Origin of the sequence: Enterococcus sp. M190262 (genome assembly GCF_005843965.1) — a bacterium.
In the GTDB taxonomy this organism is placed as follows: Bacteria; Bacillota; Bacilli; order Lactobacillales; family Enterococcaceae; genus Enterococcus_D; species Enterococcus_D gallinarum.
Genome location: NZ_CP040461.1, coordinates 2,045,001 through 2,160,343, shown reverse-complemented (window position 1 = coordinate 2,160,343; position 115,343 = coordinate 2,045,001). Strand labels below are relative to the sequence as shown.

Below are 115,343 nucleotides of genomic sequence, written 5' to 3'. Positions count from 1 at the left end.
CATTGTATGTACGATCCAATTTTTGTTCAGCGATATCATAAAGGTGATTGGTCAGTTTCCAAATATCTTCTGGAATCAACTCTTTGTGAACGGGATTTTGCGTCAGCTCTTCTACATACATTTCAAAATAGGCATCCACATCCTTGGAAATCAGATTTTCCAGATCGATCGTTGCAACACCTGTCTCGATCAAGCTGCTGACTTTCTCTTCAATCTCATTGTAAACCTGCATATTTCTTTGAGGATCTTGTGACCAAACAACATCTTGATCCCCAGGCTCGAAACTCAAAAAATCGCCTTTGCCTTCTAAAAATCGATCGAGACGTTCCGACATTTCTTTGATTTTCAACAATCCTTTTTGGACTTGCAGTGAACAATCTTCTTTACGAATCAATAAATGCTTTTTGCCGTAGGTCCGATAATGGAGGAATGCTTTGGCACAGACTAATTTCAAATCACGTTTGATTTGACCGATATTGCCTTCTGCTTCATACAGCATAAAGGCCAAAATCGCATCTCGCTCAACGTCGATCCGTTGATTGAGCCGAGTTGCTTCTTGCTTGATAAATAAGGAGATGATTTCATATCGTTCATCCAGTGAACGACTCTCCACATTCGGCAAAGTGATGGCCATTGGAATCCTTCGGTTGAATGTCGTCAAAAATGTTTCTGAAGATTCTGTTGTAGCACCGATGATCTGCACAGAAGCTTCGTACACTTGATTGCTTTCACCTAGAGGACGATAGACTCCCTTGTCGATAAAGGTAAAGAGCATTTCCTGGCCTTCAGGCGGCAAACGATGAATCTCATCCAGAAACAAAATACCGCCATCGGCTTTCGCCATTAGTCCGGGACTATCTTCCGCAGCGCCAGTGTATGCGCCTTTGCGGATCCCAAAGATATGACCAAATAGCAATTGGGGATTTTGCGCATAGTCCGCACAATTAAACGCAACAAATGGGGCATCTTTTTTCAGCATTTTTGATTCCACAGCGAAATGATACATACACTCCGCAAATAATGATTTCCCGGTCCCGGTTTCGCCGAATATAATAGTATGCAGTCCACGGGGCGGATATAGAATGGCCGCTTTCGCCTGTTGGATACTGACTTTCAAAGAAGCTTGAACGCCCACCAGACTTTCAAAGCTAACCTCGGAGGACACATCCACATGAACTTCCTCATTCAATGGTTCATAGATTACTGGTCGACCAGCACGCTTGCTGATTTTATTTTCTTTAAATAATTCACTGAGATAACGGCTTGCATTACTGCGATCGATTTGTAAAATCTCCGCAACCTCTAAGGCTGTCAGACCTTGTTTGTGCAGTTCGATCGTCTGAAAGATTTCTTCTTTCCTTGAATTCACGAAAATGCCTCCTCAATATTACACACTAGTAATTAACCACCGTTAATGGTAACACAAAAAGACGCTCAATGGCGTCTTTTGCCTTTATCTTTTTGGTTTTTTTGCTTTTTCTTCGTTTTCTTTGGCATAGTGTGTAATTTTTCAGAAGTTTTTCTGGAATTTTTCTGCACACTCTGCTCTTTTTTAGGTTCACTTTTAACTTCCGGACGCTCTGTGTGAAGCGCACCTCCATGCAAGAAAACTTCTTGCAGCGTTACATCCAGCTGTGCGGCAATTTTCTTTAGATCCTTTAATGTATGGTCTTGGACGATCGTGATCACTGTGCCCTCATTTCCCATCCGTCCCACACGACCTGCTCGGTGAAGATAAGATTCTTTCTCTTGTGGAACCTCGGTGTTGACCACATACCCCAGCTGATCGACATCCAATCCTCTGGCAGCAACATCTGTCGTTAGTAATTCACAAATCTTTCCCTGACGGAACCCATCAAGCGAAGCACGGCGGGTCAGTTTGTTCTGGTCTGAAGCAAGGGAGGCGACTGGCAAACCATGAAAGAGCAGTTTTTCTTCAGCATTACCTAATGCACTTAATTCATTGAAAAAAATCAATCCCTGAAAATCTGGTAAGTAAGCCAACCGGCGCAAAGCATCCACTAGTTTACGACTCGGGTAATTCAAATAATAATGATGGATCATCCCTTTGCTCTGGTCTTCCTCTGTCACATCAATGACCTGTGGTGTTTCAAAAGCCAGTTCTTGAATTTCTTTTAGAACCTCATTGGCAGTTGCAGAGAAGAAACTGCGAGTCGCCTGTTTTGGAATAAGCGTCAAGATTTTGCTAGCGAGCCCAAAGGCCCCTTCTTTCAGTAATTGATCCACTTCATCCAAGACTATCCCGTGAATCTGTTGCGTTTTGACTTTTTTTAATTTGATCAATTCCAATACTCGTCCTGGTGTCCCCACCAAAACTTCTGGTTTGGCCTTCAACTTTTCAATTTGTCGCTTAGTATTTGCGCCGCCAATCAGTGGTAAAACCTGCAAATCTAAAAGCTGGGCCCAATCTCGTGCGACCTGTGTGACCTGCATGGCCAGTTCTTGGGAAGAGGTCAAAATCAGGAGCTGATTGCCTTCACCAACTTTTACAGTTTCCAATAAAGGTAGTAAATAGGCCAATGTTTTCCCTGAACCTGTCGGCGAAACGCCTACTACTGATTGTCCTGATTTCAAGAGGGGGTAAACCCGTTCTTGAATCAGTGATGGCGCAGAAAAGCCGCTGCTTTGCCATTTTTCTTGCCAAACTTCTGCTAAATAAGTTGCTGTCATACATTCCATTCCTTACTCTTTGTCTGCGTCAAAGGATATTTCTGCGTGTTTTCTCATGAGATAGATCGCTTCATTGACATCACGAGCTAATTCGATCCATTCTTCATAGCGCGCACCCAATTGGGGATCTGCTTTATTTTCGATGACTTCTGCAAAATCTGCAGCTTCTTCGACCATCGGATTTGCCTGCGCAGTCACCGGTAATACCGTTTCATTATTTGTACGGTCATAAAATACCGCTTGTTCAATGGCATTGACTGCATTTAGTTCCAGTGTTCCATTTTCAAAATATATTTCTGATTTCAAGTCAGAGTTGCCGATTTTTCCAGTTTGAATGGTTACGTCAAAAGTTTCATAACGTAAAATGATCGTACCGATCCCATCGACTCCTGTCACGATTTTCCGGGCAAAATAATAAACATTTTGTGGTCTGCCAAACCAAGCTAGTGCTGCATAAACGGGATAAACACCCAGATCTACCAATGCGCCGCCAGAAAAATGGGGAGAAAAAATATTTGGCTCCTCTCCTGCTAACACTGCATCATACCGTGAAGAGTATTTCATATAGGTAAAGTTTGCACCAATGATATTGCCATGTTCAGTTAAGACAGACGCAATGGTGTCAAAACTTTTCTCATGAATGTTGCGCGCTGCTTCAAAAAATAAAACTTGATTTTCATTGGCCAATTCAATGATCTCAGCCATTTCTGATGGTGTCGAAAAGGCAGGTTTTTCGACGATCACATTTTTTCCTGACAAAATCCCTTGTTTTGCTTGTTCAAAATGCAAACTGTTGGGAGATGCAATATATACCGTATCTAATTCTTCTAGTTGAAAGAAAGCCGTTAAATCATCTACACAAGTCACTTCTCCATATTTCTCTGCAAAAGACTGAGCAGTCGCCAGTTTTCTAGAATAGACAGCCGTTAGATGGTAGCGTCCCGTTTCATGTGCAGCTTGTACAAATTGATCCGTGATCCAATTTGTACCGATTATCCCTAAATGAATCATTCATATTCCCTCTTTTCTTATAAGTTTGGGTCTTCAAAAGCAGCCGTAAGATCAAAAGGTACTGCTTTATTAATGGAAATGCTGGTTTCATCCACAAGACAATTATACGCGAAAACTTGGATTCCGTCTGCAATTGCTTGTCCGATTTTTTTTGCTAGCTCTGGTTGCATGGCACGATGGATCGTCGCGACATCAATGTCTTCAAATTGGACGACAAACAATACCGAGGCATAGTACCCTTCTTTCTTAGCATCTATCAGTTCACTTACATGTTTCAATCCGCGACTGGTGGGCGCATCTGGAAAAGCACCCACTCGTTTGTTTTCCAAAGTCATCCCTTTGATTTCTATAAAGCCCTTTTCTCCGACATCTGTTTCAAAATAAAAATCAAACTTTGAACGGTGATACGTCACTTCTCTCTTTAGTAAAGTTAGATTGCCTGTGATCTGCGGTAAAAGAATCGTTCCGTCCAATAAGGATTCATAGGCCAAACGGTTTGGGACTTGACTGTCGATATTGATCCATTGGTCGCCCTTTTTTACTGCGATCAAATCATAATTAGTTTTTCTCTTTGGACTATTCCAGTATTGCAAAGTGACTAACGCACCAGCAACAAGTACCTCTTTTCCTCGACCAGTATTTTTGACGTGAACGATTACTTCCTCCCCTGACATCAATCGACAGCGGGCAATAAAGCGATTTTCCCGAATAATAAATATCGCTAAGTGACTATTTGGATATTCCATCTTTTTCCCTCTCCATTAATACCTCAGCCTTAAAACAGCCGGACTTCCTTAAATAAACGCTAAATCAGTTGATCTAGTAATTGATGATGTTCTGATTCTCAGTGAAAGACTCTCTTTCAATTAAAGTAGGAGAAAGCAGAAAACTTTCTATCTGATTTTACCATAAGCTATGGAACAATGCTTTGGGTCAGCATCATTGCTGCAGCTATCCGCTGCCGCTGCAATTTTCTGGTATTTTCTGAGGGCTGTAAGATTTTGATAAATGGATTATACGGTCAATTAAAAACTTTTAAAGTTCCGACCAAAGTAGGAGGATTTCTTTGTTCCCCATGGTATACTAGTTCCATCATAGGTAGGAATGGATGTGAAAATGTGAAAAAACGTTCACTGTTGATTGGTCTGTCACTTTTGACCGGTGTTGCCAGTTCGCTCATATTAAGAAAAGAAAAGCAAAAAACTGAGCCCCGCCAACAATTCGTGGGGAAATGGCAGTTCACTTCAAAAATGAAAGACACTGTATCCATTGAGATCACAGAGGAGCATTCACTGACAATTGATGGGAAACATTCGCCTACTGTGATCGTTGAGCTGACCCCATCAAGATTGGTTTTACTAGATTCATTGGGTTACCATTTAATCATTGAACAAAAGGACCAGCGCTTCACCCTTTATGATGAAGCAGAAGATTGGCAATATCCTTTGACAAAGATCGAATGATTTCTTCAAAGTTTCTTCATTATTTATTCTTGATTTCCTCTGAAAATGCTCAGACTTTCTACCAGCATTTTTAGACGGTTCATGCTATGATAGTAATAAGAAGTGGTTGAACAAGGTGTTCCGTTGAGTGATAGATGATCGTTCATAGATTAAGGTGTAGGTTCGATTCCTACCTTCCACATTAATTAAAAACAGAAAGAAGGGATTTCTATGTTAGCGACGTTTGTTTCACTTTTTTCAATCTTTGGTTTAGCCGCATTACTTGGAGGAACGCTGTTTCTTGCCCGCCAATTGATGCAGCAAGAAACAAGAGCAGTGAAAGTACCTGTAAAAGTGCAAAGTGAGGATCCCCGAAATCATATTCGCCGATAGTTTTATTAGATAAAAAAACTGCTTTTCTTTGTTCGTTAAAGAAAAGCTTTTTTTTGTGTCTAAAAATAACTGTTGTTTCAAGACAAAGCGATCACTGGTGTGATTCGGCAAGAAGAAAAAAGCTGGTTCTTACGAATTTTTGAACTTTCTGCTAGAGTATTGCAACTCAAGAAACTCTTTGTTAAACTTTTGATTTAGATACAGAAACGAAGGAGTTTACCTATGCAGAAATTATCCAAAATCTGGTATTCATTGATTACGGGTCTAGCAACCCTCTTTTTTATTGCCGGAATACCATTGATCTCCCACGCTGAGGAGACTACATTTACCGCTGAAGAAATCAAAAACTTTTCTATCGATGCAAAAGCTGCTTTTTCAGTGGATTTCGATACAGGCAAGATTTTATATGACCAAGAGGGAGAAACCCCGATGGGCATCGCCTCAGTGACAAAAATCATTAGTCTGTATCTAGTAGCAGAACAAGTCAAGGAAGGCAAATTGACTTGGGAAGACCCTGTTGAAATCTCACAATATGCAGCCGACCTCAGTGTCACACCTGACTTGTCCAATGTTCCTTTGCATCTTGATGTTCAATACACCGTTAAAGACCTTTATGAAGCGAGCTACATTCAATCAGCTAATGCTGCGGTCGTTGCCCTAGCAGAGAAAATTGCCGGGTCGGAGCCAGCCTTTGTCGATCAAATGAAAGACAAACTCACTGAATGGGGAATCACAGATGCTAAGATTGTCAATGCTTCCGGACTGAATAACACCTATCTGGGAGAAAACCTTTACCCTGGTTCCACTTCCACTGATGAAAATGAATTATCTGCAAAAGATGTCGCTATCGTAGCGAGACATTTGCTCCAAGACTTCCCAGAAGTATTAGAAGTCACCAGCACGGTTACCAAAACATTTGGTGAAGGTTCCTACTCACCAGTTGAGATGGTCAACTGGAACTGGATGCTACCTGGTTTCATCAACGCCAAAGATGGTGTTGACGGTTTGAAAACCGGAACCACTGATTTAGCAGGTGCTTGCTTTGTTGGAACGGCTGTGCGAGATGGCCAGCGTATTATCACCGTAGTGTTAAACGTCCACGGTCATGCTGAGAATCCTAGTGTACGTTTCACCGAAACAGGCAAACTGATGGATTACTCATTTGATGCGTGGGAGCAAGTTCCTATTCTATCTGCTGGTGATCAGTTAGCAGATACAAAAACGGTCGCTGTTAAAAACGGCAAAGAACTTACTGTTCCCATAGCGGTAAAAAATGATCTTTCTGTTTGGGTACGTAAAGATATGGATCCAAAAGACTTCACCACAACAATCGATTATAACAAAACAATGAACGAAGAAACCGTCTCTGCACCAGTTGCCAAAGCAACGGATTTAGGAAAAGTAACAGCAACGATTCCTGCAGATACATTAGGTTATATGGATGGTAGTAAAGAAGTCCCTACTACTGAGCTGATCACTACTAAAGCCGTTGAAAAAGCAAATATTTTTGTTATCGGCTGGCGATCAGTTGCCAATTTCTTTACAAATCTCTTTTAATCAAAAATAAACTTCCAGTGTTTGGCGTTGCCGGTAAGACCGGTGATCACTAAAACACTGGAAGTTTTTTGTTAAGAGAGTAACTCTTCTTTGGTCACAACAGGCGCAATCGGTTCAATAGGAAAATACAGTTCTACTTCTCCTTCTTGAAAATTAGGCAGGTAGTGTTCCTGAATAGCTGCTGCCAGTTGAACATTATTTTCTGGAAGAACTTCTCTCAACATCTTCTCTGTCATCATGTTTAGATTGGATTCATTTGTTTTTACGACCATGTATTCCATCTCTGGCATTTGCCAACGGACCCAATCTACTGGTGGAAAATTATCCGTAGTGACTTGGACACCCGCAAGGTAACGTCCTGTCTCTTGCCATGGTTCAAGCCAGTTCTCTCCGTCACTCATCAATCCCCAGAACTGCAGATCTTCCGCTTCTTGATCGGCTAGCAAAAACTCGATTTCTTCAAAATCTTTCGTTGCAAGATCCCATAGTGCCGGTACCCATGAAGGGCCTTCTTCAGCAAGACCTTTCCCTTCTTTTCCGACAACATAAAACGCTGGGAGTGTTACTCGGATCACTTCACCTAATTCCATGCTTGTGCCTCCTTCTTTCTTCTCTATCCATTGTAGCGAATTCAAGAAAATTCAGCAACTTTGACCACATCTGCAAGCTTTTTCTTCGAAAATTAGGTATACTGTTCTTAGATTTAAAGGAGTGAAAAGAATGGATTTTACACAAATTGGGCTTTTCAGTATCGCTTATATCTTAGGAGCGATTTTTGTTTTTTGGTACCGCAAGAAAAAAGATGACCCAGATATCTTTTTCTTCGAGTGTTGTTGGACGATTGCCGCTTTATTGGCCTATTTGTCCATTTCGGAATTACGTACTGGCAGTTTTTTTATCTTAGCCCCGCTTAGTTTGGCCGGATTATTTTTATATTCCTATTTTAAAAACAAGCATCGTTTAGTGAATGGCTTGCTTTTTAATGTCTTCATCTTGACCTTTGGGATTTATTTGCTCGTTAATCTTTATCGGACAGAAGATATTTTAGTCGGCGGGATTTTAGCTGTTGCATTAGTTGGCTTTCTATTCGTTTTTCTTTTTGGTTTGTATGGATTGATTATTTTCCTCTATTGGAATTCAATCGTCGTTTTACGCCGAGAATCCCACTCATTGGCCAACCTGTTGACATTGGTTTTAGCTATCGTTTTAACGATCTTGTTGGTATCGGATTCCTTTTTACATGCCTTACCAAGTTGGGTCAGTGTTTTATTTACAATTTTTCCAGCATCGCTGCTTTATTTTTTTGTGGTTTTTCTTAACTTTTTGTCGATCTCGGTTATTTATCAATTCAATCATCCCCGCTATGACCAGGACTTCATTATAGTTTTAGGGGCAGGTCTCCTTAATGGCGAGAAAGTTTCTCCATTATTAGCCCAACGGATCGATAAAGCCATCGCATTTTATCATCTTCAATTTCGTGCGAAGAAAACAGCCCCTCGTCTTTTGATGTCCGGTGGTCAAGGCAGCGACGAAAAAATTCCTGAAGCAGTGGCCATGAAAGAATATGCCGTTTCTCAAGGAATCCCTGAAAGTGAAATCTTAGTGGAAGCCAATTCGACAACGACTTACGAAAATATGAAATTCTCCAAAGAAATCATGGATTCGTTACGTCCAGAAGGATATCACGCAATCTTTGCTTCCAATAACTATCATATTTTCCGGGCAGGGATGTACGCCGACCAAGCGCATGTCAAAGCAGATGGGATTGGCTCACACACAGCCTTCTATTACTTGCCGAATGCTTTTTTACGAGAATATATCGCCATTTTGTTCATGCACAAAAAAAGACATGCGTTAGCTATAGGCGGAATTGCAATCATCATCTTTTTGATGACTATTCTCGAATTTTTCTTTGGAAACTAGCGTAAGTATGCCCTTTGAATGGAATCATGAGCACCACGATCCAATTGTTTCACCACCATACAAAAAAAGCGCCTGGAATCTGATAAATCACTACAGATTCTAGGCGCTTGCCTGTTTTATTAGAGATGTGTTGGTCGTTGTTTATGCCAAAATCGTTGTTGCCATTTTGCTTTCATGGCTTGAGTCATTGGTTCTGATGCTTCCTTCACCGCACAATATTTATCCACCATGGTTACGATATAACTTTCTTTATATCGGGGTGGTGCAATGGTTGCTCCCCACATATGTTTCAAAATAATGTCCCGCTCGAGATCACTTAATTCAGTAATTTTCTCTGCGTTTTTAACGGCAATTCGCGGATGCATATAGGCATGTGTTCCTTCATCGAATTTGGTTGTACGCCAATCATAATAGAAAAGGTCATGCAATAATCCAGCCCGAGCTGTTGCACGAGCATTGCCGCCCCATTTTTTTGCCAATTTATAACTGTAATAAGAAACGCTGATCGAATGTTCTAAACGTGTGGAACTCATATGTTGAACATAATTGGCTAATTTTTTTACAGCTTCTGTCTCTAACAAATCTGCTACATAAGACATATACTCGCTATCTTCTTGCCATTTTTCTGTCATAGATTTATGCCTGCCACCTTTTTGATACTGCTTATTTCTTACAAATAGAAGTATAGCATCTGCTCAGACAGAATTCTAGGAGAATCCAAAGAGTTGCTTTGAGTTTAACAGTTCCTTAAAAAAGTCTAACTGACAAAAAAGTACATCAAAATACCGGCAGCAATAGCTACATTCAGTGATTCTGCTTGCCCATAGATAGGAATATAGACATTTTGATCGGTCAACGCTAAAATATCTGGATGGACGCCTTGTCCTTCGTTCCCTAAAATAAACGCAGCTGTTCCTTTCTTAGATAACTCCGTATAAGAAACCGCCTCTTTATTCAATTCAGTCCCGTAAATAGCAGTCCCTTGGGCTTTTAATTTTTGGATGAATGCTGGCACATCCCCTTCAAGGATCGGTAAATGAAAGTTGCTGCCTTGCATACTACGCAAGACTTTTGTGCTGTAACGATCAGCTGTGCCTGTTCCTAAAAAGACCCCAGCAAAACCCGCAGCATCGGCTGTACGAATCATGGTCCCAACATTCCCTGGATCCTGGACATTATCTAAAATCAGCCAATTTCCATGAATCGTTTCTTGAACCGTCTCTTTTTCGATCACTGCAAAGATCCCTTGGGGTGTCGGTAAATCTGATAGAAAAGTAGCTACTTCATCGGAGATACGAAATACTTTGTCTTGATAGTCTTTTAATTGATTGCCGGTTTCTTGGATTCCTTTATCAGTAACAAATAGATAATTGATCGGTGCCGATGCTGCAATGGCTTCTTGTACCAAATGCCAACCGTCGATTATATACGTATTGGTTTGATTGCGGTATTTTTTTTGTGCGAGTTTTTTGACCTCTTTGATCAATGTATTTTTTTTTGAAAGAATTTCCCTCATCCTGTTCACCTCGCCTCATTATAGCATGAGTCAAAGGATGAAACTTGTTCTTTCGTTAGAAAAACGCTATCATATACCATAGAGGTTGACTGAAACGAGGGGTGATTTGATGAAAAAAATACGCATTCAAGTTCAAGGCCGAGTCCAAGGAGTCGGTTTTCGTTACACGACAAAATTGTTAGCGGACCGGATGGGGATCCAAGGATCCGTCAAAAATGAATCTGATGGCTCAGTAACGATCGAAGCTATCGGCGAAGAGAAACAGGTAGACGCTTTTGTTGAAGCAGTCAAAGATTCACCGTCTCCTTCTGGTAAAGTGACAAGTACAAAGATCCAAGAAGATCCTTCTATCAAGGAAAGAACAAGTTTTGATGTTGAATATGGTTACTAAATCTACGACGAAAGATTGATTTTTCAATGAATTTCCTTTTGTACATTGAAATAGTCGGTCTTTTTTAGTATAGTTATTTTTGTCTAAATTTATAGTGAAGAGGAAGAAAAGAATGTCAAAAATGAATAAATGGCTGCTCTCGTCTGGATTGTTAGGACTTTTACTGACTTTATCCGGATGTGTCAGCACAAACTCTGATGGAACACCGAATGAAAACGGCATGATCTATCGTTTCTTAGTGAAACCATTAGGTAATTTGATCACCATGCTGGTAGAAAACTTCGATTGGTCTTATGGTTGGGCAATTATCGCTGTGACAATCGTTGTACGCCTTATTATCTTACCGCTTGGGATCCATCAATCGAAGAAAACGATGATCCAAAGTGAAAAAATGCAGTTCTTGAAACCGCAGGTAGATATCGCACAAGCCAACTTGAAAAAAGCGACCACTCGTGAAGAACAAATGCAAGCACAAGCAGACATGCAAAAAATTTATTCTGAAAATAATGTCAGCATGTTTGGCGGAATCGGTTGCTTGCCGCTGCTGATTCAGATGCCAATATTTTCAGCTTTATATTTTACTGCTCGTTACACACAAGGGATTCAAAATTCGGAATTCTTTGGGATTTCCTTAGGACAACCAAGTTTCCTATTTGTAGCCATTGCTGGTATTTCGTATCTCATACAAGGATATATTTCAACCATTGGAATCCCAGAAGAACAGAAAAAAACGATGAAAACAATGTTGATCGTTTCGCCATTGATGATTGTCTTCATGTCATTAAGTGCACCTGCTGGTGTAACGTTGTACTGGGTTGTCGGCGGGGTCTTCAGCTGCCTGCAAACCTTTATTACAAATGTCATCATGAAACCTAAGATTCGTGCGCAAGTTGAAGCAGAAATGAAAGCCAATCCGCCTAAAACGGTCGTGACGCCTCGGAAAGATGTCACTCCTACGCAGCAGACGCAGCCTACAACGCCAAAAAACTTGAATCATAAAAATGCAAAAGGCCGTAATGCCGGCAAACAACAACGAAAATAAATTTAGAACTATGACCGACTCTTCTCGGTCATAGTTTTTTTGATTGCTTTTTTGGGGTATTCTTTTCTGATTGAATTGATTATGGAATCAAGATTCGCTATAGTGAAAGAGAGGTGAGTTCATGTTCCAAGCATATAGCAATATTTTTGTGATTTTTAGTTTGATGTTTATTGGCTACTGGTTGTCTTTTAAGCAATGGTTCTCAAATCGTACAGCAGATACCTTTTCAAAACTTGTTTTGAATCTCTCACTGCCGGCAAGTATGTTTTTGAATATCATCAAGAATTTTACCCGCGATGAATTCCTTTCACTGTTTTCTGGAATGATCATTCCATTATTATCCATTGTCATTACTTATGGGATCAGTAAACTTTGGCAGCGTTTCTTTCAAGTAGCTCCCACTCATCATGGATCCTTCTCCACCATGTTTACTTTTTCCAATACAATTTTTATTGGATTACCGATCAACCTGGCTATTTTTGGCGAAAAGGCTGTTCCTTATGTCTTGCTTTATTATATTGTCAACACTAGTTTGTTTTGGACGGTTGGGATCTATGAAATCGCTCGAGACAGCCCTAGTTTCGAAGAAGCAAAAGTCTCCTTTCACCCTTTAGTTGTGTTGAAAAAAATCTTCTCTCCTGCATTGATTGGGTTTATTATTGGATTGATCTGGATGCTCTTCGATTTTCCTTTACCGAAATTTATTGCAGGCCTAGGAGGCTATCTTTCTGAGTTAACCACGCCTCTATCCATGTTCATCATTGGGATCATCGTTTACTATAGTGGTATCAAGAATTTACGTATGACCAAGGATCTTGCCGGCGTCCTCGCAGGTCGTTTTCTCCTCTCTCCATTGATCGTGTGGCTGATTGGTCAATGGATACAGGTTCCTTCATTGATGCTGCAAGTCTTTATCATCCAAGCATCGATGCCTGTTCAAAATTCTGTGCCGATCCTGGTTAGAAATTACCAGGGAGATGAAGAGTTTGCTGCTTCTTCATTAGGCTACTCCGTTTTGATTTATATGATTTACATTCCATTATTGTTGATGGTTTTATTATGACATGCAGCAAAAGTGTCGATGTATAAAAACAAAAAAAAACGATTCGAGGACCTATCATTTCTGAGAAAGATAGTGCCTGCGAATCGTTTTTATAGTTGATAATAAATTTCTTCCTTATAGCATATCAAACAACGACAATTGATTTTCATCCGGTAAATCTTTCAAGACACCATTGTCTGTCATATATTCGATTAATGTTTTGGAAACTTTTCCTCGGTTGGCCAGATCTTCTTTGGACAAGAACGGACCATCTTTCCGGGCCTCACAGATTTGTTTGGCTACGTTTAGACCTAAACTTGGTACAGCTCGAAATGGTGCGATCAGCTTGTTGCCATCGATCACAAAATTCTCAGCATCCGATTTATATAAATCGATCATGCCAAATTCATAGCCTCTTTCCAACATTTCATTGGCCAATTCTAAAACAGTCAGCAAGTTTTTTTCTTTTGTCGATGCATCCATGCCTTTGTCATTGATTTCTTGCATCCGCTCTTTTACCGCTTCTTTGCCTTTTGACATGGCGATCAAATCAAAGTCGTCCGCACGAACAGAGAAATAGGCACAGTAATACAGAATTGGGAAATATACTTTGAAGTAAGCGACCCGCAATGCCATCAATACATAGGCTGCCGCATGGGCTTTGGGGAACATATACTTGATCTTAGAACAAGAATCGATATACCATTCAGGGACATTATTTTCCCGCATCGCTTGCAGATACGTATCTCGCAAATCATCCGGGATCTTGTTCCATTGTCCTTTACGAACCGTCTCCATGATTTTGAAAGCCATACCGTCATCTAATCCTGCATGAATCAGATAGACCATGATGTCATCCCGACAACCAATGACTTCTGCCAAGTTGGCATCACCGCGCCGAATCAGTTCCTCGGCATTTCCCAGCCAAACATCCGTTCCGTGGGAAAGCCCTGAAATCTGCAACAGCTCTGCGAAGGTGGACGGATGGGTCTGTTCCAACATCCCCCGTACGAAACGGGTCCCAAATTCAGGAATCCCTAAAGTACCAGTTTTAGAATAAATTTGCTCTTCTGTTACACCTAAAACATCCGTTCCGCCAAAAATACGCATAACTTCTGGATCATCGGTAGGGATCGTTTTTGGATCAATTCCAGATAAGTCCTGTAACATCCGAATCACTGTCGGATCATCATGTCCTAAAATATCCAGTTTCAAAATATTGTCATGGATCGAGTGGAAATCAAAGTGTGTCGTCTTCCATTCAGAATTCATATCATCGGCTGGGTATTGAATCGGTGTGAAATCATAGACATCCATATAATCGGGGATTACAATGATCCCCCCTGGATGCTGTCCGGTGGTGCGCTTCACTCCGGTAGCCCCTTTGGCCAATCGGTCCACTTCTGCTGCACGATAATGAAGATTGTGATCCCGCTCAAACCCTTTTACAAAACCGAATGCGGTTTTGTCTGCTACCGTACCGATCGTTCCTGCACGGTAAACATAATCTTCTCCGAAAAGAACCTTTGTATAATTGTGCGCTTCGGGCTGGTATTCCCCAGAGAAGTTCAAATCGATATCGGGGACTTTATCTCCATGGAAACCTAAGAAGGTTTCAAACGGAATGTCATGACCGTCCTTGTTTAGTCGGGTGCCGCATTTCGGACATTTTTTTTCTGGCATATCATAGCCAGAACCATAAGACCCGTCCTCATAAAACTCCGAGTACTGACAGTCTGGGCAATAATAATGAGGAGCTAATGGATTCACTTCAGTGATCCCCGTCATCGTTGCGACAAAACTGGAACCGACAGATCCCCGCGAGCCCACCAAGTAGCCATCTTCATTGCTCTTGTGTACCAGTTTTTGGGAGATCAGGTAAATCACGGAGAAGCCATTTCCGATAATGGAATCTAATTCTTTTTTCAATCGCTTTTCAACGATCTCAGGCAAAGGATCCCCATATAATTCTTTGGCACGATTGTAACTTAGATCTGTGATTTCTTGTTCGGAACCTGGGATTTTTGGCGTATACAAATCATCCTTGACTGGAATGACCTTTTCACACATATCCGCAATTTTGTTGGGGTTCGTCACGACGATTTCTTTGGCTGTATCTGGGCCTAAAAATTGAAAAGCGGTCAGCATCTCATCTGTCGTCCGAAAGTGAACAGCTGGGAGACTATGGCGATTCAGAGGATTGGCTCCCCCCATTGAATTGATCAAAATCTTACGATAGATCGCATCTTCTTCATTCAAATAATGTACATTCCCTGTAGCTACCACCACTTTGCCTAATTCGTTGCCAATCTCGATCAAATTGCGAATAATGTCTTCTAGGTCTGATTCATTCTTAACAAGTTCGGTCTCAATCAAATGAGCGTAAACTTCTTTGGGCATGACTTCAATATAATCGTAGAACTCTGCTAATTTACGGGCAGCATCCACCCCTTTTTGCATCATGGCGACAAAGACTTCTCCCTTGTCACAGGCGGTTCCTACAAGTAATCCTTCCCGCAGCTTCACCAATTCCGAGCGAGGAATTCTTGGGACTTTGTCATGGAAATATTTCACGTTCGACATCGAGATCAATTTAAATAAATTTTTTAATCCGGCTTGCGTCTTCGCCAAGATCGTCGCATGGAATGGTCGCGCCGCTTTGAAGGAGTTCTCTCCTCCCACATGGCGGTTCAAGTCTTCATGCAGCAGCATGCCATGCTTTTCCATCGCTTCTTTGACAAAGATCCAAGCTAAATGGCCCGTGGCTTCCGCATCATAGATCGCTCGGTGATGCTGTTCTAAGCTGACGCCGAATTTTTTAGATAAGACGCCTAGACCAAAACGTTTGAACTCAGGATATAAGTAACGTGCCAGTTCTAATGTATCAATAACCGGATTTTCGGCTTCTGGAATCCCATATTTTCGATAACTCGTATTTAAAAAGCCCATATCGAAAGAAGCATTGTGGGCAACCAAGATTGCTCCTTCAGAAAACTCTCTAAAGAGTCGCAATACTTCTTCTTCTGATTTAGAACCGCGAACCATTTCATCGGTGATCCCTGTAAGCTCTACGGTGGTGCGAGACAATGGGTGTCCTGGATCAATGAATTCATCAAATGAGCCTTCCACATTGCCTTTATGCATGCGGACAGCCGCTAATTCGATAATTGTATCATAAACGGCAGATAGCCCCGTCGTTTCCACGTCAAACACAATATACGTGGCATCCGTCAAAGGAACTGGTTTAGGATTATAAGCTACTGCAACGCCATCATCAACGATATTGGCTTCAACCCCATATAAAATCTTAACACCAGCTTTTTCACCCGCATGATGGGCATCTGGGAAAGCTTGCGCGCCACCATGGTCCGTAATAGCGATCGCCTTATGTCCCCATTTTCCAGCTTGTGCAACTAAATCACTGATATTATTCGTGGCATCCATCGTACTCATATTTGAATGAAGATGGAGTTCCACCCGTTTTTCTCCTTCAGGTGCATAGTCTTTCCGAATCTCGTGTTTTACCTCAATCAAGTCTTGAGCATTCATAACAAGATCTCGCATAAAGGTATCTTCCTGCACGCTTCCGCGAACTTTTACCCAGCTGCCTTTGGCGATTGCCTCAAAGATTTGTTCATCTTTTTCATTATTGGAGAACTTTTTGACACTGAAAGATGACGTATAATCCGTGATTTTCAGAATCAAGATCTTCCGCTTTGAACGTAATTCCCGAACTTCTTTATCAAAGACATATCCTTGGATCGTCACACGGCGTTCTTCCTCAATGATATTAATCATTGGGGTAACGGGTTCATCGGCTGGAATATTCCTTCCCAATGCAATCGGACCGTCAAATTCAACAGCTTTCACTTCTTTTTTCCGCTGTTCATGGGCGATCAAGTTCTCAGCAGCCTGTAATTGGAAAGCAGCAGTCTGTTCTTCTTTACGAGCTTCCAATTCTTTTAAAGCTTCTTCTGCTTGTTCGGCATCCATTTCAGGAATGATACGAAATTTTTGAAAACCAAATGTTTGATAGTTTTCTTCAATGATTGGTAAATATTGTTGCTGCAAAATCGCGATTACCGCTTCATTGGTAACAGGCAGGATCACTTTTTTCTCATTCACTACCGGTAGCTGATTCTTAATGACTTGCTGTACTAGTGGACGATCACAGTTTTGATTTGCGAGTGCTAATGGCCAGTACTCTTGGATCAGTTGTTGATCGAAGGCATTATCCTTGGCTTCAATGATCATTCGCACCGCAGCGATTTCCTTAAAGGCCAGTTCCAAATGTTGTTTGAACGATTGATACACCATAACGGGTAGCAATGTATCAAACTGCAAGTAAAATGTCCAAGCTTTTGACTGGCGATGGACCACGACTTGTTTGATTTGAGCGGTCTGTATCAAAGGATGTTGGCGTAAATTAGGACCAGCATTGATTTGCTCTAATAAAATCTCAAAGGTCTCTCTTTCTTTTGACAATTGACCATCCTCCTTTTTCTCAGTATTAATTAGTATACCTCTTTTTCTTTTGTCTTTCATTAAAAAATCGAGAAAGGGCTCCCCCTTCCTCGATTTTTGTCACGGATCATTCAGATGCAGTCAACAAGATCGTTAATGTCGTAGCCACTTCCTCTTTACGAACTTCAACGGTTGCATTTGTGTGTTTGATTTTTATTTCGACAATCCCTTCTGTCGCTTTGTTGCCAATGGTCAATCGAATCGGACAGCCTATCAAATCCGCATCCGCAAATTTGACACCAGCACGTTCGTTGCGATCATCTACTAAAACTTCATAACCGACAGCAAGCATCGCTTGCTCTACTTCCTCGCACAAAGCAGTTTGATACGAGTCTTCCATTGTAGTTTGAATAATATGGATATCATAAGGTGCAATCTCTTTCGGCCAATCGATTCCCTCTTCATTGCCGTGCTGTTCAACGATTGTTGATAGAAGACGAGATACACCGATGCCATAACACCCCATCATGACTGGCGTCTCCTGACCGTTCTCATCGACAACTGTCGCACCAAGTCTTTCACTGTATTTGGTTCCTAGCTTGAAAATGTGGCCAACTTCGATTCCTCGTGTGAAAGTTAGGACCCCTTTGCCATCTGGAGAAGGATCACCTTCTTGCACCAATCGAAAATCAGCAAATGCCAATGGGGAAAAATCTCGTCCTACATTTGCGTTTTGATAGTAATGGCCCGGTTGATTCCCAAAGACGATCACATTTGCTAAATCTTGTACATGCTGATCAGCATATAAGCGGACATTTTCCGGCAGCGCAATGGGACTGATTGCTTCAGCTTGCAGATGACAACGTAATTCTTCTGGTGTAGCTATTTTCAATTGATCGGCTTCTAGAAAATTTTTGACTTTTGCTTCGTTCAATTGATGATCGCCACGTAGAAGAATCATGACCGGTTCTCCATCAGCAAACAAAAGAAAGGACTGAACGATCTTAGTCAAGTCACTCTCACAAGCTGCAGCTACTTCTTCCAGAGAATAAGATGGATCAACCTGCAACTCTGCGCGCTCAAGAAAGGTTTCGTGAGATTTCTTTGATACATACAAACTTGTGGCCATTTTCCAATTCGCCACGTAGTCGCTTTCCGTTGAGTAGCAAATTAGTTCTTCACCAATCTGCGACAGTGCCATGAATTCTTTGGAATCATGCCCTCCCATCAGACCGTTATCACCAATCACTGCACGATACTCCAGCCCACAACGCTGCAAAATCGCGTGATAGGCTGCTTCATACCGACGATAAGTCGTATCTAAACTTGACTCATCGGCATGAAATGAGTAGCCGTCTTGCATGATGAATTCGCGACTGCGAATCAAACCGAAGCGCGGACGTTGTTCGTCTCGGTATTTTGACTGAATCTGATACAAACTGATCGGCAGACGTTTGTAGGAAGAGATCTCACTTTTGATCAATTCCGTAAAAGGCTCTTCATGGGTTGGCCCCAAGACATACTCCCGCTCGTTTCGATCTGTTAACTGATACAGTGAGCGCCCATAAAGCCCATCTCGCCCAGTACTTTGCCATAGTTCCAAGGGCAATAAAACTGGCATCGTCATTTCTACTGCATCAATTTTGGCTAATTCTTCCCGCATCAATTTTTTGATTTTCTCCAACACCCGCTGGGCTAAAGGCAAATACATGTAGATGCCTGCTGCCACTTGCCGAATATAACCGGCTCTAACTAAAAGTTGATGACTCAATGTTTCCGCATCACTTGGTATTTCCCGCAATGTCGGAATAAACAGTTTCGACTGCTTCATTTTTTTCTCCTTTGCTGCAAACACTTTGCTATACCATACACCCTGCTTGGCCCATATCAGCTGCTTCCTCTAATCAAAAGAAAAAGCGCTGAATATCATTCCAAGTCACTAACACCATCAGCAACATCAAAAAACCAAACCCAATTAACGTGATGATTCCTTCTTTTTCTTGACTGATCGGTTTACCTCGGACACCTTCAAGAATGTTCAAAACGAGTTTGCCGCCATCCAACCCTGGAATAGGCAACAAATTAAAGATTCCTAAGTTGATGGAGATCGCCGCCATCATCATGACGACAGAGGCTACCCCTTGTGAGGCTGCTTGTGAGGACAATTGGAAAATGGCCACCGGACCGCCTAATTTGTCCAGATCTGGTTGTACGATCAAATTACCGACAGCTCGGAAAATCAGTAAAGCATTGTTGAAGGTCAATTTCAAGCCACCTAATAGCTTGTCACCAAGACTTGTTTTCAAGCCAGGACTGATTCCCATAAATCCTACTTTTTCTCCTTCAGCAGATTTCCCTTCTGGCGTTGCTTCAATCGTTAATGTATCACTTCCCCGCTTCACTTCAAGGGGGATCTTCGTGTCAGGATAATTTTGGATCTCACTGCTCAATTCCTGCCAGTTGGATACTGTCTTGCCATTGACTGCTAAGATCTCATCGCCATCTTTCAAGCCTGCCTCAGCGGCTGGTGAACCATTTTGGATACCAGAGATGCTGGTCGTATTCACATCTTGTACACCACCCTGTGCAAACACTAACCCTGTGAATAAAACAAAAGCTAAGATGAAGTTATTCATCGGTCCAGCAAAATTGGTCAACATTCGCTGCCAAAGTTTCGCTGACTGAAATTGAACATCTTTCGGTGCAATCCTTACTTCCACACCGTCTTCATGAATAATGGTTGCATCATGATCGACCGCATAAGCGACTTTTTCTTGTTCATTTCCATTGATGTACCCTGCAATCGTCAACTTTTCTTCGAGATCAAAGTCTACCACTTCCATTGGAATCGCATGAGGCAACTGCACCTTTTTGCTAGTATTGATCTTGATGACTTTTCCATCCTTGTCTTGCACAAGTGAGATCGGCATACCTGGTGTCAGCTCTGTCTCATCTTCGCCCCAGCCTGCCATTTGAACATAGCCACCTAATGGTAACATTCGAATCGTGTAAGTCGTTCCATCTTTTCCTTGATGGGCAAAAAGCTTTGGACCCATTCCAATGGCAAATTCCCGAACTAAAATCCCTGCACGTTTGGCAAAGAAGTAGTGTCCAAATTCGTGGATTACGACCACAACAGAAAATATGATAATAAACACAAGAATCGTTTTCATTCTGTTTCCTCGCTTTCACTGTTCCCTCTTGTTAAAGGGGAAACCTTTCTTTATTTTATCACACCCACACCTAATGAGGAACTTCCGGCGTTATTGTAACAAGAATTTAAAGAACCAAGCTCTAACACGCATAAAAAGACTGTGGCTCTTTCTCACAACACATTCCTTAACAGGAAGAGTGTTCTTTTTTCCTTACCCTCGCATTCTTCACAGTGGTCCGTCAAAAAAGCTTCGACCGCCAAATAGTCGAGAACTAAAAAACCTCTAAATGTCTGGTCCCGTGAAAACAGGCTTCATTTAGAGGTTGAAATAAGGTTAAAATGAGGTTAAAAAGTGTCTTCTTTCTGCGGAGCTGATCAAACAAATTAATGACCTAGCACTTATCTAGTCAAGCAAGTGATTATTGCTCGTTTATCTAGACTAACTAAATGATTGCTTTAGAAAACACCTAATAAGTACATGATTGGAAAAACAAACAGCATACTATCAAAACGATCAAGAATCCCGCCGTGGCCAGGCAAAATATTGCCTGAATCTTTTACTCCGTAGTGTCGCTTGATAGCTGATTCGACAAGGTCACCAAACTGACCAGCAATCGAAAAAATAATCGTCAATACGATCATGATCAGACTTCCATGGCCAAAGTAATCGTTGCCTGGGAATGCCAACAAATAAAGAGCTGCCACAACGACTGCCGAAACAATTCCGCCCAATGCCCCTTCAACGGTCTTGTTCGGTGAGATCTCCGGCCATAGCTTATGTGCGCCGAATCGGCGGCCAACCATATAAGCACCAATATCTGTCGCCCAAACAATAAACAAGCCAAAAATCAGCACAACTAATCCGTTTGGTACTAATCTAGCCGTCAAGAAACGTTCAAAGCCGACACCCACATACAGACTGACTAAAACGGGGAAACCTGCTTCATCAATGGTGTACATATTTTTGGAAACGACAGCGATCCCTAGCAACAACAAGACAATCAGATAAAACAAGGCACTTTTATCTGTATTTGCTGGTAAGAAAGCAAACCAAGGATCCTTAGGTAAGACTAAGATCACAGCCCCAAGAATCGATAACACCCCTTCAAAACTGAGAACCGCTAATCCTTTCATCCGAAATAATTCAAACACACCAATTCCGGCAAGTAAAGCTGCCGTCAACTCGATGGCTATTCCACCGACATAAATAACTGGTAAAAAAAATGCTAATGCCACCACTGCGGTGATCACACGTTGTTTCACTTTTTGTCCTCCTTCTTGTTCAACCCGCCAAAACGCCGATTTCGCTGTTGAAAACTGCCGATGGCAGCTTCTAACAATTGGGCATCAAAGTCAGGCCATAATGCTTTAGTGAAAAAGAGCTCGCTATAAGCAATTTGCCAAAGAAGAAAATTACTGATCCGTTCTTCACCACTCGTTCGAATCACCAATTCAGGATCGCGAAGTGCAGCAGGCAAGAAGCCAGTCATGAGATGCTGGTCCATCATTTCTTCGGTGATTTCTACCGTCTCCTGTGTGTGGTCTAGTTCTTCATACAGCTTTTGGATCGCCTGCAGCATTTCAGCACGACTGCCATAGTTCAAAGCGAAATTCAGGACCATTCCTGTATTCTCCTTGGTCTGTTCGATGGCACGATTGACAGCATCTTGAGTGTGAGCAGGCAAATATTCAGTAAAGCCCATCACATGGACCTTCACATTTTCTTTGATCAGCTCTGGTACAAACGTGTCAAAAAAATCAACTGGCAATTGCATCAAGTAATCGACTTCTTCATTTGGTCGTTTCCAATTTTCCGTTGAGAATGCGTACAATGTCAAGACTTTGACTCCAAGCCGCGAGGCATGGGTCGTGATCGTCTTCACTGTCTCCATCCCTTCTTTGTGCCCTGCCACCCGCGGTAAACGCCGATTCTGAGCCCAGCGGCCATTTCCGTCCATAATGATCGCGATATGCTGAGGCACAGGTAATGCCGGATCAAGTTCGTATTCAGTTTCTTCCTTAACATATTTGTCTTTTTGTGGAAAAAAACGCAACATATGATTCGCTCCTCTTCCATTTCGTAAAATTCATCTTTTTCATTATAACAATAATCATATTTCTTGCCTATGAAAAGTAAAAAAAGAAATCTATATTAAAGAAAAACAAAAACATTTTCTCTTTGTTAGGAATAAAAAAAGGGCGCTTGTGCGCCCCTGCTTCTTATACTTCTAATAATTCTTGTTCTTTTTCAGCTGCGATCTGATCGATTTCTTTAATACTGTTGTCTGTCAATGTTTGAACTTCTTTTTCTGATTCTCTTAAATCATCGACCGTGATATCGCCAGATTTTTCTTGCTTCTTGTAAGCATCCATCGCATCACGACGGATATTACGGACAGCAATTTTCGCATTCTCCGCTTCTTTTTTCACATCTTTTGCCAATTCTTTCCGGCGCTCTTCCGTCAATTGCGGAATGACTAAACGGATTACTGTACCATCGTTAGCAGGTGTGATACCGATGTCGCTTTGCATGATCGCTTTTTCGACTTCTTGGATCATTGTTTTGTCGAAAGGCGTAATCATCAAAATACGCGCTTCAGGAATCGTGATTGATGCCATTTGATTTAGTGGTGTTGGAACACCATAGTAGGTTACCATCACACGGTCTAAAATACTTGCGTTCGCACGACCAGCACGAATTTGTCCTAACTCGCGCTGCAAGTTTTCTGCTGCTTTTTTCATTTTATCTTTTGCTTCTGTTAAAATTTTGTCAGCCATTCTATTTCCCCCTTACTGTCGTTCCAATATGTTCTCCTAAGATTGCACGGCGAATATTTCCTTGTTCATTTAAATTAAAGACAACTAACGGAATATCATTATCCATGCTTAATGAGCTTGCAGTGGAATCCATGACTTGCAATCCTTTCGAAATCACTTCTAGATGCGTAAGCTCTTCAAACTTCACTGCACTTTGATCGATTTTTGGATCTGCTGAGTAGACACCATCGACGTTATTTTTTGCCATCAAGATCACATCTGCATTGATTTCAGCTGCTCTTAAGGCAGCCGTAGTATCTGTTGAGAAATAAGGATTCCCTGTGCCGCCAGCAAAGATCACTACACGCCCTTTTTCTAGATGACGTTCTGCCCGACGGCGAATATAAGGTTCTGCGATTTGGCGCATTTCGATCGATGTTTGGACGCGAGTCGGTACGCCAGCGTTCTCAAGAGTGTCTTGCAACGCCAATGCATTCATGACAGTTGCCAACATTCCCATATAGTCTGCTTGCGCTCGTTCCATGCCCATTTGTGCACCAATCTGACCACGCCAAATGTTACCGCCGCCTACTACGATCGCCATTTCAACACCAAGTTCATGGACTTCTTTGATCTCTTTGACGATTTCTTGGATCGTTGGCGGTTTGATACCAAATCCTTCATCCCCTGCCAATGCTTCGCCGCTCAATTTTAACACAACACGTTGATATTTTGGTTTACCCATGATGATTCCTCCGTACATTCTCCAATACTATTGTAGCATATTGGCGCCATTCTGTTTGAATTTGTGCAATTTTTTTGAAAATCGGTTTTTGCTTAAAAAAAGGGAGCGCACTTCCATGCGTTCCCATCTGTTCAAGGAACAGAATTATTTTTTGACTTGGCTCATAACTTCTTCTACAAAGTTATCTTCGCGTTTTTCGATACCTTCGCCGACTTCAAAACGAACAAATGATTTCACTGTTGCGCCTTTTGAAGCAACAAATTTTTCAACAGTCATGTCAGGATCTTTAACGAATGGTTGGTCAACCAAAGCGATTTCTGCTTTGAATTTTTTCAAACGGCCTTCAACCATTTTTTCAACGATGTTGGCTGGTTTGCCTTCGTTCAATGCTTGTTCAGTCAAAACTTGTTTTTCGTGATCCAATTCTTCTTGTGAGATTTGAGATTCATTCACATAGCGAGGATTGATTGCAGCAACGTGCATAGCGACATCTTTTGCAACTGATTCGTCTGTTGTTCCTTCAAGAACAGTCAAGACAGCGATACGTCCGCCCATGTGCAAGTAGCCGCCGAAAGCAGAGTTGTCATCTTTTTCAACAACTTCAAAACGACGGAAGCTAATTTTTTCACCGATAACTTGAGTTGCTTCGATCAATGCTGCTTCCATTTTACCTTTTGATGTTTCCAACTGCAAAGCAGCTTCCATGTCAGCAGGTTTGTTTGCAGCGATTACTTCTGCGATTTCTTTAACTAAATCTTGGAACATTTCGTTTTTAGAAACGAAGTCTGTTTCAGAGTTTACTTCAACGATTGCAGCAGCATTCCCGTTGATAGCAACAGATGCCAATCCTTCAGCAGCAATCCGATCATTTTTCTTTGCAGCTTTAGCCATTCCTTTTTCACGTAATAGATCAACGGCTTTTTCGATATCTCCTTCGACTTCAACTAAGGCACGTTTTGCATCCATCATACCTACACCAGTCATGTCGCGCAATTCTTTTACTAATTTAGCTGTTACTTCTGCCATTTTTTGTTTTCCTCCTAAATGTCATTTAACAAGCCTGAACTTGCCTTTTAAAAAAGCTGTTTCAAAGGAGAGTGAGGCTTGGCGCCTAGCCTTTGAAACAGCTCCATCATTTCTTATTCAGCTGATACATTGTCGCCTTCGACAACATCAACGATTTCTTCGATTGAAGTAGCATTTTCTGTTGATTCAGCAGAAAAATCTTCTTCAACTACTTGGTCTTCGCCTTGGTTGCCTTCGATAAATGCATCTGCCATTTTAGCAGTGATCAATTTAACGGCACGAATCGCATCGTCGTTTGATGGGATAACTACGTCGATCTCATCTGGATCACAGTTTGTATCAACCATCGCTACGATTGGGATATTTAATTTACGTGCTTCTTGGATCGCAATGCGTTCTTTGCGTGGGTCAACAACGTACATTACATCTGGAATTCTTGGCATATCAGCGATACCGCCTAAGAATTTTTCAAGACGTTCGCGTTCTTTGTTCAAACCAACGACTTCTTTTTTAGGAAGGACATCAAATGTGCCATCTTCTTCCATTTTGTTGATTTGTTTCAAGCGAGCAACACGTTTTTGGATAGTTTCCCAGTTCGTCAATGTTCCACCTAACCAACGATGGTTTACGTAGTATTGACCTGAACGGATTGCTTCTTCTTTGATTGCTTCTTGAGCTTGTTTTTTTGTTCCTACGAACAAAGCAACTCCGCCTTCTTCAGCAACGTTTTTCATGTAGTCGTATGCTGCATCTACTAACTTAACAGTTTTTTGTAAGTCGATGATGTAGATACCGTTTCTTTCTGTGAAGATATATTTCTTCATTTTTGGGTTCCAGCGACGTGTTTGGTGTCCAAAGTGTACGCCGGCTTCTAGCAATTGTTTCATTGAGATTACTGCCATGATGTGTTTCCTCCAATTTGGTTTTTGATTTCCTCTCTTGCTCTTTAGCTCTTCGAAGAACTGATTATCAGCACCGCTTCGCAGATGGAACAAGATGTGGATTTGCGGAGTCAAAAAACTCACGCCTTAAACAGTATACAGTAGCTACTAAAGAATTGCAACTGCTTTTCCTCATAAACCTAGCTGTTTACTTTTACATTTTTTTCTTACAAACAACGGGTGTTCAGTCTGACTAAAGCCTAGGTTTTTAATCCTTTTTCTGCTATGATAATGCTGAAGAATTCAATTAAAGGAGTCTATTTATGCGTAAATCCGACCGGCATTTATTGATCAAACAGATTATTGCAGAACATAGTGTGGGAACTCAAGAAGAACTGTTGCAGTTGCTCGAAGCACAAGGAGTAACCGCTACGCAGGCAACGATCTCCCGCGATATCCGTGATCTAAAAATTGTCAAACAGCCTGATGAGACTGGACAAACAAAATTTGTTCTCTTTCAAGGAATGAATACTCAAGAAAATGAAAAAGCGGAAGAACAACGGCTGATTCACATGCTGGAAGATGTCGTCACCAAAGTGGATCGTGTTCAATTTATGACGCTAATCAATACGATCCCTGACAATGCACCTTTATTGGCAGCGGCTTTAGATGAAGTTTCGATGCCTGAGAAAGTTTGTTCTCTCGCCGGCTTTGATACAGTAGCCGTTATTTCCCGTACAAATGAAGATGCCATCAAGCTGACTGAATATATCAAGTCCCATGCTATTCTCTAAAGAATCGAAAAAAAGATACCAGTGGCAAGCATATAGGCTGCCGTTGGTATCTTTTTTTTTATTTACATTTTATCAGGTGCATGTAATCCTAACAGACGCAAATCTTCTTTTAACAAGACTGTTACAGCGTAAACCAATGCCAATCGAGCATCTTTTTGCGCATCTTCTGCTAAAATCTTGACATTTGCATAGTATTTATTGAAGGCTTGCGCTAATTTGATCGCATGTTTAGCAATCACTGATGGCTCATATTTATCTGCAGCCTGTAAGATAGTTTCTGGGTAGCGTTGGATCAACTTGATCACTTCCCAGCTCTCTGCATCATTCAAAGCAAGAGCTTGCGCATTGGCAGGATCAAATTGTGCTTTTTCTAAAATGCTCATCGCCCGTGCATGAGAATATTGGACGTAAGGTCCGGTTTCTCCTTCAAAACGAACGACTTCTTCCAATGTGAAATCGAAGTTGTTCAGGCGATCATTTTTTAAATCATGAAAGACGACCGCACCGACACCCACTTGTTTTGCCACTTCATCTTTGTTCGCTAAGCCTGGATTTTTTTCTGTGATTTGTTCTTTCGCAGATTCGATGGCTTCATTCAATACTTCTTCTAATAAAACGATTTTTCCTTTACGAGTAGACAGCTTCTTACCATCTTTGGTGATCAAACCAAATGGGATGTGGTGCATATCATCTGACCAATCGAAGCCCATTTCTTTAAGAACTGCTTTCAATTGCTTAAAATGATAGCTTTGTTCGTTACCGACAACATACAGAGACTTAGCAAAGTTATAAGTCCGTTTGCGGTACAATGCTGCCGCCATATCCCGAGTGATATATAATGTTGCGCCGTCAGATTTGCGGATCAACGCTGGATTGAGATCATAGGCAGTCAAATCAACGATTTCTGCGCCTTGATCTTCTTGTAATAAATGTTTTTCTTCCAAAAGTTCAACGACTTCCGTCATTTTATCATTGTAGAAGGCTTCCCCATTCAATGAATCAAAACTTACTTCCAGCATGTCATAGATTTTGTTGAACTCTTGCAATGACTCATCGCGGAACCATTGCCATAATTCGGTTGCTTCTTGATCACCGTCTTCTAACTTCTTGAACCATGCCCGGGCTTCATCTTCCAACGCTTTATCATTTTCTGCTTGTTCATGGAATTCAACATATAAACGCAAGAGTTCATTGATTGGTTCTTTTTTAACTGCTTCTTCAGAACCCCATTTTTTATAGGCGACGATCAATTTCCCAAATTGAGTTCCCCAGTCTCCTAAATGATTGATCCGAATTGGCTGATAACCGATTTTTTCAAGAATAAAGCCAATCGAATTACCGATCACCGTCGAACGCAAATGGCCCATGGAGATTGGTTTCGCAATGTTTGGTGAAGACATATCAATCGGAACCGCCTGCTGATTGCCAATTGATTGATCTCCATAATGATTTTTTTCCTTCAAGACGGTTTGTAAGACGTGTTCGCTGATCACTTCTTTATTCATAAAAAAGTTCAAGTATGGACCCACGACTTCGATTTTTTCAAAAGAAGCTGGATCAATTTTTTCCGCCAGTTCGCTAGCGATCTGTTGCGGTGCTTTGCGATAGACTTTGGCTAAAGCAAAGGCAGGAAAAGCAACGTCTCCGTGTTCAGCAGTTTTAGGATTTTCTAACAATTGACTGACTTGTTCTAAAGTCAAATCTTCTTTGACAGCGGCATAAATAGCTTGTGCAACGATTTGTTTATTATTCATTTTCTTTCCCTCCATTTGTTTCGATACGAAAGCAATGCCCAGCGAATGTACATACGGAACAACTAAAAAAAGCCTCTAGTGCATCACATGCACTAGAGACGAGATTTCCCGCGGTACCACTCTATTTGTCCTTTAAGGAATGATTCTTAAAAGACCTACTTATTTCTGATAACGGCAGAATTCCGTTTGCTAGGCAAAATCTCACAAGTGCGCTTCACTTTCTTGATTGTTCGGCTCACACCTTCCCGAACTCGCTGAAAAACAAAAGCTACTCTTCTTGCTCATCGATTATCTACTATTTTGTTCCCAGAAAGTATAACAAAAAATAATCGGTTTGGCTAGCCGGTTTTTCGCCTTTGCATGGATTTCGCTAGTTAAACCTTTGGAATAAAAAGATCTCCAAGGGTGACAGCCATAATGGCTTTGATAGAGTGAAGGCGATTTTCTGCTTGATCGAACTGGCGCGCTTGCTTGCTGTGAAAAACGTCATTCGTCACTTCCATCTCCTTCAAGCCAAAATCAGCAGCGATTTTGGCCCCATATTTGGTTTGTGTATCATGAAAAGCTGGTAAACAATGGAGGAAAATGGCTTGTTCATTATTGGTTTTTTTCATTAATTCGGCATTTACTTGGTAAGGCATCAGCAAGTCGATTCGTTCTTTAAATTTTGCTTCTTCTCCCATTGAAACCCATACATCGGTATAAACGACGTCTGCTCCTGCTACAGCTGCCACATCATCTGTAATCAAAATTTCGGCTTGTGATGCTTGGGCAAATTGCTCTGCCAGCTCGATGACTTGCTGTTCCGGCTGTAATTCTTTTGGTGCGATGATTCGAATAGCAACACCGAGAATCCCGCTAGTCACAAGTAAGGATTGCGCAACGTTATTTCTTCCATCGCCGCAGTAAGCGATCGTCAGACCTTCAAGACTGCCAAAATTTTCTTGAATCGTCATAAAGTCTGCGATCATCTGTGTCGGGTGCCACATGTCAGACAATCCATTCCAGACAGGTACACCAGAATATTTCGCCAAGTCTTCAACGATTCTTTGGCTAAATCCTCGATATTCGATCCCATCAAACATCCGACCAAATACTTTTGCAGAGTCCTCAACAGACTCTTTTGATCCCATCTGGATATCGTTTGCTCCTAAAAATTCCGGATGCGCTCCTAGATCAACGGCAGCAACGGTAAAGGCAGCTCGTGTCCGAGTAGAATTTTTTTCAAACAAAAGAGCGACATTTTTTCCTTCCAAATAACGATGCGGGATATTCTTTTGCTTTAATTCTTTTACATGTAATGAAAAATCGATCAGATACTGCAATTCATCTCTGGTAAAATCTTTTTCTGCTAAAAAACTGCGACCTTTAAAAACGGATTTCATTTCTTTTGCACCCTTTCTTGCCTATGTTTTTTAGCCAGTATACATCTTTTCTAATTTTTATTCAATATGTACAAGTTTTACGTATTTTTAATCAATTTTATCCAAATAATTAAACAAAAGACCGTGGGCTGCCATTCGGATTCGTATCCCGATGACGCCACGGTCTTTTCTGTACTGTTGAGCAGCAAATGCTTGATTATTTCATTTCATGACCAAAACTTAGGCTTGGCACAGCATTCAAAGATAGTGGGGCAAACTGTTTTTTTTCTAACAAAATATGCCCAAAGGCCCCGATCATTGCCGCATTATCGCCACATAAACGCAAAGGTGGGATAATCAAGTCAATCTCAGGCAGGTCACTCATTGCTTCATCTAGTGCCTGACGCAGGCCTTGGTTTGCAGCAACGCCACCTGCAACAATCAATTGGTTGACAGGATAAGTCTTGCAGGCGCGAATCGTCTTAGTGACCAAAACCTCTACGACACTTGCTTGAAAACTAGCAGCAAGGTTGGCTTCGTCCAATGTTTCTCCTCGTTGCTGCGCATTATGGACAAAATTAATAAAGGCACTCTTTAATCCGCTAAAACTAAAATCAAAATTGTCTTCATGAATCATTGCTCTGGGAAAATGGTACGTGTCCTCACCTAAATGCGCCAAACGATCGATTTCTTTTCCGCTAGGATAAGAAAGTCCTAAGACTCGTCCTACCTTGTCATATGCTTCTCCTGCAGCATCGTCACGTGTCTCGCCAATAATCTCAAAGGAACCATCTTCTGTCATATAAACTAACTCCGTATGTCCACCGCTCACTAGCAAGGCAAGCAATGGAAAGGTCAGAGGTTTGACAAAACGGGCCGCATAGATATGCCCCGCCATATGATTGACTGGCAACAAGGGTAATCCATGCGCCCAGGCAAACGCTTTGGCTGCCGAAAGACCGATCAGCAACGCCCCCACTAAGCCTGGACCGTACGTGACCGCTACAGCGGATAAGTCTTCTGGTGTCACTTCTGCTTGTTTCAGTGCCTCTTCTAAACAAAGAGTAATCTGCTCCACATGATGTCGACTAGCTACTTCTGGGACAACGCCACCAAAACGTTGATGACTTTTAATTTGAGAAGCCACGATATTGCTTAAAATCGTGTCCCCGTTCTTTATGACAGCGACACTTGTTTCGTCGCAGCTGCTTTCAATGGCTAAAATCAATTCATTCATTTGATTGATGCTGGCCTCACTTTCTTTTCCATGATCAATGCATCCTCTTGAGGATGACTATAATAATTTTTGCGCCGCCCAATGATTTCAAAACCCATTCGCAGGTATAAGGCTTGTGCTGGAAAATTACGGACCCGCACTTCTAGAAAAATCCTTTCGACGCCAGCAGATTGACAAGACTGAATAACAGCTTGCAGCAAGAGTTTCCCCAATCCCTGTCCTTTTTTTTCCGGTAAGACTGCGAGATTAAAGATTTCAGCTTCGTCTAAAACCCGACGGTAACTAACAAATGCCTCCATTGGCTGGAGTACTAAATAGTGACTGTCAACAGCAGCCAAATCCTGCTTGAATTGTTCACAAGTCCAGGGAGAGCCATCTTGGTAACTCGCTTCTGCCAATTGCCATAACAGCTCTTCACTTTTTGCAGGCAATTCTTCTTTATTCAACAGTTTATTCATTTAAAAATTTCACCATATCCAATGCATCTTCATTTCCTTCTGTATAGTAGGCAGTTTTGATCGCTCGCGAGACAAAGCCCAGCTGTCGATAAAGCCGCTGAGCGTCACGATTACTTAAACGCACTTCTAACGAAATTCTGTCACATTTGTTTTTTCGCGCATACTGTTCGATTTCAGTCAACAAAAAAGAGCCGACACCTCGGCCTTGATATTCAGGTATAACAGCAATATTGGTAATATGAGCATCTTCTCCCAACAAACGAACGCCCGCAAAACCGATCATGCGCTCATTTTGTAAGATACACAAGTACAAATGCTTAAATCGCGAATAAATCTCTGAAAGAAACGCGCTCTTGGTCCAAGGCAGCTCGCCGGCATACACCAATCGTTCCACTTGCAGTAACTCTTTGATATCTTCGCCGACGATTTCACGAATCACATACGTTTCATCCTGAATCGTTTTCGTCTGTTCTGGGTATTGAACTTTACGAAAAAGGGTCAGCTTTCCTTTGAAAGATTTAAATTTTTTCAACATACGTATCCGCTCCTGGAGTATGAGATGCCAACCACTTTTCTTCCGCTTCAACAAGTTTCAAATACTCTGGCACAAAATCATGGATCGACGAAACGGGTTCCTCTGTTTCACTTAATTCTGCCAACACGACGCCATTCGGATAATTCCACAAAGAAACGTGATTGATCTGTGCAGACGGCATGGCTTCAGTGATTTGCGGGGCAAATTTTGCAGCATCAGCGCCAACAAAAAGTACCTCTGTGTGCAACTCAGCTAGTGCATGCAACAATGTCGGTAATGCCACATGCTGGTCAGGGATCACTGACTGCAGCTTCCCTTCCTGCCAACGATAGCCACCAGCATAGACATTGTTGCGACGTGCGTCAAATAATGGCACGATCACTTTCAAAACCCCAACACAATTCGCAGCTATGTTCTTCAAACTCGACACGCCCACCAATGGGATATGTAATGTATCGGCTAATGTTTTAGCGGTCGTGACACCGATCCGCAATCCTGTATAAGATCCCGGACCTTGGGCAACTGCGATTCGCTCTAACTGCTGCGGCAATACCCCCACAGATTGCATCAATAAATCGATTGCCGGCATCAATGCACTGCTGTGATTTTTGATAGCCATCGTCTGACTTTGTCCTAGAATCTCCTGACCATCCATGACTGCAATGGCCAATGTTTGATTTGATGTATCGATCGCTAATGTTTTCATTGCTTTTTCTCCCCAATCAAAAAACTCACTCATATTTTACCATATTCTGATAAAATGCCAAACTTTGCTTATTTGCTTTCATAGGTGCATGGTTACTGGTGAACTAAAAAAATGGCCAAAGAATCTATGGCAGCCGCGACAGTTTCTGACTGCGACGGAAAACTGTTCCATTACTGGAGACTTTTTCCCATAGATTCTCAGGACATTTCTATTTGTTGCAGATGAACTTCCCCATCATTGATTCGTAGATTGACGTTTAATCAACTCCGTTGCGATAGTAACCTTTCGCGGAACAGGAGCTGGATTCTTGATGATCTCAAGTAGTGTGGTTACAGCCAACTCTCCCATCCACTCCGTATGAACTTTGATTGTCGAAAGGGTTGGAAAAACATACTTGGCAACACTGACATCGTTAAAGCCGATCAAGGAGATATCTTCTGGCACACGAATCTTTTCTTCCTGCAGTGCCCGCAGTGCTCCGATGGCTAAAGCATCGCTGGAAGCAAATAACGCAGTAGGCAGTGGCAAGGCGTCTTGCAAGAACTGTTTCATTGCCTGATATCCATCTTCGACAGTAAACGGTGCTGCAATGTGATACCCTTCGTCATAAAGACGCAAGCGTGTCAGTCGTTCCTTGAATAGCGTCAGCCGCGGATCTTCAATTTCTTGTCGACTTCCTTTTGTAAATTCAATACCAGATAAGATACCGATTTTTTGATGTCCTTTAGCAACAAAATGATCAATAACCAAATCCACTGCTTGCTGAAAATCGACTACCAATGAATCCACTCCAGCCGACAGCCCGTCAAAATCAACGAGTAGCAGATGAGGCTGCGTCTTTTTTAATTGTGCGATCTGCTGGGCATCAAATTTTCCTAAAGCAATCGTTCCATCTACTTGGGTCTCACTGATAGAAGCAAACGATTCTTTTAACAAGCGAATCCCCAATTCTTCCGTCTTGTTCTCAATCCCAAGCCGAATAGCTAAATAGTAAAGATCTGCCAGTTCTTCTTCGGTATCAAACCACTGAATCAAACGAATCCGACCGTTTTCGACTTGGCTTTTCTTTTTATGCTTTGTATAGTTCAGTGCTTCGGCGGTTTTGAATATTTTTTCTTTGGTTTCTGAACTGACGGCTAACTCACTGTCATAATTGAGGACACGAGAAACAGTCGCTGGTGAAACGCCTGCCTGTTCAGCAATATCTTTAATTGTAGCCATTCCCGCGCCTCCATTCTTTCAAATTCATCTCAATAACTTCAAAGTTTATTGATAAAACGCATGAATGCAGCCTGACCGGATGCATCTCGCTTGAAAACTCCTGCGTATTCCAAAACTTTTGCAAAAATCCCACCAACTTCTTGATAAACAATCTCTGTTACATTCTCCTCAGTGATGGTGTAGGTTTCCTTCATCTCTTGTGCCCACGGAATATGATAAGCAGCAATTTGATTTGGCTGATCAAGAAGATAGGCCCTCACTTCTTCTAACTCCGTTGCTAAACGTGGAGGCAAGACCGCTAATCCCATCACCTCGATTAACCCAATGTTTTCTTTTTTGATATGCTGAACATCTTTATGAGGATGAAAAATACCATCAGGATGTTCGTCAGAAACATTGTTATCCCGAAGAACAAGATCCATTTCAAAGTATTCGCCCTGTTTTCGAGCAATTGGTGTGATGGTGTGGTGCGGTGTGCCATCTTCTGAATAAGCATTGATCGAAACGGAAGGATCTGAGTACTCTTTCCATTGTGCCAAAATATAATCAGAAGCAGCAGCCACTTTTTGCTTGTCTCGACCTTGAATCCGAATAACCGAAAGCGGCCATTTAACGATTCCCACCGTTAGCTCGTCAAAACCAGCTAGTTTGAATGTTTTCTCAATGGGTGCTTTTGCCATCGCAAATGTATGCCGTCCACCTTGATAATGATCGTGGGACAAGATCGATCCACCTACGATTGGCAAATCAGCATTTGAACCGACAAAATAGTGAGGCAGAACCTCAATGATTTGCAATAGACGATCAAAGGTTTTGCGCGTGATCTTCATCGGACGATGCTCTAAAGACAAAAAGATGGAATGCTCATTGTAATAAGCGTACGGAGAGTACTGAAGCCCCCACGCTTCGCCGTCCAGATTCATCCGAATAATGCGATGATTTGTTCGAGCCGGGTAATTCAGCCGCCCTTTATAACCTTCATTTTCCATACAAAGGAGACATTTAGGATAATCGATCGCTGCTGCTGCTCGCTGCGCAGCGATTTCTTTCGGATCTTTTTCGGGTTTGGATAGATTGATCGTGATCTCTAATTCTCCATACTCGGTCATTACCGGAAAAACAATATTTTTCTTGATGGCTCGAGTCTTGATGTAATCATTTTGCTGACACAAATGGTAAAAATAATCCGTTGCCTCTTGTGGGTCTTTTGCATAGTGCTGGGCAAAGAAAGCATTGACCACAGAAGGCGGTGGCGTCAAGAAATCCATCAATTGCGCTTCAAGGATTTCGGTTTCAGCAAGTGCCTCGCCGATTACCTGATTTTTTTTTGCTTGAGTGACCAATTGATCCATCAATACCACGGCTGATTCTTCGACCGGTCGTACAGTAGCTGATTCAAAGGCTTCTTCACCAATCATACCAAGGATCCTATTTTGTAAATAAATACGATCCATTTCCATCCATCCACCAGCCTGGATCGCTAATGTCACGAAATCACAGATTGTTTGACTGAGCGTCATTTTGTTGCCTCCTAGTCTTGATAACCTTCTGGATGGCTAACGTGCCAATTCCAAGCTGTTTCAATTATTTGTTTCACATCGGTGTAACTAGGTTCCCAACCTAACACCGCTTTTGCTTTATCACTAGAAGCGACCAATGTTCCCGGATCTCCGGCACGTCGCGGTGCTACTTTCGCTGGAATATCTTTTTGCGTAACAGTACGCGCTGCATCCAACATTTCTTTGACTGAGTAGCCATTGTTGCTGCCAAGATTGAAAACATTGCTAGGATTGCCTTTTTTCAAATATTCTAATGCTAAAATGTGGGCGTTGCATAGATCTTCTACGTGTACGTAGTCTCTGATACAAGTTCCATCTGGCGTATCATAGTCATCACCGAAAATTGCTAGCTCCTGACGCTGACCTAAAGCGACTTGCAAGATGATTGGAACTAAGTGAGTCTCAGGATCATGGTCTTCCCCGATTGAAGCATCTGATTTAGCTCCTGCAACATTAAAGTAGCGTAAAGCGACGTATTTCATGCCGTAAGCTTCATCACACCAACGCATCATTTTTTCCATCATGAGTTTGCTTTCCCCATAAGGATTTTTGGGATTTGTAGGTGTTTCTTCTGTGATTGGGCTTTGTTCTGGCTCGCCATAAGTCGCTGCAGTAGAAGAAAAGACAATATGATCAACGTTGTTGTCTTTCATTACTTCTAATAATACCTGCATCCCATACACATTGTTGTTGAAGTATTTCAACGGTTTCTCAACTGATTCACCGACAAGAGAGCTTGCGGCAAAATGGATCACGCCATCAATCGTTTCTTTCTCAAAAACGCTTTGCAAAAATGCTTTGTCTCGAATATCTCCTTCGTAGAAAACAGCCTCTGGATGGATTGCTTGACGATGACCTGTTAAAAGGTTATCCACGACAACGGCTTGGTATCCTTTCGTAATCAATTGATCAACTGCATGAGAGCCGATATATCCGGCGCCACCTAATACTAAAATAGCCATTCTTAATCATCCTTTTCTTTCATTTATTCAATGAATCCGTCTTACATTCTACAGTTTTCGCGCGCCATCATCAATGCTTGCTTGGTAAATATCTGTCTCATAGCCGATTTTTTCACGATAGCTTTCTTTGACAGCCGTTGCAAATGCTTCCCACTCGCTTTTTTTCACCAAAGCGATTGCACAACCACCAAATCCAGCCCCTGTCATTCGAGCTCCCAAAACTGCTGGCTGTTCTTGTGCCGCTGCCACCAAAGTGTCTAACTCGATACCCGTAACTTCATAATCATCTCTTAAAGAAGCATGAGAAGCATCTAACAGATGACCAAAAGATTCTAAATCTCCCGCTTCTAATGCCGCTTTAGCTTTTAAGGTACGCTGATTCTCAGTTACAGCATGTTTTGCGCGCTTGATCAAGGTTGGATCTTCAATCAGTGAAGTATGTGCAAAGAACGTTGCTTCGTCCAATTCACCAAGCGATTGGATTTTCAGTTTCGTTTGAAGTCGTTTTAATGCTTCTTCACACTCCCCACGGCGCTCGTTGTATTTTGAATCTGCCAATTCCCGCCGCTTGTTTGTATTCATGATAGCTACGACATAGTCCCCAAATTCTGCAGGTACAAGGTCATAAGCTAAAGTGTTGGTATCTAGCAATAATGCATGATCTTTTTTCCCCATTCCTATAGCAAATTGATCCATGATACCTGAATTAACCCCAATAAATTCATTCTCAACTTTTTTCCCTGTCAAAATCAACTCTAAACGTTCGATCGCCAATCCGAACAAATCATCAAGAATCACTCCTGTCAATAATTCAATGGAGGCTGAAGAAGACAAGCCGGCACCATTAGGAATATTGCCATAAAAAGCGATTTCAATACCAGAGTCGATTGCATGACCCGCTGCTTTCAAATAGCGAATCACACCTTTAGGGTAATTGGTCCAGTCGTCTTCTTTGCGGTACTCCAAATCGTCTAAGGAAAAAGTGATGATCCCCTTTTCAGGGAAGTTTTCCGAATAAAGACGTATTTGCTTATCTGCCCGTTTTCGTGCTACACCATACGTTCCTATCGTGATAGAGGCTGGAAAGACATACCCGCCATTATAATCTGTATGTTCCCCGATCAAGTTGATTCGTCCTGGTGCAAAATACGATCCTGTGCCTTTTTCACCGAATTTTTCTGCAAAAATTTGTTGTAGCTGTTCCATCTTTTTCGCTCCTTCATTTTATTTAGTAAATTTATTATAAAATATTTACTAAATTTTATCAATCCTTTACTCGCGATACAAGGGCTTATTTTTGATATTTTTGTACTTTTGTTTCATAATAGAAATAAATAGATAAAGGCGAGGTGGAGAAGAATGAAACGATTTCTTTCAGGTTTCTTAGTTGGTACAGTAGCAACTATCGCAGCAGCTGCTAGCGTAGTTATGACTGTCAAAAAACAAGTGATCGATCCAATTGACGAACAACAAGCACTAAATGAAGAAAAAAGGAAACGAGCTATGCGTAAAAGCGTCTCTCGTTAATACAAAAACTGCCATTAAAGATTTTACTTCAATGGCAGTTTTTTCAATTCTTCAGCTAATACAACCGCTTGATTATGTGTTTCATCTTTTGCACCATAAACCAATGTCACGGTTTTATGGTCTTTTACTATTTGCTGCAATGCACTAAAGGCATCATCGGCTGGCTTCTTTTTTAGTTCTGCTAGGTATCTTTGACAAAACGCATCAAAGCGCTCTGGATCATGACCAAACCATTTACGCAATTCCGTACTAGGTGCAACTTCTTTCAACCAAGAATCAATCGCCGCCACTTCTTTTTTGACGCCTCTTGGCCAGATTCGATCAACAAGGACCCGATAACCATCTGTGGGTGCTGCAGCCTCGTATACACGTTTTACTTTAATCATTTCCTTTCACTCCTTTGAATCTACCTTAACACATTCTTTCAAAAAAAAGACCGAGTCCATGATGACAAGATTCTCAGTTACAGCTGCTGAATGGTTTCTAACGATTCATTCTCGCGCCTCTTAGGAACATCTTGTTTGATCATTGATCTCAGTCTTTTGATTGATCAACTAGTTTTCTTTTTCGTTTTTCCGCTCCAGCCTTCATAGCCTTCTTTTAGAATGTAAATTTCTTTAAACCCTTCTTTGCGAAGTTTATTCGCAGCACGGATACTTAGAGATTTACGGGTATCATATAAGTAGATGGGCTGATCTTTCCGAAATGCGCTAAACGAATTGGTTAATACCGTAAATGGGATATTTCGTGCACCTAAGATATGACCGGCATCGAACTCGTTTTTCTCCCGCACATCAATCACTTGTGCTTTTTTCATGCCATTTTTAAATTCTTCTTCGGAAATGATTTTGGCTGATCGTCTTCCCATAATTTGGAAGTACGCCCAATTCAATGCGATTGCCAATAAAATCAATCCTAAAATAATATTAATCCAGTTCCAAACAGACATCTTACCTATTCCTCTCTACTTTGCAAATTGTAATGCTAATGACGCAGCGCCGATCACACCAGCATCATTCCCTAACTCAGCTAATTTGATTTCCGTGCTTTCCGTTACTTGCGGGAATGTGAATTCTGCAAAGTAAGCTGCTACACGACTACGTAAAAATTCACCTGCTGCTGAGACACCGCCACCCAGTACAATACTTGAAGGATTCAGTGTATTGCCCAAGTTTCCACAAGCAAGGCCTAAATAGAAGCAGACTTTATCTACTACCATCAATGCAAACGGATCTTTCGCTTGGGCCGCTTCAAAAATATCTTTGCTGGAAATATCTTCGCCATTATCCAGATTTTTTTTCAATTCAGAATCGCCAGCATACTCTTCCGCCAAATGTCTTGCTACCCGAACGACACCCGTCGCACTTGACACGGTCTCTAAACAACCACGCTTCCCACAAGTACATTCAAATCCTTCTGGATCTACAGTAATATGCCCGATTTCTCCTGCACAGCCTGCTACACCATGCAAAAGTTGTCCTTCCATGATGATTCCACCGCCAACACCTGTACCGAGGGTGATAAAGATCACATCGGGATTGTTGTCACCTGCGCCTTTCCAGCGTTCGCCTAACGCAGCAACATTGGCATCGTTATCGATAGCAAAAGGAATCCCTGTCCCTTTTTCAATCGCTTCTTTGACAGGTTGCAACGTTTTCCAGTTCAAATTGTAAGCACCGATAACTGTTCCTTTTTTGCGATCGACACTTCCTGGAGTCCCCATACCGATCCCAATGAAGTCTTCTGCTTTCATGCCATACAAATCCAGACGATGATTGATTGATGCAATGATCTCTGGTACGATGTGAGAACCCTCATCAAGAATATTGGTATCGATGCTCCATTTTTGTTGAATCTCTCCTTCAGAAGTCAACACAGCAAACTTGACTGTTGTTCCTCCTAGATCAATCCCGATGATTTTTTTGTCCATCACTTATTTTCCTCCCGGCTTTCTTCAATCCGATGTTCACGCTTTAAAATGCGCCAAGCGGTCAAATAGGTATCTCGATCGATCAAACGGCTGTCATAAAGATTTTTGACTTCCATCTGGATCAACTCGATATCATAGATTCGCTTGCCAACATAAATATAGACACCAAATTGTTTCAATAGTTGTTGTACGTCATATAACGTTTCCATAAACACACTTCCTGCTTATTATACAAGTATTTGATACTTTTTTAAACCATATATCACAAAAACTGCCAGTAAAAAAAGAAAAACAATGGCGGAAAGAATGCGGGTATGAATCGAATATTTCCCGAAGTTCTTTGGTAAAGCCAATGCATTGCCTAAGATGAATCCTCCTAAGATTCCTCCGACATGTCCCCAAATATCAATCGATTGATCAAATAGACCAAATACGAAATTCAAGACAACGAACAATGCAAATTGACGAACCATCGCTTGGATCTGGTAATCATTCTTAAAGTGGAGTCCCAGAATCAGAAAAGCACCAAACAGACCAAACAATGACGTGCTCGCACCTGCAGATTGGACACCGGCCTGATTAAAGGCAAAACTCATCGCGTTCCCCATAACCCCACTCATCAAATACAAAATGAAGAAACGAGCATGACCGTAGATCGCTTCCACCTGTTGACCCATAAAATAAAGAATAACAGAATTCACTGCAAAATGAGCGAGACCAAAGTGAATGAAAATCGGCGTTACAAAACGCCAATACTCGTTCATATAAGCAACATAAGGGCCAAACATCACCCCCATCACTTGAGTCATCGGACTAATATAGCCGATAATAAAGACTAACGTCTGGATGGCTAAAAACGTATAAGTAAAGATTGGACGATTAAGCCAGCGTTTCATTTGTTTATTCATTGTCTACTCCTTTTTCTCCGAAAGAAACTTTATCAGTGATTATTTTCTGGACCGGAATATCAAAAGAATCAGGTTGCCACCGGACATCAAATTGTTCTGCAAAAACCAATGACACAGTTTTCCCTTGGAAATCTGCCAGAAACCGATCATAATAACCGCCGCCAAAACCAATCCGATATCCCTCATGAGAAAAAATCAAACCAGGAACGATCAAAAGATCCAGGTCCAATGCATCGATTTTTTTTTGAGAAAGAGGCTCTTCTACCCCAAAACTGGAAAGCTGATATTCAGTCTGTGGTTCCACTTGATAAAAGTGAAGTTTCTTTCTCACAGAACGTGGCACAGCAATTTGTTTACCAGAGTGAAATCCGCGCTCAAAAATCGGCTTTGTATCAAATTCAAACGGCAATGACCGAATCACGCCAATGGATTCTGCTTCGAGCCACTCTTTGGAAGCAAACAACAAAGACTGAATGATCTGCTCTTTGGTTTGCTTTGTTCGTGGATCCAGTTGCTTGAGTCGGGTTAGCCCTTGTTCACGCAAAATTTTTTTATCCATAATTAACCAACTCCTACTCCGAATAGTACCAAAAACCGGACTCAAATAGCAAACAACAAAGACTGAATGATCTGCTCTTTGGTTTGCTTTGTTCGTGGATCCAGTTGCTTGAGTCGGGTTAGCCCTTGTTCACGCAAAATTTTTTTATCCATAATTAACCAACTCCTACTCCGAATAGTACCAAAAACCGGACTCAAATAGCAAACGCAATCGTGAAAAAATTCTCACGACTGCGTTTTTTGACGAATCAGCAAAAACAAAAAGTAAGGAGCACCAATGATCGCAATCACGATACCAGCAGGAATTTCGCCACTTTGAAGTAAAAGACGGCCGACTGTGTCGCTGACTAGCACCAAAATAGCGCCAATCATTCCCGCTGCTATCAATGCCCAACGAGATTCTTTGCCAATCAATCGTTTAGCGATATGGGGCGCCAATAAACCAATAAAAGATAAGTTTCCAGTATAGCCAACACTGCTTGCGGCCAGGCCAATCGCTACGAACAACAAACCGGTGCGCAAAAGATTTAGGGGAACACCTAAACTGATCGCCTGTTCTTCTCCAAAACCCAGTAAATTGATCAAAGGTGTAATCATGAATGCCAACAATCCTAGAATCAAGAACCAAGGCAACAAACTTAGTACTTGCGTCCACGAAGTTCCCCAGATAGTCCCCGAAAGCCATGCCGTAACAAAACTATATCGTTCTTTTGACAATTGAACAGTCAATAATAACGACGCAGAAGCAAGTCCAGCATTAACAGCAATTCCAGATAATAAAATTCGCTCCATTGAAAGCAGCTGTCGCTGTTTATAAGCGATAGCATAGACTAGCAGTGCAGCTAATAGTCCGCCAATCATACCAATTAGTGGTAACAGCTGGGAGCCCTGGGCATAAAAGCCTAAGTAGAGCATGACACATAAGCCAGCTCCATTATTGATTCCTAAAATACTTGCATCCGCCAACTCATTTCTGGTTACTCCCTGTAACAAAAAACCTGAGAAGCCAAACGCACTTCCAGCAATCAGTGCCAGTACTGCTCGAGGAAGTCGGAAATCGAAGAATATCAATGACTGGCTAGCTGTTAGAGTTTGCTGCCAAAGAGCGAGCCAGAGATCAAAAGAAAAGAACGTCTTTCCCACCATGATACTGCCACAAAACGCCAGAAGAACCAAAACAAAAAGGAAACCGATTTTTTTCTTCATAGCTGTTCCCTCCTAATCTTCACTAATAAGAAAGGAACCCCAATCAAAGCCATCATGATTCCAAAAGGCGTTTCAAAAGGTGGCTGAATGATTCGTCCTACCCAATCTGCCAAGATTACCAATATTCCCCCCGCCACTATCGTCAAAGGTAAGATCATTTGATAATTTTTGCCAATCAGTCCGCGAATCACATGAGGGACCATCAATCCAATAAAGCTGACCGGTCCCACCAGTGAAACAGCCATCCCAGCTAATAGAACAACTACGGCTAAAGAAACAAGTCGAATCCGTTCAGGATGTTTGCCTAAAGAGATTGCCGTCTCATCTCCCATAGCCAGCAAATTCAAAGATTTTCCGAGTCCTAGGATGATGAAGAGCGCCACCAGATAAATAGGGGTGATCACTTGTAATTGTGTCCACGTTACATTTGCTGCACCGCCAATAAACCAAAAAGCCAAGTCTTGATTCAAATCAAATTGTAAAGATAATACTTGACTAATCGCAGAAAAAAAAGAACTCAATGCAACACCTGCTAGAATCAATCCAGTCGGCGTCATACCGATCCTTGAATACTTCGTCAACAAAAATAAAAAAGAAGTAGCTAGAAAAGCGCCTAAGAAAGAAAACAACGCTGCCTGATTCGGTTGTAGTGAGGGAAACAAGATAAATGCAACGGCTAATCCGACTGCAGCCCCACTATTGATTCCTAGTAAACCGCTATCTGCTAGCGAATTTTTGGTGACTCCTTGCATGATGGCACCAGTTACAGCAAAACTGCTGCCAACAATAAACGAAGCACAGATCCGCGGCAAACGGATATTTCTAAGCACTTGATGGGTTTGATTTTCTGGATCAAATGTGTAAAAGGCCTCTTTAATAGTTATTAAGGGAATATCAGCTGCTCCTTGCGTCAATGCCAGAAAAAACACAGCGACCAATATTCCACTTAGAACAAGCAAAAGAATCGTAAATTTTTTCATGTGTTGGCTCCTAATTCATAGGTCAAAAGCAACGGTTTCGAACTATTGGGAAACGTACCTAAAACAGCTTCGATAGCGAACAATTGTTGGAGCCATGAATGGGTCAAAACTTCTTCTGGTGTCCCCCAAGTCATTAATTGACCTTCTTTTAAGGCAAAAATATAATCAGAAAATCGAGATGCATGATTCAGATCGTGAATCGACATAATGATCGTTTTCCCATATTTTTCATTGATTCGTTTTAACAATAACAGCACTTATAATTGATGTGCCGGATCTAAAAAAGTCGTCGGTTCATCTAAGATAACAATCTCTGTATCTTGTGCCAAAGCCATAGCGATCCAAACCCGCTGTTTCTGACCTCCTGAAAGCGTATGGATACTAGCATCCGCTAGTTCGGTCAAATCTGTCGCAGCTAATGCCCATTCAATGGCTTGATAATCTTTTGCGGTCAACCGACCTAGCCCTTTTTGATAAGGAAAACGACCATAAGAAACGATCTCTCGAATGGTTAATCCGATGGAAGAATCACTGACTTGTGACAACAAAGCAATCTGGCTTGCGACATCCTTCGTTTTGATCGTTTGTAGATTCTGTTCATTTAGATAAACTTCCCCTTCCATAGGTAGCAGGATTCGGGCTAATGCTTTTAGAAAAGTCGACTTGCCACTACCATTAGGTCCAATCAAACCAATGATCTTCCCTTCTGGGATGTCGATTGTTATCTTTTGCACAATTTTTTGTTTTTGATAGCCGATAGTCAAATCGACCGTGCGTAAGTTTGCCATATCTTTCCCTCAAAATTCTATTGATAATGATTATCAATTATGACGGTTTTCCTTCTATCCGTCAATGCTTCAAAGCAAAAAACCAGGGATTGACAAATCACTTTTTCTTCGTGATAATGACAAAAAGAAAGTGAGAATGATTCTCATTTATCCCATAAGGAGGAACCTAATGAAAAAACGAACCATAAAAACACTTTTTTGGCTGTCTTGTACCCTAGTCAGCTTAACAGCATTGAGTGCTTGTTCAGCTAATTCCAATAATACCAAGTCATCTTCCTCAGCTGAGACGGCAACGCTGAAAGATGCGGCTGGACATGAAGTAACAATCCCCGATAATCCAAAGCGAATCATCGGCAGTTATTTAGAAGATTACTTAGTAGCCTTGAACGTCACACCAGTAGCACAATGGACTGTTGGTAATAACAGTGATCAAGGCTATTTGCAAGAGAAACTAAGTGATGTACCAAGGATCAGCTACGACTTGCCCTATGAGGACGTCTTAAGTTATGAACCAGACTTGTTGCTGATCGACAGCAATACGATGGTTGAAGGGGATAAATATGCACAATACAGCAAAATCGCCCCTACTTATGTAGTCAAAAATGGTGAAAATGTCTCTTGGCGAGACCGTTTGACAGATATCGCAAAAGTTCTTCATAAAGAAGATCAAGCAAAAACAATAGAAAAAGACTATGATGACTTAGTAAAAACAACTAAGCAAGAATTTTCAGGTAAAATCAATGGGAAGTCGGTGGCTGTTCTCTGGGTCACCAACAATTCTGCTTTTATGGTTGCTGACGATCGTTCCAGCGGTCAGCTCCTCTATCATGAACTAGGATTCTCCGTACCGCCACTTGTTTCTGAGATCAGTAAAACAGCGACAGCTGACTGGTCTGCCGTTTCTTTGGAGAAATTAGCTGAATTAGATGCTGATTACCTGATTCTAGTAAACAGCGATCAAGGAGCCGACTTTTTTAAAGACCAAGTTTGGCAAAATCTTAAAGCGGTCAAAGAAGGAAATCTTTGGGAGTTTGGACCTGAATCCAGCTGGCTGTATAACGGACCGATTGCTTATACAAAAATGATCGAAGACGTGAAAAATAAATTGGATGAAAATGGTTGATTTCATTCAAAAAATCGTCAAGTAAAATTACTTAACAAATTTCATTAAACTACTAGCATTCCTTTGCCAAACATGCTATTATATTTTAGTCTGAGAGAAATCTTAGAGGATTCTTGAATATATGGGAGGGAAAAACATGCGCGTAAACATCACATTAGAGTGCACTTCTTGTAAAGAACGCAACTACTTAACAAACAAAAACAAACGTAACAATCCTGATCGTTTGGAAAAGAAAAAATATTGCCCACGTGAAAGAAAAGTTACTTTACACCGTGAAACAAAATAATTCATTTTAAGTCGACTGCGCTTGCTGATAAATAAGCATTGCAGTCGGCTTTTTATTTTTGTGCTATACCCATATGTTCACTTTAAAATAGATAGATGACAAAATCGTAACTTGTTTTTAATTGTTAATAATGCTATTTTTTAACTACAGACTAAATATGCGTATAAATAATAATACAGCAAGGGAAAGTATAGAATCAAAGAAAGTTTTGCTTACCCCAATATTCCCTTTGATTACCTAGAAAATTAAGATCCCCTTTTTTTATCTCTCAAAAGATGACCTTATTCTTTACGTGACAAGTATTTTTCCCAATTCCAACAATCATTCTGATAAAATCGTTTTTTCCGCTAGAACTTCTTCTTTGAACCAAGTCATTTGGTCTTGAAAATTAATCGTCCCATCTCGAATATAATCTGCTTGTGGAGAAACAATTTCTTCGTGCATCAAAAAAAGCGGTCGCGCTTCCTCTAGATACCCCGTGACCCAATTAATAATTTTCTCTGGCTGTTGTTGAAAGTCTCTAATGATTAGTCTACCCAAGACAATATCCAGAGGTGTTCTTAAATAAATGACCTTGTCGATAGCAGGTGCGAGTTGCTGATGGACATACCCAAACGGAAAATCGATCAAGATCAGCGCACAGTGGTGAATGATTTGTTTTAGGTCATTTATCAATGGTTGAATATCAAATTGATTGATTGCTTCGTAGGGTTCTTTTAACAGAGCCTCAGAGGATGGTGCAGAAGGCAATGCATCGATACTATAATCATCAAAAGATAAAACTGCTGTACCGGGACATAGATTGGCGACCTTTTGGATAAAGGTGGTTTTCCCTGAAGCAGTCACTCCACTAACAACGATAACTCTTGCTTTTTTCATCTGTTTCTCCTTTGTTTTCATTTTCTGTTTAAGTCTTGCGACACATCTAGCTGTTTCTTCTAAGCGTAAAGTAGTTTTGATGCAATACCAAACAGGTGTTTAAAAATTTACTAATTCATATAGATTTTTTTTACATTACTCCGGAAATAAGGTAACTTATCATATAAAGGAGCGTGATCGTGTGAAGGTAGACAAAATCGAATACAAACGAGTAATCAATGATGCCGGACATCTTGAATATGATCTTTTGCAGTATCTTGAAAAAAATCGCGAGAGTGCTTCTCCGGAAATCAAACGTACTGAGATCGATTACTTGATCGATCATGATATTCAACACCGCATCATCCAAAATGCTCGTAAAAGCTTGCTTGGAGACAAAATCATACTTAAAGATGCCATCAGTCAAGACTATCTTTTATTAAAAAAATATACCGACTTTTTTCGCACTTATCAGTGATTGTAATGAAAAAGCAGAACCAGAGAGAAGCTCTCAGTTCTGCTTTTTTTTATTCTTCAAAATGTTCTTGGTAAACGTCTTCGACTGTTTGGTTTGGATCAATCACAATATAAAGGCTTTTTGTTTTTTCACTGATTTTTGTTGATTGATAAACGTTATCTAATCCTTCAGTATCTTTGTCTTTGTATGGGAAGTACACAAGATCAGGTGTTCCATTACGGTAAAGAATTTCCATTCGTTCAATATCTTCGTATTTCAAAGCGCGGGCGAACATGCCTAATTCCAATCCACCTAAATTGATATCATGTGTTGCAACATGATCCCCTTCTTGGAAGATTTCAATTTTGAATCCTGCACATGGATGGATCTCAACAAATTCGCTTCCGTGGATGCGGCCAAAACTAGTAGTGATTTGCTTGATCCACAAATCTCCAATATAACGGCGCTCAATCGTCCATGTTTCTCCATTACGGAAATAAAATTTCAATGCTTTCATTTCTCTTGCCATGACATAACGCTCCTTTTTTTTAATAATACATTTCAATTTTAACACATTGTCTGCTAAGGAGCACAAATTAACTTTCTTTCTCGCTCACTTTTTTTAAAAAACCTTCGATATCGACCGCCGCTCGATGATGCGTACCTGTCGCTAGCAGTTGATCGTTTTCATAGACACGAAAAGTAAACTCATACGTCTTTTCATTCGAGATCTCTTCACAGCATACCTGAACGGTTGCACCGATTCCTGAAGCCGCCCGGTGCTCGATCGTAAATTGTGTTCCTACTGTTGTCTTACCAGACGCTATACGCGATTCCAATGCTTCAAAACAGACAGCTTCTACCATGGCAGCCAAACGAGGGGTCGCTAAGACAGGCAGTCCTCCCGATCCAACTGCAAGAGCTGTATCTTCCTCGGTAACCAAAAATTCTTTTTCGATCATTGTTTTCTCACCTGCTTATTTATAGGTTATTTAATACGATTGTTTTGGCAAAAGCCAATAATGCTTTCTCTTCATTTGCGACTCGTTTCTCAATCACCGCTTTTTCGGCAGCTGCTAGCACTTCTTTCATCCAAGGACCGCCGGATTGGTCAAAGTGGCTCAGCAAGTCGCGCCCATTGATGGCCAAGTCTTTAAGTGAATGGATTGGCAACGCCTGGTAGCGAGCTTGACTAACAGAGGGATCTACCTCTTGTCCGTAATAGTATAGCAATTCTTCTGATAGTCGAGCGGCCTCGCTGCCCAGATGGTACAATGCTTCATCACTAAACGGCCCTGCTTTCCGCAACAATACTCCCTCGAATAACGATTGGACCATCCGAATCAATTCATTGGAACACTTCCATTGCTTCAAAAAAGGACGAACTTCTGCTGTAGAAAGTCCAATCTGGTCAATCAATAGTGTCCAGGCAGAAGCTTCATTGTTCAATGGTCTCTCCGGTAAATCAGCCATTCGCAACAGAGCTTCACCGGCTTGTTTCAGTCCTGGACAATAGAGATAACATTCAGTCGCTACAAAAGCCTTTAAAGCTGAATTGCGATGTGCCCCTAACAGCAATTTGACGAACTCAATGGTGATTCTCTCCACGGATATTTTTGCCAATAGCTGATGATTGTCATAAATTGCCTCAAATGTTCGTGGTTCCAATGTAAAGCCCAGTTGACTGACAAAGCGCAAGCCCCGCATCATCCGTAGTGCATCTTCATGAAATCGTTCGTGCGGCTGACCCACTGCTCGCAGAATTTTCAGTTGCAGGTCTGCCAGTCCATCAAACAAATCAATGATTTCACCATCTTTTTTCAGAGCAAAAGCGTTGATTGTAAAATCTCTGCGCTTCAAATCTTCAGCCAAAGAGCGCACAAAAGCAACTTTGTCTGGCCGACGGAAATCTTGATAGGCTTCTTCTGTCCGAAAAGTCGTGATCTCATATTGTTCATTTTCCCATAAAACAAGGACTGTTCCGTGCTCGATACCTAAATCGATGGTACGAGGAAAAAGTTCTTTGATCTCAGCTGGAAAGGCACTTGTTGCAATATCTACATCATGGATTGGCTGTCCTAAGATTGTATCTCTGACACTTCCTCCCACAAAGTAGGCATCAAACCCGGCTGCTTCGATTCTTTGCAATACAGGGATTGCTTGTTCAAATTCTTGTGGTAACTTAGTCAGCTTCATTCATTTTCCCATCTTTTCTTTCAAAGCGATACGCATCTCTGCGGTTGAACTTTTTCATATTGGATTCAAAAACTTCCGTCAAATCGATACCCATGGAATTTGCCATGATCATGGTGACAAAAAGGACATCACCTAGTTCTTCAGCAACTGTTTTCTCGACTTCCGTCTTCTTCTTGGCCTTTTCCCCATAGTGATGATTGACTTCCCTTGCCAACTCGCCGACTTCTTCAGTAAGTCGGGCCATCTGTGCTAAAGGGCTGAAATACCCCGCCTTGAATTGTTGGATATAGGCATCGACTTCTTCTTGCATCTCATATAGTGAACGTTTTTCTGTCATCCTCTTCACCCTTTCTTTCACATTTTAGCAAAAGAAAACGCACCTGCCTAGATAGAGGATCGACTTGCTCATATTGTTTAATGCCAAATTTCGTGCTAAATTGGTACTTGTGAGATTTAGAAATGGGGGAAACAGGATGCGATCTTTTTTTTCGTGGCGGACAGTCCGCGATATTGCCTTAATTGTTCTAGGAACGAGTGTCTATGGTTTTGGTCTCGTCTATTTAAATATACCTAATGATTTAGCTGAAGGCGGCGTCACCGGGATCACGTTGATCATGCGCGCATTGTGGGGCATCAATCCCGCTTACAGTACACTGATTTTGAATATCCCAATCATTTTGCTAGGAGGTAAGATTCTTGGCAGACGTTCGCTAGTCTATACAGTGATTGGAACCTTTGGTCTTTCATTTTGGTTAGGTTTCTGGCAGACGGTTCCATTATTGATCGATCTGCAGCATGACTTACTGATCGTTGCGTTACTCGCAGGACTAATTGCAGGGATCGGCAGTGGTGTTGTTTATAAAGTTGGTGGGACAACAGGTGGCGTGGATGTATTAGCCCGGATCCTAGAAAAGAACTTTGGGATCACGATTGGTCGTTCTCTCTTGATCTTTGATGTTTTCGTTCTATTGCTTTCCTTAACCTATATCGATTTGAAACGCATGATGTACACGCTAATCTTTTCCTATGTTTTCGCTCGCGTGATTGATTCGATCCTAGATGGCGGCTATTCAGCAAAAGGGATCATTGTTATCAGTAATCATAGTGAAGAAATTGCCCCTGTCTTAATGAATGAATTGGAACGAGGCGTCACCTTTTTAAATGGGGAAGGAGCCTATTCCGGTGGTAACAAACGGATCATTTATATGGTAGTAAGCGGCCGGGAAATTTCAGAGGTCAAACGGATCGTTGCCGACTTCGATCAACAAGCGTTCGTATCGGTGATCAATGTCCATGAAGTCGAAGGGGAAGGCTTCACTTATTTACGTCCTAAATCACGATTTTTGCAACGCAAGGCAGCAAAATCAAAAGGATAACCCCATTCTTCCATCCTATCTAATTATAAAGAAAAAACCGCAAGAAACTTGATTTCTCCCGCACACTGTTGCAAACGACGAACGCTCGGTGCTGGGAGTCCTCTTCTTTCTTGCGGTTCTTTTCTGTTCCACTAGTTTTTATTACTTCACATAGCGCTTTTTAATAGCTTTATTAATGACTTTTTTCTTTTTGATCGAGTTTGAAGCGGTTGACTTCATCCGATAATTCCAAAAAAGCATCCCGATCCCCATTTTCCAAAGCAAGATCGATTTGGCGGTATAATTTCTCAATTTTTAGCTGCATAGCTTCTTTGTCAAGATATTCTGTCACATTTTTTTGTACTTCTTCGTCAACATGGTCATTCCACCGTTCAAAAGGATTGTCCTCCAGAACAGCTAAATAAAGTGGTTTTTCCCAAGGATTTGGAAAGATACATTCTAAATAAAGCGGCTGTTTCCAATTCATCCTGATTTCGTGAAAAATTTGATCGATATCATAAAAAGTTTGATTCTGGATCGTCAACACAAATGGCTCGCCGCCAATCTCTGTACTGCGAACACTCAACCCCCGATCTGTCTGCATCGCCCCTTCAACAATATGAACATTTGTCAAAATGGCTTCATGATTTGCTAGGTAGTTCAGAACCCAAGAAACTTCTCGTCGGCTGAATGATACAGTAGAAACTAACCAATTGAGAAATTTTTTCTTTTCTTGTACATTGATGTTCATTTCCCTCACCTATCTTTCTAATAGATCCTCCACGATCGATTGCACTTCCAGATCACCAGGTTCGTGAGCCAGATAATGCCTCAGTAAAGGTAGAGCTTCTGATAATCGTCCTTCTTCTCTTAAGAACAATCCATATTCTTTCATAAAAGCTGGTTCATGCTGCAATCCTTCATTCGCTTGTTCATAGAACTTCGCTGCTTGGTCAAACTCTTCTAACGCGTTATAAGCCTGTGCTAAATTCCATAGAGCATGGGGTTGTTCATTGTCTTCCATCTTCTCGATAGCCAACACAGCTTCTTGCCAACGCTCTTCATTCAAATAAAGATTACTCAGTGTAAGCAGGGTTTCATCTTCTTTTTCCCCCGTCTCAAGGGCTTTTAATAAGAAGGATTCGGCTGCTTCGCTGTCATGCAACCGATACGCATTTTCTGATGCAAAATGATAAAAATCCACTTGAAATGGATCTTCATGGATTCCTTCTTCAATGACAGTTTGTGCCTCTTCCAGTTGCTCTTCTTCTTGTAATGCTTCTGCTAAATAGAGATACAAGGAACGGTATTGCGGATTCAGTGCCCGCAACTGCTGCAAATATCGAATCGCATGCTCATTTTCTTTTAATTGTAAGTAAACTAAAGCGGTTTGGAATAGACGGTCATCTGTTTGATCCTCAGCTAGACTTGCTTCCAGATATTCGATGGCTTCTTCAAATTTCCCAGCCATACTCAATGCGGCTCCGGTCCGTTCCAATAAGGAAATACCTGTGATTTCCTGGATATTTTCCTTTAGTAATCCTTGATAAAACTCTGCCGCTTCTTGATAACGGTCGGTTGAAAAATACAATTCCGCTAGTGCAAAACGAATCAGCGATTCTTTGGGCAGCAGCTTTTGGGCTTCCAATAATTTTGCTTCACTGACTTCGGGGATCCCAATCAATTGATAGAGATCAGCACTGATCAATAACGCTCGTGGATAAAAAGAGCTTTGCGGTGTGATCCGATCTAGATAATCAAAAGCTTCGTCGATTTGATCATTTTCCATAGCAATTTCTGCTAACGATAGCAACCATTCTTCATTTTCGGGGTCACGTTCTTGCAGTGTATCAAATACTTCTCTTGCTTCTTCTAAAAAGCCGATTTGGATCAATTCTTCTCCTAATTCGGCTAAGACTTCATTTTGATCTGATTGCAGGGCTTTTGCAAAATTCAATTGCGCATCAGCTAAATTCTCGGCTGCTAATGCCTGTAACATTTTTTCACTGTATGTTTCCATCTAAGTTCCTCTTATCTGATTGATTATTGTTTGGTAAGCGCTCATTGTCTGGACGAGATCCTCTTCTAATGCGCTGGTTCTGCCCCCTATTGTACCAATTTCTGATAAAAAAAGCAGTTTTTTCTCTTTTTTCTGTAACAGCAGAACTTGCTGAAAATAGTCGCTTAAAGATAGTTGGTCAGGCAATACTAAAGGAAACCCTAGTTGGTCAATCCACAAGCAAAGCTTATCTAATTTGACTGCTAACTGCTGTTGTTGAACATTCCAGATTAAGTGAAAGAGTAGGCCATAAAAAAGTTTCATTGCATCAGACAGCAAATGTCCATTTTCAGTCTTATAAAAAGCATCTGTAAAGACTTGTCCATATTCTTCAAGTGCTGCACCGTTTGCTTGATAGGCTTGGATCACCCGATCTGTATACGCTGCAAACGAACGATTGTTTACTTGTTTTTCTGTCAGAAACGTGCGAAAGAGTTCCCGCAGAAAAGCTTGATCCGTGAGCAGTCCGCAACGAATCAATACAAGTAAGTCCACCAACTTCCCATCTTTTTGTTTTTCAGCAATCGTTTGATCGTATACGACCACTTGCGGTACATTGGGACTTTGCAAAACAGGAATATCTGGTTTCTTAACAATGATCGCAGATTCTTTGACACTTTTAGCTAACGCCCGTAAAGACACCGGGATCAACCAAAGATCGCTAGTCAGAATCGACGTGTAGTGAATAAAACTGCTTAACGCCAGCACACCTTCATTGCCGAAACCCACGATCAAATAGTTCTCCTGTTTCGAAAAGCGGCTTAGGAAGGACATAAAGGCCTGAAATTCCGTAAAATTATTGCAATACATTTGATTGGTACAAATATACCAGCTGACTTCTTTGGGTAAAAACAAACGGGTCAGTTTTTCAGAGAAACGATCATAATACCGCTGGTTTGTGAGAATGATGACTTGATCATTGGAAATTTCCTGCGTCCGTAAAACAGCATTCAATGTTTCCCCATACAAGATTTGCGTCTGCTGTTCTTTTCTAGAAAAGACAAATTCCATACATCCGCCCCCCATCTACGATTTGTTACTTCTATTATAACAAGAATCAACCATTTCACCTACTAACTAGCGAAAGGATGAGGGAAAGTCATGGATTTGAAATCAAAAAACAAACGACCTCTTTTTTTTAAAAAGGTCGTTTGTTTCGTAACGCTTGGTTCATAAAATCAAACAAGAAGAGTATAGAGAGATTGATTGTCCCGCAAATCAATATATTGTGGATCAAATCTTGACATTCGCGCCAGTAGTGGGGGCAGATCTTCCTGCCTTTTTAGCAGAATCCCTAACAGTACTGGTCCTGTTCCGCGATTGATTTTTTTGGTGTATTCAAATCGAGTGATATCATCCGTAGGACCCAAAATATTGCTAACAAATTCTTTCAACGCCCCAGGTCTTTGAGGAAAATTGACCACAAAATAATGTTTTAAGCCTTGATAAATCAAGGACTTTTCCTCAATCTCTGCCATTCGAGTACTATCGTTATTGCCGCCGCTGATAATACAAACAACGGTTTTCCCTTTAATCTCTTCTTTGATCAATTCCAGAGCGGCGACACTCAGTGCTCCCGCTGGTTCTGCCACAACTGCTTGTTTACTGTATAAGTCCAAGATAGTTTGGCAAATTAAACCCTCATCTACCGCTACTAATCGATCGACATACTGGGATGCATGCTGGTAAGTCAATTGACCGACTTTTTTGACAGCTGCTCCATCTACAAATTTATCGATCTGCTCTAATGTGGTCGGACCATGATTATCAAAAGCCGCCTGCATCGAAGCGGCGCCTAGAGGTTCAGCACCAACCATTGAGATTGTAGGCTGTTTTGCTTTCAAATAAGTTGCAACACCACTGATCAACCCGCCACCGCCAATTGCTGTCACAACATAATCGATAGAATAATTGCGCTGCTTTGCTTCTGCCATCAGTTCAACTGCCAATGTTCCTTGGCCTGCAATAATGGCGGGATCATCAAAGGGATCAATAAACGCCATTTGATGGTCTTCGGCATAGTGTTGGGCTGCCTCGGCGGAAGCATCGAAGGTATCACCGACAAGTTCGATACGGACAAAATCACCGCCAAAAAACAAAACTTGCGCTACTTTTTGTTGCGGTGTCGTCGTCGGCATAAAGATAACCGCCGACACTTTCAATTCATGACAGGTATAGGCGACCCCTTGGGCATGATTGCCGGCACTTGCACAGACAACCCCCCGCTTCAGTATAGCCGGATCTTGCTGTGCGATTGCATAATATGCCCCCCGCAATTTAAACGATCGGACCTTCTGAAGATCCTCCCGTTTCAGTAAGACAGTCGCTTGATACTTCTCGGATAAAAACCGATCATGCTGTAAAGGAGTCTTTGAAACGACTGATTGCAAGCTTTCATGTGCTTGTTCTATTTGATCGACAGATACCAGCAATCACTGTTCCTCCTTAATCTTTCGTAACAAAAGGCATCATTTTTCTTAATTCTGACCCAACTTTTTCGATTGGATGATTCCCGTTTTGTTCCCGCATTTTTTTGAATTCCGGAAAACCAGCTTGATTATCCGCAATAAAACCTTTGGCAAACGTGCCGTTTTGAATATCTTTCAAGACATTCTTCATATTGGCTTTTGTTTGTTCGGTAATGATTCGTGAACCAGAGACATAATCCCCATATTCTGCTGTATTGGAGATTGAATCACGCATCTTGGCGAATCCTCCTTCATAAATCAAGTCAACAATCAGTTTCATTTCGTGACAAACTTCAAAATAGGCTAGTTCTGGCTGATAGCCGGCTTCTACCAGCGTTTCAAACCCAGCCTCGATCATACTTGTCAGTCCGCCACATAATACGGCTTGTTCCCCAAACAAGTCTGTTTCCGTCTCTTCCTTGAACGTTGTTTCTAGTACACCGACTCTTGTAGCCCCGATTCCTTTGGCATAGGACAAGGCTGTCTCTTGTGCATTGCCAGTAGCATCTTGATAAACAGCAAACAACGCAGGGACAGCAAATCCTTCGCTAAAGGTCCGGCGCACCAAATGGCCTGGTCCTTTAGGTGCCACCAGGAAGACATCCACCTCTTTTGGAGGCGTGATGACCTCAAAATGAATATTAAAGCCATGAGCAAAGGCTAATGCATCCCCTGCAGAAAGATTAGGCGCAATTTCCTTCTCGTAAAGTTCTCCTTGGATCTCATCAGGAGCTAAGATCATCACAACATTTGCTTGTTGTACAGCTTCAGAAACTGGAAGCACGGTAAATCCATCATTCTTTGCGTTCTCAGCTGATTTTCCTGCACGAATCCCGATCACGACGTCGTGCCCTGTATCCCGTAAATTCTGTGCATGGGCATGTCCTTGAGAACCGTAACCAATGATTGCAATAGTCTTATCTCCTAAATTGTCTGTCACTTCGTTATAATATACTTTTACCATGTATGCTTCCCTCCGAAATCTTTTTTTATTAAAAGCAACTGTTCTTGCATTTAACCTCTAGTGAAACCTGTCACACCGGTACGAGCCATTTGCTTGATTCCATAAGGCCGCAACACGTCGATACAGGCTGCTACTTTCTCTGAGTCTCCCGCTACTTGAACCACGATAGTCTTCAATGCAACATCAACGATGTGGGCTCGAAATGGTTCGATCACAGCTTGGATCTCCGAACGTGTAGTCGTTGGCGCGTTCACTTTGATCAGCACTAATTCCCGTTCAATATGGGGGTCTTCTGTAATATCTGAAACTTTTAAGACATCGATTTGCTTATTCAATTGCTTTATCACTTGTTCTGTCTCCAGTGGGTTTTCTGCGTTGATAATGATCGTCATTCGCGAAAATTCCGGCTGTTCGGTGGTCCCAACTGAAATACTTTCGATATTCACCTGACGACGATTCAACACACTGGTGACGCGGCTTAAAACACCAGCTTCGTTATGCACGATGGCAGCAAGGATACGTTTCATAGTCTTTTAAACTCCTATCATCTCATGATTGGCTTTTCCTGGTGGAATCATTGGCAGCACATGTTCCGTTGGCGAGATCAGTACCTCGATTAGTCGTGCACCAGGTTCTAGCAATGCATTGGCCAAATCGATGGTCAATTGATCTGGGGTTTCGATCCGCACACTATTGATGCCATATGCTTCTGCTAATTGGCCAAAATTTGGCTGTTTAGCAAATACAGAAGCAGAACGGCGTTCATTATGAAACGTTTCTTGCCATTGCCGTACCATCCCGAGAGAGCGGTTATTCATCAAAATGAATTTGACATCCAGACCATAATCATTTAGCAGAGCAAACTCTTGATTGGTCATTTGGAAACCGCCATCGCCTACAAAAACGACTATCGTTTTTTCAGGACAAGCAAATTTTGCCCCTATGCCTGCGGGGATGCCATACCCCATTGTCCCTAAACCTCCGCTAGTGATCAGCTGTTTGGGAAATCGGAAAGGATAATATTGAGCGACCCACATTTGGTGTTGACCGACATCGGTAACAATAACGGCTTCCCCTTTCGTCAAGCGTCCCACTTCTTCAATCAATTTTTGCGGCTTGATTTCCTTTGTTTCCTCGCGGTCATACCGATAAGGATGTTCTTTTTTCCGTTTTTGACAACGATTGAGCCATTCCTTGCAATCTAATTCCTCCGCAGGATAGCGCAGCAACTGGGTCAAAGCTGCTTTCGCATCCGCCACGATCGGAATGGCTGTTTGAACGACTTTTCCGATTTCTGCAGGATCAATATCGATATGAGCAATGATTGCCTGTTGTCCAAATTGACTGCCGGCTGTTGCTAATCGGTCATCAAAACGTGAGCCAATATTGATGATCAAATCCGCTTCAGATAATGCCATATTCGCAGCATACGTGCCATGCATGCCCCCCATTCCTAAGAATAAGGGATGATCTGCTGGCACCAATCCAAGACCTAAGAGCGTGGTTACGATCGGCAAATGATGGGTTTCGACAAACAGACGCAATTCTTCGGCCGCATTGGCGGCACATACCCCTGCTCCCGCCAAGACAACTGGACGTTTTGCTTGTTTTAAACAATTCATCAATTTCTCGATTTGCAAAATAGATGGAAAGAGGGTGGGTTGATAGCTTTTTCGCTCAATCGGCAGTTCAATGACTGCGGCTGTCCGCTGAAGCGTGACATCTTTTGGCAAGTCGATCACCACTGGACCTTTTCTACCCGTGGTAGCGATATGAAAAGCTTCTGCGATCACTCGCGGCAAATCATCGACATGTCTAACTTGGTAATTATGTTTAGTGATCGGTAATGTGATCCCTAGAATATCTGCCTCTTGAAAAGCATCTTTGCCAATACCGGCTGTTGCTACTTGACCAGTGATCACCACTAATGGAACGGAATCACTCATGGCATCAGCGATGCCTGTTACCACATTGGTTGCTCCTGGTCCACTAGTCACTAGGACAACGCCGGCTTTCCCGGTGGCTTTGGCATACCCTTCTGCAGCGTGGACAGCACCTTGTTCGTGACGCGCTAAAATATTCGGAATCGCAGCATCGTAGAGTTGGTCATATAAAGGCAAGACAGCACCGCCAGGGTATCCGAAAATCAGTTCTACTGCTTGTTTCTGCAAACTATCGACTAACACTTCTGCACCGGTCCTAGTTACTTCATTCAACTGGATATTCTCCATTAAACTTCCTCCTCGCTGATTTTCATGATCGCCCCGGTATTTGCTGATGTGACTAATGCCGTATAACGTGCCAGCCAGCCTTTCTTCACTTTAGCCCGAAACTTCGGACGTGTTTGTGCGCGCAGCATTAATTCTTCCTCTGAGACTAATACTTCCAATGAGCGATTTTGCAGATCAATCACGATGTCATCTCCATCACGGATCAAAGAGATCGGTCCACCGGCTGCCGCCTCAGGAGAGATATGCCCAACTGCGATCCCTCTCGTGGCTCCTGAAAAGCGTCCATCTGTGATCAGTGCAACCTCTTTGCCTAACCCTCGTCCAACAATACTCGAAGTCGGCGCCAACATTTCCGGCATCCCGGGACCTCCTTTAGGTCCTTCATAGCGGATCACCACGACATGCCCTTTTTGGACCGTATGATTGTCGATCGCGGCTACTGCCTCATCATGAGAATCGAAACAAATTGCCTTTCCTTTAAAAAGCTGAATGCTTGGGTCAACACCCCCCACTTTGATGACACTTCCCTGAGGCGCAAGATTGCCGTAAAGGATCGATAAGCCGCCGACAGGGCTGTACGGATTCTCCTTTGGATGAATCACTTCTTCATTTTTGATTGTCGCCTGAGCGACATTTTCCCGCAAGGTTCTGCCTGTGACTGTCAGCCGATCTGGATGGATCGCCCCCTTGATATCGACCAATTGCCGTATAATGGCAGAGACACCGCCAGCCGTATGGACATCGTGCATGGAATAAGCGGAAGATGGCGCAATTTTTGAGAGATAAGGAACTCGTTCGGCAATCTCATTGACCCGCCTCAAGTCATAATCGATCTCCCCTTCGTTCGCAATAGCTAATGTATGCAAGACGGTATTGGTAGAGCCCCCCATAGCCATATCAAGCGCAAACGCATCATCGATGGCTTCTTCTGTTACGATATCCCGGGGCTTGACTTGATTCTTCACTAGATCCATCAGATGGAATGCCGCTTTGCGAACAAGTTCCCGTCGTTCTTGCGAAACTGCCAGAATCGTCCCATTTCCTGGTAATGCCAATCCTAAAATCTCCAAAAGACAGTTCATAGAATTGGCTGTGAACATGCCGGCACAGGAACCACAGGTGGGACAGGCATTTTTTTCCATGAATTCAAAATCTGCCTGTGACATTTTGCCCTCTTTAAAGGCGCCTACTGCTTCGAACATGGAAGATAATGTCGTCTGATGGCCCCTAGGGTCAATCCCGGCTTTCATAGGTCCCCCAGAGCAGAAAATTGCTGGCACATTGGTACGCATAGCTGCCAAGATCATCCCAGGCGTAATTTTATCGCAGTTGGGGATGTAAAAAACACCATCGAACCAATGGGCATTGATGACTGTTTCAGCTGAGTCAGCAATCAGTTCACGACTTGGCAATGAGTAACGCATCCCGATATGTCCCATGGCGATTCCATCATCTACCCCAATTGTATTGAATTCAAAAGGGATCCCCCCGGCTTCTCGAATGGCTTCTTTGGCAATATCTGCCAGTTCTCGCAGATGGACGTGACCAGGTACGATATCGATATACGAGTTGCAAATGGCAATAAAAGGCTTATTCATATCTTGGATATTTTTTACTTGTCCTGTTGCATAAAGCAAACTCCTTGCTGGAGCTGCTTCAATGCCTTTTTTTATCTGATCACTTCTCAATTCCATCATCTCCCGCCTATTTCATAAAAAAAAGCACCCCGGTTTATAATAAACTGGGATGCTTTGCCAGAATCCCATTTTACTTACGCAAATAGGACTCAAACAAACGGATAAATTTTGCTTCCGTGTTCTAAGTCCTGGTCTCAATAATAATGACTAATAAATATTGATTAAAATTGCGCATAAAAAATGGCTCCTTCATTAAAATATTTGCTGTTTTCTTGTAATTGTTTAATAATATAGCGCGAAAAAAAATTCTTGTCAATGAATTTTCTGAATTTTTTTGCAATTGATCCGATAAATGTACTTTTAGTAGACGGATCTACATTGGATTTTTGATGAAAAATAGGGATAAGTAAATTTATGTACAAAAAAACCCTTGATTACTCAAGGGTTTGGAAGACTCAATTATTTCACTGCGTCTTTAAGAGCTTTACCTGGTTTGAATGCAGGTACTTTGCTAGCAGGGATCTTGATTTCTTCACCAGTTTGTGGGTTACGTCCTTTGCGTTCTGCACGAGAACGAACTTCAAAGTTACCAAAGCCGATCAATTGAACTTTTTCACCGTTAGCTAAAGCGTCTTGAATTGTTGAGAAGACAGCGTCTACTGCTGCTGTAGCGTCTTTCTTTGTCAAGTCAGTAGCTGCTGCAACTTTTTCGATTAATTCTGCTTTATTTGCCATGGATGGTTTCACCTCCTGATTATTTTTTTGATGTCATACATCAACAAAAATCTTGAGTGGTCCAAGTTTTTTGTCAAATATTGATATCCATCAATATTCTGATATAACGTTATCATAAGAACGTTGTAATATCAAGGATTTTAACGTTTTTACTACTGTTTTTTTTAGGATTTATCGTTTTTCTGTCAAAAGAATAGAATTCTTTGTCAAAAGCAGCAAAGTATGATAAAATCGCTATTTTCGTCTTCTTGGAATGATTCGAATCGGAGTTCCTTCAAAAGTAAATGCTTTCCGGATCTGATTCTCTAAAAAGCGCGCATAAGAAAAATGCATCAACTCTTCTTCATTAACAAAAATAACAAATGTTGGTGGCTTGACCGCAACTTGTGTCGCATAAAAAATCTTCAATCGTTTTCCTTTATCCGTTGGCGTTGGATTGATGGCTACTGCATCCATAATCACATCATTCAATAATGCAGAAGGGATACGCATGTTTTGATTCATGCTGACTTCTTCGATCAAAGCTGGCAACTGATTCAACCGCTGTTTCGTTGCCGCTGATACAAAGATGATCGGGGCATAATCTAAGTATTGAAACTCATCACGAATCTCCGCTTCAAAGTCTCGCATGGTATTGGTTTCTTTTTTTAGCAGATCCCATTTATTGACAACTAGGATGATCCCACGGCCAGCTTCATGAGCATAGCCAGCGATTCGTTTGTCCTGTTCACGTATTCCTTCTTCCGCATTCAAGACCATTAGAACCACATCGGAACGTTCGATGGCACGCATCGCTCGCATGACACTGTATTTCTCTGTTGATTCGTAAACTTTTCCTTTTTTACGCATTCCTGCAGTATCAATCATAGTGAACTCTTGCCCATTTTCACTTGTAAAATGAGTATCGATCGCATCCCGGGTCGTTCCTTCGATATCCGAAACGATGACACGCTCTTCACCTAAAATCGCATTGATTAACGAAGATTTCCCGACATTTGGTCGCCCAATCAAACTAAATTTGATGATCGATTCGTCCTCTTCCTCTGCTTCTTCTGTAAAATGCTTAACGGCTTCATCAAGTACATCTCCGATCCCTAATCCATGACTGCCGGATATTGGATACGGATCACCTAATCCTAATGTATAGAATTCATAAATATCTGCACGCATTTCTGGATTGTCGACTTTATTGACTGCTAGAATCACAGGCTTATTGCTCTTATACAAAAGGCGAGCAACAAGTTCATCTGCATCCGTCACACCTTCTCTGGCACTCGTAATGAAGACGATCACATCTGCTTCATCGATCGCAATTTCTGCTTGATGTTTGATTTGATCCATAAACGGCTCATCGCCTAAGTCGATTCCACCTGTATCGATAATACTGAACTCTCGACCTAACCATTCACCTGTTGCATAAATTCGGTCTCTCGTCACACCCGGAGTATCCTCAACGATCGAGATTCGTTCTCCGGCAATCCGGTTGAAAATAGTCGATTTCCCGACATTCGGACGTCCGACGATCGCAATTGTTGGATTTGACATTTTTTACCCTCCATTTATAAGAAGCGAACTGCTAAATACAGCTGCTTCTGCTTTTCAATCTTTCTTAGTTTACCTAATGCATCATTAACTTGCAAGTCTTGATGACAAACAAAAAAGCAGCTTATAACAAATTCAAAAAACGAATCGTTATAAGCTGCTAGGCTAGATTATTCTTCGTCGTTATCTTTCAACGCATCGCCCAAGATATCACCCATGGTAAAACCAGTGGATTCTTCTGGTAATTCATAGTCATCTTCTGCAGGCGCTTCTTCCGCTTCTTCGGCTTTTTCTAGTGCTTTGATGCTCAAAGCAATCCGATGATCGGCTGGATTCACTTCAAGAACTTTCACTTGCACTTGATCACCTTCATGCAACACTTCATGAGGCGTTGCAATATGTTTATGTGAGATTTGCGAAATGTGGATCAATCCTTCTACACCAGGGAAGACTTCCACAAAAGCACCAAAACTAGTTAGTCGTTTTACTACACCATCTAAAACACTACCAACGGGTGCTTGTTCTTCGATATTGCTCCAAGGTCCAGGCAATGTATCTTTGATCGATAACGATACGCGTTCTTTATTTGGATCAACGGATAAGACACGGACATTGACAGTATCACCAACAGATAAAACATCACTCGGTTTGCCTACATGGGCATGAGAAATTTCTGAAACGTGTACTAAACCATCAATTCCACCCAAGTCAACGAAAGCCCCAAAATCGGTCAATCGTGCAACTTTCCCTTCGATTTCTTGACCTTCATAAAGATCAGCTAGCAAGGCTTCTTTTTGTTTCTCTTTTTCAGCCTCAACCACTGCTTTATGGGATAAAATCAAGCGGTTCTCAGAAGGTTCGATCTCAACAATCTTAAAGGTGAGTGTCTTGCCTTTATAATCTTCAAAATCAGCTACAAAGTGGTCCTCAACCATCGAAGCTGGCACAAATCCGCGTACGCCAACATCAACAACTAAGCCACCTTTGACTACATTTGTTACAGGCGCTTCAATGATCTTACCTGCTTGGAAATCTTTTTCGATATCTTCCCAAACTTTCTTCGCGTCTAAACGACGTTTTGAAAGTAGATAGCTGCCGTTTTCTTTATCTTTACCGATTGCAGAAATAACAACTAACTCTAAAACATCGCCCACTTTGACTACTTCATTGATATCCTCAACAGGCAATGTAGACAATTCTTTTGCTGGAACGACTCCTTCTACACCTGCTCCTTCGATGCCAACGATCGCTTGTTTGTCTTCGATGGCTAAAACTTCACCTTTGACAATATCGCCAACGTTCACTTCTTGGAAATTATCCAAAGCAGCTTCCATTGATTCATTCCCATTTTCCACTTGATTATTTTCAAATTCTGTCATGTCTTGTGTCCTCCTAACCAACAATTGTACGTAAATGCACTACATCCCTTAGTTTAAATTAGAATGCCAAAAAAATAAAGCGATTTCGCTTATTTTCACAAAAAACTGTCAATAATTGTTCTCAAAAAACGTTTCCTTCACTATTTTGCTTCAAAATCACTGTTTCATACAAAAAAAACTGGCCCCTCCGACCTAAAAACCTCAGAGTTCGAACAATATTTCTACGCGAAAATTCCGATATTTAATGAAATTTCTCATGAGAATCGTTCGGTTCTGTTTTTTAGGTCGACTAGCGCCAGTGGTTGATTATTCCATTTTTTTATCAACGATTTGCTGAATCGCTGCAACGACTTCTGTAATGGACATTCCTGTTGTATCAATGCGAACTGCATCATCGGCTTGTTTCAAGGGAGAGATTTCTCGATGAGAATCTAAATAATCCCTTTGCTCGATTTCTTTTTTTAATGTGTCAAAGGAGGTGGTGATTCCTTTTTGCTGGTTCTCTTTGTATCTTCTTTCTGCTCGTTCTTCTACACTCGCCACGAGAAAAACCTTTACTTCCGCTTGAGGTAAGACTGCGGTGCCAATGTCGCGGCCGTCCATTACAACACCGCCATTTTCAGCAATTTTTTGTTGCTGTTGGACCAGTTTTTCCCGGACTTTTTGATAAGCAGAAACTTTGGAAACAGCGTTGGTTACCTCGGGCTGGCGAATCTCTTCTGTCACTTTTGTTCCATCTACAAAAACATCTTGTCCTGTCTCAGTTGGCGCAAAAGTGATTGGATAAGTATCGATCAATGCCACAAGCCCGCTTTCATCTTCTAATGAGCACCCTGTTTTAAGAGCTAAATAAGTGATACTACGGTACATTGCCCCTGTATCCGTATAAACATATCCATAATGCTGAGCTAAAATTTTTGCCACTGTACTTTTGCCCGATGAAGCTGGACCATCGATGGCAATATTGATTTTTTTCATTTGTTACTCCTTCTCAACAACTACCGATCAACGGCCTTTTAACTTTCAAGAAAAAAAACCGCCAAAGCGGTTTTTTATTTAATTCGTAATGTATCGCCTGGGTAAAGCATGAAATTACTTGGATCGATCCCGTTTAATTGATACAAAGTCTCGACAGAAATACCTGTACGTGCTGCTACTTGTTCTGGACCTTCACCAGCTTGAACAGTCGTATATTGCTCTGTTCCTTGGTTGGTTTCTCCCTGATTCGCTGCACCTTGATTCGTCGTTCCTTGGTCTGCATTTCCCTGATTGTTCTGGATGTTGTTTCCTTCTGCTTCACTGTTCGCTGGCTCTTCAGACTCACTGCTTTCAGATGAGGAAGAAGATGATGATGATGACGAACTACTGCTGGAAGTAGATGATTCACTGACTTTTGTCGATGACTCAACAGTCGATGATTCTGTGCTGGCAACTGTACTGCTACTTGTTGATGAGGCAACAGTCGCTGTATCATTTGAGCGGTTTAAGACCCAAATCCCCGCGCCAACAGGAATTGCAACGATCAAGAAAAGTAAAACTAAGACGATCGTCAAAAAGAGTGAATTCCCGCGTTTTTGTTTCCGCTGTTGTGATCGTGAGGCAGAATCTTCATATTCTGTATCATAAATTGGTTGTTCCCACGGCTCTTGATTTTCTGAATTATAGTTTTTGTCTTTCTTGCTCACTCGTATTACCTCCTAATATCCTTCCGATGTATTATAACATAGCTTGAATCGAACTGTCTTTTAAAAAACGATTCAATTTGTTTCTTTAAAAATTTTTAGTAAACGTTCCTGCCACGAGTTCTTTCTTTGCGGCTTGAATTCCTTTTGGTCAAGCCGAATTTCAATACCATCGATATCACAACACTGGTCAAGCGGTTGTTTTTCTTCGTCAAAATGAGCCAATAAAAAACACCGTCGACAACTAGTACAGTGAATGTATTCGAGCATCGTTTTTAGCTGCTGCTTTTTTTCCCACTCATTTTGCTTTAAAATAGCAAACCATTTGTTGGCACCATACTCATTGATTTTTGCTTGCCATTTTTCCTGCAATGGGGAAAGCATCAAAGATTGCGGCGTCATTTCCAGCTGTTCTCTTTCTGCACTTAGTTCCTTTTGAAAGAAATAATGGATGGTTTCGTCTCCAGGACGATAGAGTAAGATCGCATAGCTTTGCTTGCCATCTCGACCTGCTCGGCCAATTTCTTGACTATAGTTTTCTAACGAATCCGGCAGATCATAATGGATCACAAAGCGAATATCTTGTTTATTGATCCCCATTCCAAAAGCATTTGTGGCGATCAATAACTGCAGCTCGTTCCGACTAAACTGCTGCTGAAGGACTTTACGCTGATCACTGGCTAATCCACCGTGATAATACCCCACAGAATACTTGCCGCGTAATTTTTGATAAAGTTCTTCCACCTTGTTTCTAGTGGCACAATAAATAATTCCCGCACCTGACAATTGCTGCAAGTAATGCATTAAAAGCGTGTCTTTTTCTTCGCCGCTTTTATCAACGATCAGTCCAATATTTTTGCGATCCATTCCATAGCGAAAAACTTGATGCGTTTTTCCTAAAAGGTTTTGTTGAATATCTCGTGCCACCTGTTCGGTTGCTGTGGCAGTCAAAGCCAGAGTCGTTGGTGCTTTTAATTGTTGTTTGACCGCAGCTAGCTGAAGGTATTCTGGTCGAAAATCGATCCCCCACTGAGAAACACAGTGTGCCTCATCTACGACCAGCAATGCGATTCTACTATTTACCAATGCTTGGAGAATCGTCTTTTGAACAAGCATCTCGGGACTAATAAATAAAAATTTATACTGCTGTAGATGGCTAAGAACAAATTTTCGTTCAGCGAATGATAAGAGACTGTTAAAAGCGATCGCTCGTCTCTCACCATTTTTTTGCAAACTATACACTTGATCTTCCATCAAAGAAAGCAATGGTGATACGATTACTACCAACCCTTCCAGCAAATAACCCGGCAGTTGATAGCATAAGCTTTTGCCGTTACCAGTGGGCATGATTGCTAATGTATCCTGATGATTCAGAACCGATTGGATCACTTCTTTTTGACCTGTCCGAAAATGGGAATGACCAAAATAGTGTTTGAGCGCCTGTTCTAACATAGGATCCCTCGCTTTTGTGCAATTTGATTGATTCGGATACTTAAAAAATCCAGCGGCACTTCTTTTTGAATAATGTGATAAGGCAATTTCCATGACAATGGAGGGAACTGCTGCTTTGTGGCAAAATAGTGATAAGGAAACTGATCATCGATGATCGCCCATTCAATCAAGTGATCGTTGACTGTTCCTCGCTTGATCTGTCTAAGTGCCATGATTTCCTCAATCGACTTCCCGCTGAGAAATAAGCGACGGGTCTTCAGCATGCTTTGGTTGAGGTTTTCTTGATAAAACGGGTTTAACCCTGCTGCTAAAAGAGGAGATTGCTTCTTTGCCACTGATAAAAAGCAGTGGATCGCTGCCGCTGGAAAAAACTGATTCCAAGGCATTTTTTGGTAGTTATCTGGTAACAGCTGAAAAAAAGTCTGACCAATTTGCTCAGGTCCTGTCAACGTCCCTGCCAAAAAGTCGGCAAATTCTCCCGGAATCTGCTCGAAGACTGTCCAAAGCTCAGTAAACAACGCCTGCTTCAATTTTGGGTGCTGCCGAATCAGCTGCCGCACCGGTTCTGTGAACATAGGAGTGTTCTCCACAGGGATATATCGATTACTGATTTCTTGAAAAGCAGCCGCTTGAACAAGCAGCTGTACCAAGCGCCACATCTGTTCCCCCCGGCGACCGAATTGAAAATAATTTAAATGACGGCAGAGTGTCTCTACTTCAGTAAGCGTTGCAGGTGCAACTGTCTGGAGAAACCCTTTTTCATCTGCTACAAGTTGTTTGGCAGCAATCAGCGCCGTGATTCTTTTATTAAATTCATCCTCTTCAAGATTCGGCATTGCTTGAAAGTAACCTAAGCGATCATAAAAAAAAGCATAACTCAATACTGAACTCGTTCGTTTGCCGTAAAGTATTTGATAAATGGTTGACGGACGCAACTTGTCAGAATGATGAAACAACGCTAAAATAAAAGCATCCATATGTCTATACTTACCTCCAGAAAGGAAACAATTCCATGTCTCAACGCTGCAAAATCATTCCTGAGCGCTGTATCGCTTGTGGACTATGCGCGGTCTGTGCCCCTGATATTTTTGATTATGATGAAGATGGTATCGTCTTATTTGCTCAAGAACCAGCCGCTCGGCAACAGTTTATCATAGAAGATCAGCAAGAAAAAGTCTTAGCTGCATATAAAAAGTGTCCTACTCGGGCGATACTGTTAGAAAAATAAAAAGATCGCGTTTGCTCAAAAGCAACACACGATCTTTTTTATTATTTTCCAACTGGTGAATGTTGCGGTTGTTTACGAGCCAACCAAGGCAACAACTTCGCATGAAGGATCAAGAAGACCCCACTGACGATAACTCCTTTGATCAAGTTAAAAGGAATAATACCGATGCTGACATAACGCGCTAATGACATGCCAAGGAATTGATCTGCTGTAACACCAAAGAAGCGCAGGTACAATGGTGTGATGACATATAGATTGGCAATACTCATAAAAGCAGTTAATGCGAGGATTCCTGTGACCACTCCCACGAATTTATTTTTCGCATGGATCCCTTTACGGAAAAAGTAGTACATTGGCAAAGTGAAGACACAGGATGCCAAGAAACTTGCCGTGTCTCCCACGAGATCTGCTGGTGAAAAACCAGATAGAAACAAGTGTAAGAGAGAACGTAGAAACGCGGTTGCCACGCCAGCAAAAGGACCGAATAAAAACATGACGATCATTACTGGAATATCGCTAAAATCGATTTTCAAAAAGCTAAACGCCGGGATGATGGGAAACGCAATAAACTGTAAGACTGTTCCCATTGCTGCACACATTGCTATTGTTACCATTTTTCTTGTTTTGTTGTTCATTAATACAAATCCTCCTAAGTTCAGGATTCCTCTTCAAACGAACCTATTAAATTTCCTTGATTCCTTACTTGTCGGCGCCAGACAAAGTAAAAAATGCCCTCTTTTCCACAGGGAAAAAGAGGGCATTTGAAAAACCATAGGCAAATCAAATACGCTCTATCTTCTTTATCCAGACTTTACTGTCGGTATCGGAATTTCACCGATTCAGCTACTTCAAAAGAAGTAGGTCGTGGACTATCACCACCGGTCGGGAATTGCACCCTGCCCCTGAAGACGAACCTTTTATTTATAATACATGTTTCATTATACACAAAAATTCTCGATTGACAAATTTTTTAAGCATCTTTTGCTGTGTACTGGTTATTTCACTTGGTTTTTTAATTCATTGACTTCTTTTTTCGTCAACTCCCGATACTCTCCAGGGCGCAACCCAGCTAATGTCAACGAACCATACATTTCCCGTTTCAATTTTTGGACCGGTAAACCAACTGCTTTAAGCATATTTTTCACTTGATGATTACGGCCTTCATGAATCGTCAATTGGACGATACTTGTTTGAGTAGCAGCGTCTGTCGACAAAATCTCAAAGCGAGCAGGTGCGGTTTTCTTGCCTTCGATCCGAATTCCTCTAGACAAGGGCAATAGTTGTTTTTTATCAGCGATTCCTTTCACTTTTGCCACATAGACTTTATCCACTTCATGTTTTGGATGCATCAGTTTTTGTGAAAGATCGCCGTCATTGGTCAGCAATAATAAACCTGAAGTATCATAATCCAACCGTCCGATTGGGTAGAGACGTTCTGGAACTTCAGTAAAAAAGTCTAAAACAACTTTCCTTTTTTTATCGTCAGTTACTGCTGAGATTACGCCACGTGGTTTATAGAGCATATAGTAGACGGGCGATTCTTGTTCAATTGGGACACCGTCAACTTCCACGCGATCTTTGGCACTCACCTGTACTCCTAGTTCCTTAACAATTTGACCATTGACACTGACACGACCTGCCACAATCAACTCTTCTGCTTTTCTGCGAGAAGTGATTCCAGCATGTGCGATTACTTTTTGCAAACGTTCCATTATGAGTCTCCTTCTTGTTTGTAACGATCATAAAAAAGATCCACTGGTCCATCTTCTTCGAGTTCGTCTTCCATTGCTTGAATATCAGGTAATTCGGCTAATGATTTCAAGCCAAAGTAATCCATGAAGTATTCAGTAGTTCCATATAAAATTGCTCGACCTGGTCCATCAACACGGCCTTTTTCCTCGATCAATCGTTTTGCGACTAATTTCTGTACGGAGCCGCTGGACTGGACCCCACGAATCTCTTCTACTTCGATTCGTGTGATCGGTTGCTTGTAGGCAATGATCGACAATGTCTCTAACGCAGCTTGCGAAAGAGAGTTGCCCATTGGCGATTCTGCGTATTTCTTTAATAACGGTGCGACTTCTTTCTTTGTGGACAAAACAAAATGATTCCCAACTTCTAAAATATGCAAGGCTGAATCTTCATTTTCTTCATAACGCTGATTCAATTCTTGCAAGTACTGATAGACAGCCGCAGTTTTGCTATTGACTAAGTAGCTTAATTCTTCTAATCCGATCCCTTCATCTCCTACGACAAAGAGAATCGCTTCTATTTCACTATATTTACTCATCTGTTTTACCTGCTGGGTAAAGCAAGATCGATTCATAGTTTCCTTCTTGCTCTACTCGAATATATCCTTTTTTCATTAATTCTAATAATGCCATGAAAGTGGTAACGACTTCTGTTTTGCTGTAATTGGTGAAAAAAGAATCAAAACGTCGTCCCTTTTTGGCATTTCGTTGCTGCATTTCCAATTGGATCGTCGCCATTTTTTCATCAATGGTACTTTCATCTGGTGTGATCTTTGTCTCCAGTACTTTCCGACTCTTTTTCTTTTCAAGCATTTTATGAAAAGCCAAGAATAAATCGATCGTGTTGAACCGGTTGGCTGCCAATTCATCACTTTTTTCTTTATAGGCATCGACATCCATCGGATCTTTCGTAAAGTATAAACTTCGTTCTTCCGCTTTTTCGGATAATTGTTCGGCTGCGTATTTGTATTTACGGTATTCCAATAGCTGAGCAACCAGCATATCCCTTGGATCTTCTTCATAAGGATCGTTTTCTTCAATCAAGATCTCTTGTTTTGGCAGCAGCATCTGGCTTTTGATTGCCATCAGTGTAGCAGCCATCACCAAGTATTCTCCGGCAACCTCTAATTCTAAACTTTTCATTGCATGAATATATTGCATATATTGTTCGGTGATCGCTGCAATTGGAATATCATAGACATCGATCTCCAATTTTTGGATCAGATGCAGCAACAGATCCAACGGTCCCTCAAAGACATCTAGTTTGATATTGATTTCTTCCATGTCTTCCTCTATTTCTAGGCACGAGGAAAGTGCTGCTTATACACTTCCGTCATCCTTTTTTTCGTAATATGAGTATAGATCTGTGTCGTGGATATATCTGCATGCCCTAATAATTCTTGAACGGTACGCAAATCGGCACCATTTTCCAATAAATGGGTGGCAAAACTATGCCTTAGCGTATGTGGCGTCACATTTTTTGTAATGCCTGCCTTGCGCACGAGGGCCTTTAAGTTTTTCCAGATTCCTTGACGAGAAAGTTGTTTTCCATGATTATTGACAAAAAGATGACTCTCTTCTGGATGTTTCCGAGTCAAAAAAGGGCGTGCTTCTTCCAAGTAAGTTTCGATCCACTGAATCGCCAGATCTCCTAAAGGAACGATTCGTTCCTTGTCACCTTTCCCTGTCGTCTGCAACAGACCCATGCTTAAATGAAGGTCTTTCAGTTGCAACCCGATCAGTTCACTGACCCGAAGGCCGGTAGCATACATCACTTCTAAAATCGCACGATCGCGGATTCCCAACACTTCTTTGGTATCCGGTGTCTCGATCAAGCGCTCAACCTCAGAAAGGCTCAATGTATCAGGCAGTTTCTGTTGTTTTTTTGGGGAATCGATGTGCTGCATAGGATCATGATCCGTAAAGCGTTCTTGACGGAGAAATTGATGAAACCTTCTCAAGCTTGATACCATTCGAATAATGGTCGCCGAGGATTTCCCTGATTGCTGCAATTGCTGCAAAAAAGAGAGGATCAAGACACGATCCACCGCCTGCCAATCTTTGATGTGCTGTTCCGTCAAAAATGTAAGGTACTGCTCTAGGTCGCGCTCATAACTTTTACGGGTATTTTGGGATAGCCCCCGCTCAATCGTCAGATAATGCAAATAATCGATGATCTGTTCTTTCATACACGTCCCCCCTACTTTCAACCTCTTTATCATAACAAATTAAAGCTTGATATGATAGTAGTTCAACCACAAAAAAAGCTGAGGAGCAATTACGCTTCACTCAACTTCGCTGCATTTTTTGTCTGACACTTCTGACACACTCCATGAAAAGTCAATCGGTGGTCTTTTACTAGAAAATGGTATTTTTTCTCTACGATGTCTTCGACACCTGTCAGCAGATCTTCTTCTACTTCTTCGATACTGCCACACTCTAAACAAAGCAGATGGTGATGGAAATGCTTTGCTCCTTCTTTGCGCAGATCGTAACGAGAAACGCCGTCATTGAAACTCACCTTGTCCACGATTTTTAGATCAGTTAAGATTTCTAATGTACGATACACTGTGGCTAGTCCGATTTCTGGACTTTTTTTGCGCACAAAAAAGAAAATTTCTTCTGCAGATAAATGATCTTTCTCATTCTCCAAAAGAACCAACAAGGTAGCTTCTCGTTGTGGAGTCAATTTAAATCCTGATTCATGAAGTTGTTTTTTTGTCTTCTTTAAAGCAGCAGTTGTATTCATACAGGCCTCCATACATCGCTAATTTATAACGATTCTAATCTAAGAGACGTCAACTCTTAGATAATATTGTAATCATTATAAATTAGAATGAGAAAAGATACAAGCATTCTCAATTGGATTTTTCGACTTTGATGGTGAAGCCGTCTTTTTGTTCCACTAAACGCTGTTTCATCAAGGTACCGATCGCCCGCTTGAATTGGCCTTTACTGATACCGAATGTCTGCAGAATCTCTTCTGGTGTCGATTTATCAGTAAAAGGAATACGATGATCTGCAGCTCGATCCAAGAATGTCATGATCATAGCGGCATCATTTGAAATTGCTTCATAAGCACGAGGCTTCAATGATAAATTCAGAACACCATCCGGGCGAACACCAATTACTCGTCCTGAGACAACTTCTCCTAAACGTGGTTCTTGGTATCTTTCGGAAGGATGGATAAAGCCAATGTAGAAATCATCTGTGAGCAAGTAAGTTCCCGCAAGTTTCAAGCGATAGACTGTCCCTGTAATGTCAGCATTCTTCAACGTCTCTGAACCACGTTTACTCAATGCTTTAAAAATCTTTTCATCCGCTAAAGAAGCCCAGATTCGATCCTTTTCATCCACTGTCAAGCTGACCATCAAGCGATCGCCTTTCTTTGGCCAAAGTTCCCGCATTGTTGGTAATTCATCTAATGATACCACCATATCTTTATCTTTGAGACCAATATCGACAAAGACGCCTAGATCTCGACGACTGTCCGTGACAGTTCCGAAAGCATAATGTCCTTGGCGGCTTTTAGGAATCTCCGTAGTGATTACGAGTTCTTGTTTTTGATTCTGATAACCAAAACCCTCCACAGCTTCTCCAAGATGGTGCTCTCCTTCTGCTTTTGATAAGCGAAAAGTCAGACCATTTTTTTGTACAAAGTAATTTTGATCATTCTCATCAATGATCAATCCGCTAAAAACGGATGCCAATAAGTCTTTCATTTTTTCTCTCCTTAGAAATGATTTACTAGAAAAAGAATCGAATCGCCGCCATCGTGATAACGCCTGTAACAACGATCTTCATCAAATCTTTTGTATAATAACCGACCACTAGCGCTGGTAAACAAGCAACGGTTTCTTTGACTTTAAGCAATGGAAATTGTCCTTCACGAAAAACCAACAGATTTTGAACAAGCAGCGCCCCAAGAATACAAAGGGGCAAGTAGCTTAGAAAGATCGTGAATTTTTCAGGAAAAACTAATTTCTTCGAAAATAAAAACGGTAGCACCCGAGGTATCCAAGTAACGACACCACAAGCTATCATCAGTATAACAAAATCAATCATGATGTGTCACCGTCCCTATCAAACATCCAATCAAAGTGGCAGCAATCACGGCTACTTCAGCTGTTGAAATTCGCATAAAAAGGACCAATGAAATTACCACAGCGGCTAGCACCAACACCGTCTGCTTGGTCTTCTTTTTTAAAGGCAACTCTACTTGAAAAAGGAATAAGCCAACAAACATAGCCACTAGTGCAAAGTCCAGTCCTAATGCTTCAGGATCAGGAATATATGACCCTAACAACGCTCCTAAGAAAGTGGCAAAGATCCAACTTAAATAGGCCATGACATTCAATCCGTGAGTCCATCGGGTAGTGATTGGTTTATTTTGTTGCAAAGCTGTCGTTAAAACTCCATAGGATTCGTCTGTCAGCAATGTGCCGATGCCAATTCCTGACACTAATGAAGCAGAACGGAAATAAGGTGCTACCGATAAACTCATCAAAAAGTGGCGTAAGTTTACTAAAAAAACTGTCGCAACGATCGAAGTAAACGGTGCTTGAATAGCCAAAAGGGCACAGATGATAAACTGGGCACTTCCAGCATAGACAATGATCGACATCAAGAGGACTTCAATGACCGTCAAGCCGATTCCTTTCCCCACGACTCCCATTGCAAAACCAATGCCTAGATAACCCAGAATCGTTGGAATACAGGCAATAACTCCATCACTGAACTGTTCATATCTTTCAATTTTCTGCAACAAAAAAACCTCCGTTTCCGATTGATTATCATCCATCATATCGAAAAGCCGGAGGAGAAACAAGCTGTTTTTTGATTCAATAATGTAATTATGCTGAAAATTTTCTAAGTGTCACCCATCACCGAATCGTATGATCATTTCCATTTCCACGGAAATACCCGGTTTTGGCATTCACTGTAAAGAGATACATTGGAAAAGCGGAATCACCGGTTCCTTTCAACAAGGAGCCTTGGTTGTTGGTCGCATAAAAATTATAGTAACCTTCTCCATTCACGATTCGTACGCGCTCAAAGGTATAACCCCCTTCAACGACATAGCCGCGAGCAATTGCGGTTGCAATGATCTTTTCTTGGACACCAGGCGCCCAATTCCAAGCCGGATTGCTAGAGTCTGCCAAATCACTTTCACGTGCTGGAATGATTGGTTGATTATTGGTATTCGTTGGTGTATTCGGCGATAATACATAATCAGCTTCAGAAGACTGGCTATTGTTAGCCGTAGTTGTTTCTTGAGCTGCGGCGGCTTTTTCCGCTTGTGCCTGAGCTGCTTCTTGGGCCGCCTTCTCTTTAGCAGCCTTCTCAGCAGCTTCTTTTTTCTTCAGTACAGAATCAATCGGTGCTATCTCAGCAGTCAATTGCTCTTTTAAAGAAGCAATCGGCAATGCATCGATCTTCTTCACTAAATCATTGTAGCTTTTTCGCGTGACTTTGTCAGAAAGTTCATCCTCTTTATTCAAAGCAACCATGCTTTTGACTGCATTTCGTACTTCTTCGATCTGGGCATACTCTTTTTGCCCTTGATCAATCGCCCGATTTACTAATTGATCGAATGGTGTTTCAGATGTTCTTTTTGACATAGTCACTGCCGAAGGCTCTTTTAAGGAAACCTTCTGCAATTGATCTTCAATGATCACTGGACTAGTGAAATACCCATTGATTTCCGAAAGAGTCGCCATCTTTTCTTTGATTGTTTCAGACTGAGCCAACAAGTCCGGGTAACGGCTTTCCGTTTTATACTTGGCTAGTCGATCAGTCAATGCCGTCAATTGCGTAGTTGTTTTGTCTGCTTTGATAAATTCTTGGTTATCGTCGGTATAAAAATCGGCTAGATCCGCTTCGATCTGGTCCAGCTCACTTGCTGTCGCAATTTGTTCTTGACGAGCGGGCTCTTCGTAATAATACCAGCCACCTGCAGAAACAAGTACCAACGCCGCAGCCGCTACATAGAATTTTTTGCGTGACTTTTTATTTTTGGGCAGTGGATCGGTTTTACTCTTCGTATTTTCAGATACCGCTGTTTTTTCTGGAATTTCGGCAAGCTTTGTTTCTTCTGCTTCAATTTTCGGTTGCGGACTCTCTGTTGATTGAGGGCTTTCTGAAGATTCAGCAATCGCTGCAGTATCAGTTTGTTCATCTTCTAATCCAGATTGAGATTGTTCCTCCGTTAGAGGAAGAGCCTCTTTATCGTCCGTGACTTCCGGTATCACTGGAACATCTGTCGCATCTTCATCCATCTCTGAATTTTTATGTTGACGAATATAAGCAGATAAAATAGCCGAATCGTGATCTTCAGGGACCTCGGCTGAATCTACTAAATCATTGGGCTCTGCGGAACTTTCTGCGATCGATTGGATTCCTTTGTCTGATCCAGACACTTCATTGCTTTCATTTCCACTGTGCATCGATTGTTCTGCTGACTGATATTCAAGTGACTGTGATTCGATCGTTTCGGACGCATCTGATAGCGTTTCTTTTGAAACGGGTGTCTGTTCTATATTTGAGTTCGTTATCAGCTCTTGCACGTTTACGTCGTCTTCTGACTGATTGTTCTTTGACTCATCAGTTTCATTCTTGTCTTCGAAATGTTCAATTAATTCACCTAAGGGAACATCCTTAAAATCAGACCAGCGGATATCATCATTTTGCTGCGGATTCTTTTCGGATACCGTCTCATTCGTATGAGGGGCTTCTTTTTCATTTGCCTCATCCGCTTTAACAAACTCAAAGCCGCAGTTTGGACATTTCTTTTGTGCATCAATTGATTCAAATCCACATTGAGGACATGTTTTCATCATTTGTTCGAATTTGCTCCTTTTATTTTGAACCTGCTTCGGCAGTTATCTGTTCATCGTTGAAAGGTTTCATTTTACTACAGAATATCACACTTATAGACTTGCCCTTTATTCACTGGCTTTGGTGAAAAAACTCTCTGTACCAAAATGATTCACCTTCGTGTAAATGATTCACAAAATTAAATTTATCATATTCAAAGCAATTAGCCAACACTTGCTTCGTTACGTTTTTATTAAGTTCATTACTTTTCCTACGAAAGTTGGCTAAACCACAAGAAAAAGACTTCTCCAAGGATACTTCTTGGAAAAGTCTTTGTGGTCTCAGTTTTATTCTAGAAAATCTTTTAATTGTTTTGAGCGGGAAGGATGGCGTAATTTACGTAACGCTTTTGCTTCGATCTGACGAATCCGTTCTCTCGTTACACCAAAAACTTTTCCGACTTCTTCTAAAGTACGTGTCCGACCATCATCGATACCAAAACGCAATCGCAAAACATTTTCTTCACGATCGGTCAACGTATCTAGTACGTCTTCCAGTTGTTCTTTCAACAATTCGTAGGCTGCATGTTCGGCGGGACTTGTCGCATCTTGATCTTCGATAAAATCGCCTAGATGGGAATCATCCTCTTCACCGATCGGTGTTTCCAATGAAACTGGCTCTTGTGCGATTTTCAAGATTTCACGTACTTTTTCAGTTGGCAGATCCATTTCTGCTCCGATTTCTTCCGGTGTCGGTTCGCGACCTAGATCTTGCAGTAATTGCCGTTGGATTCGAATCAATTTATTGATTGTTTCCACCATATGGACTGGAATCCGAATCGTCCGTGCTTGGTCGGCAATAGCACGAGTGATTGCTTGACGAATCCACCAAGTGGCATAAGTCGAGAACTTGAATCCTTTGCGGTAATCGAATTTTTCAACAGCTTTCATCAAGCCCATGTTTCCTTCTTGGATCAAGTCCAAAAACTGCATCCCCCGACCAACGTAACGTTTCGCAATACTTACAACGAGACGTAAGTTGGCTTCAGCTAACCGTTGTTTCGCTTCTTGGTCGCCTTCTTCGATTTTTAAAGCAAGGGCTACTTCTTCTTCGGCAGTCAATAAGGGTACGCGTCCGATTTCTTTCAGATACATCCGTACCGGATCATTGATCTTGACACCCGTAGGAGCGGAAAGATCTTCTTGTGGTTGCGTTGCTTGCTGCTTTTCATTGCTCTTCAAACTATGAACGGAAGGCTCCCCATTCTCATCTACTACACTGATACCTGAGTCTTCCAGTTTTTGGATCAGCTTGTCCATTGCGTCTGCATCTAAAGAATAAGGGGTCGCTAAATGATTGGTTAGTTCGTCATAAACGACTTGTCCTTTTGGTTTGTTTTCTTTGATAAATTCGGCAACAGCTTTGTCATATGTTTTCTTTGTTTCTTCTGCCATGAAAGAAAGCCCCTTTCAGTTCGCTATTTAGCTTGTTTCAACCGTTTGGTCAAATCAATGATCGCAATTGCTAATTCCAACTCTAATTGCTGGTTTCCTTTTTGTCGTGCTTCTTGCTGCTGGATTCGTTTTTGATTGATTTCTTCAGCAATGCCCGACTTACGAAATACCTGCAGAAGGTCTTGGAATTCTTGTTCCGTCCCCTCTTCAGAAGCCTTGATATCAGCGATCTCGATCACTTGTTGTTTCATTTGTTCATCTTTCAAAAAATCCAAGAATTTTGCTAGGATAAATTGCTCTTCGGTTTCCATATACGCATCGTATAAAAAATAGATTTGTTGGTATTTATCATGAATAAACGCAACACCGGTACTTTTAAAACGAGGATTCAGCGTATTGTCATGGAACAGACGATATAACAGTAATTCCTCCGCCTTTTCTACCTGAGTTTTCCGTTGCTGTCGTGGTGGCGGTGGTGCTACACTCACTGCTTCACGAACTGGCGGTGAAGGCGTTGGGGTCGGCTGCGTCTGTTTTAACTGACGCAATTGCGTCTGTAGTGTTTCTCGACTAATATGAAATTCAGTTGAAAGTTGTGTCAAGTATCGGTCCTGTTCTAGCAAAGAATCTACATGCTGTAATTCTTGCAAGACCTCTTGGACATAATCGATCTGTTCTTTTTCATTGGCCAAATTGCGATTGGCACGATGAAAGTCCATTTTGAATGCAAACACCGTTTCTCTGCCATGCATGGCCAGTTTGAAAAAGGCCTCTGTACCATACTTTCGCACATAATCATCCGGGTCCAGACGTTCAGGGACTCGAACGACGGAGAGATTCACGCGGCTATGTTCTTGTAAAAGATCAATCCCGCGATTCGTTGCATTGATTCCTGCCTGGTCACCATCATAGCAAAGGATGACTTCTGTAGCGACACGTTCAATATTGGCAATCTGCTGGTTCGTCAAACTAGTTCCCATTGAAGCGATCCCGTTCTCAATTCCTGATTGCCACGCTGCGATTACATCCATAAAGCCTTCAAATAGAAAGACTTGGCCTTCTTTTCGGATTGATCGCCGGGCTTTATCAAAGTTGAAAAGTACTTCACGCTTATTGAAAAGCATTGTTTCCGGACTGTTCAAATACTTGGGCTGGTCTTTGCTATCATCCTGTTCCGTTTGAAACCAGCGTCCAGAAAAACCGATGGTCTTTCCTTGAGGGTTCCGAATCGGAAACATGATTCTTTGATAAAAACGGTCAGCAAGTTGCCCATCGTTCCTTTGTACAAAGAGACCTGTATCCGCAAAAAATGCCGCATTTGCTTTTTCATTCAAAAAAACTTTTTCCAAAAAGGCACGCTCGTTAGGCGCAAAACCAATCTGAAATTCGTCAATCAGTGCCATCGTCAATCCGCGTTCCAGCAAATAATCCAATGCGCCTTGCCCGGCAGCCGTATTGACTAACATGTGATGATAGACTTCAGCAGCTTTTTCATGCAACGCGATCAATTGATTTTGCTGAGAAGAGGTTGCATCAATTGCTTCGGTTTGCTTGTATTGCTCATCTAAAGGGATATCACTGATTTCTGCAACTTTCAAAACAGATTCTGGAAAACTTAATCCTTCTAACTCTTGCAAAAAACCAAAGACATTGCCTCCGCGGCCACAGCCAAAACAATGGTAGATCTGCTTGTCTTCTGCCACAGAAAAAGAAGGTGACTTTTCGTTGTGGAAGGGACATAATCCAAAATAGTTTTTCCCAGATTTCTTCAACTGGACGTACTGACCAACGATATCAACGATATTGCTTCGTTCTCGAATATCATCAATGACCGTTTGAGGTATTCGTGCCATCCACTCACCTCCATTCGGTAAGTATTCCCGTATTCATTAGGTAAAAAATCGCACCAATCAGAATCAGTGCGACGAATAATTAGACAGAATCACTCATATTGATTCTATCATATTTTATTGTTTTTTCAAGTCTTTTACCTGCTTGATTTCAGAGACTTTCAAGAAAACAAAATACTACCCATTTTTATCTTCCATTGATTGAATTTTACCACATCTGCATAAAATAAATTGCCACCATTGTGATACAAATAACCGCCATTATAAGTGATCGACTGCCACCCCCAGTAACGATAGGTTTGCTCATTATCATTTCCTAACAAAGGAGAAAGCACTTCTTTTGAATAGGACTCTGCCAGTTCTAGCGTATTTTCGCCACCATTCTTGGCTACATAATCAATATAGTCTGTCCCAAAATTATAGGCTTGAACGGCGGTCCACAGATCACAGTCCATGTCAGCAGATTTTTTGATCAGTTTAGCCAGATAAGCCACTCCCTGCTCGATACTGTCTTGGGCATTTTCAAATTGATTTTGTTTTCCGTAAGCACTCTCTGAGCTTTGCATCGGGTCGTTTCCTTCCCCTTTTGATTCAGTCAACATAATACTCATCGCTAATTCCTGATAGTCGCTGATGCCATATTTTTCTGTTTGCTCAGCGATTGTTTCTTCATAAGAATACACTTTCTTTAGAGCTGTATAATTTTTATAGCCTAAAAACAGCCCGCCGATAAGCAACAGGACTCCAGCTATTTTTGCTATAAAAATAAAAAATCGTCGCAGTTTTCTCATGGAAAAACATCCTATCTTTTTAGTGTCAGCTTCTATCCTACTATGAAACTTATTTGCTGACTAGGTTTGTTTTCCATCATCTAAAATCCTTAATAAAATCACAAAGAAATTTAGAAAAAGAAACAGTGACTGTCCTAAAAGGCTCTAGTCACTGCTTCATTTTTGTTGAAACACTGATTTATTTTTCGATTTCAGTAACGATACCGGAACCAACTGTGCGGCCACCTTCACGAATAGAGAACGTCGTTCCATTTTCAACGGCGATTGGATGAATCAATTCCACATCGATGGTCACGTTGTCACCTGGCATCACCATTTCTGTTCCTTCAGCCAATGTAATGTTCCCTGTCACATCCGTTGTACGGAAATAAAATTGTGGACGATAATTGTTGAAGAATGGTGTATGACGACCACCTTCTTCTTTCGTCAATACATAAACTTCTGCTTGGAATTTTGTATGTGGTGTGATCGAACCTGGTTTAGCCAATACTTGTCCGCGTTCGATTTCGTCACGAGTGATTCCTCTTAGCAAGACACCTACATTGTCGCCGGCTTCCCCAAAGTCCATCGTCTTGCGGAACATTTCGACGCCTGTCACTACAGCTTTTTGGGTTTCAGGTTTGATACCGACGATTTCTACTTCATCGCCTACCCGAACTGTTCCCCGATCGATCCGTCCGGAAGCAACTGTTCCTCGTCCAGTAATCGAAAAGACATCTTCAACTGGTAAGAGTAATGGTTTGTCTGTATCCCGCTCTGGTGTTGGGATATAGCTATCTACTGTATCCATTAATTCCATGATGGCAGCTTCTGCATCAGGGTCTCCTTCCAACGCTTTTAATGCCGAACCTTTGATAACAGGAATGTCATCACCTGGAAAATTATATTCAGATAGTAGTTCTCTTACTTCCATTTCCACTAAATCAATCAATTCTTCGTCATCGACTAAATCGATTTTGTTCAAGAAAACAATCAGATGTTTCACACCAACTTGTCTCGAAAGCAAGATATGTTCCCGAGTTTGAGGCATTGGACCATCTGTTGCGGATACAACTAAAATCGCACCATCCATTTGGGCAGCACCGGTAATCATATTTTTAACATAATCCGCGTGTCCTGGAGCATCAATGTGAGCATAGTGACGTTTTTCTGTTTCATATTCAACGTGAGCGGTATTGATCGTGATACCACGTTCCCGTTCTTCAGGAGCCGCATCAATACTTGCGTAATCTTGCGGATTAGCGAGTCCTTTTTTACCAAGAACTGTCGTAATGGCAGCAGTCAGTGTCGTTTTCCCATGATCCACGTGTCCAATTGTACCAATGTTTACATGTGGTTTACTACGATCATAATGTTGTTTTGCCATAATAATTTCCCTCCTAAATGAGATGTAGCGCCGTTGGATCGGCTCTACTATCAATTATAGACTTTTCCTTACAAAAGTAAAAAATTCTTTCTTACTTATTTTTTGTAAGTTTAAATCTATCTCTATTATAGGTCAAATTTAGTCAAAGTCAAGAATATTGTCTCCTTCATTGTTTGCCGTTTTTATTCAAAATTTCTAAGATTTGCTTTGATTTTGATAAAATAGTTGGACGGGTCTGCTTTTTTATAGAATAATAGATATGAGGTGAACAGGAATGAAAAAAATCATTGCGAGTTTGATCGTCTTTGGCGTTTTCTTAGGCGGCTGTTTCTTTGCCTACCGTTATTACTATGGCGGCACTGCTTACTACACCGAAATCACTACCAGCGGTACCCACTCAACATCAATTGCCAGTGATGGTGTGGCTCAAGATATTTATAAATATGAACAAGCGGCTTATAATGAATCAGGTGAAGAGAAGATCGTTAAAATGAATGAACACCGCTCCAAGCCCCTACGAGAAGGAGCTTATCTGAAACTATTAGTCAATCCCCGCAAAGGTGTCCTCAGTTGGGAAGAAGTCTCACAAGAAGATGTACCCAAACCCGCTTTGGATCAACTCAACAATAAATAAAAATAGCTGCCAGAGACTCCTTGAGAAGAGCCTGGCAGCTATTTTTATATGCGATTGATGACTTCTTCCACATTTTTGATGGTTACAGAAATCGTGCCATCGGGATTGTTGATGAATTCGATCAAATTCGGATCTCGATAGACATCCAATGGAACGATCAACTCGATACCATTGGAAAGTTTTAGCTTTTGTTTGCCATATTTTTTTTCTGAAATTTCTCTGACCTCTCGCAGCATAGGGGCTTGATCGATATACCCTTTTTCTGCTACTTCTTCTTGAAAGGCCATCTGAGCCGTAATATTATCTTTGAATACTTTTTGGGCAATCGAATCTACATGCAGCTGACCATTTTCTTCTATTGTATCGTAAACAGCCTCTTTGACATCGGCGATGACATCATAAGAAGGGGTCTCAAACTTTTGACCAATTTTTTCAGCTACCTTTTTGATGACTTTGACATTTTCTTCTAGAGAAGGCAGCGGTTCAGAATCAATCACTTTCGTGGAGAAATAGAAATATTTTTCTCCGGAGAAGGTATATTTTTTCTCTACTAATTCGTAAGTCAGCTGCTCGACATCGATCGTTATTCCTTCATCTGCTTTTTGGGTTTTGCCAGCTAAAAGTGCTCGATGCAAAATCAGATTATTGGCGATACCTGTTTCAGTACTGTCGATAAAGTGCGTGTAGCCATCTGTATAGTTAACCTTCAAAAATGCTAATTGCAGTTTGGTATCTAATTCATACAAAACAATGAAAGCATCCGCACTTGGTGCATCTTCACTTTGTTGGTAAACTTCATACCAGCGTCGCAGGATTGCTTCACTGCTTTCTACAAATGCTTCCGGCGCTTGTTTGATGAATCTAGCCATCTCAGAGTCCTCCAGCAAGCGGCCGGTCTTTGTCTGAGGTGTCGCTAATTTTTGAATTTTTTTCGTTAAATAATCTCGGATGTATTCCGTTGTCAGATCCAATTCCACTTGCGAGTATACGGGATCACCCGTTTGTCGATCCACAATGTGCATGATCGCACGCTTTAAATAGATATCCATATTCTCTCTCCTTATCCATTTCTCAAGTGTACAAAAAAACTGGTTCAAAACACAAGTTTTTTTACATCTTTTTTGTGCATTATTTTGATCAGAAGTATCTTCCATTGGAAAAAAATCCCTTCTCTGCTAAACTAAAAACAAAGAAATGGAGGAATGAAAATGAACAGTTATACTTTATCGAACAATGTATCGATTCCTGAACTTGGCTTTGGCACTTGGCAAACACCAAATGGTGACGTTGCTGTTTCTGCTGTCAAAAAAGCATTGGAAGTTGGTTACCGTCATATCGATACCGCGCAAGGTTACAAAAATGAAGACAGTGTTGGACAAGCAATTAAAGAAAGTGGCATTCCTAGAGAAGAAATCTTTTTGACAACAAAATTATGGAATGAAAATCACTCTTACGACTTGGTCCTTTCTTCCTTTGAAGAATCGTTGAAGAAATTACAAACCGACTATATCGATCTTTTCTTGATTCATTGGCCAAATCCAGTGAAATTCCGTGACAATTGGCAGTCAGCAAATGCAGAAACATGGCGCGCGATGGAAGAGCTTTATCAAGCTGGTAAGATCAAAGCCATCGGCGTCAGCAATTTCTTGCCTCATCATTTCGAAGAACTGAAAAAAACAGCCACTATTTTCCCAATGGTCAACCAGATTTTCTTAGCGCCTGGTGAATTACAAAAAGAAGTAGTGTCTTATTGCCAAGAGCACAATGTCTTATTGGAAGCTTACAGTCCTTTAGGCACAGGAAAGATCTTTGACGTTCCTGAAATGCAGGAACTCTCTGACAAGTACGGCAAAACGATTGCTCAAATCGCGATTCGCTGGTCTTTACAACATGATTTCTTGCCGCTGCCTAAATCTGTTACACCAAGTCGTATCGAGGAAAACTTAGCAGTCTTTGATTTTGAGCTTTCTGATGAAGATATGCAGCGAATCGACCAACTAGATGGAGTCGTTGGGAAAGCAACTAATCCGGATACAACAGGATTCTAATGAGGGAAAACCCGATGGATTCTACACGTTTGGATCAACTGCCCACTGCCGTCAAGCGAGCCTTGCATCCTGATTTTGTATTTCTGATTTTTCCCGACTACGTTCAACATTTTCCCGCACGTCAATGGGATCAGTCAGACTATCAGCAAATGCTTGCTGAAAAAGCGAAGATGCCGCTAAGCTTTTTTCTATGGGAAAATTGCTTGGTCGCCTATGGTAAAAATGATTCGTTTATTTTGATGCCTAAATATCAGCAAATCGACGCTTTGAGCACTATGCGATGAACCTGGTATATCTTTAGAAGTAAGTTGTTGCCCTCAGAAACAGTCAAAGTCATCCCCTACTCATTGGGTATGATCTTGGCTGTTTCTTTTATTTCATTTAAAGAAAAGCCATTTTTTCTGATAATCAAAAGAAATTCCTCATTTTTTCATGAAAACCCCTGTTCATTTTCGTCATTATTCCTTATAATCGAGATTGATTGAGAGGAGAAGAATATGAAAAAGAAACAATTAGCCAAGTTAAAACAACAATTTCGGCCATCTTATGAAATGGCACGTCAACAATTATTTTCAGCGATCCAACACAAGACAGCTGCAAATTTTGGACTAGAGACCACCGTTTATATCAACCCTAAAAACCGTGAGGAAATGTTGATTGAACTGCAAACGGCAACGACCAAAGAACAAAAAATCACAGTTCCTTTAGACGAGAATTTCAAAATCGTTGTGAAACGAATCCAAAAACAAGAAAAAGGTCTATTAGATCGTTTTAGTGATAATCTAGTGGAAGAAATCGCCGCTTATTGGTTACCAGCAACATCAGCTGTCAATCAACCAGAAGCCTCTGCTACCGAACCAGTCTCAGAATCTCAGACGGAAGCAGCGGAAACAACGGCTGGTTTTGCCGCTTTTGAAGAAAAAATGACTGCATTTCCTAAATTCTCTGTTGAAAGAAATGCCGAGAAGGTGCAGATTTTTGAAGATACAGCGAAAGAAAAACGCCTATTGGCAACTATATCAGCGACTGAAGTTGGCGAATTCACTGTTGAACCTGCCTTAGCTCGTAAGTACAAACTGAAGCTGGATGTGATTCCATTGATCGAAGAGTATGCGAATACCCCACTAACTGAACGTTAAGCTAAAGAGACGATGATAGAAAAAAACGAACAGCTCAACTGTTGGGGTCTGGCTGTTTCATTTGTTGGAATCCTTCTATCATCGTCTCTTTCTTTTAAAGACGTCTTTGCCCATTACCAAAAAGCCATCTGCTAAAGGGTATTGATCAAATTCCCTAGGACTAAACAACTCTACTCTGTATCAAGGAGGACCATGATGAACGATTCTAAATATCTCCTAAAACATACAGTTCCTGAAGTAGCTGAATACCTAACTCTACGAAAAGCCTGCGGTCTTTCTCTTCGTGGAACAGCTGCGAGTAAGATTGGTTTAAGCAATAGTCTTTTTGCAGTGACTGTTCGAAGAACCAACGATCAAACCTTAGTCGGCATGGGCCGATTGATTGGTGACGGAGGTACTGCCTATCAAATCCTAGACATCGCTGTCCTTCCTGAAGATCAAGGCAATGGATTGGCAAAATCAATCATGAGCGCCATAATGAACCATATACATAATGAAGTAGATCCCCAAGCTTACGTGAACCTGATTGCTGATTGTCCAGCTGAAAATCTTTATCAGCAGTTTGGTTTTGTGGAGACAGCCCCCAAAAGTATTGGGATGTACTTAAAAAGATGAGCTTTAGCAGCTTCTAGAAACACTCATCAATTTGTCTATGACAAAAAAACTTGTTTCAACAGTAGCATTTGCTACCGTTGAAACAAGTTTTTTATTGTTCCCGAATTTCTCCTAAAAACCGTAACGCTTGTTGTTGATTCATTGGAGGATTTTGCCGTAGTTTTTCAGCTACTTGCTCGATTTCCGCTTTCTCCGCTCCAACAGCGATCGCTAGTGAACGAGCTTGCATACTCATATGTCCCTTCTGAATCCCTTCTGAGACAAGCGCCCGCAAAGCTGCCAAGTTTTGGACAAGTCCCACACTTGCAGCTAGCGCAGCTAACTCTTGAGAAGAGTGAACATCACTGATTTCCAATGCTGCTTGTGCTTTTGGTAGGACCTTTGTGGCACCACCAACAGTAGCGATAGCTAACGGCAACGTGATTTCCCCTACTAATCGCTCTGATTCGATGGTCCAATTAGTCAGTCCTTGATAGCTGCCAGTACGTGCTGCATAGCCGTGGCAGGCAGCAGAAACTGCCCGGGTATCATTTCCAGTGGCCAGCATCACTGCCTCCACCCCATTCATGATGCCTTTATTATGAGTGACTGCTCGATAAGGATCCGTTTTGGCAAACAAAGAAGCTTGAACAATTTTTTGTGCAACCGTGGCGCCACCTCTTTTGCTCAAAGCGGAAAACGGTACTTCACAAACAGCCGTGACTAATGACTCAGTAGCAAGATTGCTTAAAATACTAAATAAGATTTCTTCATTAGGAAACCATTCTCTGAAAAGTGCGGCAACGCCTTCTAAGATCGCATTGATGATATTGGCTCCCATCGCATCCTTGACATCCACGAAAAGATCCACCGATAAAAACGTCGACTGATCAGCAGATTCCTGCTGAGAATCTGCTGGAAAGTGCCGCAGAGCGATGCGCCGCAATCCTCCTTCTCGTTTGACGATCGAAGGATAGCTTTGTTCTGCCCGTTCAAAAATCAAAGCTTGGTTTTCCGCAATCCGTTGCTCGATCTCATTTGGATTCTTTGCAGAAAAAACAATCTGTCCCCGCAACAATCGTTCTTTGCTTTGCGTATGGATCTCACCAGCCATTTTGGCTCCATTACTCATTGCTGCAATCACAGAAGGTTCTTCTGTAGCCATTGGTACGACATATGCTTTGCCGTCCACCTTCAGATTCATGCCTACACCCATTGGCAGCTCGATCTCACTGATTTGGTTCTCAATCAAATGGTTCGCCGTGTCTTCCGCTAACATCATTTGTGACAGTTGTTGTTTTGTTTCACTAGAAATTTTTTGTTGATTCTCAAGCTCTTGTAACCGCTCAGCGGGGGACAACTCATAAAATTTCTTGTCCGTCGGCTTTGCTTTTTCAATTGTTGGCCGCTCCAACAGCATAGCCAGCCCTAACCCGCCACCAACACATAAAGAAGCAATCCCATAACGGGCTTGGATCTCTTGCATTTGGTAGACCAAAGAAGTTGCTAAGCGGGCTCCTGTAGCACCAATCGCATGTCCAAGAGAAATTCCGCCACCATAGCGATTGACTTTTGCTGGATCCAATCCCAATTCAGACTCCACCACGATCGAAGATGCAGCAAATGCTTCGTTGATCTCAAACACACCGATGTCTTCTAATGAAACTTTTTGATTTTGAAGAAGTGTTTGAATTGCCTTGATAGGCGAGATCCCCATGATTTCAGGATCGATCCCTACTTCAACGATCTCTTTGATCGTCGCTAAATACGGAATATCATTTGTTTCACAGTAGGTTTTTGATGCTAACAACACCAATGCTGCACCATCATTGATCGTAGAAGCATTTCCAGCAGTTACGGTACCGTCAGTTTTAAAAACTGGTTTTAAAGAAGCCAGTTTTTCCATTGTGGTCTGACTGCGGATCCCTTCATCTGCGGTGATCGTTTCTGTTTCGCCAGCCAGCGGAACGATCTCTTTCGCAAATTTATTCTCTGCTTGCGCTTTAGCAGCTTTCATTTGTGACTGATAGGCAAACTGGTCCTGAGCCTCTCGTGAGATGTCATAGCGTTGCGCCACATTTTCAGCTGTCAAGCCCATTGGCTTACTACTAAAAGCATCTGTTAAGCCATCTAATGTCATACTTGAGACTGGGACACTGTAAGTATCTTCTGCTTTATTGTAATGACTGAGGGACGGAGCATTCGTCATGCTTTCGATCCCCCCTGCTAAAACAACTTGCGCTTTGCCCAACTGGATTTGCTCCATTCCCATTAAAATGGCTTTCAATCCAGAACCACAAACTTCATTGATCGTTGATGCCGGGATGTCCACTGAGAGACCACTTTGTAGGGCCACTTGTCGGGCAGGGTTTTGGCCATTGCCTGCTTGTAGGACATTGCCGATGATCACTTGCGCGATTTCTTCCTTGATCTTTTGATTTCGTTCAAACATATCTTTCGCTACAGCAGTACCTAATGCAACTGCTGAAAATTTCTTTAATGACCCATGGTATTTACCGATGGGGGTTCTTCGTGCATCGATAATAACAACTTCTTCCACCATGCCACCTCCAACAGAAATATATCATTATTTCCACAAAAAAAGAATACCCCACGAGTTTGCATTCTGTTCCAATCAGCCATTCTTAAATAAAGTTTAAATTCTAATAGAATTTTTTTCATTTTTAAACAAAAATATGATACCGTATAGACGATAGTTATAACATAAGTTAAACCCAAAGGAGCGTCATAATGAACGTTGGTATTGATAAAATAAATTTTTTTGTTCCGCCTTACTATATAGACATGGTTGATCTCGCTCACGCTCGTGAGGTAGATCCTAATAAATTTACCATTGGTATCGGTCAAGACCAAATGGCAGTCAGCAAAAAAACACACGATATCGTTACATTTGCGGCTAGTGCAGCAAAAGAAATCTTAGAACCTGAAGATTTGCAGGCAATCGACATGGTGATCGTCGGTACAGAATCTGGAATCGATGAGTCGAAAGCCTCTGCTGTAGTCTTACACAGATTGCTTGGCGTCCAACCTTTCGCCCGCTCTTTCGAAATCAAAGAGGCTTGTTACGGAGCAACCGCAGGGATTCAATTTGCGAAAACCCATATTCAAGCCAATCCAGAAAGCAAGGTTCTAGTCATTGCGTCCGATATTGCTCGTTATGGTTTACGTTCCGGTGGTGAACCGACACAAGGAGCAGGTGCTGTTGCCATGTTGCTTACAGCTAATCCACGAATTCTAACTTTTGAAAATGACAATTTGATGTTGACTCAAGATATTTATGATTTTTGGCGTCCTCTCGGCCACGCTTATCCAATGGTCGATGGGCATCTATCTAACCAAGTTTACATCGATTCTTTCAAAAAAGTGTGGCAAGCTCATTGTGAACGCAATCAAGCCAGCATCAGCGATTATGCTGCAATCAGCTTCCATATTCCTTATACAAAAATGGGGAAAAAAGCATTGTTAGCAGTCTTTGCCGATGAAGTAGAAACGGAGCAGGAACGAGTGATGGCTCGCTATGAAGAATCCATCGTCTATAGTCGCAGAATCGGCAATCTCTATACCGGCTCTCTGTATTTGGCACTGATTTCGTTATTAGAAAATTCGTCTCATTTAAGCGCAGGAGATCGCATTGGTCTTTTTAGTTATGGTTCTGGGGCTGTTTCTGAATTTTTCAGTGGTCGTTTGGTAGCTGGTTATGAAAATCAATTAAACAAAGAAGCCCACACTCAGCTATTGGATCAGCGACAAAAATTAAGCATTGAGGAATATGAAGCCATCTTTACTGATTCATTGGAAATCGATCAAGATGCCGCTTTTTCTGATGATCTTCCTTATAGTATTCGAGAAATTAAAAATACGATCCGTTATTATAAAGAAAGCTAAACCTATTTAATCAAAGCAGCTTAGTTAATCTGGCTGCTTTTTTATTTTATTTTACTATTTGCATACATCTCTTTATCTGTTATAAAAAAAATTTTCAGAATATTGCGTTTTTCAATTGACAGATGGCAGAACTTTCGTCTATACTGAAAACAATTCAAGTTTGGAGGAAGAATCATGAAATTATTGCTATCCCCACAACTGAATATTGCTTACTTTAGCTATTTTAGATAGTTTGTATTCATAACATTGTGGATACAAACCTCACAACACTTTGTTTGTATCTATAATGGCTAGAGCAGTTTAACGTGAACAGCAGCCATGTAGAGAATCTTCTAAATGGCCGCACTGAATTTCTGAATTTTGGTAAGTTCAAATCCATTTAGACGATTGTCTGAATGGATTTTTTTGTTCCGTTGGGTTTAAATCAAGACTTTTTAGGAGGAATATTTGATGAAAATGAAAAAATGGATCACAACTGGCCTATTGGCAACTACCTTAGGACTTGGACTTGCGGCATGTGGGAATACCAACAATGCCACTGAAGATGGCAAAAAAACGATTGGTATCTTGCAGCTGGTGGAACATGGTTCGTTAGATGCTGCCTATGAAGGATTCAAAGAAGGTTTGGCGGAAGGCGGCTATAAAGAAGGCGAAAACCTTACTTTAGAATACCAAAATGCCCAAAATAGCCAAGACAATCTGAAGAGTATGAGCGAAAAACTTGTAAAAAATTCTCCTGATCTTCTCTTAGGGATCGCGACACCAGCTGCTGTCTCATTGGCGAATGAAACAACAGATATTCCGATCGTTGTAACTGCAGTCACTGATTTAGTTGAAGCAAAATTAGCGGATACCAATGAAGCTCCTGGACGCAATATCACTGGTACATCTGACATGGTCCCTATCGATAAACAGATTCAATTGTTATTGAGTATCGTCCCTGACGCTAAAACAATCGGTATTATGTATAATGCTGGAGAAGCAAATTCAAAAATCCAAGCAGATTTGGCAGAAAAAGCATTGAAAGATGCAGGTGTAGACGTCAAAGTCTTGACAGCGAACACGACAAATGATGTCCAACAAGTAACTACTAGTTTAGCTAAAGATGTGGATGGTATCTATGTGCCAACAGATAATACCTTTGCTTCTGCTGCGGCAGTCGTTGGTGAAGTAGCCAAAGAAACCAAAACACCGATCGTTGCTGGTTCTGTCGAGCAAGTGGAAGATGGCGCTTTAGCTACATTCGGGATCGATTACAAGTCACTAGGCAAACAAACAGGTGAATTGGCTGCAAAAATTCTTGATGGAGATGAAAAGCCCGCTACAACACCTGTAGAAACAGCGAATAAACTAGAGCTAGTTGTGAACCAGGAAATGGCAACTGCATTAGGAATTGATCCAGAAAGCATCGTGGCTCCTGAGTAATTTTGCTACTATCTACTCTCTACTATAATTTTGCTGCTATATGATGAAATGATGAAAACTAACTTGAAACTAAAAACCTAAAAACGATTTGAGGAAACCTTATGAATTTAATCAATACATTTTTCATACTTATTCAATCAGCTGCCTCTCAAGGTATGTTGTGGGCATTATTAGCGATCGGGGTTTATTTGACCTTCCGAATCTTAGATATTGCCGATTTGACAGCTGAGGGAAGCTTTCCATTAGGAGCCGGCATTGCTGCTGTCAGCATCACCAATGGCCTTTCCCCTTTTACGGCAAGTCTGTTGGGCTTTTGCGGCGGTTTAGCTGCCGGATTTGTCTCAGGGATCTTGCATACCAAATTTAAAATTCCCGCATTATTAGCGGGAATCATTACCATGACTGGATTGTATTCTATTACAAATCGGATCATGGGGGCACCCAATATTGCCTTGTTAGGGGAAGATACTGTTTTTACTTGGTTTCAAACACTAGGCTTAACGAAAAATACCGCAGTCATTTGTACAGGCCTCCTGTTTGCTGCTGTCGTGATTTTGTTGCTGTTTCTCTTCTTCCGCACAGAGATTGGACTAGCAGTGCGAGCAACGGGAGACAATCTCGCGATGAGTGAAGCCAACGGAATCAATACGGACAATATGAAACTAATTGGCTATATGATTTCCAATGGCTGTATTGCTCTTTCTGGTTCCCTCTTAGCTCAAAACAATGGTTTTGCTGATCTTAACTCAGGTGTAGGAACGATCGTGATCGGATTAGCATCAATCATTATCGCGGAAGTCCTTTTCAGCAATAAATCTTTGTGGGTTCGTTTGATCACGATTGTGATTGGTGCGATCTTGTATCGTCTAATCCTGGCCATCGTCTTTGAATTCAACGTGGAAGCTTCAGATTCAAAACTTGCCTCTGCCATCGTTTTAGTTATCTGTCTTTCATTGCCGCAAATTCGAACGAAACTTGGATTGCAAAAATTTCTTCCGAAAACCAAAGGAGGTCAATCATGACGACACCTGTTTTAACGATCAGTGATTTACACCAAACATTTGAAAAAGGAACCATCAACGAAAATCATGTCCTTCGCGGGATCGATCTCACCATGAACAGCGGTGATTTCATTACGATTATCGGTGGAAACGGTGCAGGAAAATCAACATTACTCAATAGTATTGCTGGAACGATCCCAACAGAACAAGGTAAGATCATCTTAGGTGACAAAGAAATCACACGTCATTCAGTCACACGACGCTCCAAAGAAATCAGTCGTGTCTTCCAAGACCCGCGGATGGGGACAGCCGTTCGTTTGACAGTCGAAGAAAACTTAGCCCTTGCTTATAAAAGAGGTCAGGTTCGCGGGTTTTCCTCCGGTGTCAAAGGAAAGCATCGGGCCTTCTTCAAAGAAAAGTTAGCTCGCTTGAATCTTGGTCTTGAAAATCGACTGACGACTGAGATTGGGCTGCTTTCCGGAGGACAGCGGCAAGCGATCACACTATTGATGGCGACCTTGCAACAGCCTAAACTGATCCTGCTAGACGAACATACTGCAGCTTTAGATCCGAAAACCTCCATGACTGTGATGGCACTGACTGATCAGTTGATTCAAGAACAGCAGTTGACCGCCTTTATGGTCACTCATGATATGGAAGATGCCATCCGTTACGGCAATCGCTTGATCATGCTCCATCAAGGCAAAATCGTTGTCGATATCGTAGGTGAGGAAAAACAATCCTTAACGGTACCGGATTTGATGGCACTCTTCCATCAAAATAGTGGGACTGAGCTAAAAGATGATCAGCTATTGTTGCACACTTAACTGTATCTTCTTTGGCTATAGCTGCCTCAATTGGGCACATCACACTACGCCAAAGAACTAACGTATGAATACAGAGGAACCAAGTTGAAAATAGTTCAGCTCGGTTCCTTTTTTGTACGCTTTCCTGCATGCGTGAGCTCTTCCTTCAACGCACTTCTATACCAAGAGTTGTTGTCCATTTGATCACTAACAATAGCTTCCCCTGCTTTCTTCAAGCCCTTTGTCATAAAATCGTTAGATTTTCATCATAAAAATACGAGAAAGACAACAGGAAGACCGCAAATTTTCTTTTCTTTTCCTAGGTACACTGAATGTAACCTTAAAAGAAAAAAGGAAAGGAAGAAAAAGATGAAAAAAATTGCCGTTTTATTTGGAGGGAATTCTCCAGAATACTCAGTGTCACTAGCCTCAGCAGCAAGTGTGATCCAAGCTATTGACCCGCTGAAATATGAAGTAATGACCATTGGCATCGCACCAACAATGGATTGGTATTGGTATCAAGGAAACCTCGCGAATGTTCGCAATGATACTTGGCTAGAAGATCACAAAAACTGTCACCAGCTGACTTTTTCTAGCCAAGGATTTATATTAGGAGAAAAACGAATCGTCCCTGATGTCCTCTTTCCAGTCTTGCATGGGAAGTATGGCGAGGATGGCTGTATCCAAGGACTGCTTGAACTAATGAACCTGCCTTATGTTGGTTGCCATGTCGCTGCCTCCGCATTATGTATGAACAAATGGCTCTTGCATCAACTTGCTGATACCATGGGAATCGCTAGTGCTCCCACTTTGCTTTTATCCCGCTATGAAAACGATCCTGCCACAATCGATCGTTTTATTCAAGACCATGGATTCCCGATCTTTATCAAGCCGAATGAAGCCGGTTCTTCAAAAGGGATCACAAAAGTAACTGACAAAACAGCGCTCCAATCTGCATTAACGACTGCTTTTGCTTACGGTTCTACTTTGTTGATCCAAAAGGCGATAGCGGGTATTGAAATTGGCTGCGGCATCTTAGGAAATGAGCAATTGACGATTGGTGCTTGTGATGCGATTTCTCTTGTCGACGGTTTTTTTGATTTTGAAGAGAAATACCAATTAATCAGCGCCACGATCACTGTCCCAGCACCATTGCCTCTCGCGCTTGAATCACAGATCAAGGAGCAGGCACAGCTGCTTTATCGAAACTTGGGGTTGACGGGTCTGGCTCGAATCGATTTTTTCGTCACCAATCAAGGAGCGATCTATTTAAACGAAATCAACACCATGCCGGGATTTACTGGGCACTCCCGCTACCCAGCTATGATGGCGGAAGTCGGGTTATCCTACGAAATATTAGTAGAGCAATTGATTGCACTGGCAGAGGAGGACAAACGATGAACACATTACAATTGATCAATAAAAACCATCCATTGAAAAAAAATCAAGAGCCCCCGCACTTAGTGCTAGCTCCTTTTAGCGATCACGATGTTTACCTGCAGCCAGAAGTGGCAAAACAATGGGAACGACTCGTACGAGCAACCGGACTAGAAAAGGACATTCGTCTGGTAGATGGGTATCGTACGGAAAAAGAACAGCGACGCTTGTGGGAGTATTCTCTAAAAGAAAACGGGTTAGCTTATACCAAACAATTCGTTGCTTTGCCAGGTTGCAGTGAACATCAAATCGGTCTGGCCATTGATGTAGGGCTAAAGAAACAAGAAGATGATGATCTTATCTGCCCTCATTTTCGAGATAGTGCTGCTGCTGATTTATTTATGCAGCAGATGATGAATTATGGCTTTATTCTACGCTATCCGGAAGATAAACAAGAGATCACCGGTATCAGTTATGAACCTTGGCATTTTCGTTATGTCGGGCTTCCCCATAGCCAAGTCATCACTGCCCAAAAATGGACTCTGGAAGAATACCATGATTACTTGGCTCAGACAGTGAGGCAGTTCGCATGAAAAATAAAGGAATCGATCAATTTCGTGTGATTGCAGCCATGATGGTGGTTGCGATCCATTGTCTTCCCCTTCACTATTTATGGCCAGAAGGCGATATCCTAATCACATTGACGATTTTTCGAGTAGCTGTTCCTTTCTTTTTTATGATCAGTGGTTACTATGTGTTTGCAGAACTTGCTGTGGCCAATAGTTATCCTTCGCGACAACGAGTATTCAACTTTATCAAAAAACAGCTAAAAGTCTATCTATTAGCCACACTAATGTTTTTACCATTAGCACTCTATAGTCAAACGATCGGCTTCGATCTACCAGTTGGAACATTAGTACAAGCACTTTTGGTCAATGGCATTCTTTATCATCTTTGGTACTTTCCGGCTTTGATTACTGGGAGCCTGCTCCTAACAAGTTTGCTGATACATGTCTCCTTCAAAAAAGTGTTCTGGCTTGCGGCTGGATTGTACCTGATTGGATTAGGTGGTGATAGTTGGTTTGGACTGATCCAACAGACACCAATCGAACCATTCTATACTGCTGTGTTCTACCTATTAGATGGTACCCGCAACGGTATTTTCTTTACACCATTGTTTTTGTGCTTAGGTGTGCTGGTCAGAAAACAATCAGAGAAAAGAAGTTTATCCAAAACAGCTCTCTTCTTTTTGATCAGTCTTATCGGATTGCTTATTGAGAGTGCGTACTTGCATGGATTTTCTATACCTAAACATGACAGTATGTATCTCTTCTTGCCTGTTGTACTCTTTTTCTTATTTTCACTGATCTTGCGCTGGCATCCCCACAGGACTTGGAAGCATCCGGGACAGCTATCTTTGTGGCTTTACCTTTTGCATCCTTATACAATTGCCGGCACACACTTTTTGAGCCAAAAAATCAGCATTCTGCAAAACAATCTAATCAACTATTTGGTTGTTTTGATCTTGACGATTGGATTCATTTACCTCTTTTTAAGACAAAAACACTCATGGTTTAGACACAAACAAACAACGCCCGTTAAAAGGGCCGTAAAAGAATTCTCAAAGACAGCCCTTTTGCATAATCTACAGGAGATCCAGCGGATCATCTCACCGAAAACAAAAGTGATGGCAGTCGTTAAAGCCGATGCCTACGGCTGTGGTGCCAAGGAAGTTGCTCCTGTTTTAGAACAAGCCGGAATTGATTTTTTTGCGGTGGCTACGATTGATGAAGGTATTCAATTGCGGAAAAATGCTGTCAAAAGCCCCATCTTGGTCTTGGGATATACCTCTCCAAAACGCATAAAAGAACTTCGTCGCTACTCATTGACCCAATCGATCATCAGTGAAGGTCATGCTGTAGCATTGTCACAAAGAAAAGTAGCGATTGACTGTCATTTAGCCATCTATACTGGGATGCATCGGTTAGGTGTAACACCGACTATCGATTCGATTCTTTCGATTTTCGATTTGCCCTTCTTGACGATCAGTGGTGTTTATTCTCATCTTGGTTCGGCAGATCGCTTAAATCCTGATAGTATGATTCGCACTCAGAAGCAGATTGCCTGCTTCGATCAGATTCTCCTAGAGCTGGATCAGAGACAGATTTCTTATGGTATCACACACTTACAAAGCAGTTATGGTATTTTGAATTATCCAGACTTAAACTATGATTATGTGCGTCCGGGGATTTTATTGACAGGATCCCTCAGTGATACGAACGAGCCTACAAAACAACGAGTAAGCTTACAGCCTATTCTGACCCTCAAAGCACAGTTGATCACTAAGCGAGTCGTTGCCAAAGGGGAAGCGATCGGTTATGGGCAAACCGCCATCGCGAATCAAGAAACAACTGTTGGTGTTGTGAGCATCGGCTATTGTGACGGACTGCCCCGTTCTCTATCAAATCAAGAGTTTTGTCTTTCCTATCGCGGTCAGTCCTTGCCGCAGATCGGCTTGATCTGCATGGACATGCTTTTGATAGACTTGAGCCATTGTCCTACGATCCCAATTGAAAGTGAAATTGAAATTCTGACAGATTGGAGCGATACTGCCGAGCAAGTACAAACTATAACCAATGAGTTGATTTGTCGGATCGGCCCACGAGTCAGTCCTAGGATCAAATAGAAAACGATGCATAAGTTTACCAGGTAAGGTATGATGGGGGTATGGAAACGTGAGAATCCGAAACTATGTTTAGGTGGAGTGAAAGAGTATGTCAGAAAAAATAGTCGTTGTTGATGATGAACAAGAAATTGCGGACTTAGTCACGACCTTTTTGCAAAACGAAGGATTTAGTGTGCAGCCGTTTTATGATGGTACTAGTGCCATCGCCTATATTGAAAAAGAAGCCATTGATTTGGCCGTTTTAGATGTCATGTTGCCGGACATTGATGGTTTTCAACTGTTACAGCAGATCCGCAAGACCCATTTTTTCCCAGTGTTGATGCTGACTGCCAAGGGAGAGGATCTAGACAAAATCACTGGATTGAGTTTGGGAGCGGATGACTATGTCACCAAACCTTTTAATCCTTTAGAAGTTGTGGCTCGGGTAAAAACCCAATTGCGGCGCTACCAGCGATACAATCATTCCACTGCTTCTCCAACAGTAGAAGAATATGAAAAAGACGGCTTGATACTCAAAATCAACAGTCATCAATGCATTCTCTACGGCAAAGAAGTTTTCCTGACTCCCATTGAGTTCAAAATATTGCTTTATTTATTTGAGCACCAAGGATCCGTCGTCTCTTCCGAAACACTTTTCGAAGCGGTTTGGAAAGAAAAATATTTAGATAACAATAATACTGTCATGGCACACATTGCTCGTTTAAGAGAAAAGTTGCATGAAGAACCTCGTAAACCTAAATTAATCAAAACCGTATGGGGGGTCGGCTATATCATTGAAAAATAGAAATCCTTTGATCCGAAAGCTCTTGACCCAATACTTCGTCACCACTGGAATCTTGCTGGCATTCCTTGTAATGATTCCATTAGTCATTCGCTTTATTGCCGGAACCCGGACTTGGTATGGAACGGAACCTATCTACTATATTTTACGTTTTTTTGCGGATCGCTGGTTGTTTTGTGTTGCGATAGGCGCTTTACTGATATGGTTTGGTACCACCATTTACTATATGACCAAAGCCATCGGTTATTTGAATGAAACGATCCAAGCCACGACTCAACTGATAGAAGAACCAACCAAACGCATCACTTTGTCGAGCCATCTGATTGATGTTCAAGAGGAAATGAATCAACTGCGGGAGAAAAGTCTGCAAGATCAACGTGCCGCTAAAGAAGCGGAACAGCGGAAAAATGATTTGATCGTTTATCTCGCCCATGATTTGCGGACGCCTCTGACAAGTGTCATAGGTTATCTGACTCTTCTAAAAGAAGAACCACAATTATCCAATGCGATGCGGAATCGTTACACGGAGATTGCTTTACAAAAAGCCCAACGGCTGGAACTATTGATCAGTGAATTCTTCGAGATCACACGCTTCAATTTGACCACGATCGTTTTGCAGACAGAAACGACTGATTTAAGTTTAATGCTTGAACAGCTGACCTTTGAGTTCTTACCTCTCTTGGAAGAAAAGAATCTAAATTGGCAACTCAACTTACAAAAAAATGTTCTTGCAACAGTAGACACCGAAAAAATAGCTCGTGTCTTTGATAATCTCATTCGCAATGCCATCAACTACAGCTATCCAGATTCGCCTTTACTTCTTGAATTGGTCGAATCAGACAGTATTCACATTCGTCTGACGAATCGTGGAAAAACAATTCCAGAAGAGATGATCGGACGTCTCTTTGAACCTTTCTATCGCATGGATTCTTCCCGAGCTACAGCCACAGGCGGAACTGGTCTTGGTCTTCCGATTGCAAAAGAGATTCTGTTAGCATCTGGCGGGGATATCTCGGCAGAAAGCAAAGACGAAACCATCATTTTCAACGTTCGCTTGCCAAAACCTGCCAACAGCTGACGTCTCTTGATTTAAAAAATCTCTAGTATTAACTTTCATATAAAAAACTGTGATATCAGTCTTTCAACAAACGAAATATCCGAAAAGCATACTTCTGCGGGCTATAGGTCCAAAGGAAAAATGTATCAGAGATACCATTATCCAGTGATTATGCTTCGGAGAACTTAGTGTAGCTGAACCTTTTGTCACAGTTTTTTTAATGGAGCCTTCAATCAATCACTGACATCCTGACTATTTGTACCAGCTTTCAAGTGATAGTTCAACAATTGTCTCACATAATTCTGAAAAAGAAATTCCTATGGCTTCAGCTTCTTGTGGTAATAAACTGGTTGGCGTCATCCCCGGTAAACTATTGGCTTCAATACAGTAAATATCAAGCTCTTTGGTAACGATATAATCTACTCTGGAATAAATTGATAAGCCCAAAACTTTGTTCACTAATACGGTCATTTCACTCAATCGCGTCGCCAAATCACTCGAAATGTCAGCTGGCGTTATTTCTTCTGTTGCTCCTTTTTGATATTTATTTTCATAATTATAAAATCCTTGTTGGGGAATTATTTCGATCGCTGGCAGAACATTATCGCCAAGTACGCCTACAGAGAATTCTCTCCCTTCTATCTTCTGCTCAATCATCACTTTACTGTTGTATTTTTCAGCTTTTTTTAAGGCCTTAAAAAATTGTTCTTTATTTTCAACGATTTCAACTCCGATGCTTGACCCATTATCGATTGGCTTAACAACACAAGGTGTAGAATAATACACTTCTTGTCCTTGCTCCCAGATTTGCCATTTTGGCGTGGGGATGTCATTCAGTTTCATTAGTTGTTTAGCTATATCTTTATCCATTGCCAATAAACTGCCTTTGTAATGAGAACCAGAGTAGCGAATACCATAAATATCAAAGAAAGCCTGTAGTTTTCCGTTCTCTCCAATGCCCCCATGCAATGCGATAAAACAAAAATCAGCATTCAGACAGAGTTCTACTACATTCTTTCCAATCAAATTTTTCTGGTTGCTATTCTTTTGGATAAGTTTCTCAATATCTGGTTCATTCTCAACCACAAAATAATCATAAGGATTCTCTTCTTGTTTTTGAATCGAGTAAGCGGATTCAAATGTCTTCTCGTTATTTCCTTGATATAAATCCAACAATAATGCTCGGTGGCCTCTTTCCTCAAGAGCCATGGCGATTTGGCCTCCGGAAGACAATGATACATCTCTTTCATGACTGAGACCGCCTGCTAATACCACAATATTCATGATACCTATCCCTTCTTTTACTTTTTGTTTTGGTTTAGAAATAGCTAGCATTCATTTTATCATGAAGAAAAATTTCTCGCTATTCTTTCCATAGCAACCTATTCTGTTCGAAATAAGCCTCCTCTTTCACATTGCAGAAATCATTAGCTATTCGCTTTACAGACGAATAACACAAACACGGCAGCTATTTTCAGATTTATACTGAAAATAGCTGCCGTAAGCTTATGTTATTCCCAAAGAAAAAATAAACCAGTTTTACTGACTTCTCAACTAAAAAATCTTTCTGTTTATGACAGAAAATAGTTGAAAAAAAGGGTGAATTCTCATTGTGTCTAGCGCGTTTCATTTTCGGCAATGATATCCGTCACTTTCATCAAGCGTGTCAATGTTGCTCGTTCATCCTCTGCTAAGTTGCTCTCAATGTATTGGATGGTTTCTGTCAACTTCGGAATTGTCATGTATTCTAGTGCATTGACTCGCCGACGAGTCCGTTCGATTTCATTTGCCATCAGCTGACAAGTTTTTTCAATTTCAGCTAATTGCAGCATGACTGGCAAAATCTGATCCAGATGGGACAGAGAAAGATCCAACTCACTTGTCGTACTAACAAAACCATATGAAAAATCATCATCCGAACTTTCTTCTTCATAAACAGGATTGAGTACCGGTACCTCCATGTTCATCACCGTGCGGCTTTGAACATCTAACGTCACTTTGTTCAAAGGAATCATAAAAGCTTCTTGCAAGATCACATCAGGAATACTACTAGATGCCAAAACATACTCTTCCATTCCAGCTTGTAACGCTGATTCCATTTGTTGGCGCAATTTTTGATTTTTTTTGACTAACTGAATGAATTGGCGAACCAACTCATCTTGTTTATCTTTCAATAACTTATGCCCCCGAGTTGCCGTCGTCAAGCGTTTGCGAAGCCGACTCAATTCCATCCGAGTCGGATTGACATTCATTATTGCCATGAAGGATTCACATCCTCCCCAGTAGGAAGATAGGCTTCAATAAATTCTTCTTTGATTCGGCTCAATTCTTGCTTCGGTAATGTAGCGAGCAATTTCCAGCCAATGTCCAATGTTTCTTCAATCGTTCGGTTGGTATCAAATCCCTGATTTACGTATTCTTTTTCAAAAAGATCCGCAAAACGAGCAAATTTCTTATCAATATCTGAAAGTGCGGATTCCCCTAATACGATCGACAGTTCTTTGGCAGCCTTCCCATCAGAATATGCCGCGTAGATTTGGTTCATCGTCGCCGCATGATCCCGCCGAGTCTTGCCTTCTCCGGTTCCTTTATCTTTCAGTCGGGACAAACTAGGTAGAATATCCACTGGCGGATTGATGTTTCTCTTGTAAAGATCACGGGAAAGGATAATCTGTCCCTCCGTGATATAGCCGGTCAGATCGGGTATTGGGTGGGTCTTATCTCCATCCGGCATCGTCAAGATCGGAATTTGAGTGACGGATCCTTCTTTATCCATCAAACGTCCTGCCCGTTCATAAAGAGTCGCTAAGTTGGTGTACAAATAACCAGGGTAACCGCGTCTGCCAGGAACTTCTCGGCGAGCAGCTGAAATTTCCCGCAGCGCTTCACAATAGTTTGTCATGTCGGTCATGATAACTAATACATGCATTCCTTTTTCAAAAGCTAAGTACTCGGCTGCTGTTAATGCCATTTTCGGTGTAGCAATCCGCTCAATGGCTGGATCATTGGCTAAGTTCATGAACAATACCGAGCGATCCAATGCACCGGTTTTGCGAAACTCTTCTACAAAGAATTCAGCTTCTTCGAAAGGAATGCCGATCGCCGCAAAAACGATGGCAAAGTTACCTTCTTGACTTGGCACAGTCGCTTGACGGGCGATCTGTGCTGCAATTTCCTTATGAGGCAATCCTGACGCAGAAAAGATCGGCAGTTTTTGACCACGGACCAACGTATTCAAGTGATCGATCGTTGAGATCCCCGTTTGAATGAACTCATCTGGAAAATCTCTGGCCATTGGATTGATGGCTTCGCCATTGACGTCAATTCGTTTTTCTGGAATGATCTGCGGTCCATCATCTTTAGGCTTACCTAGTCCATCAAAGACACGCCCCATCATATCTGGCGATACACCAAGCGTTAAACCCGTTCCTAAAAAGCGGGCTTTACTCTCTTCTGCACTCAGGTTACTAGTGCCTTCAAAAACCTGTACAACGGCATAATCATCGCTGACTTCTAAAACCTGCCCTTGACGAACCTCGCCACTGTCCATTCGCACTTGGACAAGTTCGTCAAATTTGACGCCTTTGACATTTTCTACCACCATCAAAGGACCAGCGATTTCCGAGACTGTTCGATATTCTTTTAGCATTAATGAATTCCTCCAGTCTCTACGATTTTTTGTAATAATGCTTTCGTGTCCTGCTTGATTGCATCTAAACGTGTTAGTTCTTCTTCAGGAATATATTTACTGCGGGCAATCCGTTCTCGCAGATCGGTGGTACCTTTGGTTATATCATCCAGATACGCCCCTAGCTGCAAGGCCCGTTTTGCTTGTTCATCAAAATATAAAATATTTTCTAGCATTTTAAATTGCTTATTTCTTGACGTATAGGTATCCACGTCATCAAAAGCATTCTGCTGCAGATAATCTTGACGTAAAGAACGAGCCGTCATCATCGTCAAACGATCTTTCTGAGAGAGAGAATCCATTCCCACTAGCTGAACGATCTCTTCTAAGCGGCTTTCTTCTTGCAAGATCGCCATTGCTTCATTGACCATCTCCGACCAGCGAGGTCCCATCAACTGATCTAAATAAGAATTGATTTGATCTTCATACAAAGAATAGGAGTTCAGCCAATTAATAGAAGGAAAATGCCGCTTTTGTGCCAACATACTGTCTAATGCCCAGAAAACTTTCACGATCCGCAACGTGTTTTGAGTAACTGGTTCTGAGATATCCCCTCCAGCTGGCGAAACAGCACCAATAGCTGTAATACTGCCCTCTCGAGGCTCCGATCCCAACGAACGGAACCGACCAGCACGCTCATAGTATTCCGCGATCCGGCTGCCTAAATAGGCTGGATATCCTTCATCTCCAGGAATTTCTTGTAAACGACCGCTCATTTCTCGTAATGCTTCGGCCCATCGTGAAGTCGAATCTGCCATGATCGCTACACTGTATCCCATATCCCGATAATATTCAGCAATAGTGATTCCTGTATAGATCGAAGCTTCACGAGCTGCAACTGGCATATTTGAAGTATTGGCAATCAAAACGGTTCGTTCCATGATCGATTCACCCGTGTGAGGATCGATCAATTCTGGAAATTCATTGATAACATCTTTCATTTCATTGCCGCGTTCGCCACAACCAACATACACAACGATGTCGACATCCGACCATTTCGCGATTTGATGCTGAACAACGGTTTTTCCTGCACCAAAAGGTCCCGGCACAGCTGCCGATCCACCTTTAGCTACCGGAAAGAAGGTATCGATCACCCGTTGACCAGTGACTAATGGTTCACCCGGATTTAACTTTGCTGCAGTCGGTCTAGGCTTACGGACAGGCCATTTTTGCATCATAGTCAAGCGTTGTTCGCCTTCTGCCGTTTCTAAAAGACAAATCGGTTCAGTAATAGCATAATTACCTACCATGATTTCCTTTACAGTGCCTTTCACACCTGGCGGAACCATCACTTTGTGTTCAATGGCTGTTGTTTCTTGAACAAGTCCTAGAATGTCTCCAGCTTGTACGTTGTCCCTTACTTTTACTTGCGGCATGAACGTCCATTTTTTTTGACGATTTAGCGGGTCAATGGTCACACCCCGTTCCAAAAAATCACTCTCTGTTTGATTCATAAAGGTATCTAATGGACGTTGAATACCATCAAACATTTCTGTCAACAAGCCAGGGGCTAATTCAACCGATAACGGAGCCCCTGTTGATTCAACGGGTTCGCCCGGTCCAATTCCTGCTGTTTCTTCATATACCTGGATCGACACGAGACCTTTCTTGATCTCGATGATTTCTCCAATCAAGCCTTTTTCACTGACTTTACAGATTTCATGGATCTTAGCTCCTGATAAACCTGAGGCCGTGACCAAGGGACCAGATACTTTTTCTATTGTGCCAAATGCCACATGCATTCCTCCTAGTTGCCGTACTTCTCTTTTAAGAATCTAATATATTCATTCCAACAGCTTTCTCGACATTCTGCTGGATCCGTGCCATTCCGATCCCTAGACTCCCTGTACTGCTGGGGATGGGGATGATGGCTGGCGTGGGTAGTTCTTCGTATTGTCGAATGATTGACTCCAACTGTTCAATCAATCGCTCGGTCAAGAAGATCACCCCATAGTCTTCTGCCATTTCCTGCAGCTGTTGTGCGGCTTCTTCAAGATCATCTACAGGATAGATATCGATTCCTAGACCTTTGAAGGGCAAAATTGAGTTTTTGCCACCCATCATTGCTATTTTTTTATTCATACGTATCACGCACCCGACTTCTTAATATCTCTTCCGGCACTTTATTGATTTTTCCAATCAAAATAATCCGTAAATTTTTACTTTCGATTTCTTTTGCATACAAGTAACCGATCATCGCAGCTGGACCGAATGGTACGATTTTTTGTTCTTTCAATTTTTCCATCAAAAAGTTATCTTTTCGCAGATCAAACGTATTAAGGGTCTTCTTCTCAAGCAGTTCTTCATAGCTGTGATTGATCAAATGTTTGTAAGGTGTATTTTGCAGATACTGGACAAAAACTTCCAAAGACGTCGTGATTGCTTCCAACAGCTCTTTTGCAGGGAGAGTCCCATTATCTGCTAGAACAGCGCTGATAAAGCCTCGATGACGCTTCATGGCGTAACTACGTAGTGCTGTCGAAATATTAAAAATATCTACTTGCCGTTGAATGATTCCTTGTAAAAACGGATCATCATATCGCTTACCAATTGACCAAAGATGTTCCCAAAAATGATTGTCAAAAATGATATCTACGGATTGAATCTCATGATAATTTTCGATATAGGAAAATACTTCATCGATACAAGCAATCATTGGCTGCTCTGCGTGCGCACTTTTTCTTGTGTTGACCAAATCTTTCAATTCATTTAAAGGCATGGTTCCGATCGGTACCAAAAATTCAGAAAAGTCTTGTTTCATGAATTTAGCTTTTACTAACACCTTCAGATTTTGATAATCATAGCGAAGGGCAAAATAATCCACCACAGAACGATCAGGTGTTAGCTGATACAAGTTTTCATATACTCGTTTTAATTCTGCGGTCAATACTTGTTCAAAATCATGGACTCGATCTTCTTCATTGATAAAATCACCATAAACGGTTTCTCGCAAAAGAGCATAAACTTCTTCGGCACTGTTGGCAGAAAGCATACGTTCGTAACGGCTGCGACTGATCAATTCCGCTTCATAGGTTCGTATTCGTGTATTCAGCGTGTTGTATTTGATATCTTCCATTTTTACACCCGCTTACTGTTCAAAAATCAATTGCAGTAATGTATGACTCAACTCTTCTTTGCTGGCATCCAACAACGCATCAAACGTAAAGTTCAGCTCAATATCGCCTCGGCGCAGTAAAAATCCGCCTTTTCGCGGCAAAACTTGTTTTGCAACTGTTAGTCGACATTCAGGAATCGTTTGTTGAATCTCTTTCAATGAACCTTCTGTCAGCAGATGCGCACTTTTTTCTCCCAAAACCAATTCAACTTCACCAAAAACCTGTGCTTCTTGTACTCCTTTTGTGACGAATGCTTGAAAATCAGCGGCTTCCATTTGGTTCAAGCGCTCAAGTGCCTCACTAAACAATTCTTCCAAAACGGATTGTTTCGCGGCAAGCACTTTATTGCGAGACTGAATGTGAATATCGGAAATCTGCAAATACATTTCTGCCCGTTTTTCTTTTTCAAATTGGGCCAAACGATCAGAAAGTTGTTCTTCTAGTTGAGAACGTTTGAGACGCTCCTGTTTTTCAATTTCTACTTGTGCATCATTAAGGACCAACTGATACTTCTTTTCAGCATCTGCTGTGATTTTTTCGGTTAATCGCGTAATATCAGACATCTTTCTCCCCCTCTTAATTTAAAACTAGCAAGAAGGAAATAACGAAACCTAAGATACAATACGTTTCCATCATCGCTACATAAATGATCCCTTTTGTTACGTGCTCCGGTTTCTTGGCTAAAATCTGCATAGCGGCACTTGCAGCACGTCCTTGCCATCTTCCGGCAACGATTGCTGTCAACGCAATAGGTAAAGAAGCGATAAATAGGTACATTCCTCTATCAAGGGAGATCGTTCCGCTCATTTGACCAAAAATCATGAATGATATAACGAAACCGTATAGTCCTTGAGTACTTGACAACAGTTCCAAGATCAAGGCCTGTCCAAATTTTTCTGGTTGCTCTGCAGTCAATCCTGCAGCGGCTTCACTGGTCATACCGACCCCGATCGTTGAGCCGATCCCACCACAAATTGTCGCTGTAGCTACACCTAATGCGGCAAAAACCAACCCGCCATTTTCATAAAAGAAACTAATCCAATTTTCCATTCTTTTCCTCCTGCATTTTCTCTTCTGAGATAACCTCTACGTATTTTTCATCGGTTTTGAAAGGTACAAATGCTCGTCCCCCACCGGTGAAAAATTTTCCGAAATATTCTAAATACTGTAAACGAATACCATGAACATACGCACTTAAATAGCTTAAAAAGATATTTAATGCATGCAGCGCCACAAAAAGCAAAATACCGACTGTGAAACGCGCAGCTATTGGTAAATAACTGATGATCAAATTGAATGCGGATGCGATACTTCCCCCTGCGACTCCTAACGCCATGAGTCGTGTGAAGCTGATCATATCCCCTACGTAATTCGTAACATCCATTAATCCATATAGTCCTGAGCCGATTTTACCAGCTAGTGTTTTGCCTTCTAAACTACCGCCAAATACAACTGCCACTAAGCTAGCGATAATCATGATCAAACCAATGGTTTGTAAAGGCGAATCAGGCAACAGCAACATTCCTGCTGCCAATAGAACAACACTGATCAAAAAGACCATCCAAGATCCAGCCTGAAAAACAGCCTGTAGCTTCTGATCTTTTCGTTTCCAAAGGACATAAAACTTCAAAGCTAATCCAAACATGATTTGGATATATCCGAAAATGATCGACAAGACCAAAATCTGATTGACATCTTCTTGGGCTGATAACAATTGGAATGACAATTCAAAGCCAAAGAAATTACCATAAATCAAGCCCCAAATAATCGTGGGAATCGAACAAAGCTGAAACAGCGTCAAATTTTGTTCCAATCCTTTACTTAAATGAAAGAATTTTTTGCCCAAGAATGTTGCCAAAAACAGTAATAATCCATAGCCAAAATCTGCAACCATCATTCCAAATGCAACCATATAAAATGGCGCCATAAACGGTGTAGGATCTAATTCATCATACTGGGGCAAACTATACATCCGCACTAACCCTTCAAAGGGTTGTATCCACCGCGAATTATTCAACAAAATCGGAACATCCTCGATTTCTTGTTCTTTCACTTGTTGGTATTCAAGATAAAAAGCATCTTTGCTGGCCTGTTGGATCCTTTTCTCCAGTTCTGCTGCTTGCTCAACAGGGATCCAGCCTGAAATAGCTACGGCATGAGCCGAACGAAGCAACTTTTCATTACTCTGAGCTCGTTTGATCGCGCCATCTAAATACTCTGCTACGAGACGCAATTGTCCCTGCTCTTCGCTCATTGCACGTAAGGAGTGTTTGATTGTTTTTTCTTCCTCAATCAATGCGTGGGATTTTTCTTTTACATGTTGCAGGTCATCTTTTGGCAGACCTGAATAGGGATAGGTATACTGCTCGAATGCAGTCTTTTTTAAAAGGGAACTTACTTTATCTTTAACATCTTTATGGAAAAGAACGAATAAGTATGTAGTCGTTTGTGATTGATAAACTGTTTCAAAATAAACGAGGGGCAGTTTTTCGCACCCCTTTGTGAAAGCCGCAAATTCTGAATTTGGGAGCGAACCTAATAGGCCACCTGATTTTTTTAATTCATTCAAAATCTGAGGACGGTCTTCAAAGTATTTCCATCTATTCAGTTCTGCTTCTTGAGCCAAAAGCTCTCGTTTTTCTTGTTCGATCAATCGTAAACGTTTGTCTTGTTTTCGAAGTGTTTGACAAACTTCTTGCCAAGGATAAGTATGAGCGGATTGCGCTAATTCGTGAAGTGTGTAGCGCTTAATTGGTTGCCGAAGTTTTTCCAGCATTCCTTTTTTTGGAACATATTCCTCTAATAATTGCAGGCCCCAATTTACTTGATCAAATTGGTTTTCTACTTCTTCAGTCTGTTTCTGTTCATCACGAACGGGTGTTAACACGCCTGTAGTTTCCTCTGACTCGTAATACATTTCAGAAGAAAGCAATTCGACACCTTGAAAGTCTTGCAACTGCTGTAAAACGGCATCTTTTTGTTCGTAAAAGGTCAACAGGCTGAATTTTTGCATTTTTGCAATCGCCATCTATGTCACAACCTTATTTATTATTATTGCCAATGCTTGTTCTTTCAACTCAGCTGAAATCGTGCGCAATGTCTCAACTTCCTCTTTTGTTTTTGCCACAAGGGGTTGTTTTGATTGCTCAAATTCCGTTGCAACTTTTTCTTCAATCATTCGTTGTGCTTCACGTTCTTTTTGTACCAATTCTTTCTGGAATGCTGAAATTCTTGTTTGACTTTCATGGATCAGTTGTTTTTTTTCAGCTTCCGCTTTCGTGTTTTTTTGTTCTGCAAACTCTTCTGCTTCTTGCAGCAAACGAATGGCATCTACAGACATTCTCTCACCTACTTTCTACTTTTTTTCGCGAAAAAAAACCATTACGAATCAAGCGATCGCTGTTCGTATGGTGTTAAAATTTAATAAGTGTCATCTACTCACACTTACCCGCGTCACTAATATAACCGTAACATATATTTTGTAGTATAACAAGGTTTCATCTGTTTTTTTATAATCATTACATATAAAATTTAAATTTTTTGCACAATTTCACGAAAAGTAATCCCTTTCATTATAATGGAGGTTTTTTAATCAAATAAAAAAAAGATGAAAGAAAAATGACTTCCTCTCATCTTTTTTAAACGTTCTAATTTGTGATGCCACCTGTTTTTTGCTGATAAAAAAACACTTAAATCAGCTAGTCATTCTATCAATCAGCTGTACGAATAAACGGCATGCTCATGCAGCGGGGGCCGCCACGGCCCCTTACTAATTCACTACCTGGAATTTGATGTAATTTAATACCGGCCTCTGCTAAAAGTTGGTTCGTAATAGTATTCCGGTCATAGACGATCACTTCGCCAGGCGCGATGGCTAATGTGTTTGATCCATCGTTCCATTGCTCTCTGGCAGCTGCCGTGATATCGTCGCCGCCACAACGAATCAACTCGACTGCCGGCAAGTCCAAATAACGGCATAAAATGTGATCTAACGTATCTTTTTCTTCAACTACTTTGATTTCTTGTCCTTGCTTTGTAATAGAGAACAAGGTTAGTTCACCTTCTATTTCAGGGTGAATCGTAAACTTGTCTTTATCAATCATGGTAAAGACTGTGTCCAGATGCATAAATTTCCGTTCAGAACCAATATCAAATGCTAAAATATGTTCAAATGACGGTTCCATTGAAAAAATGTTTTCAGCAATTTTTTCGATAGAGTGCACTTCTGTACGCTGAGAAATACCGATCGCTAATACATGCTGGGACAAAACAAGCTGATCCCCACCTTCGATACGTGCAGGTTCTTCTCGATCATACAAGAAATTGACCGATGGCTTGGCGAACTGCGGATGGTGCTTGAAAATGTACTGTCCATAAAGCGTTTCTCTTCGACGAGTTTCCGAAAACATCCGGTTAAGAGAAATGCTATGTCCTATAATAGCAAACGGATCTCTTGTAAAATAAAGGTTTGGCATCGGATCAATAATAAATGGATAATCATTTTCCCGCATTGCTGACAAACTTGCAGTCTTCGATATGGAAAGATCCTGTTTTTTTAACCCCGCCATCGTTTGATCAATAAACGCTCGTTCGTCTTTAATCGAAAGAAAATAGTCTCTGACTTCATTTAATACATCTTGATCTTGAATTTTCGTCTCTTGCAAATAATCATCCAAGAAAGCTTCCTTACATCCTGAAAGCTGTAATGTTTCAGCAGCCAGGTCTTCTAAATAAACCACTTCACAGCCATTCTCCACTAAAACTTTTGAAAAAAAATCATGTTCTTGTTGGGCTTGTGCCAAAAATGGAATATCGTCAAACAACAAGTCTTCTAAATAATCCGGCATCAAGTTTTCAAGTTCTGCACCAGGACGATGGAGCATCACCCGTTTTAACGGTTCAATTTCTGAAAATATTTGTATAGGTTTTGACATATCCAACCATTCCTTTCGCTCATTTCAAAAATGCTGAAGATGTGCATAAATATAAAAGAACATCTAATAATAATACATCTTCATTAAGAATTGAGTGTTATCAATTATATTTAATTGTAGGTTGAAAATAAAAAAACAGCAAGTAATATGGTTCTCGTGTATTGAGATCGGTTTGAACATTTTACAGATATTTGTATTATTTCATGCACCTTTTTGCTAACGCTTTCAGCTTTTACTTTTTTTGTTATGATTGAAACAAATATGTCTTACTATGAGAAAGGAAGTTTAACAGATGGTTGATCAAAAACAAATTTATTACGGCGCAGATTACAATCCTGAACAGTGGTCACAAGAAACGATAAAGGAAGACATGCGCTTAATGAGAGAAGTTGGAGTCAATTATGTCAGCATCAATATTTTTGGTTGGGTAAACATTCAACCAAATGAATCAACATTTGATTTCACTTTTTTGGATTGGCTGATGGATCTCCTTTATGAAAACAATATTGCCATCGATTTAGCCAATGGAACAGCTTCGCCCCCTGCATGGTTAGTCAAAAAATATCCTGAAATGATGCCGATGACCATTCATGGCAATCGGTTGGTACATGGTTCTCGCCAGCACTATTGCCCGACTTCACCGATTTATCGGGAATATGCCCGTCGGCTCAGTGAAGCTGTTGCCAAACGATACAGCCAACATCCGGGAGTTGTGATGTGGCATATCAATAATGAATATACTTGTCACATCCATGAATGTTATTGCCCGAACTGTCGTGCCAGTTTCCAAAATTGGCTAGAAAAAAAATACCAAACAATTGAAGCATTGAATACGGCTTGGTCAACAAAATTTTGGAGCCAAACCTATCAAGAATGGGATGAGATTTTCCTACCAGAAGAAATGCCGACTTTTAAGAATCCTTGTCAACAGCTTGATTATCGTCGCTTCATTTCTGATATGAATCTGGAAATTTATCAGATCGAGAAAAAGGCAATTCAAACATTCTCGTCAAACATCCCATTCATGACGAATTTGATGGGTCTTCATAAATATGTCGATGGCTTCAAATGGGCTTCTGAAATGGATGTCGTTAGCTGGAATGCCTATCCTAATCCGTTTGAATCTCTGCCCTATCCCCAATTCTTAGCCAATGATCTCATGCGAAGTTTAAAAAAGAAACCTTTTTTGATCATGGAACAAGCCCCAAGTGCGGTCAACTGGCGCCAAGTAAACGGCGTCAAAAAACCCGGTCAAATGCGCTTATGGAGTTATGAGGCACTTGCTCATGGCTCCGATGGCATGATGTTCTTTCAATGGCGCCAATCACAAGGAGGGGCAGAGAAATTCCATAGTGCAATAGTCCCTCATGGTGATCCACACACAAGTCGCACCTTTCGAGAATGTGCTGCTCTGGGAAATGAATTAAAACAGTTGAATGACATCGTTGGCAGCCGGTTTGTTGCCGATATTGCTATCGTATTTGATTGGGAAAATTGGTGGGCCCTTGAGCTAGATGCGAAGCCGAATACCAATATTCGCTATATTCACCAAATGAGGGCGTTATATGCCGCTCTAAGAGCGTTGAACATTGCTGTTGATTTCATTCATCCATCTGAATCACTAGACGGCTATCCCCTTGTGATTGCGTATAATTTGTACTCTGCATCAGAAGGATTCGGAAATAAAGTCAAAGAATTTGTAGCAAATGGTGGAACATTCTTGACAAATTTCTTCAGCGGAATCGTCAACGAAAACGATCAAGTCTATCTTGGCGGCTATCCAGGACTTTTTAAAGAAGTATTGGGAATCACAGTTGAAGAATTTCAGCCTTTAAAACCGGAAATCCAGCAACAAGTGCATTTTAAAAATAAATTTTATGAAAATCGTCGGTGGGAAGAACTGATCCATTTACAAGGCGCTATCCCACTCGCCACTTTCACAAGTGACTTTCTTAAAGATTCACCAGCCATCACTAAGCATCGATTTGGCAAAGGGCTGGCCTATTACTTAGGGACCGAGTTAGAACAAGATGGGTTGACCGACTTATTGAACGACATTTTTAGTGATGCAAAACTAAAAAAAGTTGCTGAGAGGTATTTGCAAGAAAACAGCGAGTTGTCTGTCACTGTTCGACAAGGACAAACCCATATCTTCTTATTCCTACTTAATCATACAAACGATTCACAACAAGTACAATTTCTATCGGGAGGTACAGCATTATTATCAAAAAGAAAAGTTTGTGAACTCACCCTCGCCCCCATGGAAGTTGAAATCATCAAATTTGCCAAGGGCTAAAGAATTGCTTTATCTTTTGTTCTATTCTTTGTGATAACTCCATTCTCAGACTTTTTCGATCGTTCCTTCGTATACAGATGAATGACCCGATTAGAATCTATCTAATCGGGTCATTCATTCGATGATTTGCATGAAACAGCAAATTACATAACTACTATCATTTAGTTTTTCTTACAGTAACAATTGAACAAGAAAATGCCACTATTTTGGTGAGTTTCAATCAACTGAAAACCTGCGGGACTATCCGAACGCCCAATCCTAGATCAACAACTTATTGATTACTGGAACTGCATTCCGCCATCCACAATGATTGTTTGTCCAGTTATATAGTTGGCATCATCACTGGCTAAAAATGAAACAACTGCCGAAACATCTTCGGGTTCAGATAAACGTTTCAATGCGATATCTTTACTAAAAGTTTGCATCCCCCATTCATCATCTTTACCAGCATTAGCACCTACTTGATGCGCAATATCCATCATCATCGGTGTTTTAACAATACCTGGTGCATAAGCATTTACAGTAATACCATAGTCAGCTAAATCTCGCGCAGCGATTTGGGTCATACCACGAACAGCGAACTTTGAGCTACTGTACAACATGAGATTAGGATTACCCACAACACCTGCCTGTGAACAAGCATTGATGATTTTCCCACCATGATTCAACTTTTGAAATGCTTCAGAAGCCGCTTGTGTTCCCCATAATACGCCCCCGGCATTCACGGAATAAACTTTTTCAAACTGTTCTGGAGTAATAGAATCTATCGGTGTAGTCGGTGCTACCCCAGCATTATTTACAATCACTGATAAGTCACCATAGACATCTATTACTTTATCAACTGCTGAAAAAATCTCATCCCGTCTCGAAACATCTGCTTTGATAGCAATCGCATGTTCACCAAGCTCTTTCGCTGCCGCTCTTACAGAGTTTTCATTGTAATCCACCATTGCCACGTCAAAGCCATCTTTGTACAAACGCTTAGCTATGGCAAAGCCAATACCTTGACCAGCACCGGTAACTAATGCAACTTTTTTCATTCATTTCCACTCCTTCTTATGAATACTCTTTACAGTTTTATGTTACTGCTTATGAATACTCTCAGCTAGTGAAAATAAATACGCATTCTAGTAAATTTTCTAAAACAGTAATTCGCAATACTTTTTCTTTTTGCTGATAAAGATCAATCCTTTCAAAATTTAAGAAAGCACACATTTAAATAAAAAAAGCATCAACGTAAGGAATACGTTGATGCTTCATTGTTATACCGACGGCCGGGGTCGAACCGGCACGTCCTTGCGGACACCAGATTTTGAGTCTGGCGCGTCTGCCAATTCCGCCACGTCGGCATGATTGCAGATCACTCAAGTACTTACTAAATTTTAACAGCTTTTTTTATCCAACCAGTTGATCTTCAACCAATATTAGGATAAAAATCGATACATCAATCGTACGAACGAATGATGTATCGATAATACCGACGGCCGGGGTCGAACCGGCACGCCCTCGCGGGCACTGGATTTTGAGTCCAGCGCGTCTGCCAATTCCGCCACGTCGGCATAACGCAAATATTAGTATCGTACTAAGGCGGTAACCGGATTTGAACCGGTGATGAAGGTTTTGCAGACCTCTGCCTTACCACTTGGCTATACC

Annotated in this window: 111 protein-coding genes, 3 tRNA genes, 1 pseudogene, 1 riboswitch and 1 other annotated feature (2 of these 117 cut by a window edge); of the genes and pseudogenes, 29 read left to right on the top strand and 86 right to left on the bottom strand. The window is 41.4% G+C overall.

Translation table 11 applies throughout. The features are described 5' to 3' along the window. From FE005_RS10130 to sfsA, 4 genes are all read right to left on the bottom strand, one after another. On the bottom strand, positions 1–1,369 hold the 5' portion of the coding sequence (locus FE005_RS10130) for a sigma 54-interacting transcriptional regulator (protein ID WP_138371725.1). It extends 1,343 nt beyond the left edge of the window; only the first 1,369 of its 2,712 coding nucleotides appear in the window; its start codon is at positions 1,367–1,369; its stop codon lies off the left edge, out of view. Between the two features lie 65 nt (positions 1,370–1,434). After that, entirely contained in the window at positions 1,435–2,691 is a 1,257-nt protein-coding gene (locus FE005_RS10125; protein WP_230321040.1) for a DEAD/DEAH box helicase, read from the bottom strand. 12 nt (positions 2,692–2,703) lie between these two features. Continuing rightward, a complete protein-coding gene (locus FE005_RS10120; RefSeq protein WP_003126897.1) occupies positions 2,704–3,702 on the bottom strand; it encodes a Gfo/Idh/MocA family protein in 999 nt (332 codons plus the stop codon). Between the two features lie 17 nt (positions 3,703–3,719). Beyond that, positions 3,720–4,448 (bottom strand): DNA/RNA nuclease SfsA, encoded by a 729-nt coding sequence (sfsA, locus tag FE005_RS10115; protein WP_138371723.1) that lies wholly within the window; start codon positions 4,446–4,448, stop codon positions 3,720–3,722. 372 nt (positions 4,449–4,820) lie between these two features. On the opposite strand from sfsA, the gene FE005_RS10110 reads away from it, so the two are divergent. The 3 genes from FE005_RS10110 (at position 4,821) to FE005_RS10105 (ending at position 7,094) form a co-directional block, all read left to right on the top strand. Continuing rightward, positions 4,821–5,165: a DUF4828 domain-containing protein gene (locus FE005_RS10110; protein WP_003126895.1), complete on the top strand. Its 345-nt coding sequence runs from the start codon at positions 4,821–4,823 to the stop codon at positions 5,163–5,165. 210 nt (positions 5,166–5,375) lie between these two features. After that, on the top strand, positions 5,376–5,537 hold the full coding sequence (locus FE005_RS16850) for a hypothetical protein (RefSeq protein ID WP_003126893.1): 162 nt from the start codon (positions 5,376–5,378) through the stop codon (positions 5,535–5,537). A gap of 222 nt (positions 5,538–5,759) precedes the next feature. After that, on the top strand, positions 5,760–7,094 hold the full coding sequence (locus FE005_RS10105; RefSeq protein WP_138371722.1) for a serine hydrolase: 1,335 nt from the start codon (positions 5,760–5,762) through the stop codon (positions 7,092–7,094). A 71-nt stretch (positions 7,095–7,165) separates the two neighbouring features. Here FE005_RS10105 and FE005_RS10100 read toward each other — a convergent pair whose 3' ends face one another. Further along, complete coding sequence (locus FE005_RS10100; RefSeq protein WP_103299887.1) at positions 7,166–7,684, bottom strand: GyrI-like domain-containing protein; 519 nt, start codon at positions 7,682–7,684, stop codon at positions 7,166–7,168. Positions 7,685–7,814: 130 nt separating this feature from the next. Between FE005_RS10100 and FE005_RS10095 the strand changes: the two genes are divergently transcribed. Beyond that, a complete protein-coding gene (locus FE005_RS10095) occupies positions 7,815–9,017 on the top strand; it encodes a YdcF family protein (RefSeq protein WP_029487014.1) in 1,203 nt (400 codons plus the stop codon). 119 nt (positions 9,018–9,136) lie between these two features. On the opposite strand, the gene FE005_RS10090 is transcribed toward FE005_RS10095, so the two are convergent. Next, the gene (locus FE005_RS10090; protein WP_003126881.1) at positions 9,137–9,649 is read right to left on the bottom strand and encodes an HD domain-containing protein; all 513 of its coding nucleotides are present in this window, start codon (positions 9,647–9,649) and stop codon (positions 9,137–9,139) included. 125 nt (positions 9,650–9,774) lie between these two features. Beyond that, positions 9,775–10,533, bottom strand: a complete 759-nt coding sequence (locus FE005_RS10085; protein ID WP_138371721.1) for an RNA methyltransferase — start codon at positions 10,531–10,533, stop codon at positions 9,775–9,777. 109 nt (positions 10,534–10,642) lie between these two features. On the opposite strand from FE005_RS10085, the gene FE005_RS10080 reads away from it, so the two are divergent. The 3 genes from FE005_RS10080 to FE005_RS10070 all read left to right on the top strand — a co-directional run bounded on the left by FE005_RS10080 (position 10,643) and on the right by FE005_RS10070 (position 13,029). Further along, the gene (locus FE005_RS10080) at positions 10,643–10,924 is read left to right on the top strand and encodes an acylphosphatase (RefSeq protein WP_005472207.1); all 282 of its coding nucleotides are present in this window, start codon (positions 10,643–10,645) and stop codon (positions 10,922–10,924) included. A gap of 112 nt (positions 10,925–11,036) precedes the next feature. After that, the gene (gene yidC, locus FE005_RS10075; protein WP_005472205.1) at positions 11,037–11,966 is read left to right on the top strand and encodes a membrane protein insertase YidC; all 930 of its coding nucleotides are present in this window, start codon (positions 11,037–11,039) and stop codon (positions 11,964–11,966) included. Positions 11,967–12,087: 121 nt separating this feature from the next. After that, a complete protein-coding gene (locus tag FE005_RS10070; protein WP_060814671.1) occupies positions 12,088–13,029 on the top strand; it encodes an AEC family transporter in 942 nt (313 codons plus the stop codon). 114 nt (positions 13,030–13,143) lie between these two features. Here the strand turns inward: FE005_RS10070 and FE005_RS10065 are convergent, their stop codons facing one another. From FE005_RS10065 to rpsB, 9 genes are all read right to left on the bottom strand, one after another. Further along, positions 13,144–17,493, bottom strand: coding sequence for a PolC-type DNA polymerase III (locus tag FE005_RS10065; RefSeq protein WP_005472203.1), 4,350 nt, complete (start codon positions 17,491–17,493; stop codon positions 13,144–13,146). A gap of 106 nt (positions 17,494–17,599) precedes the next feature. Continuing rightward, on the bottom strand, positions 17,600–19,303 hold the full coding sequence (locus FE005_RS10060) for a proline--tRNA ligase (protein ID WP_103299884.1): 1,704 nt from the start codon (positions 19,301–19,303) through the stop codon (positions 17,600–17,602). Positions 19,304–19,376: 73 nt separating this feature from the next. Then, a complete protein-coding gene (gene rseP / locus FE005_RS10055; RefSeq protein ID WP_081131699.1) occupies positions 19,377–20,645 on the bottom strand; it encodes an RIP metalloprotease RseP in 1,269 nt (422 codons plus the stop codon). Between the two features lie 437 nt (positions 20,646–21,082). Then, positions 21,083–21,889: a phosphatidate cytidylyltransferase gene (locus tag FE005_RS10050; RefSeq protein ID WP_003126872.1), complete on the bottom strand. Its 807-nt coding sequence runs from the start codon at positions 21,887–21,889 to the stop codon at positions 21,083–21,085. After that, complete coding sequence (locus tag FE005_RS10045) at positions 21,886–22,683, bottom strand: isoprenyl transferase (protein ID WP_003126871.1); 798 nt, start codon at positions 22,681–22,683, stop codon at positions 21,886–21,888. The genes FE005_RS10050 and FE005_RS10045 overlap by 4 nt, the downstream gene beginning before the upstream one ends. 163 nt (positions 22,684–22,846) lie before the next feature. Next, complete coding sequence (gene frr / locus FE005_RS10040; RefSeq protein ID WP_003126870.1) at positions 22,847–23,404, bottom strand: ribosome recycling factor; 558 nt, start codon at positions 23,402–23,404, stop codon at positions 22,847–22,849. A 1-nt stretch (position 23,405) separates the two neighbouring features. Continuing rightward, the gene (gene pyrH, locus FE005_RS10035; RefSeq protein WP_003126869.1) at positions 23,406–24,128 is read right to left on the bottom strand and encodes a UMP kinase; all 723 of its coding nucleotides are present in this window, start codon (positions 24,126–24,128) and stop codon (positions 23,406–23,408) included. A gap of 144 nt (positions 24,129–24,272) precedes the next feature. Further along, the gene (tsf, locus tag FE005_RS10030) at positions 24,273–25,154 is read right to left on the bottom strand and encodes a translation elongation factor Ts (protein WP_005472197.1); all 882 of its coding nucleotides are present in this window, start codon (positions 25,152–25,154) and stop codon (positions 24,273–24,275) included. Positions 25,155–25,267: 113 nt separating this feature from the next. Continuing rightward, on the bottom strand, positions 25,268–26,056 hold the full coding sequence (gene rpsB / locus FE005_RS10025) for a 30S ribosomal protein S2 (RefSeq protein WP_003126867.1): 789 nt from the start codon (positions 26,054–26,056) through the stop codon (positions 25,268–25,270). Between the two features lie 302 nt (positions 26,057–26,358). Between rpsB and FE005_RS10020 the strand changes: the two genes are divergently transcribed. Further along, positions 26,359–26,829 carry an arginine repressor gene (locus tag FE005_RS10020; protein ID WP_003126866.1) on the top strand — a complete coding sequence of 157 codons (471 nt, stop codon included), beginning with the start codon at positions 26,359–26,361 and terminating at the stop codon, positions 26,827–26,829. A gap of 62 nt (positions 26,830–26,891) precedes the next feature. Here the strand turns inward: FE005_RS10020 and argS are convergent, their stop codons facing one another. The 10 genes from argS to FE005_RS09970 form a co-directional block, all read right to left on the bottom strand. Then, the gene (argS, locus tag FE005_RS10015; RefSeq protein ID WP_003126865.1) at positions 26,892–28,583 is read right to left on the bottom strand and encodes an arginine--tRNA ligase; all 1,692 of its coding nucleotides are present in this window, start codon (positions 28,581–28,583) and stop codon (positions 26,892–26,894) included. 91 nt (positions 28,584–28,674) lie between these two features. Continuing rightward, positions 28,675–28,877, bottom strand: a binding site (T-box leader). Between the two features lie 80 nt (positions 28,878–28,957). Then, entirely contained in the window at positions 28,958–29,968 is a 1,011-nt protein-coding gene (argF, locus tag FE005_RS10010; RefSeq protein WP_081131703.1) for an ornithine carbamoyltransferase, read from the bottom strand. A 196-nt stretch (positions 29,969–30,164) separates the two neighbouring features. Continuing rightward, positions 30,165–31,184, bottom strand: coding sequence for a tRNA (adenosine(37)-N6)-threonylcarbamoyltransferase complex transferase subunit TsaD (tsaD, locus tag FE005_RS10005; protein WP_003126863.1), 1,020 nt, complete (start codon positions 31,182–31,184; stop codon positions 30,165–30,167). Continuing rightward, complete coding sequence (gene rimI, locus FE005_RS10000; protein WP_003126862.1) at positions 31,181–31,642, bottom strand: ribosomal protein S18-alanine N-acetyltransferase; 462 nt, start codon at positions 31,640–31,642, stop codon at positions 31,181–31,183. The genes tsaD and rimI (FE005_RS10000) overlap by 4 nt, the downstream gene beginning before the upstream one ends. Continuing rightward, positions 31,635–32,177: a ribosomal protein S18-alanine N-acetyltransferase gene (rimI, locus tag FE005_RS09995; protein WP_021151217.1), complete on the bottom strand. Its 543-nt coding sequence runs from the start codon at positions 32,175–32,177 to the stop codon at positions 31,635–31,637. Before rimI (FE005_RS09995) ends, rimI (FE005_RS10000) begins: the two co-directional genes overlap by 8 nt. Further along, positions 32,161–32,883 (bottom strand): tRNA (adenosine(37)-N6)-threonylcarbamoyltransferase complex dimerization subunit type 1 TsaB, encoded by a 723-nt coding sequence (gene tsaB / locus FE005_RS09990; RefSeq protein ID WP_081131704.1) that lies wholly within the window; start codon positions 32,881–32,883, stop codon positions 32,161–32,163. The genes rimI (FE005_RS09995) and tsaB overlap by 17 nt, the downstream gene beginning before the upstream one ends. A 234-nt stretch (positions 32,884–33,117) precedes the next feature. Further along, positions 33,118–34,104, bottom strand: coding sequence for a LacI family DNA-binding transcriptional regulator (locus tag FE005_RS09985; protein WP_081131705.1), 987 nt, complete (start codon positions 34,102–34,104; stop codon positions 33,118–33,120). A 38-nt stretch (positions 34,105–34,142) separates the two neighbouring features. Next, the gene (gene galT, locus FE005_RS09980) at positions 34,143–35,624 is read right to left on the bottom strand and encodes a UDP-glucose--hexose-1-phosphate uridylyltransferase (RefSeq protein ID WP_138371720.1); all 1,482 of its coding nucleotides are present in this window, start codon (positions 35,622–35,624) and stop codon (positions 34,143–34,145) included. 11 nt (positions 35,625–35,635) lie between these two features. Beyond that, positions 35,636–36,625, bottom strand: coding sequence for a UDP-glucose 4-epimerase GalE (galE, locus tag FE005_RS09975; RefSeq protein ID WP_021151224.1), 990 nt, complete (start codon positions 36,623–36,625; stop codon positions 35,636–35,638). A gap of 48 nt (positions 36,626–36,673) precedes the next feature. After that, on the bottom strand, positions 36,674–37,831 hold the full coding sequence (locus FE005_RS09970; protein ID WP_003126854.1) for a galactokinase: 1,158 nt from the start codon (positions 37,829–37,831) through the stop codon (positions 36,674–36,676). A gap of 153 nt (positions 37,832–37,984) precedes the next feature. Between FE005_RS09970 and FE005_RS09965 the strand changes: the two genes are divergently transcribed. Then, a complete protein-coding gene (locus FE005_RS09965) occupies positions 37,985–38,152 on the top strand; it encodes a DUF3042 family protein (protein ID WP_003126853.1) in 168 nt (55 codons plus the stop codon). A 23-nt stretch (positions 38,153–38,175) separates the two neighbouring features. Here FE005_RS09965 and FE005_RS09960 read toward each other — a convergent pair whose 3' ends face one another. The 9 genes and pseudogenes from FE005_RS09960 to FE005_RS09915 all read right to left on the bottom strand — a co-directional run bounded on the left by FE005_RS09960 (position 38,176) and on the right by FE005_RS09915 (position 44,522). Beyond that, complete coding sequence (locus tag FE005_RS09960; protein WP_005472185.1) at positions 38,176–38,538, bottom strand: DUF488 domain-containing protein; 363 nt, start codon at positions 38,536–38,538, stop codon at positions 38,176–38,178. A 164-nt stretch (positions 38,539–38,702) separates the two neighbouring features. Further along, the gene (locus tag FE005_RS09955) at positions 38,703–39,101 is read right to left on the bottom strand and encodes a rhodanese-like domain-containing protein (RefSeq protein ID WP_005472184.1); all 399 of its coding nucleotides are present in this window, start codon (positions 39,099–39,101) and stop codon (positions 38,703–38,705) included. Between the two features lie 15 nt (positions 39,102–39,116). Beyond that, a complete protein-coding gene (locus tag FE005_RS09950) occupies positions 39,117–40,082 on the bottom strand; it encodes an ROK family glucokinase (protein ID WP_005472183.1) in 966 nt (321 codons plus the stop codon). After that, positions 40,082–40,291 (bottom strand): YqgQ family protein, encoded by a 210-nt coding sequence (locus FE005_RS09945; RefSeq protein ID WP_005472182.1) that lies wholly within the window; start codon positions 40,289–40,291, stop codon positions 40,082–40,084. Before FE005_RS09945 ends, FE005_RS09950 begins: the two co-directional genes overlap by 1 nt. An 18-nt stretch (positions 40,292–40,309) precedes the next feature. Further along, a complete protein-coding gene (locus FE005_RS09940; protein ID WP_003126848.1) occupies positions 40,310–40,990 on the bottom strand; it encodes a rhomboid family intramembrane serine protease in 681 nt (226 codons plus the stop codon). Further along, positions 40,983–41,549, bottom strand: coding sequence for a 5-formyltetrahydrofolate cyclo-ligase (locus tag FE005_RS09935; RefSeq protein WP_103299880.1), 567 nt, complete (start codon positions 41,547–41,549; stop codon positions 40,983–40,985). Before FE005_RS09935 ends, FE005_RS09940 begins: the two co-directional genes overlap by 8 nt. Positions 41,550–41,773: 224 nt before the next feature. Beyond that, the gene (locus FE005_RS09925) at positions 41,774–42,754 is read right to left on the bottom strand and encodes an iron ABC transporter permease (RefSeq protein WP_103299879.1); all 981 of its coding nucleotides are present in this window, start codon (positions 42,752–42,754) and stop codon (positions 41,774–41,776) included. Continuing rightward, positions 42,751–43,734 carry an iron ABC transporter permease gene (locus tag FE005_RS09920; RefSeq protein WP_138371719.1) on the bottom strand — a complete coding sequence of 328 codons (984 nt, stop codon included), beginning with the start codon at positions 43,732–43,734 and terminating at the stop codon, positions 42,751–42,753. Before FE005_RS09920 ends, FE005_RS09925 begins: the two co-directional genes overlap by 4 nt. After that, a pseudogene (locus FE005_RS09915) lies at positions 43,731–44,522 on the bottom strand (ABC transporter ATP-binding protein). The gene FE005_RS09920 and the pseudogene FE005_RS09915 overlap by 4 nt, the downstream one beginning before the upstream one ends. Before the next feature lie 169 nt (positions 44,523–44,691). Between FE005_RS09915 and FE005_RS09910 the strand changes: the two are divergent. Together FE005_RS09910 and rpmG are read left to right on the top strand one after the other, a co-directional pair. Further along, positions 44,692–45,645 carry an ABC transporter substrate-binding protein gene (locus FE005_RS09910; RefSeq protein ID WP_138371718.1) on the top strand — a complete coding sequence of 318 codons (954 nt, stop codon included), beginning with the start codon at positions 44,692–44,694 and terminating at the stop codon, positions 45,643–45,645. A 136-nt stretch (positions 45,646–45,781) separates the two neighbouring features. Continuing rightward, on the top strand, positions 45,782–45,931 hold the full coding sequence (gene rpmG / locus FE005_RS09905) for a 50S ribosomal protein L33 (protein WP_003126840.1): 150 nt from the start codon (positions 45,782–45,784) through the stop codon (positions 45,929–45,931). Between the two features lie 321 nt (positions 45,932–46,252). On the opposite strand, the gene FE005_RS09900 is transcribed toward rpmG, so the two are convergent. Beyond that, entirely contained in the window at positions 46,253–46,810 is a 558-nt protein-coding gene (locus FE005_RS09900) for an adenylyl-sulfate kinase (protein ID WP_138371717.1), read from the bottom strand. A 181-nt stretch (positions 46,811–46,991) separates the two neighbouring features. On the opposite strand from FE005_RS09900, the gene FE005_RS09895 reads away from it, so the two are divergent. Then, the gene (locus FE005_RS09895) at positions 46,992–47,267 is read left to right on the top strand and encodes a hypothetical protein (RefSeq protein ID WP_081131714.1); all 276 of its coding nucleotides are present in this window, start codon (positions 46,992–46,994) and stop codon (positions 47,265–47,267) included. Between the two features lie 49 nt (positions 47,268–47,316). Here the strand turns inward: FE005_RS09895 and FE005_RS09890 are convergent, their stop codons facing one another. The 4 genes from FE005_RS09890 to FE005_RS09875 all read right to left on the bottom strand — a co-directional run bounded on the left by FE005_RS09890 (position 47,317) and on the right by FE005_RS09875 (position 49,779). After that, positions 47,317–47,775 carry a hypothetical protein gene (locus FE005_RS09890; protein ID WP_003126837.1) on the bottom strand — a complete coding sequence of 153 codons (459 nt, stop codon included), beginning with the start codon at positions 47,773–47,775 and terminating at the stop codon, positions 47,317–47,319. A 67-nt stretch (positions 47,776–47,842) separates the two neighbouring features. Beyond that, positions 47,843–48,208 (bottom strand): thioesterase family protein, encoded by a 366-nt coding sequence (locus tag FE005_RS09885; protein ID WP_003126836.1) that lies wholly within the window; start codon positions 48,206–48,208, stop codon positions 47,843–47,845. Between the two features lie 19 nt (positions 48,209–48,227). Continuing rightward, entirely contained in the window at positions 48,228–49,442 is a 1,215-nt protein-coding gene (locus tag FE005_RS09880) for a CCA tRNA nucleotidyltransferase (RefSeq protein WP_003126835.1), read from the bottom strand. Then, the gene (locus FE005_RS09875; RefSeq protein WP_003126834.1) at positions 49,429–49,779 is read right to left on the bottom strand and encodes a nucleotide pyrophosphohydrolase; all 351 of its coding nucleotides are present in this window, start codon (positions 49,777–49,779) and stop codon (positions 49,429–49,431) included. The genes FE005_RS09880 and FE005_RS09875 overlap by 14 nt, the downstream gene beginning before the upstream one ends. A 136-nt stretch (positions 49,780–49,915) precedes the next feature. On the opposite strand from FE005_RS09875, the gene FE005_RS09870 reads away from it, so the two are divergent. Continuing rightward, positions 49,916–50,818, top strand: coding sequence for a YitT family protein (locus FE005_RS09870; RefSeq protein WP_081131716.1), 903 nt, complete (start codon positions 49,916–49,918; stop codon positions 50,816–50,818). A 172-nt stretch (positions 50,819–50,990) separates the two neighbouring features. Here FE005_RS09870 and FE005_RS09865 read toward each other — a convergent pair whose 3' ends face one another. The 15 genes from FE005_RS09865 to FE005_RS09795 form a co-directional block, all read right to left on the bottom strand. Further along, entirely contained in the window at positions 50,991–51,548 is a 558-nt protein-coding gene (locus tag FE005_RS09865) for a YpiB family protein (RefSeq protein ID WP_003126831.1), read from the bottom strand. A 9-nt stretch (positions 51,549–51,557) separates the two neighbouring features. Continuing rightward, positions 51,558–52,817 carry a tetratricopeptide repeat protein gene (locus FE005_RS09860; RefSeq protein WP_003126829.1) on the bottom strand — a complete coding sequence of 420 codons (1,260 nt, stop codon included), beginning with the start codon at positions 52,815–52,817 and terminating at the stop codon, positions 51,558–51,560. Continuing rightward, entirely contained in the window at positions 52,818–53,867 is a 1,050-nt protein-coding gene (locus tag FE005_RS09855; protein WP_138371716.1) for a hypothetical protein, read from the bottom strand. Positions 53,868–54,034: 167 nt separating this feature from the next. Further along, on the bottom strand, positions 54,035–55,288 hold the full coding sequence (gene ilvA, locus FE005_RS09850; RefSeq protein ID WP_103299868.1) for a threonine ammonia-lyase IlvA: 1,254 nt from the start codon (positions 55,286–55,288) through the stop codon (positions 54,035–54,037). 13 nt (positions 55,289–55,301) lie between these two features. After that, positions 55,302–56,288: a ketol-acid reductoisomerase gene (ilvC, locus tag FE005_RS09845; RefSeq protein WP_103299866.1), complete on the bottom strand. Its 987-nt coding sequence runs from the start codon at positions 56,286–56,288 to the stop codon at positions 55,302–55,304. A 50-nt stretch (positions 56,289–56,338) separates the two neighbouring features. Further along, positions 56,339–56,815, bottom strand: coding sequence for an acetolactate synthase small subunit (gene ilvN, locus FE005_RS09840; RefSeq protein WP_081131721.1), 477 nt, complete (start codon positions 56,813–56,815; stop codon positions 56,339–56,341). A 6-nt stretch (positions 56,816–56,821) separates the two neighbouring features. Next, positions 56,822–58,519 (bottom strand): biosynthetic-type acetolactate synthase large subunit, encoded by a 1,698-nt coding sequence (gene ilvB / locus FE005_RS09835; protein WP_138371715.1) that lies wholly within the window; start codon positions 58,517–58,519, stop codon positions 56,822–56,824. Next, positions 58,519–60,207 (bottom strand): dihydroxy-acid dehydratase, encoded by a 1,689-nt coding sequence (ilvD, locus tag FE005_RS09830; protein ID WP_081131804.1) that lies wholly within the window; start codon positions 60,205–60,207, stop codon positions 58,519–58,521. Before ilvD ends, ilvB begins: the two co-directional genes overlap by 1 nt. 408 nt (positions 60,208–60,615) lie before the next feature. Continuing rightward, entirely contained in the window at positions 60,616–60,891 is a 276-nt protein-coding gene (locus FE005_RS09825; RefSeq protein ID WP_003126821.1) for an HU family DNA-binding protein, read from the bottom strand. 234 nt (positions 60,892–61,125) lie between these two features. Continuing rightward, complete coding sequence (gene der, locus FE005_RS09820; RefSeq protein ID WP_003126818.1) at positions 61,126–62,436, bottom strand: ribosome biogenesis GTPase Der; 1,311 nt, start codon at positions 62,434–62,436, stop codon at positions 61,126–61,128. A gap of 167 nt (positions 62,437–62,603) precedes the next feature. Further along, positions 62,604–63,812 carry a 30S ribosomal protein S1 gene (gene rpsA / locus FE005_RS09815; RefSeq protein ID WP_113849936.1) on the bottom strand — a complete coding sequence of 403 codons (1,209 nt, stop codon included), beginning with the start codon at positions 63,810–63,812 and terminating at the stop codon, positions 62,604–62,606. Positions 63,813–64,118: 306 nt separating this feature from the next. Further along, a complete protein-coding gene (gene cmk / locus FE005_RS09810; RefSeq protein ID WP_086269275.1) occupies positions 64,119–64,790 on the bottom strand; it encodes a (d)CMP kinase in 672 nt (223 codons plus the stop codon). A gap of 74 nt (positions 64,791–64,864) precedes the next feature. Continuing rightward, positions 64,865–65,497: an SAG1386/EF1546 family surface-associated protein gene (locus FE005_RS09805; protein ID WP_138371714.1), complete on the bottom strand. Its 633-nt coding sequence runs from the start codon at positions 65,495–65,497 to the stop codon at positions 64,865–64,867. Positions 65,498–65,569: 72 nt separating this feature from the next. After that, the gene (locus FE005_RS09800; RefSeq protein ID WP_138371713.1) at positions 65,570–66,946 is read right to left on the bottom strand and encodes an ATP-dependent DNA helicase RecQ; all 1,377 of its coding nucleotides are present in this window, start codon (positions 66,944–66,946) and stop codon (positions 65,570–65,572) included. Further along, positions 66,940–67,923, bottom strand: a complete 984-nt coding sequence (locus tag FE005_RS09795; protein WP_138371712.1) for a helix-turn-helix domain-containing protein — start codon at positions 67,921–67,923, stop codon at positions 66,940–66,942. Before FE005_RS09795 ends, FE005_RS09800 begins: the two co-directional genes overlap by 7 nt. A 35-nt stretch (positions 67,924–67,958) precedes the next feature. On the opposite strand from FE005_RS09795, the gene FE005_RS09790 reads away from it, so the two are divergent. Further along, complete coding sequence (locus FE005_RS09790) at positions 67,959–68,174, top strand: ferredoxin (protein WP_003126810.1); 216 nt, start codon at positions 67,959–67,961, stop codon at positions 68,172–68,174. A gap of 41 nt (positions 68,175–68,215) precedes the next feature. On the opposite strand, the gene FE005_RS09785 is transcribed toward FE005_RS09790, so the two are convergent. From FE005_RS09785 to tuf, 14 genes are all read right to left on the bottom strand, one after another. Beyond that, complete coding sequence (locus FE005_RS09785) at positions 68,216–68,809, bottom strand: ECF transporter S component (RefSeq protein ID WP_003126809.1); 594 nt, start codon at positions 68,807–68,809, stop codon at positions 68,216–68,218. 154 nt (positions 68,810–68,963) lie between these two features. After that, a riboswitch (FMN riboswitch) is annotated at positions 68,964–69,088 on the bottom strand. 81 nt (positions 69,089–69,169) lie between these two features. Continuing rightward, positions 69,170–69,886, bottom strand: a complete 717-nt coding sequence (locus tag FE005_RS09780; RefSeq protein ID WP_081131786.1) for a pseudouridine synthase — start codon at positions 69,884–69,886, stop codon at positions 69,170–69,172. After that, entirely contained in the window at positions 69,886–70,464 is a 579-nt protein-coding gene (gene scpB / locus FE005_RS09775) for an SMC-Scp complex subunit ScpB (protein ID WP_003126807.1), read from the bottom strand. Before scpB ends, FE005_RS09780 begins: the two co-directional genes overlap by 1 nt. Then, a complete protein-coding gene (locus FE005_RS09770; RefSeq protein ID WP_003126805.1) occupies positions 70,457–71,209 on the bottom strand; it encodes a segregation/condensation protein A in 753 nt (250 codons plus the stop codon). The genes scpB and FE005_RS09770 overlap by 8 nt, the downstream gene beginning before the upstream one ends. A gap of 14 nt (positions 71,210–71,223) precedes the next feature. Then, on the bottom strand, positions 71,224–72,114 hold the full coding sequence (xerD, locus tag FE005_RS09765) for a site-specific tyrosine recombinase XerD (RefSeq protein ID WP_003126804.1): 891 nt from the start codon (positions 72,112–72,114) through the stop codon (positions 71,224–71,226). An 89-nt stretch (positions 72,115–72,203) separates the two neighbouring features. Beyond that, the gene (locus FE005_RS09760; RefSeq protein ID WP_003126803.1) at positions 72,204–72,674 is read right to left on the bottom strand and encodes a Fur family transcriptional regulator; all 471 of its coding nucleotides are present in this window, start codon (positions 72,672–72,674) and stop codon (positions 72,204–72,206) included. A 109-nt stretch (positions 72,675–72,783) separates the two neighbouring features. Beyond that, on the bottom strand, positions 72,784–73,647 hold the full coding sequence (locus FE005_RS09755) for a S1 RNA-binding domain-containing protein (protein WP_081131788.1): 864 nt from the start codon (positions 73,645–73,647) through the stop codon (positions 72,784–72,786). Positions 73,648–73,672: 25 nt separating this feature from the next. Then, positions 73,673–73,990 carry an AzlD domain-containing protein gene (locus FE005_RS09750; protein WP_003126801.1) on the bottom strand — a complete coding sequence of 106 codons (318 nt, stop codon included), beginning with the start codon at positions 73,988–73,990 and terminating at the stop codon, positions 73,673–73,675. After that, complete coding sequence (locus FE005_RS09745) at positions 73,983–74,690, bottom strand: AzlC family ABC transporter permease (protein WP_003126799.1); 708 nt, start codon at positions 74,688–74,690, stop codon at positions 73,983–73,985. Before FE005_RS09745 ends, FE005_RS09750 begins: the two co-directional genes overlap by 8 nt. Before the next feature lie 118 nt (positions 74,691–74,808). Next, positions 74,809–76,764, bottom strand: a complete 1,956-nt coding sequence (locus tag FE005_RS09740; protein WP_138371711.1) for a cell division site-positioning protein MapZ family protein — start codon at positions 76,762–76,764, stop codon at positions 74,809–74,811. A gap of 324 nt (positions 76,765–77,088) precedes the next feature. Then, complete coding sequence (gene rpoD, locus FE005_RS09735; protein WP_003126797.1) at positions 77,089–78,195, bottom strand: RNA polymerase sigma factor RpoD; 1,107 nt, start codon at positions 78,193–78,195, stop codon at positions 77,089–77,091. Positions 78,196–78,218: 23 nt separating this feature from the next. Then, a complete protein-coding gene (gene dnaG, locus FE005_RS09730) occupies positions 78,219–80,048 on the bottom strand; it encodes a DNA primase (protein WP_003126796.1) in 1,830 nt (609 codons plus the stop codon). A 158-nt stretch (positions 80,049–80,206) separates the two neighbouring features. Beyond that, complete coding sequence (locus FE005_RS09725) at positions 80,207–80,836, bottom strand: lysozyme family protein (RefSeq protein WP_103299860.1); 630 nt, start codon at positions 80,834–80,836, stop codon at positions 80,207–80,209. A 178-nt stretch (positions 80,837–81,014) separates the two neighbouring features. Continuing rightward, positions 81,015–82,202 carry an elongation factor Tu gene (gene tuf / locus FE005_RS09720; RefSeq protein ID WP_138371710.1) on the bottom strand — a complete coding sequence of 396 codons (1,188 nt, stop codon included), beginning with the start codon at positions 82,200–82,202 and terminating at the stop codon, positions 81,015–81,017. Between the two features lie 274 nt (positions 82,203–82,476). Here tuf and FE005_RS09715 point away from each other — a divergent pair, with 274 nt between their 5' ends. Continuing rightward, complete coding sequence (locus FE005_RS09715) at positions 82,477–82,836, top strand: YxeA family protein (RefSeq protein WP_003126793.1); 360 nt, start codon at positions 82,477–82,479, stop codon at positions 82,834–82,836. Between the two features lie 44 nt (positions 82,837–82,880). Here the strand turns inward: FE005_RS09715 and FE005_RS09710 are convergent, their stop codons facing one another. Further along, on the bottom strand, positions 82,881–83,885 hold the full coding sequence (locus FE005_RS09710) for a nucleoid-associated protein (RefSeq protein ID WP_081131791.1): 1,005 nt from the start codon (positions 83,883–83,885) through the stop codon (positions 82,881–82,883). 159 nt (positions 83,886–84,044) lie between these two features. Here FE005_RS09710 and FE005_RS09705 point away from each other — a divergent pair, with 159 nt between their 5' ends. From FE005_RS09705 to FE005_RS09690, 4 genes are all read left to right on the top strand, one after another. Continuing rightward, positions 84,045–84,884, top strand: a complete 840-nt coding sequence (locus FE005_RS09705; RefSeq protein ID WP_021151263.1) for an aldo/keto reductase — start codon at positions 84,045–84,047, stop codon at positions 84,882–84,884. Positions 84,885–84,898: 14 nt separating this feature from the next. Continuing rightward, positions 84,899–85,168: a hypothetical protein gene (locus FE005_RS09700; RefSeq protein WP_005472161.1), complete on the top strand. Its 270-nt coding sequence runs from the start codon at positions 84,899–84,901 to the stop codon at positions 85,166–85,168. A gap of 213 nt (positions 85,169–85,381) precedes the next feature. Continuing rightward, on the top strand, positions 85,382–86,023 hold the full coding sequence (locus tag FE005_RS09695; RefSeq protein WP_138371709.1) for a hypothetical protein: 642 nt from the start codon (positions 85,382–85,384) through the stop codon (positions 86,021–86,023). 195 nt (positions 86,024–86,218) lie between these two features. After that, the gene (locus FE005_RS09690) at positions 86,219–86,638 is read left to right on the top strand and encodes a GNAT family N-acetyltransferase (protein WP_171918024.1); all 420 of its coding nucleotides are present in this window, start codon (positions 86,219–86,221) and stop codon (positions 86,636–86,638) included. Between the two features lie 91 nt (positions 86,639–86,729). Here FE005_RS09690 and FE005_RS09685 read toward each other — a convergent pair whose 3' ends face one another. Continuing rightward, positions 86,730–89,177 carry a hydroxymethylglutaryl-CoA reductase, degradative gene (locus tag FE005_RS09685; RefSeq protein ID WP_175413543.1) on the bottom strand — a complete coding sequence of 816 codons (2,448 nt, stop codon included), beginning with the start codon at positions 89,175–89,177 and terminating at the stop codon, positions 86,730–86,732. A gap of 191 nt (positions 89,178–89,368) precedes the next feature. On the opposite strand from FE005_RS09685, the gene FE005_RS09680 reads away from it, so the two are divergent. From FE005_RS09680 to vanS, 9 genes are all read left to right on the top strand, one after another. Next, on the top strand, positions 89,369–90,523 hold the full coding sequence (locus FE005_RS09680; protein ID WP_138371707.1) for a hydroxymethylglutaryl-CoA synthase: 1,155 nt from the start codon (positions 89,369–89,371) through the stop codon (positions 90,521–90,523). A gap of 456 nt (positions 90,524–90,979) precedes the next feature. Continuing rightward, complete coding sequence (locus FE005_RS09675; protein WP_268866661.1) at positions 90,980–91,948, top strand: ABC transporter substrate-binding protein; 969 nt, start codon at positions 90,980–90,982, stop codon at positions 91,946–91,948. Between the two features lie 101 nt (positions 91,949–92,049). Continuing rightward, positions 92,050–92,970 carry an ABC transporter permease gene (locus FE005_RS09670; RefSeq protein ID WP_005472153.1) on the top strand — a complete coding sequence of 307 codons (921 nt, stop codon included), beginning with the start codon at positions 92,050–92,052 and terminating at the stop codon, positions 92,968–92,970. Further along, entirely contained in the window at positions 92,967–93,776 is an 810-nt protein-coding gene (locus FE005_RS09665; protein WP_081131797.1) for an ABC transporter ATP-binding protein, read from the top strand. Before FE005_RS09670 ends, FE005_RS09665 begins: the two co-directional genes overlap by 4 nt. A 348-nt stretch (positions 93,777–94,124) precedes the next feature. After that, positions 94,125–95,156, top strand: a complete 1,032-nt coding sequence (gene vanC1 / locus FE005_RS09660) for a D-alanine--D-serine ligase VanC1 (protein ID WP_138371705.1) — start codon at positions 94,125–94,127, stop codon at positions 95,154–95,156. Further along, a complete protein-coding gene (locus FE005_RS09655; protein WP_003126779.1) occupies positions 95,153–95,725 on the top strand; it encodes a D-Ala-D-Ala dipeptidase/D-Ala-D-Ala carboxypeptidase VanXY-C in 573 nt (190 codons plus the stop codon). Before vanC1 ends, FE005_RS09655 begins: the two co-directional genes overlap by 4 nt. Next, positions 95,722–97,818, top strand: a complete 2,097-nt coding sequence (gene vanT / locus FE005_RS09650; RefSeq protein ID WP_138371704.1) for a membrane-bound serine racemase VanT — start codon at positions 95,722–95,724, stop codon at positions 97,816–97,818. The genes FE005_RS09655 and vanT overlap by 4 nt, the downstream gene beginning before the upstream one ends. 88 nt (positions 97,819–97,906) lie before the next feature. Next, a complete protein-coding gene (gene vanR-C / locus FE005_RS09645) occupies positions 97,907–98,602 on the top strand; it encodes a vancomycin resistance response regulator transcription factor VanR-C (protein ID WP_138371703.1) in 696 nt (231 codons plus the stop codon). Further along, the gene (gene vanS / locus FE005_RS09640) at positions 98,592–99,677 is read left to right on the top strand and encodes a vancomycin resistance histidine kinase VanS (RefSeq protein ID WP_081131799.1); all 1,086 of its coding nucleotides are present in this window, start codon (positions 98,592–98,594) and stop codon (positions 99,675–99,677) included. The genes vanR-C and vanS overlap by 11 nt, the downstream gene beginning before the upstream one ends. Positions 99,678–99,908: 231 nt before the next feature. Here vanS and FE005_RS09635 read toward each other — a convergent pair whose 3' ends face one another. The 11 genes from FE005_RS09635 to arcA all read right to left on the bottom strand — a co-directional run bounded on the left by FE005_RS09635 (position 99,909) and on the right by arcA (position 111,394). After that, positions 99,909–100,940, bottom strand: a complete 1,032-nt coding sequence (locus tag FE005_RS09635; protein WP_138372206.1) for a D-alanine--D-alanine ligase — start codon at positions 100,938–100,940, stop codon at positions 99,909–99,911. Positions 100,941–101,272: 332 nt separating this feature from the next. Next, positions 101,273–101,917 carry a V-type ATP synthase subunit D gene (locus tag FE005_RS09630; protein WP_029487033.1) on the bottom strand — a complete coding sequence of 215 codons (645 nt, stop codon included), beginning with the start codon at positions 101,915–101,917 and terminating at the stop codon, positions 101,273–101,275. Beyond that, positions 101,908–103,305: a V-type ATP synthase subunit B gene (locus FE005_RS09625; protein WP_003126771.1), complete on the bottom strand. Its 1,398-nt coding sequence runs from the start codon at positions 103,303–103,305 to the stop codon at positions 101,908–101,910. The genes FE005_RS09630 and FE005_RS09625 overlap by 10 nt, the downstream gene beginning before the upstream one ends. Beyond that, positions 103,305–105,080: a V-type ATP synthase subunit A gene (locus FE005_RS09620; RefSeq protein WP_138371702.1), complete on the bottom strand. Its 1,776-nt coding sequence runs from the start codon at positions 105,078–105,080 to the stop codon at positions 103,305–103,307. Before FE005_RS09620 ends, FE005_RS09625 begins: the two co-directional genes overlap by 1 nt. A 31-nt stretch (positions 105,081–105,111) precedes the next feature. Continuing rightward, positions 105,112–105,426: a V-type ATP synthase subunit F gene (locus FE005_RS09615; protein ID WP_005472140.1), complete on the bottom strand. Its 315-nt coding sequence runs from the start codon at positions 105,424–105,426 to the stop codon at positions 105,112–105,114. Continuing rightward, positions 105,419–106,420, bottom strand: a complete 1,002-nt coding sequence (locus FE005_RS09610; RefSeq protein WP_138371701.1) for a V-type ATP synthase subunit C — start codon at positions 106,418–106,420, stop codon at positions 105,419–105,421. Before FE005_RS09610 ends, FE005_RS09615 begins: the two co-directional genes overlap by 8 nt. Positions 106,421–106,432: 12 nt before the next feature. Further along, positions 106,433–107,023, bottom strand: a complete 591-nt coding sequence (locus tag FE005_RS09605; protein ID WP_005472136.1) for a V-type ATP synthase subunit E — start codon at positions 107,021–107,023, stop codon at positions 106,433–106,435. A 13-nt stretch (positions 107,024–107,036) separates the two neighbouring features. Continuing rightward, complete coding sequence (locus tag FE005_RS09600; RefSeq protein WP_003126765.1) at positions 107,037–107,510, bottom strand: V-type ATP synthase subunit K; 474 nt, start codon at positions 107,508–107,510, stop codon at positions 107,037–107,039. After that, complete coding sequence (locus FE005_RS09595; protein WP_103299845.1) at positions 107,494–109,488, bottom strand: V-type ATP synthase subunit I; 1,995 nt, start codon at positions 109,486–109,488, stop codon at positions 107,494–107,496. The genes FE005_RS09600 and FE005_RS09595 overlap by 17 nt, the downstream gene beginning before the upstream one ends. After that, on the bottom strand, positions 109,489–109,800 hold the full coding sequence (locus tag FE005_RS09590) for a hypothetical protein (RefSeq protein WP_003126763.1): 312 nt from the start codon (positions 109,798–109,800) through the stop codon (positions 109,489–109,491). It abuts the gene before it with no gap. Positions 109,801–110,170: 370 nt separating this feature from the next. Next, positions 110,171–111,394, bottom strand: coding sequence for an arginine deiminase (gene arcA / locus FE005_RS09585; protein ID WP_138371700.1), 1,224 nt, complete (start codon positions 111,392–111,394; stop codon positions 110,171–110,173). A 292-nt stretch (positions 111,395–111,686) separates the two neighbouring features. Here arcA and FE005_RS09580 point away from each other — a divergent pair, with 292 nt between their 5' ends. Next, the gene (locus FE005_RS09580; protein ID WP_138371699.1) at positions 111,687–113,690 is read left to right on the top strand and encodes a beta-galactosidase; all 2,004 of its coding nucleotides are present in this window, start codon (positions 111,687–111,689) and stop codon (positions 113,688–113,690) included. Positions 113,691–113,968: 278 nt separating this feature from the next. On the opposite strand, the gene FE005_RS09575 is transcribed toward FE005_RS09580, so the two are convergent. From FE005_RS09575 to FE005_RS09560, 4 genes are all read right to left on the bottom strand, one after another. Then, positions 113,969–114,730, bottom strand: a complete 762-nt coding sequence (locus FE005_RS09575) for a (S)-acetoin forming diacetyl reductase (protein ID WP_138371698.1) — start codon at positions 114,728–114,730, stop codon at positions 113,969–113,971. Between the two features lie 225 nt (positions 114,731–114,955). Further along, positions 114,956–115,039, bottom strand: a tRNA-Leu gene (locus tag FE005_RS09570). A gap of 126 nt (positions 115,040–115,165) precedes the next feature. After that, positions 115,166–115,249 (bottom strand) — tRNA-Leu (locus FE005_RS09565). Positions 115,250–115,275: 26 nt separating this feature from the next. After that, positions 115,276–115,343: transfer RNA gene (locus tag FE005_RS09560), tRNA-Cys, on the bottom strand (it continues 3 nt past the right edge of the window).

Bases quoted from the DNA above. Each gene is read 5' to 3' on its own strand.
- FE005_RS09800 (WP_138371713.1), bottom strand. From the start codon at position 66,946: ATGTTAGAACAGGCGCTCAAACACTATTTTGGTCATTCCCATTTTCGG.
- FE005_RS09855 (WP_138371716.1), bottom strand. From the start codon at position 53,867: ATGGAATTTGTCTTTTCTAGAAAAGAACAGCAGACGCAAATCTTGTAT.
- FE005_RS09655 (WP_003126779.1), top strand. From the start codon at position 95,153: ATGAACACATTACAATTGATCAATAAAAACCATCCATTGAAAAAAAAT.
- FE005_RS16850 (WP_003126893.1), top strand. From the start codon at position 5,376: ATGTTAGCGACGTTTGTTTCACTTTTTTCAATCTTTGGTTTAGCCGCA.
- FE005_RS09885 (WP_003126836.1), bottom strand. From the start codon at position 48,208: ATGATCGAAAAAGAATTTTTGGTTACCGAGGAAGATACAGCTCTTGCA.
- FE005_RS09700 (WP_005472161.1), top strand. From the start codon at position 84,899: ATGGATTCTACACGTTTGGATCAACTGCCCACTGCCGTCAAGCGAGCC.
- FE005_RS09690 (WP_171918024.1), top strand. From the start codon at position 86,219: ATGAACGATTCTAAATATCTCCTAAAACATACAGTTCCTGAAGTAGCT.
- rimI (WP_003126862.1), bottom strand. From the start codon at position 31,642: ATGAATAAACTGTTGAATAAAGAAGAATTGCCTGCAAAAAGTGAAGAG.
- ilvN (WP_081131721.1), bottom strand. From the start codon at position 56,815: ATGAAACGTATCCTTGCTGCCATCGTGCATAACGAAGCTGGTGTTTTA.
- argF (WP_081131703.1), bottom strand. From the start codon at position 29,968: ATGAAATCCGTTTTTAAAGGTCGCAGTTTTTTAGCAGAAAAAGATTTT.
- frr (WP_003126870.1), bottom strand. From the start codon at position 23,404: ATGGCTGACAAAATTTTAACAGAAGCAAAAGATAAAATGAAAAAAGCA.
- argS (WP_003126865.1), bottom strand. From the start codon at position 28,583: ATGAATAATAAACAAATCGTTGCACAAGCTATTTATGCCGCTGTCAAA.
- FE005_RS09965 (WP_003126853.1), top strand. From the start codon at position 37,985: ATGAAACGATTTCTTTCAGGTTTCTTAGTTGGTACAGTAGCAACTATC.
- FE005_RS09715 (WP_003126793.1), top strand. From the start codon at position 82,477: ATGAAAAAAATCATTGCGAGTTTGATCGTCTTTGGCGTTTTCTTAGGC.
- FE005_RS10080 (WP_005472207.1), top strand. From the start codon at position 10,643: ATGAAAAAAATACGCATTCAAGTTCAAGGCCGAGTCCAAGGAGTCGGT.
- FE005_RS09710 (WP_081131791.1), bottom strand. From the start codon at position 83,885: ATGGATATCTATTTAAAGCGTGCGATCATGCACATTGTGGATCGACAA.
- FE005_RS09825 (WP_003126821.1), bottom strand. From the start codon at position 60,891: ATGGCAAATAAAGCAGAATTAATCGAAAAAGTTGCAGCAGCTACTGAC.
- FE005_RS09935 (WP_103299880.1), bottom strand. From the start codon at position 41,549: ATGGATAAAAAAATTTTGCGTGAACAAGGGCTAACCCGACTCAAGCAA.
- FE005_RS09595 (WP_103299845.1), bottom strand. From the start codon at position 109,488: ATGGCGATTGCAAAAATGCAAAAATTCAGCCTGTTGACCTTTTACGAA.
- FE005_RS09780 (WP_081131786.1), bottom strand. From the start codon at position 69,886: ATGGAACGTTTGCAAAAAGTAATCGCACATGCTGGAATCACTTCTCGC.
- rpsB (WP_003126867.1), bottom strand. From the start codon at position 26,056: ATGGCAGTAATCTCAATGAAACAATTGCTAGAAGCCGGCGTACACTTT.
- FE005_RS10085 (WP_138371721.1), bottom strand. From the start codon at position 10,533: ATGAGGGAAATTCTTTCAAAAAAAAATACATTGATCAAAGAGGTCAAA.
- FE005_RS09610 (WP_138371701.1), bottom strand. From the start codon at position 106,420: ATGGAAGATATCAAATACAACACGCTGAATACACGAATACGAACCTAT.
- yidC (WP_005472205.1), top strand. From the start codon at position 11,037: ATGTCAAAAATGAATAAATGGCTGCTCTCGTCTGGATTGTTAGGACTT.
- FE005_RS10105 (WP_138371722.1), top strand. From the start codon at position 5,760: ATGCAGAAATTATCCAAAATCTGGTATTCATTGATTACGGGTCTAGCA.
- FE005_RS10120 (WP_003126897.1), bottom strand. From the start codon at position 3,702: ATGATTCATTTAGGGATAATCGGTACAAATTGGATCACGGATCAATTT.
- FE005_RS09590 (WP_003126763.1), bottom strand. From the start codon at position 109,800: ATGTCTGTAGATGCCATTCGTTTGCTGCAAGAAGCAGAAGAGTTTGCA.
- tsaD (WP_003126863.1), bottom strand. From the start codon at position 31,184: ATGAATGAATTGATTTTAGCCATTGAAAGCAGCTGCGACGAAACAAGT.
- FE005_RS09725 (WP_103299860.1), bottom strand. From the start codon at position 80,836: ATGAGAAAACTGCGACGATTTTTTATTTTTATAGCAAAAATAGCTGGA.
- tsaB (WP_081131704.1), bottom strand. From the start codon at position 32,883: ATGAAAACATTAGCGATCGATACATCAAATCAAACATTGGCCATTGCA.
- rpsA (WP_113849936.1), bottom strand. From the start codon at position 63,812: ATGACAGAATTTGAAAATAATCAAGTGGAAAATGGGAATGAATCAATG.
- FE005_RS09900 (WP_138371717.1), bottom strand. From the start codon at position 46,810: ATGAAAAAAGCAAGAGTTATCGTTGTTAGTGGAGTGACTGCTTCAGGG.
- FE005_RS09910 (WP_138371718.1), top strand. From the start codon at position 44,692: ATGAAAAAACGAACCATAAAAACACTTTTTTGGCTGTCTTGTACCCTA.
- FE005_RS09760 (WP_003126803.1), bottom strand. From the start codon at position 72,674: ATGAATACAACTGCTGCTTTAAAGAAGACAAAAAAACAACTTCATGAA.
- scpB (WP_003126807.1), bottom strand. From the start codon at position 70,464: ATGAGTAAATATAGTGAAATAGAAGCGATTCTCTTTGTCGTAGGAGAT.
- FE005_RS09940 (WP_003126848.1), bottom strand. From the start codon at position 40,990: ATGAATAAACAAATGAAACGCTGGCTTAATCGTCCAATCTTTACTTAT.
- FE005_RS09635 (WP_138372206.1), bottom strand. From the start codon at position 100,940: ATGAATATTGTGGTATTAGCAGGCGGTCTCAGTCATGAAAGAGATGTA.
- FE005_RS10095 (WP_029487014.1), top strand. From the start codon at position 7,815: ATGGATTTTACACAAATTGGGCTTTTCAGTATCGCTTATATCTTAGGA.
- vanR-C (WP_138371703.1), top strand. From the start codon at position 97,907: ATGTCAGAAAAAATAGTCGTTGTTGATGATGAACAAGAAATTGCGGAC.
- arcA (WP_138371700.1), bottom strand. From the start codon at position 111,394: ATGTCAAAACCTATACAAATATTTTCAGAAATTGAACCGTTAAAACGG.
- FE005_RS09880 (WP_003126835.1), bottom strand. From the start codon at position 49,442: ATGAAGCTGACTAAGTTACCACAAGAATTTGAACAAGCAATCCCTGTA.
- FE005_RS09920 (WP_138371719.1), bottom strand. From the start codon at position 43,734: ATGAAAAAATTTACGATTCTTTTGCTTGTTCTAAGTGGAATATTGGTC.
- FE005_RS09580 (WP_138371699.1), top strand. From the start codon at position 111,687: ATGGTTGATCAAAAACAAATTTATTACGGCGCAGATTACAATCCTGAA.
- FE005_RS09955 (WP_005472184.1), bottom strand. From the start codon at position 39,101: ATGTCTGTTTGGAACTGGATTAATATTATTTTAGGATTGATTTTATTG.
- cmk (WP_086269275.1), bottom strand. From the start codon at position 64,790: ATGAAAAAAATCAATATTGCCATCGATGGTCCAGCTTCATCGGGCAAA.
- FE005_RS09675 (WP_268866661.1), top strand. From the start codon at position 90,980: ATGAAAAAATGGATCACAACTGGCCTATTGGCAACTACCTTAGGACTT.
- FE005_RS09870 (WP_081131716.1), top strand. From the start codon at position 49,916: ATGCGATCTTTTTTTTCGTGGCGGACAGTCCGCGATATTGCCTTAATT.
- rimI (WP_021151217.1), bottom strand. From the start codon at position 32,177: ATGTTGAAAAAATTTAAATCTTTCAAAGGAAAGCTGACCCTTTTTCGT.
- FE005_RS09860 (WP_003126829.1), bottom strand. From the start codon at position 52,817: ATGGAAACATACAGTGAAAAAATGTTACAGGCATTAGCAGCCGAGAAT.
- FE005_RS09680 (WP_138371707.1), top strand. From the start codon at position 89,369: ATGAACGTTGGTATTGATAAAATAAATTTTTTTGTTCCGCCTTACTAT.
- FE005_RS09755 (WP_081131788.1), bottom strand. From the start codon at position 73,647: ATGAAAGACTTATTGGCATCCGTTTTTAGCGGATTGATCATTGATGAG.
- FE005_RS09705 (WP_021151263.1), top strand. From the start codon at position 84,045: ATGAACAGTTATACTTTATCGAACAATGTATCGATTCCTGAACTTGGC.
- tsf (WP_005472197.1), bottom strand. From the start codon at position 25,154: ATGGCAGAAGTAACAGCTAAATTAGTAAAAGAATTGCGCGACATGACT.
- vanT (WP_138371704.1), top strand. From the start codon at position 95,722: ATGAAAAATAAAGGAATCGATCAATTTCGTGTGATTGCAGCCATGATG.
- sfsA (WP_138371723.1), bottom strand. From the start codon at position 4,448: ATGGAATATCCAAATAGTCACTTAGCGATATTTATTATTCGGGAAAAT.
- FE005_RS09795 (WP_138371712.1), bottom strand. From the start codon at position 67,923: ATGGATGCTTTTATTTTAGCGTTGTTTCATCATTCTGACAAGTTGCGT.
- FE005_RS09665 (WP_081131797.1), top strand. From the start codon at position 92,967: ATGACGACACCTGTTTTAACGATCAGTGATTTACACCAAACATTTGAA.
- FE005_RS10090 (WP_003126881.1), bottom strand. From the start codon at position 9,649: ATGACAGAAAAATGGCAAGAAGATAGCGAGTATATGTCTTATGTAGCA.
- FE005_RS10020 (WP_003126866.1), top strand. From the start codon at position 26,359: ATGCGTAAATCCGACCGGCATTTATTGATCAAACAGATTATTGCAGAA.
- ilvB (WP_138371715.1), bottom strand. From the start codon at position 58,519: ATGGAGAATATCCAGTTGAATGAAGTAACTAGGACCGGTGCAGAAGTG.
- FE005_RS09630 (WP_029487033.1), bottom strand. From the start codon at position 101,917: ATGGCAATAATGAATGTCAATCCGACTCGGATGGAATTGAGTCGGCTT.
- FE005_RS09785 (WP_003126809.1), bottom strand. From the start codon at position 68,809: ATGAACAACAAAACAAGAAAAATGGTAACAATAGCAATGTGTGCAGCA.
- FE005_RS09605 (WP_005472136.1), bottom strand. From the start codon at position 107,023: ATGTCTGATATTACGCGATTAACCGAAAAAATCACAGCAGATGCTGAA.
- FE005_RS09625 (WP_003126771.1), bottom strand. From the start codon at position 103,305: ATGCTAAAAGAATATCGAACAGTCTCGGAAATCGCTGGTCCTTTGATG.
- vanC1 (WP_138371705.1), top strand. From the start codon at position 94,125: ATGAAAAAAATTGCCGTTTTATTTGGAGGGAATTCTCCAGAATACTCA.
- FE005_RS10045 (WP_003126871.1), bottom strand. From the start codon at position 22,683: ATGTTGCGTTTTTTTCCACAAAAAGACAAATATGTTAAGGAAGAAACT.
- FE005_RS09985 (WP_081131705.1), bottom strand. From the start codon at position 34,104: ATGGCTACAATTAAAGATATTGCTGAACAGGCAGGCGTTTCACCAGCG.
- FE005_RS09925 (WP_103299879.1), bottom strand. From the start codon at position 42,754: ATGAAGAAAAAAATCGGTTTCCTTTTTGTTTTGGTTCTTCTGGCGTTT.
- FE005_RS09695 (WP_138371709.1), top strand. From the start codon at position 85,382: ATGAAAAAGAAACAATTAGCCAAGTTAAAACAACAATTTCGGCCATCT.
- FE005_RS09950 (WP_005472183.1), bottom strand. From the start codon at position 40,082: ATGGACAAAAAAATCATCGGGATTGATCTAGGAGGAACAACAGTCAAG.
- FE005_RS09615 (WP_005472140.1), bottom strand. From the start codon at position 105,426: ATGAATAAAAAAATAGCAATGATGGGTGGCAAAAACTCAATTTTGCCC.
- FE005_RS09750 (WP_003126801.1), bottom strand. From the start codon at position 73,990: ATGATTGATTTTGTTATACTGATGATAGCTTGTGGTGTCGTTACTTGG.
- rseP (WP_081131699.1), bottom strand. From the start codon at position 20,645: ATGAAAACGATTCTTGTGTTTATTATCATATTTTCTGTTGTGGTCGTA.
- FE005_RS09790 (WP_003126810.1), top strand. From the start codon at position 67,959: ATGTCTCAACGCTGCAAAATCATTCCTGAGCGCTGTATCGCTTGTGGA.
- FE005_RS09600 (WP_003126765.1), bottom strand. From the start codon at position 107,510: ATGGAAAATTGGATTAGTTTCTTTTATGAAAATGGCGGGTTGGTTTTT.
- dnaG (WP_003126796.1), bottom strand. From the start codon at position 80,048: ATGGCACGAATACCTCAAACGGTCATTGATGATATTCGAGAACGAAGC.
- FE005_RS09575 (WP_138371698.1), bottom strand. From the start codon at position 114,730: ATGAAAAAAGTTGCATTAGTTACCGGTGCTGGTCAAGGTATTGGCTTT.
- galE (WP_021151224.1), bottom strand. From the start codon at position 36,625: ATGGCTATTTTAGTATTAGGTGGCGCCGGATATATCGGCTCTCATGCA.
- galT (WP_138371720.1), bottom strand. From the start codon at position 35,624: ATGACGCTCAGTCAAACAATCTGTGATTTCGTGACATTAGCGATCCAG.
- FE005_RS10125 (WP_230321040.1), bottom strand. From the start codon at position 2,691: ATGACAGCAACTTATTTAGCAGAAGTTTGGCAAGAAAAATGGCAAAGC.
- FE005_RS09970 (WP_003126854.1), bottom strand. From the start codon at position 37,831: ATGGAACAGCTACAACAAATTTTTGCAGAAAAATTCGGTGAAAAAGGC.
- FE005_RS10060 (WP_103299884.1), bottom strand. From the start codon at position 19,303: ATGAAGCAGTCGAAACTGTTTATTCCGACATTGCGGGAAATACCAAGT.
- FE005_RS10070 (WP_060814671.1), top strand. From the start codon at position 12,088: ATGTTCCAAGCATATAGCAATATTTTTGTGATTTTTAGTTTGATGTTT.
- rpoD (WP_003126797.1), bottom strand. From the start codon at position 78,195: ATGGCAGAAGAAACAAAGAAAACATATGACAAAGCTGTTGCCGAATTT.
- xerD (WP_003126804.1), bottom strand. From the start codon at position 72,114: ATGAAAGAACAGATCATCGATTATTTGCATTATCTGACGATTGAGCGG.
- pyrH (WP_003126869.1), bottom strand. From the start codon at position 24,128: ATGGGTAAACCAAAATATCAACGTGTTGTGTTAAAATTGAGCGGCGAA.
- FE005_RS09945 (WP_005472182.1), bottom strand. From the start codon at position 40,291: ATGGAAACGTTATATGACGTACAACAACTATTGAAACAATTTGGTGTC.
- der (WP_003126818.1), bottom strand. From the start codon at position 62,436: ATGTCAAATCCAACAATTGCGATCGTCGGACGTCCGAATGTCGGGAAA.
- ilvC (WP_103299866.1), bottom strand. From the start codon at position 56,288: ATGGTAAAAGTATATTATAACGAAGTGACAGACAATTTAGGAGATAAG.
- FE005_RS09770 (WP_003126805.1), bottom strand. From the start codon at position 71,209: ATGGAAGAAATCAATATCAAACTAGATGTCTTTGAGGGACCGTTGGAT.
- FE005_RS09740 (WP_138371711.1), bottom strand. From the start codon at position 76,764: ATGATGAAAACATGTCCTCAATGTGGATTTGAATCAATTGATGCACAA.
- FE005_RS09670 (WP_005472153.1), top strand. From the start codon at position 92,050: ATGAATTTAATCAATACATTTTTCATACTTATTCAATCAGCTGCCTCT.
- FE005_RS10100 (WP_103299887.1), bottom strand. From the start codon at position 7,684: ATGGAATTAGGTGAAGTGATCCGAGTAACACTCCCAGCGTTTTATGTT.
- FE005_RS09890 (WP_003126837.1), bottom strand. From the start codon at position 47,775: ATGGCAAGAGAAATGAAAGCATTGAAATTTTATTTCCGTAATGGAGAA.
- FE005_RS09865 (WP_003126831.1), bottom strand. From the start codon at position 51,548: ATGAACATCAATGTACAAGAAAAGAAAAAATTTCTCAATTGGTTAGTT.
- FE005_RS09875 (WP_003126834.1), bottom strand. From the start codon at position 49,779: ATGACAGAAAAACGTTCACTATATGAGATGCAAGAAGAAGTCGATGCC.
- FE005_RS09960 (WP_005472185.1), bottom strand. From the start codon at position 38,538: ATGATTAAAGTAAAACGTGTATACGAGGCTGCAGCACCCACAGATGGT.
- rpmG (WP_003126840.1), top strand. From the start codon at position 45,782: ATGCGCGTAAACATCACATTAGAGTGCACTTCTTGTAAAGAACGCAAC.
- tuf (WP_138371710.1), bottom strand. From the start codon at position 82,202: ATGGCAAAACAACATTATGATCGTAGTAAACCACATGTAAACATTGGT.